102 protein-coding genes are annotated in these 115,343 nt (G+C 64.1%); 57 read left to right on the forward strand and 45 right to left on the reverse strand.

From position 1 onward, the window contains the following. Positions 1–12 precede the first annotated feature (12 nt). The 3 genes from CK227_RS08110 (at position 13) to CK227_RS08120 (ending at position 5,788) form a co-directional block, all read left to right on the forward strand. Positions 13–2,535 (forward strand): DUF5801 repeats-in-toxin domain-containing protein, encoded by a 2,523-nt coding sequence (locus CK227_RS08110; RefSeq protein ID WP_143750489.1) that lies wholly within the window; start codon positions 13–15, stop codon positions 2,533–2,535. 78 nt (positions 2,536–2,613) lie between these two features. Further along, positions 2,614–4,443 (forward strand): type I secretion system permease/ATPase, encoded by a 1,830-nt coding sequence (locus tag CK227_RS08115; protein ID WP_245318113.1) that lies wholly within the window; start codon positions 2,614–2,616, stop codon positions 4,441–4,443. Positions 4,444–4,456: 13 nt separating this feature from the next. Continuing rightward, positions 4,457–5,788 carry an HlyD family type I secretion periplasmic adaptor subunit gene (locus CK227_RS08120; protein WP_179296419.1) on the forward strand — a complete coding sequence of 444 codons (1,332 nt, stop codon included), beginning with the start codon at positions 4,457–4,459 and terminating at the stop codon, positions 5,786–5,788. 37 nt (positions 5,789–5,825) lie between these two features. Here the strand turns inward: CK227_RS08120 and CK227_RS08125 are convergent, their stop codons facing one another. From CK227_RS08125 to CK227_RS08160, 8 genes are all read right to left on the reverse strand, one after another. Then, complete coding sequence (locus CK227_RS08125) at positions 5,826–6,374, reverse strand: invasion associated locus B family protein (protein ID WP_095772710.1); 549 nt, start codon at positions 6,372–6,374, stop codon at positions 5,826–5,828. Beyond that, positions 6,359–6,820 carry a DUF4189 domain-containing protein gene (locus CK227_RS08130; RefSeq protein ID WP_044548288.1) on the reverse strand — a complete coding sequence of 154 codons (462 nt, stop codon included), beginning with the start codon at positions 6,818–6,820 and terminating at the stop codon, positions 6,359–6,361. Before CK227_RS08130 ends, CK227_RS08125 begins: the two co-directional genes overlap by 16 nt. Before the next feature lie 35 nt (positions 6,821–6,855). Further along, entirely contained in the window at positions 6,856–7,524 is a 669-nt protein-coding gene (locus CK227_RS08135; RefSeq protein ID WP_095772709.1) for a hypothetical protein, read from the reverse strand. 13 nt (positions 7,525–7,537) lie between these two features. After that, positions 7,538–8,098 (reverse strand): invasion associated locus B family protein, encoded by a 561-nt coding sequence (locus CK227_RS08140; protein WP_095772708.1) that lies wholly within the window; start codon positions 8,096–8,098, stop codon positions 7,538–7,540. Positions 8,099–8,105: 7 nt separating this feature from the next. Next, positions 8,106–12,635 carry a YadA-like family protein gene (locus CK227_RS08145; protein ID WP_095772707.1) on the reverse strand — a complete coding sequence of 1,510 codons (4,530 nt, stop codon included), beginning with the start codon at positions 12,633–12,635 and terminating at the stop codon, positions 8,106–8,108. A 199-nt stretch (positions 12,636–12,834) separates the two neighbouring features. Then, positions 12,835–13,254 carry an AraC family transcriptional regulator gene (locus CK227_RS08150; RefSeq protein WP_245318112.1) on the reverse strand — a complete coding sequence of 140 codons (420 nt, stop codon included), beginning with the start codon at positions 13,252–13,254 and terminating at the stop codon, positions 12,835–12,837. Between the two features lie 293 nt (positions 13,255–13,547). Continuing rightward, positions 13,548–14,465 carry an AraC family transcriptional regulator gene (locus CK227_RS08155; RefSeq protein WP_095772705.1) on the reverse strand — a complete coding sequence of 306 codons (918 nt, stop codon included), beginning with the start codon at positions 14,463–14,465 and terminating at the stop codon, positions 13,548–13,550. Between the two features lie 314 nt (positions 14,466–14,779). Continuing rightward, positions 14,780–14,974 carry a hypothetical protein gene (locus CK227_RS08160; protein ID WP_095772704.1) on the reverse strand — a complete coding sequence of 65 codons (195 nt, stop codon included), beginning with the start codon at positions 14,972–14,974 and terminating at the stop codon, positions 14,780–14,782. A 313-nt stretch (positions 14,975–15,287) separates the two neighbouring features. Here CK227_RS08160 and CK227_RS08165 point away from each other — a divergent pair, with 313 nt between their 5' ends. The 13 genes from CK227_RS08165 to CK227_RS08225 all read left to right on the forward strand — a co-directional run bounded on the left by CK227_RS08165 (position 15,288) and on the right by CK227_RS08225 (position 31,498). Continuing rightward, positions 15,288–16,751 (forward strand): phosphatidylserine/phosphatidylglycerophosphate/cardiolipin synthase family protein, encoded by a 1,464-nt coding sequence (locus tag CK227_RS08165; RefSeq protein ID WP_095772703.1) that lies wholly within the window; start codon positions 15,288–15,290, stop codon positions 16,749–16,751. 359 nt (positions 16,752–17,110) lie between these two features. Further along, entirely contained in the window at positions 17,111–17,905 is a 795-nt protein-coding gene (locus CK227_RS08170; RefSeq protein WP_140891360.1) for an endonuclease/exonuclease/phosphatase family protein, read from the forward strand. Between the two features lie 76 nt (positions 17,906–17,981). Continuing rightward, on the forward strand, positions 17,982–18,302 hold the full coding sequence (locus tag CK227_RS08175; RefSeq protein ID WP_095772750.1) for a hypothetical protein: 321 nt from the start codon (positions 17,982–17,984) through the stop codon (positions 18,300–18,302). A 118-nt stretch (positions 18,303–18,420) separates the two neighbouring features. Continuing rightward, positions 18,421–19,023, forward strand: a complete 603-nt coding sequence (locus CK227_RS08180) for an ANTAR domain-containing response regulator (protein WP_032931485.1) — start codon at positions 18,421–18,423, stop codon at positions 19,021–19,023. Beyond that, positions 19,020–20,258 (forward strand): CmpA/NrtA family ABC transporter substrate-binding protein, encoded by a 1,239-nt coding sequence (locus CK227_RS08185; RefSeq protein WP_095772702.1) that lies wholly within the window; start codon positions 19,020–19,022, stop codon positions 20,256–20,258. The genes CK227_RS08180 and CK227_RS08185 overlap by 4 nt, the downstream gene beginning before the upstream one ends. 357 nt (positions 20,259–20,615) lie before the next feature. Beyond that, entirely contained in the window at positions 20,616–21,932 is a 1,317-nt protein-coding gene (locus CK227_RS08190) for a CmpA/NrtA family ABC transporter substrate-binding protein (protein WP_095772749.1), read from the forward strand. A 53-nt stretch (positions 21,933–21,985) separates the two neighbouring features. Further along, positions 21,986–22,879 (forward strand): nitrate ABC transporter permease, encoded by an 894-nt coding sequence (ntrB, locus tag CK227_RS08195; protein ID WP_095772701.1) that lies wholly within the window; start codon positions 21,986–21,988, stop codon positions 22,877–22,879. Between the two features lie 10 nt (positions 22,880–22,889). After that, positions 22,890–23,687 carry an ABC transporter ATP-binding protein gene (locus tag CK227_RS08200; RefSeq protein ID WP_095772700.1) on the forward strand — a complete coding sequence of 266 codons (798 nt, stop codon included), beginning with the start codon at positions 22,890–22,892 and terminating at the stop codon, positions 23,685–23,687. 395 nt (positions 23,688–24,082) lie between these two features. Then, a complete protein-coding gene (locus tag CK227_RS08205) occupies positions 24,083–24,274 on the forward strand; it encodes a twin-arginine translocation signal domain-containing protein (protein ID WP_095772748.1) in 192 nt (63 codons plus the stop codon). A gap of 116 nt (positions 24,275–24,390) precedes the next feature. Beyond that, positions 24,391–25,632 carry a nitrate/nitrite transporter gene (locus CK227_RS08210; protein ID WP_179295813.1) on the forward strand — a complete coding sequence of 414 codons (1,242 nt, stop codon included), beginning with the start codon at positions 24,391–24,393 and terminating at the stop codon, positions 25,630–25,632. A 10-nt stretch (positions 25,633–25,642) separates the two neighbouring features. Continuing rightward, the gene (gene nirB / locus CK227_RS08215) at positions 25,643–28,093 is read left to right on the forward strand and encodes a nitrite reductase large subunit NirB (protein ID WP_095772698.1); all 2,451 of its coding nucleotides are present in this window, start codon (positions 25,643–25,645) and stop codon (positions 28,091–28,093) included. A 211-nt stretch (positions 28,094–28,304) separates the two neighbouring features. Next, positions 28,305–28,634, forward strand: coding sequence for a nitrite reductase small subunit NirD (gene nirD, locus CK227_RS08220; RefSeq protein WP_095772697.1), 330 nt, complete (start codon positions 28,305–28,307; stop codon positions 28,632–28,634). 2 nt (positions 28,635–28,636) lie between these two features. Continuing rightward, positions 28,637–31,498: a nitrate reductase gene (locus CK227_RS08225; protein WP_095772696.1), complete on the forward strand. Its 2,862-nt coding sequence runs from the start codon at positions 28,637–28,639 to the stop codon at positions 31,496–31,498. 68 nt (positions 31,499–31,566) lie between these two features. On the opposite strand, the gene CK227_RS37800 is transcribed toward CK227_RS08225, so the two are convergent. Further along, positions 31,567–31,689 carry a hypothetical protein gene (locus tag CK227_RS37800; RefSeq protein ID WP_280951230.1) on the reverse strand — a complete coding sequence of 41 codons (123 nt, stop codon included), beginning with the start codon at positions 31,687–31,689 and terminating at the stop codon, positions 31,567–31,569. A gap of 185 nt (positions 31,690–31,874) precedes the next feature. On the opposite strand from CK227_RS37800, the gene CK227_RS08230 reads away from it, so the two are divergent. Then, a complete protein-coding gene (locus CK227_RS08230) occupies positions 31,875–32,762 on the forward strand; it encodes a hypothetical protein (RefSeq protein ID WP_245318111.1) in 888 nt (295 codons plus the stop codon). Positions 32,763–32,874: 112 nt separating this feature from the next. Here CK227_RS08230 and CK227_RS08235 read toward each other — a convergent pair whose 3' ends face one another. The 9 genes from CK227_RS08235 to CK227_RS08275 form a co-directional block, all read right to left on the reverse strand. After that, on the reverse strand, positions 32,875–34,389 hold the full coding sequence (locus CK227_RS08235; RefSeq protein ID WP_095772694.1) for an aldehyde dehydrogenase family protein: 1,515 nt from the start codon (positions 34,387–34,389) through the stop codon (positions 32,875–32,877). Between the two features lie 187 nt (positions 34,390–34,576). Continuing rightward, a complete protein-coding gene (locus tag CK227_RS08240; protein WP_095772693.1) occupies positions 34,577–35,851 on the reverse strand; it encodes an RNA polymerase sigma factor in 1,275 nt (424 codons plus the stop codon). Further along, positions 35,848–36,222 carry a YciI family protein gene (locus CK227_RS08245; RefSeq protein ID WP_095772692.1) on the reverse strand — a complete coding sequence of 125 codons (375 nt, stop codon included), beginning with the start codon at positions 36,220–36,222 and terminating at the stop codon, positions 35,848–35,850. Before CK227_RS08245 ends, CK227_RS08240 begins: the two co-directional genes overlap by 4 nt. A 98-nt stretch (positions 36,223–36,320) precedes the next feature. Next, positions 36,321–37,412: a DNA topoisomerase IB gene (locus CK227_RS08250; protein WP_095772691.1), complete on the reverse strand. Its 1,092-nt coding sequence runs from the start codon at positions 37,410–37,412 to the stop codon at positions 36,321–36,323. A 100-nt stretch (positions 37,413–37,512) separates the two neighbouring features. After that, positions 37,513–38,451 carry a glycosyltransferase family A protein gene (locus CK227_RS08255; RefSeq protein ID WP_095772690.1) on the reverse strand — a complete coding sequence of 313 codons (939 nt, stop codon included), beginning with the start codon at positions 38,449–38,451 and terminating at the stop codon, positions 37,513–37,515. A gap of 149 nt (positions 38,452–38,600) precedes the next feature. Then, complete coding sequence (locus tag CK227_RS08260) at positions 38,601–39,485, reverse strand: transglutaminase family protein (protein WP_095772689.1); 885 nt, start codon at positions 39,483–39,485, stop codon at positions 38,601–38,603. Between the two features lie 3 nt (positions 39,486–39,488). After that, on the reverse strand, positions 39,489–41,900 hold the full coding sequence (locus tag CK227_RS08265; RefSeq protein WP_095772688.1) for a circularly permuted type 2 ATP-grasp protein: 2,412 nt from the start codon (positions 41,898–41,900) through the stop codon (positions 39,489–39,491). Positions 41,901–41,906: 6 nt separating this feature from the next. Continuing rightward, positions 41,907–45,266: a transglutaminase family protein gene (locus CK227_RS08270; protein WP_095772687.1), complete on the reverse strand. Its 3,360-nt coding sequence runs from the start codon at positions 45,264–45,266 to the stop codon at positions 41,907–41,909. 124 nt (positions 45,267–45,390) lie between these two features. Next, a complete protein-coding gene (locus CK227_RS08275; RefSeq protein WP_095772686.1) occupies positions 45,391–46,587 on the reverse strand; it encodes an acyl-CoA dehydrogenase in 1,197 nt (398 codons plus the stop codon). Positions 46,588–46,689: 102 nt separating this feature from the next. Here CK227_RS08275 and CK227_RS08280 point away from each other — a divergent pair, with 102 nt between their 5' ends. Further along, a complete protein-coding gene (locus CK227_RS08280; protein ID WP_095772685.1) occupies positions 46,690–47,601 on the forward strand; it encodes a LysR family transcriptional regulator in 912 nt (303 codons plus the stop codon). On the opposite strand, the gene CK227_RS08285 is transcribed toward CK227_RS08280, so the two are convergent. The 8 genes from CK227_RS08285 to CK227_RS08320 form a co-directional block, all read right to left on the reverse strand. Continuing rightward, complete coding sequence (locus CK227_RS08285) at positions 47,602–49,926, reverse strand: Tex family protein (RefSeq protein ID WP_095772747.1); 2,325 nt, start codon at positions 49,924–49,926, stop codon at positions 47,602–47,604. 128 nt (positions 49,927–50,054) lie between these two features. Further along, positions 50,055–51,236, reverse strand: a complete 1,182-nt coding sequence (locus tag CK227_RS08290; protein ID WP_095772684.1) for a serine hydrolase — start codon at positions 51,234–51,236, stop codon at positions 50,055–50,057. Between the two features lie 34 nt (positions 51,237–51,270). Then, the gene (locus CK227_RS08295) at positions 51,271–52,467 is read right to left on the reverse strand and encodes a serine hydrolase (RefSeq protein WP_095772746.1); all 1,197 of its coding nucleotides are present in this window, start codon (positions 52,465–52,467) and stop codon (positions 51,271–51,273) included. 63 nt (positions 52,468–52,530) lie between these two features. Beyond that, complete coding sequence (locus CK227_RS08300) at positions 52,531–53,565, reverse strand: extracellular solute-binding protein (RefSeq protein ID WP_095772683.1); 1,035 nt, start codon at positions 53,563–53,565, stop codon at positions 52,531–52,533. Positions 53,566–53,588: 23 nt separating this feature from the next. Beyond that, positions 53,589–54,389, reverse strand: coding sequence for an ABC transporter permease (locus tag CK227_RS08305; RefSeq protein WP_095772682.1), 801 nt, complete (start codon positions 54,387–54,389; stop codon positions 53,589–53,591). After that, positions 54,382–55,302, reverse strand: coding sequence for an ABC transporter permease (locus tag CK227_RS08310; protein ID WP_095772681.1), 921 nt, complete (start codon positions 55,300–55,302; stop codon positions 54,382–54,384). Before CK227_RS08310 ends, CK227_RS08305 begins: the two co-directional genes overlap by 8 nt. Next, complete coding sequence (locus CK227_RS08315; protein WP_095772680.1) at positions 55,302–56,396, reverse strand: ABC transporter ATP-binding protein; 1,095 nt, start codon at positions 56,394–56,396, stop codon at positions 55,302–55,304. The genes CK227_RS08310 and CK227_RS08315 overlap by 1 nt, the downstream gene beginning before the upstream one ends. A gap of 139 nt (positions 56,397–56,535) precedes the next feature. After that, a complete protein-coding gene (locus tag CK227_RS08320) occupies positions 56,536–58,215 on the reverse strand; it encodes an amidohydrolase (RefSeq protein WP_095772679.1) in 1,680 nt (559 codons plus the stop codon). Positions 58,216–58,475: 260 nt separating this feature from the next. Here CK227_RS08320 and CK227_RS08325 point away from each other — a divergent pair, with 260 nt between their 5' ends. Both CK227_RS08325 and CK227_RS08330 read left to right on the forward strand, forming a co-directional pair. Then, the gene (locus tag CK227_RS08325) at positions 58,476–59,129 is read left to right on the forward strand and encodes a TetR/AcrR family transcriptional regulator (RefSeq protein ID WP_095772678.1); all 654 of its coding nucleotides are present in this window, start codon (positions 58,476–58,478) and stop codon (positions 59,127–59,129) included. Between the two features lie 23 nt (positions 59,130–59,152). After that, on the forward strand, positions 59,153–60,184 hold the full coding sequence (locus tag CK227_RS08330) for a histone deacetylase family protein (protein WP_095772677.1): 1,032 nt from the start codon (positions 59,153–59,155) through the stop codon (positions 60,182–60,184). A 72-nt stretch (positions 60,185–60,256) separates the two neighbouring features. Here CK227_RS08330 and CK227_RS08335 read toward each other — a convergent pair whose 3' ends face one another. Next, positions 60,257–61,450 (reverse strand): TMEM43 family protein, encoded by a 1,194-nt coding sequence (locus tag CK227_RS08335; RefSeq protein WP_179296418.1) that lies wholly within the window; start codon positions 61,448–61,450, stop codon positions 60,257–60,259. 504 nt (positions 61,451–61,954) lie between these two features. Here CK227_RS08335 and CK227_RS08340 point away from each other — a divergent pair. Together CK227_RS08340 and CK227_RS08345 are read left to right on the forward strand one after the other, a co-directional pair. Next, positions 61,955–62,665 (forward strand): helix-turn-helix transcriptional regulator, encoded by a 711-nt coding sequence (locus CK227_RS08340; RefSeq protein WP_095772675.1) that lies wholly within the window; start codon positions 61,955–61,957, stop codon positions 62,663–62,665. After that, a complete protein-coding gene (locus CK227_RS08345; RefSeq protein ID WP_095772674.1) occupies positions 62,662–63,432 on the forward strand; it encodes a helix-turn-helix transcriptional regulator in 771 nt (256 codons plus the stop codon). Before CK227_RS08340 ends, CK227_RS08345 begins: the two co-directional genes overlap by 4 nt. A gap of 159 nt (positions 63,433–63,591) precedes the next feature. Here CK227_RS08345 and CK227_RS08350 read toward each other — a convergent pair whose 3' ends face one another. From CK227_RS08350 to motA, 6 genes are read right to left on the reverse strand one after another with little or no spacing between them, the layout of a single operon-like run. Next, on the reverse strand, positions 63,592–64,026 hold the full coding sequence (locus tag CK227_RS08350) for a hypothetical protein (RefSeq protein ID WP_095772673.1): 435 nt from the start codon (positions 64,024–64,026) through the stop codon (positions 63,592–63,594). Further along, positions 64,023–65,105, reverse strand: a complete 1,083-nt coding sequence (flhB, locus tag CK227_RS08355; protein ID WP_019860936.1) for a flagellar biosynthesis protein FlhB — start codon at positions 65,103–65,105, stop codon at positions 64,023–64,025. Before flhB ends, CK227_RS08350 begins: the two co-directional genes overlap by 4 nt. Positions 65,106–65,108: 3 nt before the next feature. Continuing rightward, positions 65,109–66,119, reverse strand: coding sequence for a flagellar motor switch protein FliG (locus tag CK227_RS08360; RefSeq protein ID WP_095772672.1), 1,011 nt, complete (start codon positions 66,117–66,119; stop codon positions 65,109–65,111). Between the two features lie 46 nt (positions 66,120–66,165). Next, positions 66,166–66,552 carry a flagellar motor switch protein FliN gene (gene fliN, locus CK227_RS08365; RefSeq protein ID WP_019860938.1) on the reverse strand — a complete coding sequence of 129 codons (387 nt, stop codon included), beginning with the start codon at positions 66,550–66,552 and terminating at the stop codon, positions 66,166–66,168. Positions 66,553–66,569: 17 nt separating this feature from the next. Next, positions 66,570–67,517, reverse strand: coding sequence for a FliM/FliN family flagellar motor switch protein (locus CK227_RS08370; RefSeq protein WP_095772745.1), 948 nt, complete (start codon positions 67,515–67,517; stop codon positions 66,570–66,572). Between the two features lie 32 nt (positions 67,518–67,549). Further along, positions 67,550–68,425, reverse strand: a complete 876-nt coding sequence (gene motA, locus CK227_RS08375; RefSeq protein ID WP_095772671.1) for a flagellar motor stator protein MotA — start codon at positions 68,423–68,425, stop codon at positions 67,550–67,552. Positions 68,426–68,587: 162 nt separating this feature from the next. Here motA and CK227_RS08380 point away from each other — a divergent pair, with 162 nt between their 5' ends. From CK227_RS08380 to CK227_RS08530, 31 genes are all read left to right on the forward strand, one after another. Continuing rightward, entirely contained in the window at positions 68,588–69,709 is a 1,122-nt protein-coding gene (locus tag CK227_RS08380) for a DUF1217 domain-containing protein (protein WP_095772744.1), read from the forward strand. A 2-nt stretch (positions 69,710–69,711) separates the two neighbouring features. Continuing rightward, the gene (gene flgF / locus CK227_RS08385; protein WP_019860945.1) at positions 69,712–70,437 is read left to right on the forward strand and encodes a flagellar basal-body rod protein FlgF; all 726 of its coding nucleotides are present in this window, start codon (positions 69,712–69,714) and stop codon (positions 70,435–70,437) included. Between the two features lies 1 nt (position 70,438). Next, entirely contained in the window at positions 70,439–71,839 is a 1,401-nt protein-coding gene (gene fliI / locus CK227_RS08390) for a flagellar protein export ATPase FliI (RefSeq protein WP_095772670.1), read from the forward strand. Continuing rightward, a complete protein-coding gene (locus tag CK227_RS08395) occupies positions 71,820–72,644 on the forward strand; it encodes a hypothetical protein (protein WP_095772669.1) in 825 nt (274 codons plus the stop codon). The genes fliI and CK227_RS08395 overlap by 20 nt, the downstream gene beginning before the upstream one ends. 65 nt (positions 72,645–72,709) lie before the next feature. After that, positions 72,710–73,090: a flagellar basal body rod protein FlgB gene (flgB, locus tag CK227_RS08400; protein WP_019860948.1), complete on the forward strand. Its 381-nt coding sequence runs from the start codon at positions 72,710–72,712 to the stop codon at positions 73,088–73,090. A gap of 1 nt (position 73,091) precedes the next feature. After that, on the forward strand, positions 73,092–73,508 hold the full coding sequence (gene flgC / locus CK227_RS08405) for a flagellar basal body rod protein FlgC (RefSeq protein ID WP_095772668.1): 417 nt from the start codon (positions 73,092–73,094) through the stop codon (positions 73,506–73,508). Beyond that, a complete protein-coding gene (locus tag CK227_RS08410) occupies positions 73,505–73,828 on the forward strand; it encodes a flagellar hook-basal body complex protein FliE (protein WP_179296417.1) in 324 nt (107 codons plus the stop codon). Before flgC ends, CK227_RS08410 begins: the two co-directional genes overlap by 4 nt. A gap of 10 nt (positions 73,829–73,838) precedes the next feature. After that, positions 73,839–74,627, forward strand: coding sequence for a flagellar basal-body rod protein FlgG (flgG, locus tag CK227_RS08415; RefSeq protein ID WP_019860950.1), 789 nt, complete (start codon positions 73,839–73,841; stop codon positions 74,625–74,627). 6 nt (positions 74,628–74,633) lie between these two features. After that, a complete protein-coding gene (gene flgA / locus CK227_RS08420; RefSeq protein ID WP_179296416.1) occupies positions 74,634–75,158 on the forward strand; it encodes a flagellar basal body P-ring formation chaperone FlgA in 525 nt (174 codons plus the stop codon). 149 nt (positions 75,159–75,307) lie between these two features. Beyond that, positions 75,308–76,396, forward strand: a complete 1,089-nt coding sequence (locus CK227_RS08425) for a flagellar basal body P-ring protein FlgI (RefSeq protein ID WP_245318115.1) — start codon at positions 75,308–75,310, stop codon at positions 76,394–76,396. A 3-nt stretch (positions 76,397–76,399) separates the two neighbouring features. Further along, positions 76,400–76,987, forward strand: coding sequence for a MotE family protein (locus CK227_RS08430; RefSeq protein ID WP_179296415.1), 588 nt, complete (start codon positions 76,400–76,402; stop codon positions 76,985–76,987). Continuing rightward, entirely contained in the window at positions 76,984–77,691 is a 708-nt protein-coding gene (gene flgH, locus CK227_RS08435) for a flagellar basal body L-ring protein FlgH (RefSeq protein ID WP_095772665.1), read from the forward strand. The genes CK227_RS08430 and flgH overlap by 4 nt, the downstream gene beginning before the upstream one ends. Positions 77,692–77,711: 20 nt before the next feature. Beyond that, entirely contained in the window at positions 77,712–78,206 is a 495-nt protein-coding gene (locus CK227_RS08440; protein WP_095772664.1) for a flagellar basal body-associated FliL family protein, read from the forward strand. Next, a complete protein-coding gene (fliP, locus tag CK227_RS08445; protein ID WP_019860957.1) occupies positions 78,203–78,934 on the forward strand; it encodes a flagellar type III secretion system pore protein FliP in 732 nt (243 codons plus the stop codon). The genes CK227_RS08440 and fliP overlap by 4 nt, the downstream gene beginning before the upstream one ends. A gap of 244 nt (positions 78,935–79,178) precedes the next feature. After that, a complete protein-coding gene (locus CK227_RS08450) occupies positions 79,179–80,165 on the forward strand; it encodes a flagellin (protein ID WP_032931520.1) in 987 nt (328 codons plus the stop codon). A 276-nt stretch (positions 80,166–80,441) separates the two neighbouring features. Further along, positions 80,442–81,512: a flagellin gene (locus tag CK227_RS08455; protein ID WP_095772663.1), complete on the forward strand. Its 1,071-nt coding sequence runs from the start codon at positions 80,442–80,444 to the stop codon at positions 81,510–81,512. A gap of 131 nt (positions 81,513–81,643) precedes the next feature. Then, positions 81,644–83,293: a flagellar basal-body MS-ring/collar protein FliF gene (gene fliF, locus CK227_RS08460; protein ID WP_095772662.1), complete on the forward strand. Its 1,650-nt coding sequence runs from the start codon at positions 81,644–81,646 to the stop codon at positions 83,291–83,293. 3 nt (positions 83,294–83,296) lie between these two features. After that, positions 83,297–83,917: a hypothetical protein gene (locus CK227_RS08465; protein WP_095772661.1), complete on the forward strand. Its 621-nt coding sequence runs from the start codon at positions 83,297–83,299 to the stop codon at positions 83,915–83,917. Continuing rightward, positions 83,914–85,308 (forward strand): MotB family protein, encoded by a 1,395-nt coding sequence (locus tag CK227_RS08470; protein WP_095772660.1) that lies wholly within the window; start codon positions 83,914–83,916, stop codon positions 85,306–85,308. Before CK227_RS08465 ends, CK227_RS08470 begins: the two co-directional genes overlap by 4 nt. Beyond that, positions 85,305–86,684, forward strand: coding sequence for a chemotaxis protein MotC (locus CK227_RS08475; protein ID WP_095772659.1), 1,380 nt, complete (start codon positions 85,305–85,307; stop codon positions 86,682–86,684). The genes CK227_RS08470 and CK227_RS08475 overlap by 4 nt, the downstream gene beginning before the upstream one ends. After that, entirely contained in the window at positions 86,681–88,060 is a 1,380-nt protein-coding gene (locus CK227_RS08480) for a flagellar hook-length control protein FliK (RefSeq protein WP_095772658.1), read from the forward strand. Before CK227_RS08475 ends, CK227_RS08480 begins: the two co-directional genes overlap by 4 nt. Next, entirely contained in the window at positions 87,990–88,577 is a 588-nt protein-coding gene (locus CK227_RS08485) for a transglycosylase SLT domain-containing protein (protein WP_179296414.1), read from the forward strand. Before CK227_RS08480 ends, CK227_RS08485 begins: the two co-directional genes overlap by 71 nt. Before the next feature lie 223 nt (positions 88,578–88,800). Further along, the gene (locus CK227_RS08490) at positions 88,801–89,469 is read left to right on the forward strand and encodes a response regulator transcription factor (protein ID WP_010911291.1); all 669 of its coding nucleotides are present in this window, start codon (positions 88,801–88,803) and stop codon (positions 89,467–89,469) included. 79 nt (positions 89,470–89,548) lie between these two features. Further along, positions 89,549–90,805, forward strand: a complete 1,257-nt coding sequence (locus CK227_RS08495; RefSeq protein WP_095772657.1) for a flagellar hook protein FlgE — start codon at positions 89,549–89,551, stop codon at positions 90,803–90,805. 27 nt (positions 90,806–90,832) lie between these two features. Next, positions 90,833–92,287, forward strand: a complete 1,455-nt coding sequence (flgK, locus tag CK227_RS08500; RefSeq protein ID WP_095772656.1) for a flagellar hook-associated protein FlgK — start codon at positions 90,833–90,835, stop codon at positions 92,285–92,287. 3 nt (positions 92,288–92,290) lie between these two features. After that, entirely contained in the window at positions 92,291–93,334 is a 1,044-nt protein-coding gene (locus CK227_RS08505; protein ID WP_095772655.1) for a flagellar hook-associated family protein, read from the forward strand. A 29-nt stretch (positions 93,335–93,363) separates the two neighbouring features. Continuing rightward, on the forward strand, positions 93,364–93,711 hold the full coding sequence (gene flaF / locus CK227_RS08510; protein ID WP_019860973.1) for a flagellar biosynthesis regulator FlaF: 348 nt from the start codon (positions 93,364–93,366) through the stop codon (positions 93,709–93,711). Next, a complete protein-coding gene (gene flbT / locus CK227_RS08515) occupies positions 93,708–94,151 on the forward strand; it encodes a flagellar biosynthesis repressor FlbT (RefSeq protein WP_095772654.1) in 444 nt (147 codons plus the stop codon). The genes flaF and flbT overlap by 4 nt, the downstream gene beginning before the upstream one ends. Next, on the forward strand, positions 94,151–94,558 hold the full coding sequence (gene flgD / locus CK227_RS08520; RefSeq protein WP_095772653.1) for a flagellar hook assembly protein FlgD: 408 nt from the start codon (positions 94,151–94,153) through the stop codon (positions 94,556–94,558). The genes flbT and flgD overlap by 1 nt, the downstream gene beginning before the upstream one ends. Before the next feature lie 13 nt (positions 94,559–94,571). Further along, positions 94,572–94,838: a flagellar biosynthesis protein FliQ gene (gene fliQ / locus CK227_RS08525; RefSeq protein WP_010911298.1), complete on the forward strand. Its 267-nt coding sequence runs from the start codon at positions 94,572–94,574 to the stop codon at positions 94,836–94,838. A 259-nt stretch (positions 94,839–95,097) separates the two neighbouring features. Then, positions 95,098–96,741 carry an MFS transporter gene (locus CK227_RS08530; protein WP_095772652.1) on the forward strand — a complete coding sequence of 548 codons (1,644 nt, stop codon included), beginning with the start codon at positions 95,098–95,100 and terminating at the stop codon, positions 96,739–96,741. A gap of 24 nt (positions 96,742–96,765) precedes the next feature. Here CK227_RS08530 and CK227_RS08535 read toward each other — a convergent pair whose 3' ends face one another. From CK227_RS08535 to CK227_RS08575, 9 genes are all read right to left on the reverse strand, one after another. Next, the gene (locus tag CK227_RS08535; protein WP_095772651.1) at positions 96,766–97,134 is read right to left on the reverse strand and encodes a cupin domain-containing protein; all 369 of its coding nucleotides are present in this window, start codon (positions 97,132–97,134) and stop codon (positions 96,766–96,768) included. 3 nt (positions 97,135–97,137) lie between these two features. Further along, complete coding sequence (locus CK227_RS08540; RefSeq protein WP_095772650.1) at positions 97,138–98,523, reverse strand: FAD-binding oxidoreductase; 1,386 nt, start codon at positions 98,521–98,523, stop codon at positions 97,138–97,140. Between the two features lie 24 nt (positions 98,524–98,547). Further along, a complete protein-coding gene (locus CK227_RS08545) occupies positions 98,548–99,663 on the reverse strand; it encodes an ABC transporter ATP-binding protein (protein WP_095772649.1) in 1,116 nt (371 codons plus the stop codon). After that, positions 99,660–100,457 (reverse strand): ABC transporter permease, encoded by a 798-nt coding sequence (locus CK227_RS08550; RefSeq protein WP_095772648.1) that lies wholly within the window; start codon positions 100,455–100,457, stop codon positions 99,660–99,662. The genes CK227_RS08545 and CK227_RS08550 overlap by 4 nt, the downstream gene beginning before the upstream one ends. Then, on the reverse strand, positions 100,457–101,323 hold the full coding sequence (locus CK227_RS08555) for an ABC transporter permease (protein ID WP_095772647.1): 867 nt from the start codon (positions 101,321–101,323) through the stop codon (positions 100,457–100,459). Before CK227_RS08555 ends, CK227_RS08550 begins: the two co-directional genes overlap by 1 nt. A 22-nt stretch (positions 101,324–101,345) precedes the next feature. Continuing rightward, a complete protein-coding gene (locus tag CK227_RS08560) occupies positions 101,346–102,422 on the reverse strand; it encodes a PotD/PotF family extracellular solute-binding protein (RefSeq protein ID WP_095772740.1) in 1,077 nt (358 codons plus the stop codon). Positions 102,423–102,461: 39 nt separating this feature from the next. Next, entirely contained in the window at positions 102,462–103,121 is a 660-nt protein-coding gene (locus tag CK227_RS08565; RefSeq protein WP_142875558.1) for an XRE family transcriptional regulator, read from the reverse strand. Between the two features lie 165 nt (positions 103,122–103,286). Then, entirely contained in the window at positions 103,287–105,068 is a 1,782-nt protein-coding gene (locus CK227_RS08570) for a chloride channel protein (RefSeq protein ID WP_095772646.1), read from the reverse strand. 655 nt (positions 105,069–105,723) lie between these two features. Continuing rightward, a complete protein-coding gene (locus CK227_RS08575) occupies positions 105,724–106,452 on the reverse strand; it encodes an NAD(P)-dependent oxidoreductase (protein ID WP_095772645.1) in 729 nt (242 codons plus the stop codon). A 62-nt stretch (positions 106,453–106,514) separates the two neighbouring features. Here CK227_RS08575 and CK227_RS08580 point away from each other — a divergent pair, with 62 nt between their 5' ends. Beyond that, a complete protein-coding gene (locus tag CK227_RS08580; protein ID WP_095772644.1) occupies positions 106,515–106,994 on the forward strand; it encodes a MarR family transcriptional regulator in 480 nt (159 codons plus the stop codon). Positions 106,995–107,030: 36 nt separating this feature from the next. Here the strand turns inward: CK227_RS08580 and CK227_RS08585 are convergent, their stop codons facing one another. Then, complete coding sequence (locus CK227_RS08585; protein ID WP_095772643.1) at positions 107,031–107,330, reverse strand: putative quinol monooxygenase; 300 nt, start codon at positions 107,328–107,330, stop codon at positions 107,031–107,033. 116 nt (positions 107,331–107,446) lie between these two features. Here CK227_RS08585 and flhA point away from each other — a divergent pair, with 116 nt between their 5' ends. Genes flhA through CK227_RS08600 form a run of 3 tightly spaced genes read left to right on the forward strand, consistent with a single transcriptional unit; the run spans position 107,447 to position 110,668 of the window. Then, a complete protein-coding gene (flhA, locus tag CK227_RS08590; protein ID WP_095772642.1) occupies positions 107,447–109,534 on the forward strand; it encodes a flagellar biosynthesis protein FlhA in 2,088 nt (695 codons plus the stop codon). Beyond that, positions 109,531–110,283 carry a flagellar biosynthetic protein FliR gene (fliR, locus tag CK227_RS08595; RefSeq protein WP_038649353.1) on the forward strand — a complete coding sequence of 251 codons (753 nt, stop codon included), beginning with the start codon at positions 109,531–109,533 and terminating at the stop codon, positions 110,281–110,283. Before flhA ends, fliR begins: the two co-directional genes overlap by 4 nt. A gap of 1 nt (position 110,284) precedes the next feature. Next, positions 110,285–110,668, forward strand: a complete 384-nt coding sequence (locus CK227_RS08600) for a hypothetical protein (RefSeq protein WP_095772641.1) — start codon at positions 110,285–110,287, stop codon at positions 110,666–110,668. Between the two features lie 81 nt (positions 110,669–110,749). On the opposite strand, the gene CK227_RS08605 is transcribed toward CK227_RS08600, so the two are convergent. Together CK227_RS08605 and CK227_RS08610 are read right to left on the reverse strand one after the other, a co-directional pair. After that, a complete protein-coding gene (locus tag CK227_RS08605; RefSeq protein ID WP_095772739.1) occupies positions 110,750–113,665 on the reverse strand; it encodes a patatin-like phospholipase family protein in 2,916 nt (971 codons plus the stop codon). 181 nt (positions 113,666–113,846) lie between these two features. Continuing rightward, positions 113,847–115,241 (reverse strand): peptidoglycan-binding protein, encoded by a 1,395-nt coding sequence (locus CK227_RS08610; protein ID WP_095772640.1) that lies wholly within the window; start codon positions 115,239–115,241, stop codon positions 113,847–113,849. Positions 115,242–115,343 lie beyond the last annotated feature (102 nt).

A 115,343-nucleotide genomic window follows, 5' to 3' on the forward strand; every position in this document is an offset into this window, starting at 1 on the left:
CCGACGGCGGGCTTGACCGAGAACGCGGCCAAGGTACTGCATGACGAGACGGCCGGCGTCGATGCCAGTTCCAATGACCAGGCCGGCGCCTTGCCCGCCGCCTTCGCGGCGCTCGGCACAGCGCTCGGCTGGGCGGCCAGCGCCTCGGCGGTGGTCACACCCAATTCGAGCTTCGGCACCGACGGCGGCACCCAGACGCTTTCGCTGGGCGTCAGCGGCGCGAATGTCGATTCCGGCTTCGATTCCCTCGCCGGGCACAATATCCTGCTCAATGTCGAGGGCGGCCTCGTCGTCGGCCGGGTTGACGTCGGCAACGACGGCAGCACGACTGGCGATCCCGTCGCCATCGCCATCTCCATCAGCCAGGCCGGCATTCTCAGCATCGCGCAATATGTCGCGATCGCCCATCCGGATACGACCAACCCCAACGATGTGAAGACGATGCTCGACGGCGCCTTGCTGGCGATCGTCACTGCCACGGACGGCGACGGCGATACCAGCAGCACCAACATCGCCATCGGCGACAAGGTGCAGATCAGGGACGATGGACCGACGGCGGGCTTGACCGAGAACGCGGCCAAGGTACTGCATGACGAGACGGCCGGCGTCGATGCCAGTTCCAATGACCAGGCCGGCGCCTTGCCCGCCGCCTTCGCGGCGCTCGGCACAGCGCTCGGCTGGGCGGCCAGCGCCTCGGCGGTGGTCACACCCAATTCGAGCTTCGGCACCGACGGCGGCACCCAGACGCTTTCGCTGGGCGTCAGCGGCGCGAATGTCGATTCCGGCTTCGATTCCCTCGCCGGGCACAATATCCTGCTCAATGTCGAGGGCGGCCTTGTGGTCGGCCGGGTTGACGTCGGCAACGACGGCAGCACGACTGGCGATCCCGTCGCCATCGCCATCTCCATCAGCCAGGCCGGCATCCTCAGCATCGCGCAATATGTCGCGATCGCCCATCCGGATACGACCAACCCCGACGATGTGAAGACGATGCTCGACGGCGCCTTGCTGGCGATCATCACTGCCACGGACGGCGACGGCGATACCAGCAGCACCAATATCGCCATCGGCGACAAGGTGCAGATCAGGGACGATGGCCCGACGATCACGGTGCCGTTTGACGGCGACCAGAACACCGGCAACGGCACCGGGACCCACGAGGCTCTGGCCAACACGCTCAACGCGTCGGCTACCGGAGCCTTCGGGTACGACATCGGCACGGACAGCCACCCGGCCTCGTTCTACGACGCCACGCACTCTGACTTCGTCGATGCCAACGGAGCCCTTGATGGTATCCAGATCGGGCTTACAGGTAACCTCACCGGCCTTGTGCCGACGCCAGGGACGACCCCGTTCCTTAGCTCGTTCGCGACGCTTCAGTCGGAAAGCGACACCTCGGCGTCGTTCAACTGGCAAATCTCGTACGATAGTGACCCGAACACGGCCGGCAACCAGACTGCCACAGCGGGTGGCACCCTTGTCTTCAACAAGGTTGCCGACACCTACACCATCACATTGAACGACACGGTCGAGGGCTTCACCAAGGACATCCTGCACACCTCTGAGCTCTTGTCCAAGGAGCCGGTGAGCAACGTCGGTCACCCAAACATCGTGGTGGAGAAGCTTTTCGACGCTAGCACCACGAGCGATCAGACCGACCGGGACTTCTTCGTGCAGTTCACCGGTAACTCGAACCCCAACGGGAACCCCTTCGGGTTCAACGCGACGGGTGACGGCAATCCGGTTGTCGGCGGTGTTAACGACACCATCTTCAATGCCGGCCAACAGATCAGCAGCAACTTCGAGGATTGGGTTTCTGCAACCCAAGCCACGAACGGGGTTGCCGGTGACACGATCCAGAAGGGTGAGTTGCTGACGTTGCGGTTCTTCGACCACAGCCCCGGCATCATCACCGACGACGGCGCCAATAGCGTCCCGAACCAGACGGCCAACGATATGGCAATCAAGTTCGACGGTATCGGCAACAGCGAGGACTTGATGCTGATCCTCAACCTCGTCAATTTCGGTACCGACGGGGTCGCGGGTGGCACAGGCACCGCCGCCGACACGTTTACCACGAAGGCGATGTACGTCTCAAACGCCGACATCTTCAAGACAGGGCAGGTGCCTACCGCCTACGCTGCCGACTTCCCGCTCGACAACAACGACGGTCTCGTTATCGTCGAGAGGAATGACTACAACGGTGCAGGCGAGAACTGGGTACTTCAGGGTGTCCAGATCATGCAGTCTGGTAACGGTCTCACCGGCCCCGATAGCAACCCGAACTTAGCCGGCCTTCAGGAGACACCGACGGCGATCGACCTGCAGCGGGCGACTGGCTCCGGTGGTGGTAGCACAACCTTCGCCCTACAGAACTGGGACCCCACCGACAACGATGTGCTGAAGATCACGGACATCGGCTTCACCTCGACGCAGACCACGACGCCGGATGCCCATCTCGACTTCGCCTTCCAGGTGGCGGACGCGGACTTGGACCAGACGACGCCGCAGCACATCCTTGTTGATGTCGCCTGACGCGTAACCAACGGGGGCAGCCATGGCTGCCCCCGTTGCGCCTCCCGCAATCCGTTGCACGGAGATGTCATCCCGATGATGAAAAACAGACAACAGCCCCCTGCCTTGCAGGTGGTGATGAAAGAGGCCAGACGCGCCATCCGGCCGCTTATCTGGTTCAGCGGGGGCATCAACGTACTGATGCTGACCGGGGCGCTTTATATGCTCCAGGTCTACCATCGCGTGTTGTCCAGCCACAGCTTGGAGACGCTGGTGATGCTGTCGCTGATGGCGGCAGGCGCACTCGCGACAATGGCGGGGCTGGAGGTGGTGCGCGGGCGTCTGCTGGCCACCGTCGGATCGTGGATGAACGCGCGATTGGCACCGGTTCTCCTGACCGCATCGGTGGAATATGCCGCCTCGGCGCCCGGTCATGCCAACGCACGTCCCCTGCGCGACCTGGATCAAGTGCGGAATTTCTTCACCAGCCCAAGCATCTTCCCGATCCTTGACGCGCCCTGGGCGCCGCTATTCTTCGCCGCCATATTCGTCATGCACCCTTGGCTGGGCTGGTTGGCGCTGTGTGGCGGGATCGTCCTGTTTGCCCTGGCGGTGCTCAACGAATACCTCACACGCAAGCCCTTGACCGAGGCTGCGAACGCACAGTCGCGGGCCTATGTGCAGGCCGAGGCGGCGATCCGCAACGCCGAGGTCGTGCAGGCGATGGGCATGCTGAAGCCACTGCTGGAGGGCTGGAAGGCGCAGCAGGACGAGGCAAACAAGGGACAGGTTCTAGCCGCCAACCGTGGCGGCGTCATCGCGGCCATCGCGCGTTGCCACCGGCTGGCCCTGCAAATGGCCATACTGGGCCTTGGCGCCTATCTGGTGCTTCGCAACGAGGCTTCGCCCGGCATCATGATCTCAGCCTCGATCCTGATGGGGCGCGCGCTCTCCCCGGTCGAGCAAGCGATTGGCACATGGAAGGCGACGGTCGGAGCGCGTGCTGCTTACCGGCGTCTCACCGCGGTTGCCGGAGAGCACCGGGAAGCAACACCGGTTCTGCCGCTGCCACGTCCGAAAGGCAGGTTCGAGGCCGAGAACCTCGTGCTGGCCCGGCCGGGTGGCGAGCACATACTAAAAGGGATCAGCTTCCGGCTCAATCCGGGCGAAGCCATGGCGTTGATCGGCCCGAGCGGGGCCGGCAAAACAAGCTTGGCGCGGATACTGGCCGGCGCCTGGCGCCCATCAGGCGGTCGCGCATTGCTGGACGGCATGAGCGTCGCCGAATGGGCATCGGAGGACCGTGGTCATTATGTCGGTTACTTGCCACAGGACATCGAACTCTTCGCCGGCACTATCTCCGAAAACATCTGCCGCTTCGCGACTACCACCCCAGCGGTCTTCAACAACGTGGTCAAGGCCGCGCAGCTGGCGGGTGTCCACGAACTGATCAAAGGACTGCCGAAGGGTTACGCCACCGAGATCGGCGAAGCCGGAGCGGTGCTGTCGGGTGGCCAGCGCCAACGCATCGGGCTTGCGCGGGCGCTCTATGGCGACCCGGCACTCATCATCCTGGACGAGCCCAATTCCAACCTCGACCGCGAGGGTGAGGACGCCTTGATCGCCGCCCTCGGCGCGGTCAAGGCGGCGGGCACGACCATTATCCTGATCGCGCACCGGGCGAACATGATGGACAAGGTCGACAAGATATTGGTTCTCAACCGGGGCCAACAAGACCTCTTCGGTTCACGCGACCATGTCTTCAACGAACTCGCCGCGCGCGTCCGCCAGGTAACTCAGATACCCTCAAATCCGGCGCCGGAAATCTCCACCGCCGTAGTCGGCGTCGACAACGGGCCACGGCCCTCTTCCAAGCGTACGTCGCGTCAGAACGCAATGAGCACGGCTGTCGTGGCGAACCAGGCATGAAATGAGAACAGCTATGAACGTCGTGCCGTTACCCGTTCCGCCTCCCTCCCTGCTGGAACCGGTCCCCCTGCGTCTTACGGGCGTGACGTACACCGGCTTCGCCATCCTGTTCCTGTTCTTCGGCGTGGCCGGGGGCTGGGCGGCCCTGGCGCCGTTGGACAGCGCCGCGGTGGCCCCGGGCGTTGTCAAGGTCGCCGGCGACCGCAAGCTCATCCAGCACCTCGAGGGCGGCATCATCGCGGAGTTGAACGCCGCCAACGGTGATATCGTCAAGGCGGGCAAGGTTCTCGTCCGGCTCGACGACACCCAGGCAAAGGCGCAGCTCGACCTGATCCAGAACCGGATAGCCACGCGCGAGGCGCTGGCCGCGCGCCTCAGGGCCGAGCGCGACGGCAAGGACGAGATCGCGTTTGACCCGGCGTTGCTCGCAAATCCCGCCACCGCCGCGAAGGACGCGGTTGCCGCGCAGCGTGACGTGTTCGCGGCCAAGCATCACAACTTGACGGACGAGCAGGAAATTCTCAATCAGCGCCGTCGCCAGACCGCGGAAGAGATAACAGGACTGGAGCAGCTTATCGTCACCAAGGACAGGCAGATCGACGCGATCGAGGGTGAAACCAAAGATCTCGAGACCCTGCTCGCGAAGGGGCTGACCACGCGCGAACGGAACCTTTTGCTCAGGCGCCAACAACAGGAGATCGAGGGGGATCGCGCCACCAACATCGCCGCGATCGCCCGCGCCAGAAGTGCCATGGCCGAGATCGACATGCAAATCTTGAACCTCGGCACAGTGCGGCTGAACGAGGCCGTCGACGAGTTGAGCAAGGTCGAAGCGGAATTGTTCGATCTTAGACAGGAGGAACGTTCCGCCAGGGACGTGCTTGCCCGTACCGATGTCGTCGCCCCGGTCGACGGCATCGTCATGGACCTGAAGGTCCACACGGCTGGTGGCGTCGTGAAACCCGGTGAGACGTTGATGACGATCGTACCGCTCGGACAACAACTCGTGGTCGAGGCCATGGCCAAACCGGAGGATGTCGAGACGATCGCTCCCGGACAGCCCGCGCACGTCAGCTTCCCGGCCTTCGCCCGCTACAATCTGCCGCCGCTCGACGGCGTCGTGGAGATCGTGTCGGCCGACCGCATGGTGGAGGAGCGCAGCGGCGCACCCTATTTCGCCGCGACCGTGTTGATCGACAGAAACGAACTCGCCAAGCTGGAGGGTCGCAAGCTGCTGCCCGGCATGTCGAGTGAGGCGATGATCCGGACGGGCGCCCGCACAGTGCTTTCCTACCTTGCCGAGCCGATCACGCAGAACTTCCGCCGGGCGATGCGGGAAAAATAGTCAGAGGCGGCCCAAGCTGCATCGCAGGTCCTTGTCCCTACCGTGCGCTCAACGCGACCATGCGGTCGAGCGCAGCGGTCAGGCCGTGCAGCGACACCGGGAATGTCAGTGGCGTGTCCGCATCTGTCGTGACATTGAGCTTCAGCACCTCGCCTACCCTCAGCTTTCCGAGCACGGATCGGTCAATGGAAAACACCGCGATGCAGCCTGTCGGCAGGCAGGTCCTGAAGCGTTGCGGGGACAATGGCGGCTGATCGTCGATCTGGGGCGTCACGCCCGGATCGAGCAGGATGCCGAAGGGCAGAAGCAGGGTGGCCGTCGTCGACCCGTCCGCGCGCCTCTGTATCTCCATGGCAAGCAGCCTTTGGCCATTCTTCTGGACCTGGTCCTGCGAAAGCGAGCAGACCCTCGCATTCTCCTGGACAGAGCAAGCCACGCTCCAATCCTCATAGACTTCGCGCAACGATGACGGTCCATCTTGAGCAGCCGCGGCCTGTTGTTGAGCCGACGCTGGCGACATCAATGAGAATGCGATTGCCCCGTATGCGCAGGCGGCCTTGAGGCCACGCTTCATGTGCAGACCCATTCGCGAATCTTGCATTTGGCCCCTGACGCCTCGCAGGCCTGCAAGGCAAGGTCTTCGGCCTCCCGGCGGGTCTCGGCCGAGTTCACGCCCCAGGGCGTGAAACGGTTCTCGACCTTGTCGGCCATGGCGAGCGCGCCGCAGTGCTTGTAGGGAAAGCCGGTCTCGTCGTCATCGGTCCAATGGCGATGGTTGCGGAAGACGGAGACGACGTTGCAGGCCTTGCCGCCGGCGTTCTCGCAATATTTCTGCGCGATGTCCTTCGCCTCCTGCCGCTTGTCGGCGCCCCAGAAGAAGCCGTATTTGCTGTCGGACTGCGAATAGGCGATGGCCGCCCAGATGCCTTTTTCCTCCTGCTGCGGTTCCGAAGGTGCCACCAGGTCGGCCGAGACGACGTGTCCGCTCCACAACAAGGTCAAGCCCAAAACTGCCAAAGCCCGTAATCTCATGGTCGGCACCCCTTTCCTTGATCCGGTCGCATTGCCTACTTCGCCGCCGAGGCGACGGAGATCACCACGCAGCTTTTGCCTGTCGGCAAGAGAAGGGCCTCACCCGCATTGCCGCCGAGCTCGTACACCTCGACCTGCCCGAGATGGTCGGTGATCTTGCTGCCTTGCGGAAGAATGGACGGGAGATCGGCGCACGGGCTGGCGAACGGCGCCACCCGCACCATCGTCCCTTCGCAACCCGAAGCGGTGGGCGATGCGAAAACGACGCCCGCGGCAGGTCCGCTATAGCGTTCCGTCGCATAGTCCATGCCGACGAAGGCCTGGACCGCATGCTTGTCGGCGGCCTGGTCGTTCCACAAGGATTTGACGCTGTATTTGGTGCCTGTCGTCAAGATCTGCCCGAGCACCGGATAGATAGTCGAACAGGCCTGCACCCCGGCCTGCTTGACATGCTCGAGGAAAGGCGTGTCCGGAAGCGCCGGGTTGGCTGTCTCAGCCTGTGCGGCCGTCGCGCTGCCGACCAGATTGGCGATCGCGGCATAGTTCCCGGCGGCGAAGCCAAGGCCGGCCACGGCGAGCCCCAACAGTGAAAATCCGACGACGCGCGGCCATCGCCGCCGCCTCGGTTCGACGGGCCGCTGCCGATCCGCCTCGACGGCCGCGCTGCTGCGTTTTGCGGACATGAACTGGTCCTGCTGGCTCATTGTGCTGCCCCGGTCATTTGAGTGGCGAAAGGGCTGCCGTCAGCCCCTTGAGAGTTGCTGCGGTGACGGTGATCGTCTTGCCGTCGACGGTCGGATAGGAAATCGCCGGCGTCGCATTCTGCGAGATCTGCTGGCGCATGACGGGGCCGACCGGCAACATGCCGACGCAGACCACTTCGTTGCAGCCGTTCAGGTGGACGTCGACGGCCTGGTCCCGCCCGTCGAACTTCAGCGAGACCAGGCCGTCGCTCCTGGCGTTCGGCGCGGTGCGAACGATCATGTAGGGCTTGCCGTCCTGCGTGGCGGCAAGCGACCAGCTGAAGGCCATCTTGCCCGAGGAATCCTCGATCACCTGCGAGACATTGCAGACCTTCTTGCGGGCCTTGAGGTTCTCGTCGCAGATCAGCGTCCAGTTTTCGAAGGGACGGATCGTGCGCTGATAGGTTCCCAGCTTCACGTCGGGCGGCAGCACCACATCCGAAGGCTTGATCCTGTAGGGCGACGCCACCTGCCCCGCGGCCGGCGCGAGGCCGCCGCAGAGCACCAGGCAAGTCAGTACGGCAAGTCCTTTCATTCCTGCCTCAGTTCAAGGTGAAGCTGATGCCGGCGCCTACGCCGACATGACCGCCGGCGGCCGTGCCCGACACGTTGCCGCGGATGCGGCCGTCCTCGCTGGTGTAGCCCGCACCGAAGGCCAGGGCGCTCGAATCCCGCCAGAAGCCGCCGCCCGCCGCGACGCTCAGCTTGCCGGGCCGGTCATCGTAGCGCAGCGAGGCCGCGGCAAGGCCGATCGCCGCCGCCTGGCGGGCTTCGTCGCGTATGCCGTCGATGTCGGTATTGAGCTGGCTGAGCTTTTGGTCGGTATAGTTGTTGGCCTGCTGCAAGGTCGTGGCGGCCACCTTGTCGGTGTAGCTGTTGGACGTGTTGATGGCGTAATCGACGCGGTTGTTCATCTGGGTGACGTTGACCGCATCGGTGCCGGCAACACCGGGGCCGACATTGGAGATGACCACGGGCGCGTTGACGTCGCCGCCCTGCAGCGTGATGCTGTTCTTCTTGCTGCCGTCCGGATTGGTGTCATAGGTGACGGCATTCTGGGTGAGCGATCCAAGGCCCGATTTCAAGTCCTCGACCGCCGTGTTGGTGGCGTAGAGCTGCGAGCCGTTTATCGCGTCGGTGCTGCCGGCGTTGACCCGTCCGGCGGCGACATTGGTGATCGTGCGCTCGGCGCCGGCGTCGCCGACGCTGACGGTCCCGGTCGGGGTGGTGCCGGCGAAGGCATAGGTCTTGCCGTTGATGACGGTGCTGGAGGTGCCGACCGCGGCCTGCGTCACCGAGCCCGAACCCAGCGCCACGTCATTGGCATTGTTGGCCTTGGCGCCCTGACCAAGCGCCACCGCGCCTTGTCCGGTGGCTGTCGAGCCATTGCCGGCGGCAAGGCTGTTGGTGCCGCTGGCCACGCTGGCCGGCCCGATCGCCACGCTGTCGGTGCCGCTGGCGGTGGAGTCGGCCAGCGTCGAATTGGCGTGGAAATACTTGATGCCGCCGCCATTGCTGATGTTGGTCAGCGCATTGTTGACGGCCGTGAACCCGTCATAGACGGTCGAATAATTGTTGCCCTGGATGGTATAGGTCGGGCCGGTGATCGAACCGTCGGGATTGACCGTGGTGCCGCCGCCGAACAGGTTGCTGATGTTTTGCGACACGCCCTTAAGCTGCGAGACGTTGACGGCATCGGTGTTGGCCGAGCCCGCCGCGACATTGGTGAGCTTGCGTTCGGCTCCGGCGCCGCCGATCGACACTTCGCCGGCCGAGGCCTGTGAGCCCGACAGCGCATAGGCCGTGTAGTTCGCCTGCGCGCCGACCGTGGTGACGGATTGCGCTCCAAGCGCCACGCTGTTGGCGAAGGTGCTGTTGGCGCCCGCGCCGAGCGCCACCGACTGGACGCCGGCCGCGGTCGAATTGGTACCGAGCGCCAGCCCGTCGGCCAACATCACATGGGCATTCTGGCCGATGGCCGTTCCGCCGGGCGCGGTCTGGTCGACGATGGCGCCGTTGCCGATGCCGATGCCGTTATCGCCGTTGACGACCGTCGTCGGGCCGACCGCGACCGACTCGGCGCCGACCGCGAGCGAGTCGCCCGCCGCCGAATTGGCGTGGAAGTACTTGGTCGAGGTGACCGATACGGAAGCGATTGCGCCCTGAAGCTGGCGCACGGTGACGGCATCCTGCGCCTGCGTGCCGTCGGCGACATTGGTGATCTGGCGGTAGGACGAGGCGGTGCCGACCGACACGGCGCCGAGCAGCGTCTTGTCGGTGGTGTTGTACTGGATGAAGTTGGATGGACCGGCCGCGATCTGGCCGGTGGCGGGCGCCACGGCCCGGTCGGACACGGAACCCGAACCAAGCGCCACGCTGCCGTCGATGCTGGCCAGTGAGTCGCGGCCGAGCGCCAGCCCGCTGACGCCGGTCGCGGTCGCCTGGTAGCCGACGGCGGTGGAGCCGACCCCTTGCGCGAAGGAATCGGTTTGCGCCAGTCCGGCCTCGTTGGTGCGGGCATAGCGAATGCCTATGCCATTGGCGTCGGTATAGGCGGTCGAAGTGTCGCCGGCGATGTTGCTGATCGTGTTGCCGAGATTGGTGACGCCACTGCCGATATTGGCGATGGCCGTGGTGTTGGCCGTCACCTGCTGGTTGGTGGCGAAGAGCTGCGAGCCGTTGACCGCATCGGTCGAGCCGCCGTTCAACTGTCCGGCCGCGACGTTCTGGATCTGGCGCTCGGCGCCAGCCGACCCGACCGAGAAGGCGCCCGCCGGCGTGCCACCGGCGAAGGTGTAGTTCACGCCGCCGATCGTCGCTCCGCCGACATTGGTCGTTGCTCCTGACGTGGAATTCAGGCCGATCGCCACATCGCCGGCATTGTTGGCCACGGCGTTGGGTCCGACAGCGACGGAATTGGTTCCAAGGGCCTGGGAATCCGGCAGGGCCGAATTGGCATGGAAATACTTGATGCCGCCGCCGACATTGATGTTGTTCAGCGTCGTGCCGATGGCGTCGACCGCCTGGTTGGTGGCGAAGAGCTGGGAGCCGTTCACCGCATCGGTCGAGGAGCCGCTGATCCGCCCCGCCGCCAGATTGGTGAGCGTGCGTTCCGCACCGACCGCGCCGATGCTGACCGTCGAGGTCGGATTCGTGCCCTGGAAGGCATAGGTCGTGCCGTTGATCACTGCATTGGGCGTGCCGACCGCCGCCGTGGTCACCGAACCGGAGCCGAGCGCCACGTCGCCGGAGCTTGCCGCCGCGGTGGCACCGTCGCCCAGCGCGACATTGCCGGCGAGGCCGGCGGCACCCGCCGTCGAGCCGTTGCCCAGCGCCACGGAGCCTTGCCCGATCGCCTTGTTGTTGTTGCCGATGGCGACGGCGCCCGCCGCCATATTGGCCGCGGAGGCACTCGCCGTGCCGTCGCTGTTGGCGATGTTGTTGGCGCCGCCGGTGAAGGCGCCAGTGCCGCTGGCGTAGCTCGGATCGCCGATGGCGACCGCGCCATCACCAAAGGCTTCGTTGCCGTAACCGATGGCGACCGCCTTGCCGCCGTCAGCCACCGCGCCCGTGCCGATGGCGACGGAGTCGGCGGAGAGCGCGCTGGCGGCGGTGCCCATGGCGACCGCGTTTACGTCCTGTGCCACCGCGCCCGCTCCAACTGCTGTCGAGCCTGCCCCTGTCGAGACGGCCGACGTGCCGATGGCGATGGAATCGTCACCGCCGGCAGTGGACGAACGGCCGCCTGCGAACGCACGGGCGCCGGTGGCTTTGGAGGTGGAACCAAGCGAAGTGGAGTACGTTCCACTAGCCTGAGCGCCCAGTCCGAGCGCACTGGCGTTCGCGGCGGTCGCCGCGGCGTTGTTGCCGATCGCCGTGGTCGAGACGTCCGTGGCCTGGGCTCCAGAACCAGCCGCGACGGAGCCGACCCCGCTCGAGACAGCCGAATTGCCCAAGGCCAGCGCGAAATTGCCCGAAGCCGTGGCGACGTTGCCGAAGGCTGCCGAGTTTGATGCCGATGCATTTGCCTGGGGACCGATGGCGGCGGCATTGGTGCCGGCGGCCTGGGCCTGGAAGCCGACGGCCGCCGAACTGGCGCCGCCGGCAGAGGTGCCGATACCAAGTGCGGTACTGCCAACTCCGCTGGCGTTGGCGCTGACGCCGGCAGCAAGAGAATTGTCGCCTATCGCATTCGATCCGGTTCCGAAGGAGGAGGCGTTTATGCCGCTGGCAGCGGCCTGGCGTCCTACGGCAGTGGAATTGGCGCCGCTGGCGACGGATCCCCAGCCTGCGGCTGTCGCATAATTGTTGCTGGCCGTGGAACTGGTGCCGAGGGCAGTGGAGTTCCCACCCGAAGCAACGGAGAAGGTGCCCAAGGCGTTGGCGCCAGCCCCGAGGGCTTGGGCCTGAACACCGAGCGCGACCGAGTTGACGCCGCTTGAGATCGTGCCCTGGCCCAGCGCCATCGCGCCGCCGGTGCCCGTGGCTTTCGCGTTTAGGCCGAGAGCCACCGAATATTGTGCCGACGCAAGGGATGACCGTCCGACCGCGATGGCATCGGCCTGCGAAGCGGTGACATCCGTACCGATGCCGATAGCGCTCTGGGCGGTGACACCTGTCCCGGGGGCGGTGCGCGAGCCAAGATAAATGGAATTTATCGCGGAGGCGATCGTTCCGAAGCCAATCGCCACGGCATTCTGGCTGCCGGCGCTGGCATTGGTGCCCTCGGCTATCGAGTCGGCTCCGTTTTGCACGGCTCCGGATCCAAACGCGATACCGCGTACCCCGTTCGCCGTGCCGCCGCCGCCGAAAACCTGTGCTGATGCCGGCGTGGCGATGCTGCCCAATGCGATGGCACCCAGCGCCGCCGCCAACATCTTGCCGATGCCGAGCATGCCGAGTCCAGATCCGTTGCGCCGCATGCCGAGCACGCGGTGCGCCATGCGCAGCACCGCCATCAGGCGGCGGCGAACCGAGCGGGAGCCGTGCTCGGCCCCCGCAATCCAATGCCTGGCGAAATGCGTCGTGCGACGCTGAACAAACGAGCCACTCGAAATGTGATTGTCGGTCATGGTCCCTCTCCGTTCGCCAGCCGTCATCAAATGTCTGACAAATTCCAGCACTCGCAGAAAGCCATGATTCTGGTTTGCCGTATTTCACGAAATTGCTGTTTTGTCAGAAAAAATCGCGGCAACTTCACGGGAGTTAACGGATAGTTACTTTAGTTAGAGCTTTAATAAGGCAAAGTAAAACAATTAAGTGGTCAATATATCATCTAAGCTTCGAATTAAGCTTGCCGAAGCGAGCCTGCAAAGGCGTCAATCGCCGGTATTTCTTCATCACGGTAGTAAAATGACTCTGACTCGAAAAGCCGCTCAAATGGGCGATATCGGTGATCGTCATGCGGCTTTCGGCAAGCAGCCTCTCAGCGAAGTCCAACCGCAGATCAAGCACATATTGATGCGGCGGCACCCCGAACGTCCGCGAGAAAGCCCGCACGAAATGATAGGATGACAGCCCGCAAACCGCTGCCATTTCGGCAAGCGCTATCTTGCGTGTAAAGTTCTGATCCAGGAAATCCTGCACCTTGCGCGCGCTGTGGGCGGAAAGGCCGCCTTTCACGTTCAGCGCCGGCTGTCGCGCGGGACCGGGTCCGGATGCCGATCCCGGAGGGCCATCATCAGACCGCATCTTTCGGTCCCTTGATATTTGGCAGATGGAATTCAACCCGAGACCGCCCTCCCCGTTCCCCCCAAAAACAATTCGTGATTGATCGAGCTGTGGCCGCATTGTCGCTCCGGTTCATTCGATCAGTCCGGCCAGATGGCGAATAATGCACAGGCTGCATGCTATTTCGAATGACTCCCGTAATGCCTGCGGCATTGTGGCGACGGACGTATTTTGGAAAACTCCGGAAGCTTAGTAGAAAATTCCGGTCTTGGATTATCGGACGGCAGGTGTTGCCACTTTGCCATCCCGGGCTTTCAGTTTCTGCCCGGCGCATATCCGGTCATGGTCGGTGTTCTGCCCCTGTACTTCTTCATGGTCGCGGCCAGATGACTCTGATCCGAAAACCCTGCGAGGTAGGCGACTTCGGCGATTGCGAGCTCGCCGTCAACGAGTAACTTTTCCGCGAAGTCCAGGCGCAGGTTGATCAGGTATCGGTGCGGCGGCATGCCGAACGTGCTGGCGAACCTTGCTATGAAATGATTGGGCGAAACCCCCGCGACCGAAGCCAGCTCGGCGACCATGACCTTTCGCGCGAAATTCTCGTCGAGATATTCGCGCACGCGTCGGGCGCCGGCGGCGGAGAGCCCGCCCTTGGGCGACGCGGTCTGCCGGCTGCGGCCGGTGTAGGTGCGCAGCAGATGCACGCCGAACACTGTGAGCAGCGAGTCCAGGTAGAGCTCGTTCGGCGGCAGCGTGCCGGTCAGCTCCGCGGTGATCATCTGGGCGATGTTGAGCGCCCTCAGGTCGACCTTGCCGAACGCAGGCGGCTCGAGCTCCAAGTCGGAGCGATCGAATTCGTGCGCGGCCAGCTCCGACAGCGCTTCGGGAGAGATGGAAACGACAGCGTTTTCCCTGGTCTGCGTCCAGGCGAAGGTGCTGTCGACTCCAGCGGGATTGATGATGAGGCATCCGACCGGCGCATCGTATTCTGTAACTCTGTCGCTGCCGAGCGAGGCTCTGAATTTGCGCCCGGGCCTCAGCACGATGCCCGCGGAATGTTCCCTGGCCAGGAACGTCTGCGAGCCTGGGCCGCGGACGGAATGGATGACGCTGCCACGTGCGGTGGCTCTTCTGGGACCGGCACTTTCTGGAATGATGTCCAGGACATATCGGGCCACCCGATCGACGCCTCGGGAAACGCCGCTTTCCCGAGCTTCGTCCGCATTTTTCATTTGCGTTGCCTCAGCCGCCTGCCGCCGCCTGAAATCCCCTTGCCCCACCCCGTAACCAACGTAACGCAGGCGTCTCGGCTAGGGAAGAACTCTCATGCGCAAAGAAAAATTCTTATTCGCGAAAAGAGAGAAAAAATGACCGATCGACGAAGTTGGCGAGCATTCTATTTCAGGGCGATGGCCGATCTTCGCCATCCCTGAGATCCGTTTATCACCCGTGGGCGCGGCTTCGGCGAATCCATCTTCATTTTTTTGGCGCCGAGATCGGCGGCCAGGCACGACGGGGCGCCGAGCCGACCGGCTACGGCCGCCTGCTACAGATCACCGCGACGTTTCTCGTACAGATCCCAGGTGAGTTCGACAAAGGCCAGAAGGACATCGTCGCGGTTCCAGCCTGCCGCGACCGCCGCCTGGACGATCTCACGGAGGGGAGGCAGCAACTGGCGCTGGCATTCGGCAGACAGGTCGCCATCCCCCACGGGAGGCCCCTCGAAGTTGAATTTCGTCATTCGGCGCTCCCCCCGCCTCGGATCAAGTTTTATACCGCTAATTTCGTTCCCGCTGATATACAACAGATGTGATACCAAAGTACAGGAAGCCTTGGGCCACAAGGGCAGCACAGGACGATGCAGGACCACGCCGTCTCTTTGCTTTCCCTCGTGTCAAGTTGGTTTTCGAAGGCGGGCGTTCAGGGGGAATTAATTGGTGCAAACCCTGACTGGGACTAGATATCCTCGGCCAGGCGGCAACCGCCATCCGCCGAATGCGAGGCATGAACCGGCCGCATTGCCTTCTGCAACCGCTCGCTGGATAGTCCCGGCAATGTTCGAGACCATTGCGACTCACTGGACCCAAATCCTGGCGATCATCTCGGTGGTGATGGCGACCGTCGGCATCGCCCACGCCGTCATGACCAAGGAGGACGTGCGCGCCGCCACCGGCTGGGTCGGCGTGATGGTGCTGTCACCGATTCTTGGCGTGCTGATCTATGCCGTGGCCGGCATCAACCGCATCCGCCGCGCCACGATCACGGCGCAGCGTCCGCTCACCGGCGACGCGGTATCCGCCAAGGACGAGCGCGACATCGCCGCCGAGGAGGCCCTGATCGTCGAGCGCTACGGTCAGCGCTTCACCGGCCTGCGGACGCTGGGCGACAGGGTGGCGCGGCGCGCCCTCAACCCGGGCAATGCCATCGACGTGCTGGAGACTGGCGACGAGGCCTATGCCGCCATGTGCGCGGCGATCGACGGCGCCGAGCGCAGCGTCCTGCTCGAGACCTATATTTTCGACAATGACGCCGTCGGCCTGCTTTTCGTGGAATCGCTGGCCGGTGCCGTCCAGCGCGGCGTCACCGTTCGCGTGCTGATCGACGCCGTCGGTGCCCGTTACTCCGTTCCCAGCATCCTCGGCCATCTGCGCCGCGCCAACATCCCCGCCGATGTCTTCAACGGCAACATCGTCATAGGCCTGCGCCTGCCGTACGCCAATCTCCGGACCCACCGGAAGATCCTTGTGGTCGACGGCATCGTTGCCTTCACCGGCGGCATGAACATCCGCAAGGGCTTTTCGGCCGAGTTCGCAGGCTCCAACAGCGCCAGGGACACGCATTTCAAGGTCACCGGACCTGTCGTCGCCGACCTGTTCTCGGTCGCTGCCGAAGACTGGCGCTTCGCCACCAACGAAGCGCTGAAGGGCGATGCCTGGCGAATTGCCCCGCTGTCGCCGGCACCCGGCCAGCCGATGCTGGTGCGGGCGGTCGCATCCGGGCCGGATGCCAGCAATGAGACCAACCACAAGCTGCTGATCGGCGCCTTCTCGGTGGCGCGCAAGTCGATCCGCCTGATGTCGCCCTATTTCCTGCCCGACCGCGAACTGATCAGCGCCTTGATCACCGCCGCCCGGCGCGGCGTCGAGATCGATGTCGTGGTGCCGGCGGTCAACAATCTCTTCCTCGTCGACCGCGCCATGACCGCGCAATTCGACCAGATCCTGAAGAATTATTGCCGCATATGGCGCACGGAGGGCCCATTCGACCATTCCAAGCTGCTGTCGATCGACGGCGTGTGGGCCTATGTCGGCTCGTCCAACCTCGACGCCCGGTCGCTGCGGTTGAACTTCGAGATCGATCTGGAGGTCCTCGATGCAGGCTTTGCCCGCGAGATCGAAGCCCGGATCGGATCGGCAATCGAAACGGCCAGTCCCGTCACGCTGGACTCCTTGCGGGCCCGCCCCTTCATCATCCGGCTGTTCGACCGCATCCTGTGGCTGGGATCGCCCTATCTCTAGATGGGTTCTCACCCTATCTCTAGATGGGTGCTCACCCTATCTCTGGATGGGTTCTCACCCTATCTCTAGATGGGTGCTCACCCTATCTCTGGATGGGTGCTCACCCTATCTCTAGATGGGTGCTCACCCTATCTCTGGATGGGTGCTCACCCTATCTCTGGATGGGTGCTCACCCTATCTCTGGATAGGCTTTAACAAAACGACGTGTTTGACGGATAGTTTGGTGTCGGCCGTGGAACATAAGCGCAAAGACTCTATTTGAGGTGCATGGTGAGACCAGCAGGCATGGCAGGCACACGGTGCGGATGAACGGACGCAGCCTCCCGGCAACCATGCTTTTGTCCATTCGCGACAGGCGGATGCGCAAGGCAAACGCGGCTGCGCACAAGGCAACCGCCACCACAGGCACCTTGGTTGCCTCCTACAACGTCCACAAATGCATCGGCGTCGACCGCAAATTCGATCCCGAGCGCACCAGCCGCGTCATCCGCGAAATCGACCCCGACGTCATCGCGCTGCAGGAAGCGGACAACCGTTTCGGCGACCGTGACGGGCTTCTCGACCTGCCCCGCCTCGAGCGGGAAACCGGCCTGGTGCCGGTGCCGATTTCAGCGACCGGCAAGGGCCATGGCTGGCACGGCAATGTCCTCCTGTTCAAGAAGGGCGTCGTCCGTGACGTGCATCAGATCAGGCTTCCGGGCCTGGAACCGCGCGGCGCGGTGGTGGCGGAGATCGACCTCGACGGAAACCGCACCTTGCGCATCATCGCCGCCCATCTCGGCCTGCTGCGCCACTCGCGCTCGCAACAGGCCCGTGTCGTGCTGGACATCATGAGCAGCGCCGATGAAAAGCCGACCTTGCTGCTCGGCGACCTCAACGAATGGCGGCTCGGCAACCGCTCGGCGCTCAACACGCTGCACGCGACGTTCGGGCCTCAGCCACCGGCGGTGCCCACCTTCCCCTCGAACCTGCCGCTTTTGGCGCTCGACCGGATCATGACCAATCGGCACGGAATGATCGCGGCGGTCGAAGCCCATGACACGCCGCTTTCGCGCGTCGCCTCCGACCATCTGCCGCTCACGGCCTTCGTTCGCCTGGATCACATGGTTTCCGCCGATAACGCCATGATGTCCCCGGCGTCGCAAAGCGTGTAGATCTACAGTGGAACGCTCCGGGTCACCCGCGAGTTTATGGTCAAGTTTATATGTGTTGAACGCGCAGGAGGACAAAATGAAAAAGTTGATTTTAGCGTCCCTTTTGGCATTGGCCGCAACTGCATCGGTCATTGCGCCGACGCAAGCTGCAAGTGTGATTATCCAGTCCGACGACGGCAACCAATATTCACCAGACGATTCCGACAATGGCGGGATTGTTATTCGCCGGCACCATGACCGGCGCTATGACAACCAATATGAGGACGACCAGAGCGTTCAGTACGATAATTATGGCCAATATCGGCGTTACCACCGGCACCATCGCTGCCATTTGGAAACAGTCGTGCATTGGCGCCACCACCATAGGGTGGTCGAAGACGTTCGCGTTTGCGGCTAACCCACGCCTTACCCCGTTCTGACAGGACGTAGTCCTCGGCGGCGGCATGGCCACATTCCTTTCAAGGACGTGGCTATGCCGCATTGCACAATTTCGCGGCCTTCCCCACAATGCAGGCATGGTCCGATCCTCCCTAGCCGTCCTGGTGATCGATGAAAATCGCATCCGTGCCTCGATCATCGAGGCCGGCCTGCGCGAGGCCGGCCATCAGCTTGTCACAGTCATCCATGACGTGACCGGCATTGCGCGGCGGATCGCCGAGATCGAACCCGACGTCATCGTCATCGACCTCGAAAACCCTAACCGCGACATGCTCGAAAACATGTTCCAGCTGTCGCGCGCCGTGAAGCGCCCGATCGCCATGTTCGTCGACCGGTCCGACCAGGCCTCGATCGAGGCCGCGGTCGATGCCGGCGTGTCGGCCTATGTCGTCGATGGCCTGCGGCAAGAGCGTGTCAAGCCGATCCTCGACATGGCGGTGAGCCGCTTCAATGCCTTCTCGCGCATGGCGCGCGAATTGGAAGAGGCGCGCAGCGAACTCGAGAGCCGCAAGGTCATCGATCGCGCCAAGGGCATACTGATGAAGTCGCGCGGCCTCTCCGAAGAGGCCGCCTACACGCTGCTGCGCAAGACGGCGATGAACCAGAACCGCAAGATCAGCGACATCGCCCAGAGCCTGGTGACCGCTGCCGGGCTGCTGGGGCCGGCGGAGGACGAATGAGCATGAGCCATCAGATCACCGCCGGCTTCATGCCGCTTTTCGACAGCGCCGTGCTGGTGGCCGCGAGCGAGCTTGGCTTCGCCGCCCGCGAAGACATTGAGCTGACGCTGCACCGCGAGACGTCCTGGGCCAACATTCGCGACCGCATCGCCATCGGCCATTTCGATCTCGCGCATATGCTGGGGCCCATGCCGCTCGCCTGCAATCTCGGGCTGACGCCGCTCGCTTCCGAGACCATCGTGCCGTTCTCGCTCGGGCTCGGCGGCAATTGCGTCACCATCTCCAACGCTGTCTGGGCCGGCATGGCGGCGCATGGCGCCCAACCCGATCTCGATCCCGCGCGCGCCGGCGCGGCCCTGCGCGCATTCATTCGCGATCGGGCGGCCGCGCGCCGCGAACCGCTGCGCTTTGCCGTGGTGCACCCGCATTCCGGGCACAATTACGAACTGCGCTACTGGCTCGCCGCTTGCGGCATCGATCCCGACCGCGAAATCGAGATCGTCATCGTGCCGCCGCCCTTCATGGCCGACGCGCTCGCCACTGGACGCATCGACGGCTACTGCGTCGGCGAACCCTGGAACAGCGCTGCGGTCGCCGCCGGCACCGGCCATATCGTCACCGTCAAGGCGCAGATATGGCGCAACAGCCCGGAGAAGGTGATCGGGGTGCGCAAGGCCTGGGCCGACGAGAAACCGGAGGCTCTGGCGGCGCTGCTGCGCGCGCTGCATCATTCGGCGCGCTGGTGCCAGGACCCGGCCAACCACGCCGAATTGGCCGCGGTGATGGCGCAGGCCCGCTTCCTCGGCTTGCCGCCGGCCGTGCAGATGCCGATCCTGACCGGCCATCTGCGATTGGGCGGCGGAGCGGAGCTGGATGTCGACGACTTCTTCCTGCCCTTCGATAAGGCCGCGAACTTTCCGTGGAAGAGCCATGCGCTGTGGTTCTACACGCAGATGGTGCGCTGGGGGCATGTCGCGCACACGCCTGACAATCTCGCCATCGCCCGGGATTGCTACCGGCCCGACCTCTACCGCTCGGCGCTGAAGCCGCTCGGTGTCGCGCTTCCCGGGGCCAATGCGAAGGTCGAGGGCGCGCTCAAGGTCGCCACCGCGGTCGGCGCGACCGGCGCCGGCCTGGTGCTCGGCCCGGACGGTTTCTTCGACGGCCAGATCTTCGATCCCGATGAGATCGACACCTACATAGCGCGCCAGAAATCGGCCCGCACGGAAGCCTGATCATTTCCGCGCCACTATTGTGCATTGCACAAAAATTGTGCGTGCATTTGCACCCATGAACAATCTTTGGCTTGTCCACCCTGCGGGTTCTTGCGCCGATAGCTGTACTATATAGTTGATTTTATTTGTGTTTGTCATCTGCTCCGAAACTGGCACGGTTCCTGCATTGCAATAGGCAGACCCTTCTCGGGTCACGTAACAGGCGTCCAATGGCGGGCGCTACAGGCAAAGCTGCCGCTCAGGTCAACACGCGATCCCGGATGGACGGACGCGCGCGGCCTGGCCGGTGGCTTTTTTGTTTTGACCGAACACGCAATCGACGGCGCTGATCCGAGCAGTGCCCAACGGGAGATGACGATGACGAAACGCATCAAGACTGAAACCTCTCTTGAGGGCATGACCCGTCGCGGTTTTCTGATGGCAGGTGCTGCCACCGCGGCAACCCTGGCGGCCGCGCGTGCGCTGCTCCCCTCGGGCGCCTATGCCGCGACCGCCGCGCCGGAAGTCACCGGCGCCAAGCTCGGCTTCATCGCGCTGACCGATGCCGCGCCCCTGATGGTCGCCAAGGAGAAAGGTCTGTTCGCCAAATTCGGCATGCCCGATGTCGAGGTGCTGAAGCAGGCCTCCTGGGGTGCGACGCGCGACAATTTGATGCTTGGCGGTGCCGCCAACGGCATCGACGGCGCCCACATACTGACGCCGCTGCCTTACCTCATGCACACCGGCAAGGTGACGCAGAACAACCAGCCCATGCCGATGGCGATCGTGGCGCGGCTCAACTACGACTGCCAGGGCATCTCGGTCGCGCAGGAATATGCCGGCACCGGTGTCGGCCTCGACGCCTCAAAGTTGAAGGAGACCTTCGCCGCCAAGAAGGCCGCCGGCAAGGAAGTGAAGGCCGCCATGACCTTCCCGGGCGGCACGCATGACCTCTGGCTGCGCTACTGGCTGGCCGCCGGCGGCATCGATCCCGACAAGGACGTCTCGACCATCGTCGTGCCGCCGCCGCAAATGGTGGCCAACATGAAGGTCGGCAACATGGACGTCTTCTGCGTCGGCGAGCCGTGGAACGAGCAGCTCGTCCACCAGGGCGTCGGCTTCACCGCCGCCACCACGGGCGAATTGTGGAAAGGCCATCCGGAAAAGGCGCTCGGCCTGCGCGCCGAATTCATCGAGAAGAACCCGAACGCCACCAAGGCGATCCTGATGGCCGTCATGGAAGCCCAGCAATGGTGCGAGGCCAAGGAGAACAAGGACGAGATGGCCGCCATCATCGGCAAGCGGCAATGGATGAACGTGCCGGTCGCCGACATCATCGGCCGCCTCAAGGGCGACATCAACTATGGCAATGGCCGCGTCGCCAACGGTACCGATCTCTACATGAAGTTCTGGAAGGGCGGCGTTTCCTACCCCTTCAAGAGCCATGATTCGTGGTTCCTCGCCGAGAACATCCGCTGGGGCAAATTCGCACCGACCACCGATGTCAAGGCGTTGGTCGATCAGGTCAACCGCGAGGATCTCTGGCGCGAGGCAGCCAAGGACCTCGGCGTGGCGGCGGCCGACATTCCGGCCTCCTCGTCGCGTGGCGTCGAGACGTTCTTCGACGGCAAGGTCTTCGATCCGGCCAACCCGTCCGCCTATCTCGACAGCCTGAAGATCAAGGCATCGGCTTAGGCCCAACGGCACTCGCGCCGTTGTCGCCCAGCGCCCAGGAGTGTTTCCAAGACATGTCCATCCAAACCATCGAGGACACCAAGGTGAAGGCGTTTCCGGCAAAGCCCGCCGCCGAACTGGTTGCGTTCACAGCCAAGAGCCGACGCCGCATCGACCCGCTCGCCATTGCCGGCAAGGTCGCGACGGCGCTGGTGCCGCCTGCCGTCGTCATCGCCCTCCTGCTCGTCGTCTGGCAGGTCGCCTGCTCGTCACCGACCGCCAGCCTGCCGCCGCCGAGCCAGGTGTGGAACGAGGCCTATGACCTGATCGCGCATCCGTTCTTCGACAATGGCCCGCAGGATATCGGACTGGCCTGGCGGGTGCTGATCTCGCTGCAGCGCGTCGCCATCGGCTTCGGCCTGGCGGCGGTGGTCGGGGTGGCGCTCGGCGCGCTGGTCGGCCAGTCGATCTGGGCGATGCGCGGCCTCGATCCGGTGTTCCAGATCCTGCGCACCGTGCCGCCGCTGGCCTGGCTGCCGCTGTCGCTGGCGGCGTTCCGCGATTCCAGCCCGTCGGCGCTGTTCGTCATCTTCATCACGTCGATCTGGCCGATCATCATCAACACCGCCGTCGGCGTGCGCAACATCCCGCAGGACTACCGCAACGTCGCCCTCATACTGCGGCTCAACCCGTTCGAGTTCTTCGTCAAGATCATGGTGCCGGCCGCAGCACCCTATATCTTCACCGGCTTGAGGATCGGCATCGGCCTGTCCTGGCTCGCCATCGTCGCCGCCGAAATGCTGACCGGCGGCGTGGGCATCGGCTTCTTCATCTGGGACGCATGGAATTCGTCGCGGCTGCCCGACATCATCGTCGCGCTCGCCTATATCGGCGTCACCGGCTTCTGCCTCGACCGCCTGGTCGCTGGCGTCGGTGCCTTCGTCACCCGCGGCACTACGGCAAAGTGAGGACAGCGCGATGACCGCCTATCTGAAACTCGACCATATCGACAAAACCTTCGCCCGCGGCGGCCAGGTCACCGAGGTGCTGAAAGACATCCGGCTGACCATCGACAAGGGCGAATTCGTCTCCATCATCGGCCATTCCGGCTGCGGCAAGTCGACCTTGCTCAACCTGATCGCCGGCCTGACCAAGGTGTCCGCCGGTGCCGTGCTGCTCGAGAACAAGGAAGTCGACAGCCCCGGCCCCGAGCGTGCCGTGGTATTCCAGAACCACTCGCTGCTGCCCTGGCTGACCGTCTACGAGAACATCAACCTGGCGGTGTCGAAAGTCTTTGGCCGCAGCAAAAGCAAGGCCGAGCGGCATGACTGGATCATGCGCAATCTCGACCTCGTGCAGATGGCGCACGCCAGGGACAAGCGCCCGGCGGAAATCTCGGGCGGCATGAAGCAGCGCGTCGGCATCGCCCGGGCGCTCGCCATGGAGCCGAAGATCCTGCTGCTCGACGAGCCGTTCGGCGCGCTCGATGCGCTGACGCGCGCCCATCTGCAGGATGCCGTGATGGACATTCATTCCAGGCTGGGCTCGACGACGATCATGATCACCCACGATGTCGACGAGGCGGTGCTGCTCTCCGACCGCATCGTCATGATGACCAATGGTCCGGCAGCGACCATCGGCGAGGTGCTTGCGGTGCCGCTGGCGCGCCCACGCCGGCGCGTCGAACTTTCTTCAGACCGGACCTTCCTGCGCTGCCGTGAGGCGGTGCTGAAATTCCTCTACGAACGCCACCGCTTCGTCGCAGCCGCCGAATAAGGCCATGACCGAAAAGCGCAATCATCGGCAATTGGCAATGTGCATCGGCAATAGGCAGCCTATCGCACTGCACAAATATTACGCTGCTGCGCAAGGCATTCTGACTAATCTTTGATCCGCTGCCGCGCTTGGTCAAAAGTCGTTCGGCTGCGGTTCACATTGATTTCATTCGATAATCCAGGGCGCTCTCGAATTGGCACGCTTCCTGCATTTCGGAATGTAGGTCCGCAAGGGCCAAGTGATACGGCGTCCAATGGCGGGCGCCACAGGCAAAGCTGCCGCTCAGGTCAATGCGCGATCCCGGATGGACGGACGCGCGAAGACCTGGCCGGCGGCTTTTTTGTTTTTGCGAGATCGACGGCGCCGGTCCAAGCGGCGCCCAAACGGAGACGACGATGACGAAACGGATCGGAACTGGCGCGTCCCTCGCGGACTTCACGCGGCGCGATTTTCTGGCCAGCAGCGCGCTGACGGCGGCACTGTTCACCGCCGCGCTCCTGCTGTTTCCGACAGGCGCCAAGATTCAAGGCAAGGACCTGACCGTCGCGAACTCGGTGTCGTTGCATCCATCGATGCCGCGCCGCTGATCATTCACCCACAAAATATCCGCGGTGCCTCCCACGCCGCAGACCGGAGCCAGACATTGACCGCAAATCTCCCAGCCCCGCCCAGCCAGGACAATGCCCCCCGGCAGGCGCTTGTGATGTCCACCATCGCCTTCACCGTATGCTTCGCGGTGTGGACGATCTTTTCAATCATCGGCGTGCGCATAAAGCAGGATCTCGGGCTGAACGAGACGCAGTTCGGCCTGCTCGTCGGCACGCCGATCCTCACCGGTTCGCTCGTGCGCATGGTGCTCGGCGTCTGGACCGACCGCTTTGGCGGACGGCTGGTCTACACTGCGACCATGCTTGCGGCGGCGGCGGCGACCTTCCTGCTGGCTTTCGCGCACACCTACGGGCAGATGCTGGTCGCTGCGCTTGGCGTCGGGCTCGCCGGCGGCTCCTTCGCCGTCGGCGTGTCCTATGTCTCGCGCTTCTTCCCCGCAGACAGGCAGGGCACGGCCCTCGGCATCTTCGGTGCCGGCAATGTCGGGGCCGCGGTCACCAAGTTCCTGGCGCCCTTCGTGCTTCTCTCCTGGGGCTGGCAGTCGGTGGCGCTGATCTGGGCCGCAGCGCTCGTCGTCATGGCCGCCATCTTCTGGTTTACCACCGGCGATGATCCCGTCATCCGCGAGCGCCGCGCCGGCAAGGCAACACCCACGAGAAGCTTCTGGCAGGAATTCGCGCCGCTCAAGAATGTGCAGGTCTGGCGCTTCGCCTTCTACTATTTCTTCGCCTTTGGCGCGTTCGTGGCGCTGTCGCTCTGGCTGCCGCGCTACCTGATCGGCGTCTACGGTTTCGGGCTTGCGACCGCCGGCATGATCGGTGCGGCCTATTCAATTCCCGCAAGCGTCTTCCGCGCCTATGGCGGCGTGCTTTCCGACCGGATCGGTGCCCGCACCGTGCTCTATTCGACGTTCGCCGTCAGTGCCGTCGCGACTCTCGTTCTGTCTCTCCCCTCGGCAGACTACGTCGTGCGCGGCATTAGCGGGCCGATCGCCTTCCATTTCGAGATCGGCCCGCTCGCCTTCATCGCCGTCGCCTGCGTGCTCGGCTTCTTCATGAGCCTCGGCAAGGCCGCGGTGTACAAGCACATCCCGGCCTACTATCCGCAGAATGTCGGCGCGGTCGGTGGTGTGGTGGGCATGATCGGCGGGCTCGGCGGCTTCATCCTGCCAATCGCCTTCGGCGCGCTCAACGACCTCACAGGCGTGTGGTCGAGCTGCTTCATGCTGCTGTTCGTCATCGTCGCCACCTGCCTTGCCTGGATGCATGTCTCCATCCGGCGCATGGAGCGCGCGGCATCCGCCGAAGTTTCACCCCTTTCCTACGCGGCTGAGTGAGAGAGCGGACATGACAGAAAAACTCGTCATCATCGGCAACGGCATGGCCCCCGGGCGCATGCTGGAGCACCTCCTCGAGCAGGCGCCGGGCCGCTACGCCGTCACCATCTTCAACGCCGAGCCCCGCGTCAATTATGACCGCATCATGCTGTCGCCGGTGCTGTCGGGCGAAAAGGATTATGAGGAGATCATCATCCATGGTGACGGCTGGTACATCAAGCATGGCATCACCCTCTACAAGGGTCACAAGATCGTTGCCATCGACCGGCAGGCGAAAACCGTCACCTCCGACCATGGCGTAACCGAGCCCTACGACAAGCTCGTCATCGCCACCGGCTCGGTGCCGTTCATCATTCCGGTGCCGGGCCACAACCTGCCCGGCGTGCTGACCTACCGCGATCTCGACGACGTGCGAGCCATGATGCTGGCCGCCCAGTCGCGGGCCAAGGCGGTCGTCATAGGCGGCGGGCTGCTCGGCTTGGAGGCGGCGGCGGGCCTCAACGCGCAAGGCATGGACGTCACCGTGCTGCATGTCATGCCGACGCTGATGGAGCGCCAGCTCGATCCGGCCGCCGGCTACCTGCTGCAGCGCGCGGTGGAACAACGCGGCATCAAGGTCATCACCAAGGCCAACACCCAGGCGATCACCGGCAACGGCAAGGTCGAGCGGGTCGAGCTCGCCGACGGCACCGTCATTCCGGCGACGCTGGTGGTGATGGCCGTCGGCATCAGGCCGAACGCGACGCTGGCCAAGGAGGCTGGCATCGCCGTCAACAGAGGCATCGTCGTCGATGCCGGCATGCGCAGCAACGACCCCGACATCTACGCGCTCGGCGAATGCGCCGAGGTCAACGGCATGGTCTATGGGCTGGTCGCGCCGCTCTACGAGATGGCGCGCGTCGCGGCCCACCAGCTTGCCGGCGACGAGGCGGCCGCCTTCGTCCATTCGGACACGCCGACCAAGCTCAAGGTCACCGGCATCGAGCTGTTCTCGCTCGGCGACTTTGCCGAGGGCGAGGACCGCCAGGAGATCGTGCTGCGCGACGCCGCCGCCGGCGTCTACAAGCGGCTCGTTCTGAAGGACGACCGCATCATCGGCACCGTGCTCTATGGCGAGACGGCGGACGGTGCCTGGTTCAACGATCTCAAGAAGAAGCAAACCGACATATCGGAGATGCGCGAAACGTTGATCTTCGGCCAGTCCTATCAGGGGGGTGCCCCGCTGGACCCTATGGCGGCCGTTGCAGCCTTGCCGGATGATGCGGAAATCTGCGGCTGCAACGGCGTCTGCAAGGGCAAGATCACAGGCGCTATCACGGCCAAGGGCCTGACCTCGCTCGACGATGTCAGGGCGCATACCAAGGCGTCCGCCTCCTGCGGTTCCTGCACCGGGCTGGTCGAGAAACTGATGGTGCTGACGCTCGGCGACACATACAACCCTGCGGCCGTGCAGCCCATGTGCTCCTGCACCACGCTCGGCCACGACGAGGTGCGCCGGCTGATCAAGGCAAAGCACCTCAAGACCATTCCCGCCGTCATGCAGGAACTGGAGTGGAAGACCTCCTGCGGCTGCGCCAAATGCCGGCCGGCGCTCAACTACTACCTCGTCTGCGACTGGCCGGACGACTACGCCGACGACTACCAGTCGCGCTTCATCAACGAGCGGGTGCATGCCAACATCCAGAAGGACGGCACCTATTCGGTGGTGCCGCGCATGTGGGGCGGCGTCACCAACGCCGCAGAATTGCGTGCTATCGCCGACGTCGTAGACAAGTTCGAGATCCCGATGGTCAAGGTCACCGGCGGCCAGCGCATCGACATGCTCGGCATTCGCAAGGAGGACCTGCCGGCGGTGTGGGCCGATCTCGGCCAGGCCGGCTTCGTCTCCGGCCACGCCTACGCCAAGGGCCTGCGCACGGTGAAGACCTGCGTCGGCTCCGACTGGTGCCGCTTCGGCACGCAGGATTCGACGGGGCTTGGCATCCGTATCGAGAAATTCATGTGGGGCTCGTGGACCCCGGCCAAGGTCAAGATGGCGGTGTCGGGCTGCCCGCGCAACTGCGCCGAGGCGACCTGCAAGGATGTCGGCGTCATCTGCGTCGATTCTGGCTACGAGATCCATTTCGCCGGAGCGGCAGGGCTCGACATCAAGGGCACCGAAGTGCTCGGCCTTGTGAAGACCGAGGACGAGGCGCTGGAGCATATCGTGGCGCTGACGCAGATGTATCGCGAGCAGGGCCGCTATCTCGAACGCATCTACAAATGGGCCAAGCGTATCGGCATCCCCGAGATCAAGCGCCAGATCATGGACGACGATGCCAAGCGCAAGGCCTATTACGACCGCTTCGTCTTCTCCCAGAAATTCGCCCAGGTCGACCCGTGGTCGGAACGCGTCTCCGGCAAGGACAAGCACGAGTTTCGGCCGATGGCTTCGGTCGGGTTTGCGCAGGCGGCGGAGTGATGGAGATGTTTGCGCGAAGCACACCCCTCTGGCCTGCCCGCCATCTCCCCCTCAAGGGGGGAGATCGAATATCGTTTCGGCTTTCGCCAATCTCCAACGTCGCAGGACGGTCGCCGTCATCGAGGCAGCCAATCCCCCCCCTTGAAGGGGAGATGTCCGGCAGGACAGAGGGGGGTGCCTTGGCGCAATCCTATCAAGCAAAGGCAGCCCAATGAACTGGATCGCCATCGGCACCATCTCCGACATCCCCCGCCGTGGTGCGCGCTGTGTCGCCACCCCGCAAGGCAAGGTCGCCGTCTTCCGCACCCAGGACGATCAGGTCTATGCCATCGACGACCATTGCCCGCACAAGGGCGGGCCGCTGAGCCAAGGCATCGTCCATGGCGCGGCGGTGACCTGCCCCCTGCACAATTGGGTGATCTCGCTGGAGACAGGCAAGGCGCTCGGCGCCGACGAAGGCGCAGTACGCACCATCCCGGTCAAGGTCGAGGGCGAGCGCCTGTTCCTGGCGCTGGAAGCGCTGGCCAGCCGCGCCGCCTGACCATGGAGATCGACGCAGCACGCGAGGTGAGGACCACTTGCCCCTATTGCGGGGTGGGCTGCGGCGTGCTGGCGAAAGTCGCCGCGGACGGGCAGGTGTCTGTCCGCGGCGACCCCGATCATCCCGCGAATTTCGGCCGGCTCTGCTCCAAGGGTTCCGCCCTGGCCGAGACTATCGGTCTCGACGGCAGGCTGCTTCATCCCGAAATCCACGGCCGCCGGACAGGCTGGAACGAGGCGCTCGACATCGTCGCTTCGACTTTCTCGCGGACCATTGCCGAGCACGGACCGGATGCGGTCGCCTTCTATGTCTCGGGGCAACTGCTGACCGAGGATTACTACCTCGCCAACAAGCTGATGAAGGGCTTCATCGGCTCGGCCAACATCGACACCAATTCGCGCCTGTGCATGGCCTCGTCCGTCGCCGGCCACCGCCGCGCCTTCGGCTCCGACACGGTGCCGGGAACCTATGAGGATCTGGAACGCGCCGACCTGATCGTGCTGGTCGGCTCCAACCTCGCCTGGTGTCATCCCGTGCTCTACCAGCGCATCGCGGCGGCCCGGGAAAAGCGGCCGGAGATGAAGATCGTGCTGGTCGATCCGCGCCGCACCATGACATCTGATATCGCCGACATGCATCTGGCGATCGCGCCCGATGGCGACGTCGCCCTGTTCACCGGCCTGCTCGCCTGGCTCGGCCAGCACGATGCGCTCGACCGCGCCTATATCACGGAGCATACGACCGGCTTCGGACAAGCTCTTTTTGCAGCATCGGCGCTCGATCTCACCAGTGTTGCCACCGCAACAGGCCTGAGCGAAGACGAGCTTGCCCGCTTCTACAGCCTGTTCGCAGCGACCGCGAAGACGGTGACCGTTTACAGCCAGGGTGTGAACCAGTCGTCGTCCGGCACCGACAAGGTCAACGCCATCATCAACTGCCATCTCGCCACCGGCCGCATTGGCAAACCGGGAACCGGGCCGTTCTCGGTGACCGGCCAACCCAACGCCATGGGCGGTCGCGAGGTCGGCGGCATGGCCAACATGCTCGCCGCCCATATGGAGATCGAAAATCTCGAACACCGCGATCGCGTCCAGCGCTTCTGGAACGCGCCCGATATCGCGCAAAAGCCCGGGCTGAAGGCCGTCGAGATGTTTCAAGCCGTGGCCGACGGCCGCATCAAGGCGTTGTGGATCATGGCCACCAACCCGGTCGATTCGATGCCGGACGCAGACGCCGTCGAAGCGGCAATCAAGGCTTGCCCGTTCGTTGTGGTTTCGGACGTGCTGGCCAGCACGGACACGGTGCATCATGCCCATGTCAGGCTGCCCGCCACCGCCTGGGGCGAAAAGGACGGCACCGTCACCAATTCGGAGCGCCGCATCTCGCGCCAGCGGTCGTTTCTGGCGGCGCCCGGCGAGGCGAGGCCCGACTGGTGGATCATCGCGGAGGTGGCGCGGCGGATGGGTCTTGCCGAGGCGTTCGGGCATGAGACGCCGGCGGAAATTTTTGGCGAGCATGCCGCCCTCTCTGGATTCGAGAATGACGGTGCGCGGGATTTCGATATTGGCGCTTATGCAAGTGTCGATGATGAGACCTATGCAGCGCTTGAGCCTTTCCAATGGCCAGCGCCGAGCCAAGACACCCCCCTCTGGCCGGCCGGCCATCTCCCCCTCAAGAGGGGAAATCAGCTGTTTTATCGGCTTTCGCCAATCTCCAGCGTTGCAACCGGAGACCCGGCGTCGGAGCTGCCGATCTCCCCCCTTGAGGGGGAGATGTCCGGCAGGACAGAGGGGGGCGATCAAGCTCGACATTCGCAACAAGCGAACAGCACGACGGAGCAGCAACCCGCGCGTTTCTTCGCCAACGGCCACTTCTACACACCCGACCGCAAAGCCCGCTTCATCGCCATCCGCGCCACCACGGAAACCCGCACCGCCGCCGACTTCCCGCTCATCCTCAACACCGGCCGCATCCGCGACCACTGGCACACCATGACGCGCACCGGCAAAAGCCCGCGTCTGTCCCAGCACATCGCCGAGCCCTTTGTCGAAATCCATCCCGTGGACGCGCAGCACCACGGCATCGGCGACGCCGACATCGTGCGGATCTCCAGCCCGCGTGGCGACGTACTGGTCCGCGCCTTGATCACGTCACGCCAGCGCCAAGGCAGCGTCTTCGCGCCGATGCACTGGACCGATCAGTTCGCGGCAAAAGGCCGGCTCGACGCATTGACCGCACCGCTCATCGATCCGGTTTCAGGTCAGCCGGCGTTGAAACATGTCGCGGCCCGTATCGAGAAATTTGCCGCAAAGGCCTTTGGTTTCGCCGTGATGCGCCGCCGTCCCGAGGCGATTGCTGCTGACTATTGGGCGGTCGCTCGTTGCAGGGGCGGATGGCGGGTCGAGCTTGCCTTTGCCGACGACGACGCGGACTGGACAGCCTTCGCCGGCTCGCTTTTCGAGGCTCCTTCGGCCGAAATGCTTGCCTATCACGACCGCGACGCCGGCCAGCACCGCATCGCTGCCTTCGACGGTGAGCACCTCACGGGTGCTTTGTTCGTCGCCCGGGGCCCGGTCGCGGTGTCGCGCGGCTGGGCGGCCGAACAGCTCGAAGAGGTCCACGCCAGCCAGCGCGAGCGCTTCAGGATCGTCGCCGGCCGCGCCGGTGCCGAACGGCCGGATGCCGGCGCCACCGTCTGTTCCTGCTTCAACGTCGGGGCCAACCAGATCGTGGCCGCGGTGATGGCCGGCTGCACCACTGTCGAAGCCATCGGCGGCGCGCTGAAGGCCGGCACCAATTGCGGCTCCTGCCGGTCCGAGATCCGCGCCCTCATCCAGGCTGGCCGCGTTCAAGCGGCCGAGTGAGCCGCAATCCTGTATGATTTGAGCTGTCCGCGAGGCCACGCCAAACCTGACCAACTGTTAATTCGACTTCAGGCTTCGACCATATTGGTGGATGGGGTGATGCCGCCGTGGACCAGCAATTGGAAATGGTCACCTGCCCGCTCATCCAGGTGAATTTCAAGGAGGGCCAGGACGCACAGGTCGCCCTTCAAGGGGCAGCCGTTCGGCTGGCTATCGTTGCGAGAGGTTTTCCAAGCCATAGCAATCAGTTAGCGGACTGAACCACGAACCCGCCACTCTCGATCCATGCCTCGGCTGGCCCTGTTGTCCGCAAATGGTACGTCTGGACACAAGTGTTGAAGGCTGAAAAATAGGGAACGCAACTTCGCTATCCGAGTTGATTCAAGAGATCGGGAGATCCGCGCTGAATCTGGAAGACATAGCCGCCCATCCGGCCTTGCACCGCTACGTACAGGAACAGTCGCAGTCCCTGATCCGAATCTATGAGGAAACCCCGCGACTGGCTTCCATCTTTGCCACGCAGCAACGTTGGCTGATGGCTCATGTCGGCCTTTCCATGCATTTCCGGCGGGACCCGAACGACCGCCGCAAGGAGTTGACCGTCTCGCGTTTCACCGAGGTCGTGCACAAGAACGCCGTGGCCAGCCGCAATACGGCGGATGCTTTCATCAAGGAGATGCTGCACTACAACATCGCCGAGTATGTGGCGGGTGGGGACGGCCGCACGCATCCCCTGCAACCGACGGCCGCCACCATCGAGAGGTTCACCGGCTGGGTAACCGCCCATCTGCGCACGCTTGACCATATCGATGGCGGCGACCGGCTGGGCAGATATCTGGAACGGCCCGACATGCTTGCCACGCTGCAGCCACTGATCGCTGACGGCCTGCTGGCCTCAAAGCCGGTGCGCGAACCCAACCAGACCTTTTCCCTTTTCATCTGGCTCAACAATGGCGGTATCGTCATGGACTGGCTGATGTCCGGCATCGATCCGGATCATGCCGGCCTGGAGCGGATTCCGACCAGCGTCGTTTCGATCGGCGATTTCGCCAAATGGCTCAAGCTGTCGCGGACCCATCTCGGCCGCAAACTGCGCACTGCCGAGGAACTCGGCAGCATTGGCTGGCTTGGCCAACGCGGCCATTCGGTGATGTGGGTGTCGCACGGGTTCTACGAGGAATACATGACCGTGCAGGCCGCCAAGCTGGCTGTCGTCGACAACGCCTTCAAGGCTTGTTTCCCGCCACCGCAAGGCGGTGACTGAGCAGCGCCCTGCACAGGGGCCGATTTTGGGGAACGCGTGAGGCGGATTGCCCTGTGTCGATTGACGCTCGCCGAGCATCACCGACACTGATCTTGGGCAGACCTCGGCGTTCTCAGTCGATGTCGAACGAAACACCCTGGGCAAGCGGCAGCGCCTTGGAATAGTTCACCGTGTTGGTGGCGCGCCGCATGTAGGCCTTCCACGCATCCGAGCCGCTCTCGCGGCCGCCGCCGGTCTCCTTTTCGCCGCCGAAGGCACCGCCGATCTCGGCGCCCGACGTGCCGATATTGACATTGGCGATGCCGCAGTCCGAACCGTCGACACCGAGGAAACGCTCCGATTCCTGCAGATCACGGGTGAAGATCGACGACGACAGGCCCGCACCCACCGCATTGTGTTCGTCGAGCACGGCGTCGAAATCCGAATATTTCATCACATAGAGGATCGGCGCGAAGGTCTCTTCTGTCACCGGCGACACCTGCTTCGGCATTTCGACCAGCGCCGGGTGCACGTAGTAGGCGTCCGGGTGGCCGTTCTCGACGCGCGCGCCGCCGGTCACCTTGCCGCCATGGGCGGTGGCTTCCTTCAGCGCCTTCTGCATGGCATCGAAAGCCGCCTTGTCGATCAGCGGCCCGACCAGCGAAGAGGTCTCTAGCGGATTGCCGACCGAGACGCTCTGATAGGCCTTCTTCAGGCGCGGCACCAAGGCATCGTAGACGCTCTCATGCACGAACAGGCGCCGCAGCGTCGTGCAGCGCTGGCCGGCCGTGCCCATGGCACCGAACGCGATGGCACGCAGTGCCATGTCGAGATCGGCGGTGGGCGCCACGATGCCGGCATTGTTGCCGCCGAGTTCCAGCACGGCACGCGCAAAGCGCTTGGCCAGGCGCGGACCGACGTCGCGGCCCATGCGGGTCGAGCCGGTCGCCGAAACCAGCGGCACCTTGGGATGGTCGACCAGGATTTCGCCGACGGCGCGGTCGCCGATCAGCACCGGCGCCAGCCCCTGCGGCGCGTCGGCGCCGAAACGCTTGACCGCGCGCTTGAAGATCGCTTCGCAGGCAAGTGCGGTCAGCGGCGTCTTCTCTGATGGCTTCCACACCACCGCGTCACCGCAGACCAGTGCCAGTGCCGCATTCCACGACCACACCGCGACCGGGAAGTTGAAGGCGGAAATGACGCCGACGACGCCGAGCGGATGCCAGGTTTCCATCATGCGATGGCCCGGACGCTCGGTAGCGATGGTCAGACCGTACAATTGCCGGGACAGACCGACGGCGAAATCGCAGATGTCGATCATCTCCTGCACTTCGCCGAGCCCCTCGGATGGGATCTTGCCGACCTCGATCGACACCAGCCGGCCAAGTTCGGCCTTGTGCGCACGCAATTCCTCGCCGAGCAGCCTTACCAGTTCGCCGCGCTTCGGACCGGGCACCAGCCGCCAGGACTGGAACGCCTTGTGCGCGGCATCGATGGTCTTTGCCGCGTCGGCCGGCGAGATGGTCTTCAGCGCCGCGATCTGTTCGCCCGTCACCGGGCTGCGCACGATGAGGTCGCCGCCGGCAAGCGCGTCCTTGGCTACACCCAGTTTCGCCAGAAGCTCGGCCGTTTCCTTCGCAATGGTCATTTTTGTCCCTTTCAGATCCCGTCGTCATCATCTGGCGTCGGATCAAAGCCTCGCGCCATTCGCCCGCGTGCCGAAAAGGCACTTCGGGCACAGTCATGGCGTGGCCTTACTCGTTTCAAGGGAAAATCGCCACCCCGGCATGGTCTAAGCCCGGGCGACACGATTGAGCCAGATGGGCAAACGCGGCTCAGTTGGCCTTTTTCGCCGGCACGCGCACGGCGCCGTCTTTCATCAAACGGTCGATATGCATGCGGATATGGGCCGCTTCCGCCGCCGTGTTGGCCAGCGCGATGGCGCGATCGAAGGCAACCCGCGCCTCCTCACCCCGGTCGAGTTGCATCAGCAGTCCGCCCTTGAGGCCGAAGAAGTGGAAATAGCCGGAAAGCCTTTCTTCCAGCGGCTCGATCATCGCGAGGGCGGCTTCCGGGCCGCGTATTTTCGAGACCGCCACCGCGCGGTTGAGCGTGATGACGGGCGACGGCTGCATTTGTTCGAGCAGGCCGTAGAGCAGGTCGATCTCCACCCAGTCGGTGTCCTCGGCCTTTTCTGCCCGGGCATGCAAAGCGGCGATTGCCGCCTGCACCTGATAGGGACCGGGCTTGCGATGGCGCAACGCCTTGTCGACCAGCGCCAGCCCCTCGTCGATCATCTTGCGGCTCCACAGGCCGCGATCCTGGTCCTCCAGCAGCACGATCTCGCCGTCTTCGTCGAAGCGGGCCGGCGCGCGCGCATGCTGCAGCAAAAGCAGCGCCGTCAGCCCCATGATCTCCGGCTCGGTCTGGAACAGCCGCAGCAACAGCCGGGCAAGCCGGATCGCCTCCTCGCACAGCGGCGCGCGGGCCGGCGCCTCGCCGCTGTTGGTCGAATAGCCTTCGTTGAAGATCAGGTAGACCATCGCCGCCACCGCGGCGAGCCGCTCGGAGCGCTCGACCGCGCCCGGCGTCTCGAACGGCACGCCGGCGTCGGCGATGCGCGCCTTGGCGCGGGTGATGCGCTGCTCCATGGCGCTCTCGCCGACCAGGAAGGCGCGAGCGATCTGCTTGACGGTGAGACCGGAGACGATGCGCAGCGCGACTGCGATCTGCTGCGTTGCGGGAAGGTCCGGATGGCAGCAGATGAAGAGCAGCCGCAAGATGTCGTCGCGATAGTGCGCGCCGTCCAGCCGCTCGGCGATGTCGCTCTCGGCATCCTCCAGATCGGAGATCTGGTCCTCTTCCGGCATCGGCGCCTGCTTGGCGCGCTTGCGCACCGCGTCGATGCCGCTGTTGCGGCCGACGAAGATCAGCCACGCCGCCGGGTCGCGCGGCGGCCCGTTCTGCGGCCAGTTCTTCAACGCCCTGAGACAGGCATCCTGGAAAGCTTCCTCCGCCGTATCGAGATCGCGGAAATAGCGCAGCAGCGCGCCCATTGCCTGCGGGCGGGCGGCGCTGATCGCGGAGCTGATCCAGGCAAGTTCGGTCATACGGCAACCCCGGTGGGATTGAACACCGAGACCGGCCGGATCTCATAGGAGCCGCCGCTCGGGTTGACCTCGGAGAGCTCACGGGCGAATTCGACGGCCTCGTCGAGATCGGCGCAGTCGAGGGTGTAGAAACCTAGGAACTGCTCCTTGGTCTCGGCGAAGGGCCCGTCGATGACGACCGATTCGCCTTTCACTTTCCGCAGCGTCGTCGCCGCCGTCGTCGGCAAAAGCCGCGCCACCGGGCCAAGTCGGCCAGCCTTGGCGTACTTGTCCTGAACGTTGAGGAGATTGGCCATGACTTCGTCGTCCTGCGCCTTGCTCCAGGAGCTGACGACGTCTTCGGAGGCATAGCAGAGTATGGCGTAGAGCATGGCTGGTCCTTTTCTGTATCAAAGGACGAAACAGTATGACCGATCCCGACACGACGTCGACAAAAAAGACGGATTGAGCGACCGTCAATCGCCGCCAGTCAGCGTTGATGCGACTTCAACCATCTCAGCACGATCGCTTCCTCGTCATCGAGACCCTCGATCGGCCGCTTGCGCTTGTTGGCTTCCGCCATTTCTGCCAGCAGCCGTCCCTGCGACCAGGCCTCGAAAACCAGCGGATGAATATAGCATTTGCGGCAGACGGCGCGCGTGTTCCCCAGCCGCTCGGCCACCTTGTCGATGACGCTGTTCATCACCCGCTTTTGCTGGGCCTGGGTTTCGGGCAGCTCCGTCTGCGCAAACAGCGACGCGGCATGGATGGTGCCGCCCCAGGTGCGAAAATGCTTGGAGCTGAACGCATCGCCGGCGGCATCCCTGATGTAGCGGTTGACGTCGTCGGAGTGGATCGGGCGTCTGTTGCCTTCCTCGTCGAGATACTGGAACAGTTTCTGGCCCGGCAGGTCCTGCGCACCCCGCACGATGCCGGCGATACGGCGATCGACCAGCTTCAGTTTCCATTCCTTGCCGGACTTGCCCTCGAAGGCGAAGCGCAGCCTCGATCCCTTGATATCGACATGGCGGTCGCGCAACGTCGTCAGGCCGAAGCTCTTGTTGTCTCGCGCATAGGCGGCATTGCCGACGCGGATCATCGTGTTGTCGAGCAGCCAGACGACCGCGGCGACGACGCGCTCGAACGGCAGGCCGTGGCGGCGCAAATCGCTGTCTATCGTGCGCCTCAGGCTGGCCAAGCTTTCGGCGAAGGCAACGAGGCTCGAATATTTGGCACCGTCGCGTTCTTCGGCCCATTGCGGATGATAACGATACTGCTTGCGCCCCCGCTGGTCCCTGCCAGTCGCCTGGATGTGCCCGTCGGCATCAGGCGAGATCCAGACATCCGTCCAGGCCGGCGGGATGACGATCGCCTCGATACGCGCCCTGGCGGCATCGGAGACCGCTTTCCCGTCCGGCCCCTTGTAGGAAAATCCCTTGCCTGTCTTTAGCCGGCGTATACCGGGCTCGGCATCGCTGACATAGGTCAGTGCGGCGTGCCCGGCCGCGCTTTGCGCCCCGTTCTTCGGCGCGGCGTCGTCGTCGGTTGACCGGCAGGGCGGCAATCCGGATCTCTGCAGCATGCAAGCTCCACGCAAATATGAGTAGATAAGCTGCTGGCCGACAGCTGGTTCCACGCCCTGCCGCGAAAGTCGGCTGGCGCGGCAAGCGAATGACGGAACCTTACGAGGCGCCCTGCAGTTCCACCCGCGGCGCCGACAGCCGCCGTCGCACCGCGAGCTTGAGCCTGTAGCGCAGGCAGCGCCAGGCTTCCGACCGCCGCTTTGGCGCGGCAGCGGCCACTGCCAGGAAGCGCGCGGCAATGTCCAGGTCGCCGCGCGCATAGTGGACGCGGGCGATCTTGAGGGCGACAAGCCCCTCCCTGGTCTTGAGCGCCGAGACCGGGATGCCGCAATCGGTGAGCGTGCGCAATTCCCGGCGCCACTCCAGGAAGCGCCGCACCGGGTTGATTGCAAAGCGGTCGTCGGAACGGGCCGGCGAAACCTCATAGACCATGACGGGTTGCGGCGTCATGGCCAGCGAAACCTTGCTCATCAGCCGCGCCCAGAACAGCGTGTCCTCGTCATAGGCAAGGCCCACCGGAAACCGTGTATCGCCGATCAGTTGCCGGGACGCCAGAACGCTGCCCACGGCGACGGAGCGTATGTCGCCTTTTACGTAGGCCGAAGCATTTGCCAGGCACGCAGCCTGATAGCCGTTCGGAATCTTGATCTGCCGATCCTGGCCGTTCACCCGCCGCCGGTAGGCGCCGACGATCATGCCGGCCTTCGGCTGGTTCTCCGCCTGCCGCAGCAGCGCGCGCAATCCGCCCTGAAGATGCAAATCGTCGGCGTCGATCAGATACACCCAGGGATGGAGCGCCTGGGCCAGCGCCACGTTGCGGGCGCCGCCGGCGTCGCGGCATTCGGCAGGCAGCACGCGCAGCGGCAAGGCCAATTGCGCCGCTGCCTGCCTTGCGACATCAGCCGTGTTGTCGGTCGATGCATCGTCGACCAGCAGGACCTCGCCGATGACGTCGGCCTCACTGCTAAGCGACGCCAGCGTTGTCGCGATCGTGGCCGCCGCATTGTAGGCCGGGATGACGACGCTGACCGCTTTCAATTAAAAGACCCCGCGCCCGCGCCCATTGGCAGCAAAAAATGGCTGTCCCTCGAAACAAATAGAGATTAGCGACCCCTTCGATGTTTGAGAAGTCGCTTCCTCCACCCACAATTGCAGTGGCGGAACGCTTCGCGCTTTTCAGCTCGCTTTCATACCTTCTCGAGCGCAGCCGGAATGACGTCGACGGCCTGCTCGCCGACCTGCCCGCCAGTGGTCTTCAGCACGCCGACGATCGGCGCGACGTCGGAATAGTCGCGGCCGTAGCCGACGGTGATATGATCGTTGCTGGCTCGCATGCCGTTGGTCGGGTCGAACTCCTGCCAGCCGGCGTCACGTCCGCACCAGACCTTGACCCAGGCATGCATGGCGTCGGCGCCTTCCAGCCGCGGCTTGCCCTTGGGCGGGATGGTGCGCAGGAAGCCGCTGACATAACCGGCCGGAATGCCGAGCCCGCGCAAGCCCGCGATCATGATGTGCGAAAAATCCTGGCAGACGCCGCGCTTCAGCCTGAAGGCATCGCTGGCCCGGGTCCGCACCGTGGTCGCCTCGCCGTCATAAGTGAAATCCCGATGGATGCGGTTGCACAGATCCATTGCCGTGCCGGCGGCCGAGGTGCCGATGCTGTCCTGCGCATAAGAGGTGATCGCCGCGTCGATACCGGAGTGAGCGCTTCCCGCCAGAAAATGGTGCGGCGAGTCAGACGCCAACGACCGCACCGCGGCCAGTTCCTGCCGCAGCCGCCCTATATCGGGCGACACGTCGAGCCCGGGCTCGGGCCGCGACACCGAAACGCGGGCGCTCATCCTGATGTCGAGCGCGTCATGGGCATCGCGAAAAGCAATCGAAGTGACGTTGTTGCCGAAGAAATCCGAGAAATCCGATCGTTCATTGGGCGCCGGGGCAAAGGACAGCGATGCGGCAATGACGCGCTGCACGCCCGATATCGTCGATGGCAGCACGCGGATCTGATGGCGACCGCCGCCTGCCGCGGCTGCATAGTCGTAATGGAGATGAAGCCTGATGTCGTAGAGCATGAACTAGCCGAAATAGGCTTTGGCGAGGCTGTTGTAGAGACCGCCGATTTCATAGGCGAGTTCGTCCAGCGCCTTTGCCGTCATATCCGAAGGCTCCTTGATGGCTATGGCCGTGTTGAGCTGCAGGATCTCCTTCGCCGCCGTCGACATGTGCCCCTCGCCGCCGACCGACGGCAACAGGCCGATCTCGGCCTTCAGCCTTTCCAACTGGAACAGGATCGAGCGAGGATTGAGCGGGTCGAGCGCCAGAAGATCGATCACCGTGCGCCGGCCGGCCTGCACCGGATATTGCCGGCGATGGGTCATGACGCTGTCGCCGATCTCCAGCATCATGTCGAGCGCGCCGTCCGGCGCCTTGGGGTCGGTCAGCCGGGACAGCGTCCGGGCAATCTGGATGCCGCGTTCCAGCCGCCGGCCGATCTCAAGGAACCGCCAGCCGGCGAAACGGTACATGTTCTCATGCAGCAGGCCGGAAAAACCGGCGAGCTTGCGCAGGATCACGGTCATGGCCCGCGTCGCGTCATCGCCCGGCGCCACCGTCGTCGCGAACTGGTGGATGGTCTTCGACAGGTCCTTGAGCGCCAGCCAGCCGTCGGGCGAGAAGCGGTCGCGGATCTGGCCCGCGCTGTAGACCGCGCTGTCGAGCGTGCCGATCAGCCCCGACGGGATCGCCGTCTCGACGTCGATGCCGAACGGTTCGAGATAGTCCCTGATGTCGGCCAGCAGCGGCATGTCCGGATCGGATGTCTCGGCCAGCCGCACATGGTAGGCGCGCAGGATGCGCACCGTGTCTTCCGAGCGCTCGATATAACGGCCGAGCCAGGTCAGGTTTTCCGCAGCGCGGCTCGGCAGGCTGCCCGGCCTGGTGCGCGTGAAGCTGTCACCCTCCTGCGGCAGCAGCGTCTCGCGCTCGACGGGCCTGTCGCTGACCACCCAGACGTCGGCCGCCTGGCCGCCGCGTTGCATGGCGATCGCCGTCGGGTCGAGCGATAAGCCGACGCGGGCAAACCCGCCCGGCATCACCGTCCAGCCATCGGGTGTGCGCGCCAGGTAGACGCGCAGGCTCGCCGGCCGCGGCTCCAGCCAGCCGCCGACAAAGACCGGTGTCGTCGACAGCGTCACGGCTTCCTGGCCGACGAAGGCGCCGCCATCGCGTTCGATGCGCGCCACCAGCTCGGCCCGTTCGCCTGCCGACAGCGCCGAACCGAGCGTGGTCTGGCCATCATCCTCGAAGGCAAGTCTCGTCGACAGCGCCGGGCCGACCACCATGCGGTCGATATTTGCAAGCACATGGGCGCGTTCGGTCGCCTGCCCGCACCACCATGTCGCGACGCTCGGCAAGAGCAGCTCCTCGCCACGCAATTCGCGCGCGATCTTGGGCAGGAAGGCGAGCAGCGCCCGCGTTTCCATCAGGCCTGAACCCAGCGCATTGACTGTGGCTACCGCCCCCTGGCGGATCGCCTCGACCAGCCCCGGCGTGCCGATCTGCGAATCCGACCGCAATTCGAGCGGATCGGCAAAAGCCGCGTCGAGACGCCGCCACAACACGCTGATCGGCATCAAGCCGGAAACGGTGCGCACCATCAGCCTGCCGCCGGAAACGGTCAGGTCCTCGCCTTCGAGCAGCATGATGCCGAGATAGCGGGCGATATAGGCGTGTTCATAGTAGGTTTCGTTGAGTGGTCCCGGCGTCAAAATGGCGACGCGGCCATCGCTTTCCCTGGCCATGCCGATCAGCGCATCGCGGAAACGTCGAAAGAAGCCGGCGAGCCGATGCACATGCATCTCGCCATAGATGTCGGACAGCGCGCGCGTCGTGGCGACGCGGTTCTCCAGGGCGAAGCCTGCGCCCGACGGCGCCTGCGTACGGTCGCCCAGCACCCACCACTGGCCGTCAGGCCCACGGCCAAGCTCGAAGGCACAGATATGCAGGTAATGGCCGCCGGCCGGCGTGGTACCCACGACAGGCCGCAAATATTCGGGGCTGGCCGCGATCAATCCCGCTGGCAGGATGCCTTTTTCGATCAGCCGGTTGCGCCCATAGATGTCGGCGATGGTTTCCTCGAACAGTTCGGCCCGCTGCACGAGACCGGCGCTGATCGCGGCCCATTCGCTGTCTTCGATGAGCAGCGGTACATGCGCCAGCGGCCATTCGCGCTCATTGGCGCCGGCCTTGTCATACACGCGGTAGTAGACGCCGGCATCGCGCAGATACTGGTCGGCGCGGGCAAAACGCTGGCCGAGCTTCTCGGCGCCGAGATCGTCGAGCGCCTCGATGAAATGCTTCCAGACCGGACGGGGATTGCCTGCGGCGTCGACCATCTCGTCGACGACGCCGTCGATGGGCTGGTAGTGCTCCAGTAGGCTATGGATCTGCGGCTTGCCGCGTATCCTTTTGTGATTCCCCTTTGCCATCGCTGATCAGAGTCTTGCCGGTCGCCTGAGGTCAAGGGTCATCGGGAAATCTTCCGCCGGTTGTTCCTCGCGCAGCACATAGGCCGATGGTGTATGGCCGCGCGGCTCGAAGCGGGCGAGCCGCCGCGCCTCCGCCTCGTTGCCGTTGACCGGGAAGGTGTCGTAATTGCGGCCGCCGGGATGCGCGACATGGTAGACGCAGCCGCCGACCGCCCTTCCTGACCAGCGGTCATAGATGTCGAACACCAGCGGCGTATTGACCGGCAGCGCCGGATGCAGGCCCGAAGCCGGCTGCCAGGCCTTGAAGCGCACGCCGGCCACCGCGCCCTCGCGGTTATCGGTCACCTTCATCGGCACGATGCGGCCGTTGCAGACGATGGCATGGCGTTCCGGATTGAGGCCTTCGGTCTTGACCTGCAACCGCTCGACCGAGGAATCGACGAAGCGCACGGTGCCTCCGATCGCGCCCTGTTCGCCCATGACATGCCATGGCTCCAGCGCCTGCCGCAGCTCCAGCTTGATGCCGGCATGCTGAACCTCGCCGCAGAACGGGAAGCGGAATTCGAGCTGCGCATCGAACCATTCGGGACGGAACTCGAAGCCATTGAGCTTGAGGTCGTCCAGCACGTCGAGGAAATCCGCCCAGACATGATGCGGCAGCATGAAACGGTCGTGCAGGGAAGTGCCCCAGCGTACGAAGCGGCCGTCGAGTGGGTTCTTCCACGCACGGGCAATGATCGCCCTGACAAGCAGTTGCTGCGCCAGGCTCATGCGCGCATTGGGCGGCATCTCGAAGCCGCGAAATTCGACCAGTCCCAGCCGTCCTGTCGGGCCATCCGGCGAGAACAGCTTGTCGATGCAGATTTCAGAGCGGTGCGTGTTGCCGGTGACGTCGGTCAACAAATTGCGGAACAGCCGGTCGACCAGCCACGGCAAGGGTGCCGCGCCCTGGTCCGGATGCGGTACCTGCGCCATGGCGATTTCGAGTTCGTAAAGCGAATCGTGACGCGCCTCGTCGAAGCGCGGCGCCTGGCTGGTCGGGCCGATGAACAGGCCGGAGAACAGATAGGACAGCGACGGATGCCGCTGCCATTGCAGCACCAGGCTCTTCAACAGATCGGGCCGGCGCAGGAACGGGCTGTCATTGGGCGTCGCACCGCCGACCACGACATGGTTGCCGCCGCCTGTGCCGGTGTGGCGGCCGTCAATCATGAACTTGTCGGCGCCAAGCCGCGTCAGCCGCGCTTCCTCATAGATCGCCGTGGTCGTCGCCACGCAGTCCTGCCAGTTGGAAGCCGGATGGATGTTGACCTCGATGACGCCGGGGTCCGGCGCCACACGGATGACGTTGAGACGCGGGTCATGCGGCGGCCCGTAACCCTCGATATGCACGGGAAGATCGATGGCACGCGCCGCATTCTCGGCGGCGGCGACCAGTTCGAGATAGTCTTCCAGCGCCTCGACCGGCGGCATGAATACGCACAGCCTTCCGTCGCGGGGCTCGACGGAGAGCGCGGTGCGCACCGCGCCGCCGATCTCGGTGATCTCCTGTTCGACCCGGTCCTGCTGACCGGTCGCTGCGGTGAACGACGCCGCCTGCTGGCGGCGCGCCATCTCGTCGGCGCCTTCAAGCTCGGCCGGCGCCGCGGTGGGCAGGATCGCTTCGCGGGCCGGCAGCGGGCCGCGCGGCAGCGACGGATCGACCGGCACGATGTAGGGGAATTGTGCCGGCGGCACGTAGGGCAGCGTTCCCAAGGGCAAGCGGTAGCCGACCGGCGAGTCGCCCGGCACCAGGAACAGCCGGCCGCGCCGTGTCTTCCATTTTTCCGAACGCCAGCGCGGTCCCGAAGCCTGGCTGTTCCAGCGCTGCACGGGCAACACATAGCCCGACGGTTTGGTCAGCCCGCGCTCGAACACTCTTGCCATGCGGCTGCGCTCTTCCGGATCCTCGAGCTTCGAATTGGACGGATCGACATTTTCCGGCAGCTTGCCTTCCTTGAGCAGCCATTCGGCCGGATCCTCATAGGCTTCGCTGACCATGGCCTTGTCGATGCCGAGCTCGCCGGCGATCGCCGTCAGCAGGCTTTCGGCCTGCTGCGGGCCAACCTTGGCTTCGCTTTTCTCCCGCGCGATCAGCGACGGATCGCTCCACACCGGCTGGCCGTCGGCACGCCAGTAGAGCGAGAAGGTCCAGCGCGGCAGGCTCTCGCCCGGATACCATTTGCCCTGGCCGTAGTGGAGGAAGCCGCCCGGTGCGAAGCGCTCGCGCAGCCTGCGGATCAGCGCATCGGCCTTCTCGCGCTTGGTCGGACCGACGGCGGCGGTGTTCCATTCGGCGGACTCGAAATCGTCGATCGACACGAAGGTCGGCTCGCCGCCCATCGTCAGCCGCACGTCGCCGGCCGCAAGTGTCGCATCGACCTTGTTGCCGAGCGCATCGAGCGCCTGCCAGCTTTCGTCGGAGAACGGCTTTGTGATGCGCGGATGCTCGGCGATGCGGTCGACCCGCATGTCGAAGCCGAACTCGACATTGGCAAAGCTCGCCATGCCGGAAATCGGCGCGGCATTGCGGAAATGCGGCGTTGCGGCAAGCGGCACATGGCTCTCGCCTGTGAGGAGACCCGAGGTCGGGTCGAAGCCGATCCAGCCGGCACCGGGAAGATACACCTCGCACCAGGCATGCAGGTCGGTGAAATCGACCGATGTGCCGGCCGGCCCGTCCAGCGCGACGAGATCAGGCTTCAGCTGGATCAGATAGCCCGAGACGAAACGCGCGGCGATGCCGAGATTGCGCAGGATCTGCACCAAGAGCCAGCTCGAATCCCGGCACGAGCCCTTGCCGGCGGCCAGCGTCTCCTCCGGCGAGAACACGCCGGTCTCCATGCGCACGATATAGGCGATCTCGCGCTGCAGCCGCGCATTCAGGTCGACGAGGAAATTGACGGTGTTTTTCGCGCTGGTGTCGATGGTTCTCAGGAAGGCCGACAGCAGCGGCCCGGCCGGCTCAGGTGTCCGGTAGATGGCGAGATCGTCCCTGATCTCTTCTGGATATTCGAACGGGAATGTCTCGGCCGACGGCTCGACGAAGAAATCGAATGGATTGTAGACCGTCATGTCGGCGACGAGGTCGACCTCGATCTTCAATTCCGTCACCGGCTCGGGAAAAACGAAACGGGCGAGGAAGTTGCCGTAGGGATCCTGCTGCAGATTGACGAAATGGTTCGCCGGCTCGACCTTGAGCGAATGGCTCAACACCTTTGTCCGGGAATGCGGCGCCGGCTGCAGCCTGACGATCTGAGGCCCGAGAACCACCGGCCGGTCGTATTTGTAATGGGTCAGATGGTAGACGGCTGCCAGAATTGCCATGGGGCCCCGGAGATCGGCGTTTCAAACGAATTCGCCGAACCCTGACACATCTGCTGGCCATTCTCCAAGCACAGATGTTGCGGTGCACCTAATTTAAGCAGCCGAAGTCGGCTTAAGGCACGGCTTAGAAGAAAGCCTGGATCCCGGTCTGCGCCCGTCCCAGGATCAGCGCGTGCACGTCATGCGTGCCCTCATAGGTGTTGACCGTCTCCAAATTCTGCGCGTGGCGCATGACGTGGTAGCCGATCTGGATGCCGTTGCCGCCATGCATGTCGCGGGCCTGGCGGGCGATGTCGAGCGCCTTGCCGCAGTTGTTGCGCTTGACGATCGAGATCATCTCCGGCGCCATCTTGCCTGCATCGAGCAGCCGCCCGACGCGCAAGGATGCCTGCAGCCCAAGCGCGATCTCGGTCTGCATGTCGGCGAGCTTCTTCTGGTAAAGCTGCGTGCCGGCCAGCGGCTTGCCGAACTGCTTGCGGTCGAGACCATACTGGCGTGCGCGGTGCCAGCAATCTTCCGCCGCACCCATCGAGCCCCAGGAGATGCCGTAGCGAGCCCGGTTGAGACAGCCGAACGGGCCGCCAAGGCCCTTGGCGTTGGGCAGCAGCGCGTCCTCGCCGACCTCGACGCCTTCCATCACCACTTCACCGGTGATCGACGCGCGCAGCGACAGCTTGCCGCCGATCTTCGGCGCCGACAGCCCCTTCATGCCCTTTTCCAGCACGAAGCCGCGAATCTCGTCCTTGCCGGTCTCGCCCTTCAGCTTGGCCCAGACGACGAAGACGTCTGCGATCGGTGCGTTGGAGATCCACATCTTCGAGCCGCTGAGCTTGTAGCCGTTCGCGGTCTTCTCGGCGCGCGTCTTCATGCCGCCCGGGTCCGAGCCGGCATCCGGCTCGGTCAGGCCGAAGCAGCCGATCCACTCACCGCTGGCAAGCTTGGGCAAGTACTTCTTGCGCTGCCCTTCCGAGCCATAGGCGTGGATCGGATACATCACCAGCGACGACTGCACCGACATCATCGAGCGGTAGCCGGAATCGACGCGTTCGACTTCCCGCGCGACCAGCCCGTAGGTCACATAATTGGCGCCGAGGCCGCCATACTCTTCCGGGATGGTAATGCCGAGCAGCCCGGCCTCACCCATTTCGCGAAAGATGCCGGCATCCGTCTTTTCATCGAGATAGGCATCCTCGATACGCGGCGCGAGCTTGTCGGCGGCGAAGGCCGCCGCGCCGTCGCGCACCATGCGCTCTTCTTCCGAAAGCTGGTCCTCGATCAGGAACGGGTCTTCCCAGACGAATGCATTCTTGTCGGCGGCCATGGCTTGTCGATCCTCAAACGGGTGAAGCCCGGCTTATCGGCCCGTGGTCTTAAAAAATCAAACGAAATTGCTTCACGGATCAATGAGCGTTAGGAATGGATCATGAGTGTCCAGCGCCGCCTTCTGCCCAACATCAGCGCCCTCGCCGCCTTCGAGGCAGTGGCCCGGCTTGGGTCTTTTACCGCCGCTGCCCAGGAGCTGGACCTGACCCAGGGCGCGGTCAGCCGGCAGATCAGGCTGCTCGAAGACCAGTTCGGGCGCCGCCTGTTCGAGCGCGACAGCCGCAATGTCCGGCTGTCGACGGCAGGGGAAATCTACGCTGAAGCGGTGCGTTCAGCACTCGGCCAGTTGCGCGACGCGGCCCTTGGACTGATGAGCAATCGGCATAGCGGCATCCTGAACCTCGCCATTTTGCCGACCTTCGGCACGCGTTGGCTGATGCCGATGATCCCCGATTTCGTCGCGAACAATCCCGACATCACCATCAACTTCGTCACCCGCGTCGGCCGCTTCGACTTCGCCAGGGAGAGGCTGGACGCCGCCATCCATTACGGCCTGCCGGATTGGCCGGAGGCCGATTCGACGCTGCTGGTGCGCGAAACCGTGGCGCCGGTGGCGTCGCCGGAATTCCTCGCCGGCCGCGCCATCGCCACGCCGGCCGATATCGGCCGCCTGCCGCTGCTGCACATGGCGACGCGCCCCGACGCCTGGACCGAATGGTTCGAGCATCAGGGCCTGAGCGCGCCGGCCGGACCCGGCATGCAGTTCGAGCAGTTCGGCACGGCCGCCCAGGCGTGCATGGCGGGACTTGGCGTCGCGCTGTTGCCGCTGCTCCTCATCGCGGGCGAATTGCAGCGCGGCCAGTTGGTGCCGGCGCCCGGCCAGCCCATGCAAAGCCGCAGCGCCTATTACCTCGTCGTCCCGCACGACAAGCGCGACCATCCCCCCGTCGCCAGCTTTCGCGACTGGCTGCTCGGCCAACTCGAAAAGGAGCCGGCTGTTCTGGCCTGGTAGCTACTTCCGCTTCAGCGCATCCGCCAGTGCCGCACCGAAGGCCCCTTGCTGGGCCGGCCGTTCCGGCTGGCGTTGCGGCGCCGGCGAGCGCGGCGCCGGCCTGCCGCCGCCATTGTCGCGCGGCCCACCACGCGGCGCACCACCCTCGCCGCCATCCTTGCGCATGGAGAGCGCAATGCGCTTGCGCTTGATGTCGACGTCGACGACGCGCACCTTCACCACATCGCCGGCCTTGACCACTTCATGCGCGTCCTTGATGAAGCGGTCGGCCAGTTGCGAGACGTGTACCAGCCCGTCCTGATGGACGCCGATATCGACGAAGGCGCCGAAGGCCGCGACATTGGTCACGGTGCCTTCCAGCAGCATGCCGGGTTTGAGGTCCTTGATGTCGTCGACGCCGTCGGCGAAGGTCGCCGTCTTGAAGCCGGGGCGTGGGTCGCGGCCGGGCTTTTCCAGCTCCGCCAGAATGTCGCGCACCGTCGGCAGGCCGAAACGCTCGTCGACGAAGACGCGTGGATCGAGCGCCTTGAGCGCGGCACTGTCGCCCATCAGCGAGCGCACGTCGCGGCCGCAGGCGGCGACGATCTTCTTGGCCACGCCATAGGCTTCCGGATGCACCGACGAGGCGTCGAGCGGCTCGCTGCCATTGGCGATGCGCAGGAAGCCCGCGGATTGTTCGAACGCGCGAGGTCCAAGCCGTGGCACCTTGAGGAGATCTTTCCGGCTGGCGAAGGGGCCGGTCGCATCGCGATGCGCGACGATGGCGTCGGCGAGCGATGCGCCGAGGCCCGAAACCCGCGCCAGCAATGGCGCCGAGGCGGTGTTGAGATCGACGCCGACGGCGTTGACCGCGTCCTCGACCACCGCCTCCAGCGAGCGGCCGAGCCGGTACTGGTCGACATCGTGCTGGTATTGGCCGACGCCGATCGACTTGGGTTCGATCTTGACCAGTTCGGCCAGCGGATCCTGCAGGCGCCGCGCGATCGACACCGCACCGCGCAACGACACGTCGAGGCCGGGAAATTCGGCCGCAGCCGCCGCCGACGCCGAATAGACCGAAGCGCCCGCTTCGCTGACGATCACCTTGAGCGGCTTCGGCCCGCCGTCGGAAGGCATGTCGGACAGCATGTCCGCCACCAGCTTTTCCGTCTCGCGGCTGCCGGTGCCGTTGCCGATCGAAATCAGCTCGACCTTGTGCAAGCGGATGAGTTTGGCGAGTTCGGCCTGCGTGCCGCGCACATCGTTCTTCGGCGGGAACGGATAGACCGTCGTCGTCGCCACCAGCTTGCCGGTGCCGTCGACCACGGCCACCTTGACGCCGGTGCGGATGCCGGGGTCGAGGCCTATCGTCGGCCGCGAACCGGCGGGTGCGGCCAGAAGCAGATCCTTCAGGTTGCGGGCGAAGACATGGATCGCCTCTTCCTCGGCCCGCTCGCGCAGGTCGCGCATCAGATCAAGCGTCAGGTGCAGCGAAAGCTTGATGCGCCAGGTCCAGCCGGCGACCTCCATCAGCCAGCGGTCGCCGGGCAGGCTGGCGCCGATCGCATAGGCGTTGGCAATCATCCGTTCGACCGGTTTCACCGGAGACGCGTCGTCGGCATCGACCTCGATGTCGAGCGACAGCACCTCTTCGTTGCGGCCGCGCAGCATGGCCAGCGCGCGATGGCTCGGCACGTTTGCCCAGCGCTCGACATGGTCGAAATAGTCGGAGAACTTGGCGCCGGCCTCCTGTTTGCCGTCGACCACCCGGGCGCGCATGAAGGCGCGGTCCTGCATGTAGGTGCGCAGTTTGCCGACCAGGTCGGCATTCTCGGCGAACTGTTCCGACAGGATGTCGCGCGCGCCTTCAAGGGCTGCCTTGGCGTCGGCCACTTCCTCGGTGACATAGGCGAGCGCCAGTTCGGCGGGCACGAGCGAACGGTTGGCAAGGATGGCCTCGGCCAGCGGTCCCAGCCCACGCTCGCGGGCGATCTCGGCCTTGGTGCGGCGCTTCGGCTTGTAGGGCAGATAGATGTCTTCGAGTTCCGCCTTAGTGGCCGCCGCCGCGATCTTGGTTTCCAGTTCCTCGGTCAGCTTGCCCTGCTCGCGGATCGAACCGAGGATGGTGTCGCGACGGGCGTCGAGCTCGCGCAGATAGGCGAGCCGCTCGGCAAGGTCGCGCAGCTGCGTGTCGTCCAGCCCGCCGGTCACCTCCTTGCGATACCGTGCCACGAACGGCACGGTCGCACCCTCGTCGAGCAATTCGATGGCCGCCGCCGCCTGTTCGGGCCGCGCCTTGATCTCGGCCGCGATGATGGCTGCGATGCGCTTGATGTCGGATGCCATGTCGTTCCTGCTCTCATCGAAAAGAGCGGCGACCATAGGCGCAGACACCTGCCTCGCCAACCGCGACGTTTTCAACGGTCGCGGGCGGTCCACAGGAAAGCACGCGGCAACGAGGCCGCGACGGACGGTCAGACCAGTTGGGTCAGCGCCTCGAAGAAGGCGACGATTTCGAGGTCAAGCGGATCGTCGACCGGCTCCGGCTGCGACGACATCTTGGCGATGACCACTTCCGCCTTCGGGTCGATATAGAGCCATTGGCCATGAATGCCGATGCCGCAATAGGCGCCGTTTGGCTTGCCTGACTGGTACCATTTGTTGCGGTAGCGGCCTTGCGGGAACAGCGGCAGCATGGTGCCACGCTGCCAGGCTTGCGCACTGCCGCCGGTGCAGACCGTGTCACGCACCCAGGCCTCAGGCACGATGCGGCGGCCATTGGCGGTGCCGCCTTGCCGCATCATCTCGCCAATGCGTGCCAGGTCGCGCGGCGTCACCGAAATGCCGCCGGCGGTGCGGGCCGTGCCTTCCATGTCGACGCCGATCGAGGCTTCGCTGACGGCGCCAAGCGGGAGCCACAATTTTTCGCGCATCAGGTCGCTGAAGCGCTGGCCGGACGCGCGCTCCAGCAGCAGGCCGAGCAGGTCGGAATTGGGTGAACGGTAGCGAAAAACCTGGCCATGCGGCTCGGCAAGCCGCTGCAGGGTCAGGATGAATTCGCGCAGGCTTTCCGTGCCGCCACCCGGATTCCACAGCGTGGCGCGGCGATAGCGGGCAAAGGCGCTTTCCGGATCGAGATAGGCCTCTTCGAAATCGAGGCTGACGCTCATGTCGAGCACATGCCGCGTGCTCGCATCGCCATAGGCCGAGCCGGCGGCTTCCGGAATGTAGGTCGTCACCGGCGCTTCCGGATCGAACACCCCCTCGCCTTCCAATATGCCGGCTATGATCGCGGTCACCGACTTGCTGATCGAGAAGACGATGTGGCGGGCGCCGAATTCCATGTGCGGCGCGAACCAGTCGCCGATCACCTTGCCCCCTTTCATCACCGTCAGCGCGTCGGTGCTGGAGCGTATGAGGAATTCGGCGACCGTCTCCGGCGCGCTGGCCACCGAAACCTTTTCGCCGAGCAAACCACCGAAATCCTTCGCGGGTGCCTCGGCACCGGCCCATGCGGCAGCCACGCGCGCCGTGGGCACCAGTTCGCCAAGGTTCTGGAACGACCATCGGTTGAACGGGCTTTCGCGCCAGTTGGAAAGCAGCACCTCGTCGCGGCGGAAGCCGTGGCGAATCTCGAACGCGGTCTTGCCGGTCATGGCGTTTCCTTCCAGGTCGTTTCTTGTGGGGGGCCTAGAGCAGTGCGGCGGCGATGGCGTGCACGGCCTTCAGCGTCGCTGTGGAGTAGGCGAGATTGCTGAAATCCGGCCAGGTCGAAAGCTTCACCACGACCGTTCCTGTGTTCCAGTCGATATGGATCATCTGCCCGAACACGCCCCGGCACATCAGCGCGCGCGAACTGGGGTTCTCGATCCAGAACTGGTTGCGGTAGCTGCCCTGCGGCAGACTGGGGGAGAAATCAGGGCCATGCCTGCCATTGCGTGTCGCCTCGATCCAGGCGGCCGGCACGATGCCGCCGCCATTGTTGAGGATCATCTGGCCGAAGCGGCCATAGTCGCGCAGTGTCGCGTTGAAGCCGCCGTCGGCCAGCGCATAGCCGGCGCCGTCGACGGTGAAGCAGGCGCTTTCGTCGGCGCCGAGCTTTTGCCAGAGTTCCTCCGACACCAGCTGCGCCAGCCGCTTGCCCGTCACCCGCTCCATGATGAAGGCAAGCACGTCGGTCTCGATCGAGCGGTATTCGAACGCCGCGCCGTGCGGCCGGACCGTGTCCTTCAAGCCCAGGATCAGCTCGAACATATGCGAGGGCCAGCGGAAGTCCGGATCGCTGCCCGGCGGCGCCGGCTTCCAGCCGGTGGCGACATCGACCTGGCCGATATCGGAATAGCGGTCGGTATACTCTTCGGAAAAACGCACGCCCGTCGTCATGTCGAGCACATGCTGAACGCTGGCGCCGGCCCAGCCGGTCGCGCTGAGTTCAGGCAGGTAATCCGTGACCGGCCTGGCCGGATCGATCAGGCCGCGCCCGGCCAATATGCCGAACACCGAGCCGGTGATGGACTTGGCCATCGACTGCGACAGATGCAGCGTGCGCACGTCCATGCCGTTGAAATAACGCTCATAGGCGAGCCTGCCGTGCTTGAGCACCAGGAAGCCGTCCGTATAGGTCTCGTCGAGCAACCCGGCGAGCGTCGAGGGCCTGCCCTGGCTGTCCTCGACCGCCAGTCCGTCGAGATCGACCTCGGCGCGTTCGAGACGATGGCGGTGGCCGTTGCCGCGCCAGACTTCGGCGGTCGGCAGGATTTCCCGGATGTGCTGGAACGCCCAGCGGTTCCATGGCGGCCGGTCCCAGTCGAGCTTCGGCGGCACCATGGCGGGCGGCGAGCCCCGCATGATCGGCGGCCGCGGATCGCTGTTGCGATAGGAGTCCATGAAAGGCATTCCCGGAAAAGAAAAGACCCGGCGGTGTGTGCCGCCGGGTCTGGCATGCAGCGATTACTTCTGCAGTTCGGTCCAGATCTTGGTGTAGAGTTCCTGCGTTTCCGGCGCGCACATCTTCTGGAATTCGCCTTTCGGCTTGGCGTCGGCCGGAATGACGACTTCCGGCGCGTCCTTCATGTCGGCCGGCATGTATTTGTCCGAGCCGGTGATGGCGTTGGCGTAACGGTGGAAGGCCGAGAGGCCGGCCGCGTTTTCCGGATCCATGATGAAGTTCTGGAACAGCTTGGCGTTCTCGACGTTCTTGGCTTCCTTCAGGACGACGACATTGTCGCTCCACAGGCCAAAGCCTTCCTTCGGATAGTTGTAATGGATGGCCGCATTGGCCAGACGCTGGCGCAGCGCCGAGCCGTTCCAGTCGCTGGTTGCCTTGAAGTCGCCGGCACCCATCTTCTCGATGGTGTTGTACTCCATCGCGATCCAGTTCGGCTTGGCCGCTACCAGCAGGTCGCGCACCTTCTTCAGCACCGCCTTGTCGTCGGTGCATTGCTGGCCGCCGACATATTTGATCGCCGCGAAGATGACGTCGCCCATCTCGGGAACGACGTTGACCTTACCCTTCAGCTCGTCGGGCGTGTTGAAGACGATGCCCCACGTATCGGCCGGACCCTTGTAGGCATCGGTGTTGACGACGACCCCAATCGTGCCCCAGGCCCACGGCACGGAATATTTGCGGCCCGGATCGAATTCAGGATTGGCCCATTCCGGGGCGACGTTCTTGAAATTCTCCATCTTGCCCGGATCGGTCTCGAGCAGGAGCCCTTCCTTGATCCAGATCGGCACGTAGGTCTGCGACGGCACGGCGATGTCGAACCCGGTGCCGCCCTGCCGGACCTTGGCGAGCGCAGTGTCGTTGGAATCGTAGTCGGTGATGGTCACCTTGATCTTGTATTTGTCTTCGAATTTCTTGATCACGTCGGGGCTGGTGTAGTTGCCCCAATTGTAGATGTTGAGCACGCCCTCGGCGCGGGCCAGGCCCGTCGAAGCGAGCAGCGCCAACCCCATGGCGGTCGCCGTTGTCTTCCAGTTCATCGTTCTAACTCCCATTTTCAGGTTCAGTCTCGTTTCCTGCTGACGAAGAAAAACAACGTGACGATCGCGACCGAAAGCAGCAGGAAAGCGGTCGATATCGCGTTGATCTCGGGTGTGACGCCACGGCGGATCTGGCCGAGCATGTAAGTGGGCAGCGTGTCCTGGCCTCCCGATTTGACAAACTCGGTAATGACGACGTCATCGAGTGAGATGACGAAGGCCAGCATCAGGCCGGCCAGGATACCGGGCCACAAAAGCGGCAGCGTGATGCGGCGGAAGGTCTTCCACGGGGTCGCGTAGAGATCGGCCGCGGCGCGCTCGAGGGTCAGATCCATATTCTCCAGCCGCGCCCGGATCGGCAGATAGGCGAACGGGATGCAGAATGCCGTATGCGCGGCGATCAGGTAGCCGAGGCCGGAATAGCCGGTGAAGATCTTGATGCGCGAGAAGAAGATCAGCAGCGCCACGCCGGTGACGATCTCGGGCACCATCAGCGGCTGGTTGATTGCAGCATATTTGAAGGTGAGTCCGGGATAGGGGGCGGTGCGCGTGGTGGCGAGTGCCGCCATCGTGGCGAAGATGGTCGACAGCACCGCCGCGATGGCACCGATCTGGAACGAGCGCAGCGTTGCGTCGATGACCTGCGTGTTCTGGTACGCCGACTGGAACCATCGCAGCGAAAAGCCACCCCATTCGGATGTCGAGCTCGCCGCGTTGAAGGCGTAGAGGACCAGCACGATGATCGGCAAATAGAGCACGACGAAACAGGTCGCCGCGATCGTCGTGAAGCCCGGCTGGTGCTTGATGGAGAAGTTGCTAGCCATGACGCACCCCTGACTTGCCGGCGTTGCGCACATAGGCAAGCAACGCCAGCATGACGATGACCATCACCGTGATCGACAGCGCCGAGCCAAGCGGCCAGTTGCGGCCTTGTCCGAACTGCAATTCGATCAGGTTGGACAGCATCATGTTCTTGCCGCCGCCCAGCACGACCGGCGTCACATAGGCGCCGAGTGCCGGAATGAAGACCAGGATCGAGCCGGCAATGACGCCGGGTTTGACGAGCGGGAAAATGATCTTCCGCAGCACCTTGAAGCGCGTCGCGTAGAGATCATAGCCGGCCTCGACCAGGCGGAAATCGAGCTTCTCCATGCTGGCGTAGATCGGCAGCACCATCAGCGGCAGGTAGACATAGGCCATGCCGATCAGGATCGCGGTGTCGGTATAGAGGATCTGGATCGGCGCCGAGATGATGCCGAGCTTGAGCAGGATCGTGTTGATGATGCCTTCGTTGCGGATGATCTGCAGCACCGCGAAGGTGCGGATCAGGAGGTTGGTCCAGAACGGGATGGTGATCAGGAACAGCCAGAGGTCCCTGGTCTTCTCGCTGCGCGTCGCCATGAAATAGGCGGTCGGGAAACCGAGCGCCAAAGTGGCCAGCGTCGTCACAACCGCAAGCTTGATCGAGCGCCAGAAGATGGTGACATGCGCCGCCGCGAGCGAAAGCGTGTCGTCGAAAATGTCACGTTCCATGAACACCGATATCCAGGCGTCGGGCGAAAACTGCCATTTCACGTCGCCATAGGCGCCGGGCGTCAGGAACGAGTAGACGAGCACGATCAGCAGCGGGCCGGTCGCGGCCAGCAGGATGACCAGCAGCGCCGGCGCTGACAAAAGCCAGCGGTCACGGACATCACGCCGTTCCGCTGCCTTGGCGACTTCTTCCGCGGCGGCCATCAGTCCCTCAGCACTTGCGCGGCCTCGTTGCCGATCAGGATGCCGACCTTGTCGCCGCGCTCGAAACCGCAGCCTGCGCTGCGCGTGTTCTGCTGGCGCACGGTGAAGGCCTCGCCGCCGTCGAGCTGGACGTGGATATGCGTGTCGGTGCCGAAATAGACGATGTTTTCGACCGTGCCCGACAGGTCTCCCTTGTCCTTGGTCAGCTTGGCATGCTCGGGCCGCACCACCACGGTGGCGTTGTCCTTCGGCTGGAACCCTTCGGCGACGGTCGCCTCGATGGTCGTGCCGGATTTGAGCGTCGCGCGGGCCTTGCCGTTGCCGGTGCCCGATATGGCGGCGGTGAGGAAGTTGGTCTCGCCGATGAAGTCGGCGACGAAGCGTTCCGCCGGCTTGTCGTAGATATCCCAGGGCGAGCCGACCTGGAGGATCTTGCCCGACGACATCACCGCGATGCGGTCCGACATGGTCAACGCTTCTTCCTGGTCGTGGGTGACGAAGATGAAGGTGATGCCGGTCTCGTGCTGCAGCCGCTTCAACTCGATCTGCATCTCCTTGCGCAGCTTGTAGTCGAGTGCCGAGAGCGGTTCGTCGAGCAACAGCACTTTCGGCTGTGGCGCCAGCGCCCTGGCCAGCGCCACGCGCTGCTGCTGGCCACCGGAAATCTGGGCCGTGCGGCGACCGGCAAGCGTCTCCATCTTGACCAGTTTGAGCATTTCGGCGACGCGCGCCTTGATCTCGCCCTTGGGCTTGCCGAGCATCTCCAGGCCGAAGCCGATATTGTCGGCAACCGTCATGTGCGGGAACAGCGCGTAGGACTGGAAGACGGTGTTGACCGGCCGCTTGAAGGGCGGCAGCGGCGCGATGTCCTGGCCGTAGAGCAGGATTTCTCCGGCGGTTGGAAAGTCGAAGCCGGCGATCAGCCGCAAAAGGGTGGTCTTGCCGCAGCCGGACGGTCCCAGCAGCGTGAAGAACTCGTTCTCGCGAATGGATACCGACACCTTGTCGAGGGCAGCGACCTGCCCCTCACCCGATCCGAAAATTTTACTGACGTTTACTACTTCAATCGCATTTCGATCCGGTTTGTCCGGCACGATTACGCCTCACTGTTGACCCCGCTCTTGCTGGCGGAGCTGTTCCCCTGTTCGATGTGACCACACGCCCGGTAGGTTGGCAAGCCCGGCATTGAATCACAGTTCAGTCCGTCTTTAGCCAGCAAGCCTCATGCCATTGTCAGGCCTGATAGGTGATCTTGCCGCCGCAAATCGTCGTCACCGGGCGCAGCTTGTGCAGATCGGCCGGCGCCGTCTTCTCGATATCCGCCGACAGAACCACCAGGTCGGCCATATAGCCTGATTTCAGCGTGCCTTTGCGGTGTTCGGCGAATTCGGCATAGGCGCCCTCGACCGTGTAGGCGGCGATCGATTCCTGCAGCGAGAAACTCTGGTCCGGGTCGCTGTCTGCCCATGGTTTGCGCATCACTGCCGCCTGAATGCCCAGGATCGGGTCGATCGGCGACACCGGCCAATCCGAGGCGAAGACGACGTGCGCGCCGGCATTCTTCAGGGTCCGCCAGGCATAGCTCAGCGGCCAGCGGGCCGGGCCGATGCGCGACACGGTCGGTTCGAGCGGGAAATCCATGGCGCCGGGCGGATGCGGCGGCTGCATCGAGGCGATGGCGCCGAGTTCGGCGAAGCGCAGCACGTCCGATGCGGTGGTGACCTCGATGTGCTCGACGCGGTGACGGCTGTCGCGCTTGCCATTGGCCTTTTGCGCCGCCTCGTAGCCGTCGAGCACCGCACGCACCGCGCCATCACCGATCGAGTGCACCGCGATCTGCAGTCCACGCTTGTCGGCGGCGACGGCGAGATCGATGAACTGCTGCGGTGTGAACAGCGGCTCGCCCACCCAGTCCGGACGGTCGGCATAGGGCTCGATCATCACAGCCGTCCAGGAATCGAGCACGCCGTCATAGAACACCTTGACCATGCCCGATGACAGCCACTCGCTGTTGTAGCGCTCGGCCATGACGGATGCCTTGTCGAGCATGTCGAGCGTCATGAAATTCTTGTAGTGGAAGGGTATCTGCACACGGCAGGGCAAGCCTTCCTCGGCGTCGATCTCGGCCAGCAGTTCGAGCTGGTAGAGATTGCCATCCATGTTCTGGATGGAGGTGATACCGTGACGCGCGCACCAGGCGAGGCCGCGCCGCATGATGTCGCGGTCGGCGGCGCGTTCGGCGGCGGACGGCATCGGATCCGGCTCGCCGCCGGTCGCCAGCCCCAGCCGCACCCGGCCCTCGCCGGCAAGATCGAGCACCGGGCCGAAGGCCTCGCCCTCGCGCAATTCGCCGGCTGCCAGGCCATCCTCGCCCATGACGATTTCATTGCCTGGACCAAGCGCGCGGCCATGCAGGATGCCGGCCATCTCCAGCGCCTTGGTGTTGGCCCACATCGTGTGGTGATCGGGCGCGGCCATGCAGAACGGGCGATCGGGCAGGATCTGATCGAGATGGTGGCGCGTCACCCGCTCGTCGCCGAGCACGGTGTAGTCGACGCCCTGCCCGACCAGCATTTTCGCGTCGGGCTTGGTCGACGCATAGTCGCCGATCGCCTTTTTCAGCGCCTCGAAGCCATGGACCCCGCCAAGCTGAAGATGCGTGAGCTCGGCCCCTCCCGAGAACAGATGCATATGGGCTTCGATGAAACCGGGCAGGACCGAACCGCCCTTGGCGTCGATCACCTGTGTGCCTGTTCCCTTGAGTTCTTCGATGGCGGCGCGGCTGCCAACGGCGATGATGGCGCCGTCCTTGACGGCTACGGCCTCGGCTGCGGGATTGCCACCGTCCATGGTCAGCACACGACCATTGATGACGACCAGATCCGCATTGTGACCCGCACCCGTAACAGACATCGCGACTCCGCGCTTTTGATGACCGACTGAGACCGACAGCCCTGCGCTCAACGACCTGCCAACTCCACCGGAGCGGCGCCACGGAACAAAAAACGATGCCAGTCCGCTGCCTTCGAAATTCCCCTTGTTATCCCTAGGGACAGCGTGGATAAAGAATGCGACTGATTATTCGCGTTTGTCAACATGCGGAATTTAGAATGTATTGTGGACAGCACCCTGCGCCTGGCTTCAGACCAAGCGGGGAACGAGGGCATAGAGCAGTGAAGCGTAGTCTCGACCGCAAAATCAGGATAGCGCTCGAGCCGCGCAAGCAGCCTCGGCAGCAACGATCGAGCAAGGTGGTCGACCGCATTCTCGACGCGGCGCTGATCCTGACGCGGGAGCAAGGAACCAGGACGCCGACGACGCTCGCCATCGCGCAGCGCGCGGGCCTGTCGGTCGGTTCGGTCTATCAATACTTTCCCAACAAGGAAGCCATTCTTCTCGACCTCGCTCGGCGCTGGCTGTCCTCCTTTCCCGACGTGATCGAGAAGCGCATCAAGGCACCCCGGCCCGCCAACCGCGACGAATTCCGGCGCGAAGTGCGCAAGCTCTTCATCGACACGTCCAGTATCTATCTCGAAAACGCCACTCTGATGCCGGTGATCGAGGCCATTTCAGGCAACGCCGATCTCAGGCCCATCCAGGACGAATATGACGAGCAGATCATCGCGCTTTACGCCGCCTGGCTGCGGCATGTGAATCCTGCTCTCGAAGACAAGATCGCCAAACGGCTCGGGCTTGTGATGATGGAGGTCGGGCACGCCTGCCGGCTGGTCGGACTGAAGAGAGATCGCAGGACATACAACCTCATCGAGGACGATGTCGAAGCCATGTGGCTGGCTCTGGTGAGCCCCTATCTCAACCTTGACTGATTGCGCATTTCGAGAGGAATTTCATGAAGACTGTCTATTCGCCGCTTCATGCTGGCCATGCCGGCCAGATGGAACTGGTCACCTCGGCCATCGTGCCGGGTTTTGAAAAACCCTCGCGGGCCGAATTCATCAAGGCGAGGGTCGAAAGCGAGAAGCTCGGTCCGATCGTCCTGCCGCTCGAGCACGATCTTGCCGCCGCCAAGCGCATCCACAAATCGGACTATATCGACTTCCTGCCGACGGTCTGGCCGCAATGGGTGGCTTCCGGTCATGAGGGCACGGCCATGCCCTTCACCTGGCCGACACGCGGCCTGCGCGGCGACGTGCCGCCAAAGCGTGTCGATGCGCTGCTCGGCTACTATTCCTTCGATGCCGGCGCCACCTTCGTCGAAGGCACCTGGGCCGCGATCAAATCGTCCTATGACGTGGCGCTGACCGCGGCCGGCCTGGTCAAGGGCGGCGAGAGGTCGGCCTTCGCGCTCTGCCGTCCGCCAGGCCACCATGCCGGCGCCGGCTTCATGGGCGGCTATTGCTACATCAACAACGCCGCCGTCGCCGCGCAGTGGTTCCTCGACCAGGGCGCCAAACGCATCTCCATCCTCGATGTCGACTACCACCATGGCAACGGCACGCAGGAAATCTTCTATGACCGCGCCGACGTGCAGGTCCTCAACCTGCATGGCGATCCGATGGTCGAGTATCCCTTCTTCCTCGGCCATGCCGATGAACGCGGCGCCGGCGCCGGCGAAGGCTTCAACGTCAACTACCCCATGCCGTTCGGCACCGGCTGGGACGCCTGGAACGCCTCGCTTGAGGATGCCTGCGCCAGGCTCACCGCCTACGCGCCCGACATCGTCATCGTCTCGCTCGGCGTCGACACTTTCGAGAAGGATCCGATCAGCCAGTTCAAGCTGACAAGCCCCGACTATCCCAAGATCGGTCGCCGCATCGCCAGGCTCGGCCTGCCGACCCTGTTCGTCATGGAAGGCGGCTATGCCGTCGAGGAGATCGGCATCAACGCCGTCGGCGTGCTGACCGGTTTCGAGGACCGCTAAGCCCGCCCACAAACCCGGAGCGGACAACGCAGGTAGGAAGAAAAAGGGCGGCATATCAGCCTTTTTTGCAAGCTACGTTGCGGCGCCGGCGCTCGGCGCGGCCATCGGTGCGGCTGCCTTGCGTGAGCGGCCCAGATAATAGACGGCCGCCGCCGCGATGGCGCCGGCTGCCAGTATGCCTGCCGCCAGAACCGGCCGATACCAGAACCACGCAATCGCGATCGTCGTCGTGCCGGCCAGGATCGCCAGGAAGAAGGCGATGATGCCGGTTCCCATCCGCGCCATGCTGCCGAGGAACGGGATGACGTCGAGGATCACGCCGATCGGGCCGAGGAACAGGGCAAAGCCGATGGTCAGCAGCAGAAGGCCGGCGGCGCGCAGCAGCCAGGTGATCAGCGTGTTGGCGCTCACCGCCTCGGCGAACATCTTGTCGGCCGGCACATTGCCGGTATCGACCATCAGCAGCGTGTCGCCCGCTTGCGTCTGGTACGGTTCCAAGCGGCTGCCGGCCTGCCGCGCCACAATGCTGACCACGCCGAGCGGCGCAAGTTCGTAGCCGATGCGGTAATCGCCCAATGCGGGCGTCGTGTTGTCGCTGCCGAGATAGATCTTGCCATCGACGATGCTGAGCGGCTTCGTGCCGGTATAGGCGGCCTTTATCGCGCCCGACTGATTGGCCGACAGTGAATACGCCTTGTCGCCGTCGATGCGATCCAGCACCGGCGTGTCAAGATCGAAGGCGACGAGCTTGCCTTCAGGGATCTGGAAGGCGCGGCTGTGGATCGCCATCGGTGGATTCTGATGGCCGTCCGGCTTCCTGAAGTCCGACGAATCGATCTGGCCGTCGTCCCACACTTTCGAATAGCTGTAGGTGGTCTCTGTCTCCTCGCCGCCGCCAAGCTTCTTGGTGGTTTCGGATCTGGACTCTTCCTTCCACTGGTACATCTCGACGCTGCGCGACAGCCGCAGTCCTTGCGCGGCGATGCCGAAATCCGGATCCGACAGGCCGCTATCGGCCGTCACCGGCCCGCTGACATGCACCAGCCTGCCGTCATTGCCGGCGTCGACGCTGTCGGCGTTGATCGACGCCACGGCGCCGGCGCCTTCGGCCAGTGAGCGCGCCGTCTGCACCGCGCGGCCCTCGTTCCAGAACAGCCCGATCACCATCAGCACGATCAAGAGCAGGCCGAAGATGACCCCGCCGACCGCGCGCTTGATCCGCCCGAACCACGAGACGGAAGTAACTTCCCGAAATGAATCGCTCATCGTTTCCCCCGAAACAAAAAATGCCAGGAGCCCGCATGGCACTGCCGCGAACGACCGCGGCCGTAATGCAGCTACGAACTCCCTTGCCGAAGGTGCCCACCCCTTCGACACTTGCGAATCTATCGCATCGGGCCGAGCGCGGATATGGCCCGCTTGCGCAGTCCCGGCATTTTCGCACGCTCGAAGGCGGCGAAAATCGACCTCTGAGTCGCACGCGAGTCCGTCGGATTCGATTTTGTCAAATCGCGTTTGATGTCGGATTCATCTGCGGGTAGATTAGACCCGAATCAGCCGGTCCTCGGGGGGCGCGGCGACCACCCAAAGTCTCACGTTCCGGAATTTTCCGGCGCCAGACGCGGATGTTTTCGCGTTCCCTGATGGATTCCGTCTGGTTGGGCGCGACCCCGCGCCTCGTGTGTGTCTCGTAAAAGTAACGCGTTTTCGGGTTCGGCGGCTGGCCTCCAGCATCCGGACGGCAGAAACGATTCCGGCCAAAAGCAGCAAATGAGCAGTTCCGCCGCGCTTCTTCAATCCGACACATTGGGCTCGCGCCTGACGTCGCGCGGCGATCTGACCAGCTTCTTCATGGAGCTGACCGCCGAGATCGGCGCCGACAGCTACATGCTGGTCGCCATCGTCCACGACCAGGACCGCAATGACGCGCGCATTGTCTCCTCGAACTGGATCTTCGACGCCATCGAGCTGATCGGCAAGCGGCTGATCGCCAGCCTTGCCCAAGGGGCCCTCACGGTCGCGCCCGGCATCCGGCCTAGACCACTGGTGGCCGCGCAGGCGCCCGATGCCGACGGGCTGGTCTCCGGCGAAGAGGCCCGCCTGCTCGACGTGCTCGGCCATGCCGAGATCTATTCGCTGCGGCTGAATGTCGGCCGCCAGCGTCTGTTCGCCCTGTTCTCGGCGGCGACAGCAGGCCATATCGACCAGCCGGCGCTGATGAAGGCGCAGTTGAAATGCTGCTACGCTCTCTCGCATATCCCGCAGCTGATCGCCGCCGCCGCCATGCAGGATCCGCTGTCCGATCGCGAGCGCGAATGCCTGTTCTGGGTCTCGGAAGGCAAGACCACCGATGAGGTGGCGGTCATCCTTGGCGTCTCCTCCAACACCGTCAACAGCTACATCACCCACGCCATCCAGAAATTCGCGGCCAGCAACCGCGCGATGGCCATCGCCACGGCGATCAGGAGTGGCATCATTTGAAACACGCCGACATCAAGGACGCCGCGGAGGCCCTTTTCAACGAGCAGCGCAGCCCCTTCGGTGCCTTCTCGCTCAGCTCCGAGACACATCACGCCGTCACCATTCCCGATGCTGTGCGCCGCTGTCGCTGGGTATCGGTCGACATCAACGCCTCGGCCTTCGGCCTGTACTTCGTCAGCCCGTCGCCGGAACGGGCGCGGCTGGTGCCGTGCTTCGATTCCGACTATCCCGGCCTGGCCGTGGCGACGAAGTTCATCTCGGGCGCCAATGGCGAGGAGATCGTGCGCCACACCCACAACTCGACGGAGCCACGCTGGTGGACGGATGACGGCGTCGCGGCCATGGCCGAAATGTTCGGCAACCTTGCCTGGACCGCGCAGATATCCCCCCTGGCGCCCGGCACCAGCGGCATTGCCTTTCCCGTCCACGCCGATCGCGGTCAGTGCGGCCTTGTCGTCTTCCTGGGATCGGAGATCGCGCTGCCGCAGGATATGCTCTACGAAATCCACGCCCGCTGCTTTTCCCTGTTCGCCGCTGTCGCGCGCATCCGTCCGAGCGATGCCGGCAGGATGCGAGCCATCTCCAAGCGCGAACTCGAATGCCTGAAGCTGACCGCCAACGGCAACACCAGCGAGGAGATCGCGCGGCTCCTGAAGCTGTCGGTGCATACCGCCAACCAGTACCTGACCCAGTCGACGCAGAAGCTCAACGCCGTCAACCGCAACCAGGCGGTCGCCAAGGCGCTGCGGTTGGGCCTGATCGAGTAACCAAACGATGAGCCGCTTAGGTTTGTTGAGATTCAGGTCAGGCCGAGTCGAAAATGGTTGATACCGAGAACCGGAGCGGAGCGTACTTTTCGTACGTGAGCACCGGAAGCGCAGGTGTCAGCCATTTGCAGGCCGGCCTCACCTGAATATCAACGGACCTCAGAACGCCATAGGCTCGACCTTGCGGATCCGGGCCTGTTCGATCACCGCCTCCAGCAGCGCCGTATTGTGCTCGGGGTCCTCGCCGGGCTTTTCGAACGACACATAATTGACCACGACCGAATTGCCGGCCTCGCTCAGCGTCAGCTGGAAATAGACGGTCACACCGGGTGGCCTGAGCTCCAGGTCGAGCACGATGCGCGGACTGCCGCTCCAGTCGACATGCGCCTCGCCGCCATGACCGAGTTTGAGCGTGCCCGGCATGAAGAACAGCTCCACCGCTGAATCGACCAGATCCGAAAGGCAGGCGAAATGCTCCAGCCGGATGAAGGCGATGTAGTCGGCGACATCGATCAATCTCAGTTCGCCGACCACCTGCTCGATGGCGCTGGCGACGATGATCTCGCGGGATTTTGCGTGTGGTTGGCGGTTCATGAAATCTGTCTGCGCTCAGCCTTTTTCGAGTACACGATCCGCACCAGTTCGGCGACGGCCTGGTAGAATTGCGACGGGATCACATTATCGACCGAAACTTGCTTGTACATGGAGCGGGCGAGCGTCACGTCCTCGAAGATCGGAATGTTGTGCTCCTTCGCGATCTCGCGGATTTTCAACGCCACCAGATCCTGCCCCTTGGCCACCACGAGCGGCGCCGAATCCTCGTCGCGCACATATTTCAACGCGATCGAGAAGTGGGTCGGGTTGGCGATGATCAGCGTCGCGCGCGGCACCGCCGTCATCATCCGCTTGCGCGCGCGGTCGCGTGCCAGCGAGCGCAGCCGCGACTTGACGATCGGGTCGCCTTCGGACTGCTTGAACTCGTCCTTCACCTCCTGCTTGGTCATGCGCAGGTCCTGCTTCCAATGGAAGCGAGACCAGACGATGTCGATCGCCGCGATCAGCCCCATGACGAAGACGATCGCCACCAATATGTCGACCGCGATGCCGCGGATGACGAGGCCGAAAGCAACCGGATTGGTGATCATGCCGGCAAGCAGCTTGCGATGATCCTCCGACAGCGTGAAGGTGAGCACGGCAATGGCGAAGCCGACCTTTGCCAGGGATTTCAGGAACTCGACCCAGCCCTGGGCACCGAACATCCGGTTCCAGCCCTTGGTGATCGAAATGCGCGACAGCTGCGGCCTGATCCGCTCGCCGACGAATTGCGGCATGTTCTGGAGCACCGAGGCGCCGATGCCGGCGACGGTTAAAAGCACCAGCAGGCTGACGACCGCGCGGCCAACTTCCAGCATGACGATCTTGTAGAGATCGATGACATCGGTCTCGGTGTTCATCGGCCAGGCCTCGGGCTTCTCGAGGAACATCGACAGGAACATGCCGAGGTTGATGACGGCGTCCTTGGCATAGAAGACGGTGAACACCAGTATGGCGACGAAGGAGGCGAGGATCGCGGTTTCCCTGGAATGGGGCAGCTTGCCCTGTTCGATGGTGTCGCGGACTTTCTTTTCCGTCGCCTCTTCGGTTTTTGAGTCCTTGTCGGCAGCGTCGGACATGCCTTAGGCGGCGTTCTGCGTCGCGGGAAGTTCGAATGCGCCCTCGCGCGACAGCCGGATCGTCGTCGTCACGATGGTCTTGCGCGCCGCCAGTATGTCGGCGGCCGGAACCCCCTCCGACCCCTGTCCAAGTTCGGCTTCGATCATGCGCCGCGACCGCGCGCCGATTGCCGAGAGCACCGCTTCGGCGAGTGCCGCCGATGTGCCGCGCAGCGCCAGCGTGACAAGCTCGGTCGACAGTCCGTCGAACAGAAGGACGCGCGCCTTCTGGGTGAGCAGCGGCAGGTCGTCGAAGGCAAAAAGCCTAGCCCGCACACCGTCGAGGTCGGGCGTGCCGGCGGCTTCCAGGTCCTGCATGACCTCCTCGAGCAGCGGCTTGTCCAGCTCGTTGAGCACGCTGGCGACGCGCGCCTGCCCGGCCGAAGTGTCCTTGGTCGAGGTTTCCGAAAGCACGCTGGTGCGCAACCGGTTCTCGACGATCCTGGTGGCCGCGGCCGGAACATTGGCCATCGTCACCATGCGCTTGATGATTTCGCCACGCATCTCCTTCGTCAGCGTCAAAAGCACGCTCGCCGCCGCCTGCGGCGCAAGCTTCGACAGCACCATGGCCGCCGTCTGCGGATGTTCGCCGGCCAGGAAGGTGCCCAGACGCGAAGGTTCGAGTTTTTCGAGGTCGGGCCAGATCGGTGGCGGCCCTTCCGGCGCCGCCTCCGGCTTCTTGTTGCCCATGATGGCGTTCATTTCTTCAGGCGACAGCGATTCGTTGAGGATGGTATCCATCCTGTCGGCGGAATCGAGCAGGCCGGCACCCTCGGTGAACTCGGCCTCGAACTCGGCGACGATGCGCTCGAGATCGCTCTGCGGAATGGTCCTGAGCAGCCGGGCGCCGTCGATCAGCGCCTTCAGCTCTTCCTGCTTGAAGAATTTCAACAGGCGGCTGGCGGACGGCTTGCCCATCGCCACCAATATGGCGGCCGCCTTCTGCGCGCGCGTCAGGGTCGTCAGCGGCGTCATGCTGCCTCTCGCCTCCGCTGCAACCGGCAAGCCCCACCAGCCATGTCTAGGCGCCCTTCGTGCCGGCGATGATTTCGGTCAGCCTGATGCCGAAGCGCGAGGGATCGCTTTCGAGCACCGTGATCTCGCCGCGGGCGATCTTGCGGCCATTGACCACGACGTCGACCGGCTCGCCAATGCGGCGGTTGAGTGCAACCGTGGAGCCCTTCTGCAGCGCCATCAGGTCGGCCACCGCCATCTCGGTGCTTCCCAGGATGATCTGGACATCGACGGGGATGTTCATGATGACGTTCGAATTGGCGCCCGCGGCGGCCCTGAAAGCCGCATCTGGGCGTTGCTCCTCTTCATGCAGGACCCCACGCAATTCTTCGATGGCGCGGTCGAGCTGCTCGTCCGGCTGGTCGAGTTCTGCTTCCACTTTGGTCTTGGCCATGAATCGTCTCCAAAAGCTCAGGCGCGCCCGGCACCAGCCGGCATGAGCCCATCGATGAAATCCTGCCCGGCATCGAAGGGATGCTTGATTCGGACGGTGTAATTCTGCCCCAGTTTGCCGAACTCGCATACGAACAGCGTCTGGCCGCGCGCGCTGAGGCGAGCCCGTGACTGCGCCGTTTCGTCGAAGTCGATGACCTGGCCCACTTGGAGATTGGCAAGGTCGCCAAGCGTCAGCCGCGTCAGCGGCATGGTGGCTTCGAGCGCCACCGTCGAGCGCATCACCTCTTCCGAAAAGCGTGCGCGCCAACTGGTGCCATGATCGTCCTCGCCGATGCCGGTGGTGCCGTCGCGGCCGGCAAGGACGACACGCTGCGGCATCGTCACCGTGATGGAGCCGCTGTCGACCGGCGTCGAGATGCCAAGGACGATGCGGATGGCGGCACCGTCGCGCAGCACATGCCGTTTCGCCTCGGTACCCGACATCGCCCGCGGCACGGGCAGCCGTAGGTCGAGCGAGCGCCGCCCGGATCCGTTCAGCGCCTGCGCCACCTCCTGGAACACCATGGTCGAGACATCGGCCTCGATCGGCGACAGGTCGCGCTCGATCGGCGACGCCGGCATATCCGGATCGCCGCCAAACAGCGTCGAGACCATGATCGCGATCGCAGCAGTGTCGATGACGAGCGTCATCGCATCCGAGGATGCAGGCGAACCAACAACTGTCATGGCGAAATTGTCGCCGGCGCGCGAACGCGCCTCGGGGACGCGGCTGACCTCGACGGACTTGAGGTCGACGATGACGGGAACGCCGAGTTCGCCCGAAAGGCCCTTCTGCAGCAGCGGCACGGCGCGTTCGGCCATGGCGCGGCCGGCATCGATGACCTGATCGGCCTCGCCGCTGTCGCCGACCAGGCGCTCGATGATCAGCGAGCGCGCTTGCGCGGGGCTGCCTGGGCTGGTCATGACCGTGTCGGCACCGATCTGTCGTGCATCGCTCAAGCGGCCTTCTTCTCGGCGCTGCCGGTGTTCATCGTGCTCTGCTCGACGGCGTCGATGGTCGGCCGCTCATAGGACGAGATGGTCTTGCGGCCGAATTCGATCGCCACCTGCGGCAGCGCGCCGTTCATGTAGGCGAGCAGCGTCTGCTTGACGATGATGTAGAGGCGGTTCTTCTTCTCGCGCACCGTCTTGATCTTGGTGGCGACAGGCCCGACCACGGCGTAGGACAGGAAGATGCCGAGGAAGGTGCCGACAAGCGCCGCGCCGATCAGGCCGCCGAGGATTTCCGGCGACTGGTCGAGTGCGCCCATCGCCTTGACCACGCCAAGCACGGCGGCGACGATGCCCAGCGCCGGCAGGCCGTCGCCGACCGCGACCATCGCGTGATAGGCCTTCATCTTGTCGGACTTGATGGTCTGGATCTCCTCGTCCATCAGCGCCTCGATCTCGTGCGAGCGGGCATTGCCGATGATGATGATGCGGCAGTAGTCGCAGATGAAATTCATCAGATCGTGATTCTTGAGCACCGTCGGAAAGGCCTGGAAGATGGCTGATTCTTCCGGATTGTCGATATGCGCCTCGACCTCGCTGCGCGACTTCGAGCGCAATTCGCGCATCAGGCTGTGCAGCACGCCGAGCGTTTCCAGGTAATCCTGTTCCTTCGGCACCGCCTGCTTGAAGGCCTCGATAATGCCCCTGCCGGTATCCTTGACCGTCTTCATCGGGTTGGCGACCAGGAAAGTGCCCAGTGCTGCGCCACAGATGACCACGGCTTCCCATGGCTGGACCAGCACGTGCAGATGCCCGCCCATGGCCATGAAGCCGCCAAGGACGCAGCCGAGCGTCACCACAAGTCCAATCAGAATGCCCACGACAGGTCCTTCCGCATTTCACGACAGATCCAAGGGATAGTCCCCGTGCCTTGTGTGAGGCTTGAATCCGGGCCGCCACGGAACCGAATGTTGGGCGATTCAGTTTCGCGCAAGGAAGTGAGGTTACTGTCGCGACACTAAGCTTCGGCCGGAGGCATGACGTTGCTCAATACCTTTACCAGCTACCAGTTGATCACCAGGGACATCAACAAGTCGATCGACCGCATCGAGCAGCAGCCGACTGTCGATCGCGATACCAAATATTACCTGGCCAACATAACCAAGGTGAAATCGATCGACGATTTCGTCAAAAATGACCGGCTGTTCAAATATGCCATGAAGGCCTACGGGCTGGAGGACATGGACTACGCCAAGGCCTTCATGGTCAAGGCGCTCAAGGAAGGCGTCACCGACCCTAACAGTTTCGCCAACAAGTTGACCGACAAGCGCTACGCCCAGTTCGTCAGCGCCTTCAACTTCGCCGCCAATGGCGCCAACGCCACCATCTACAACAAGGCGCAGCAGCTGGTGACGAAGAATTACGCCACGCAGGCGACGATCGCCGGCCTTGATCCGAATTCGGACTATGTGAAGGGCGAGACGACCTACTACCTCGCCAACATCACCAAGGTGAAATCGGTCGACGACCTGATGTCGAACAGCCGGCTCTACACCTACGCGCTGGCCGCGTTCGGTCTCGATTCGGCGACGGAGAATAAGGACCTCATCAAACAGGTTCTGCAGGGTGGCGTGCGCGACCCCAACAGCGTCGCCAACAAGCAGACGAACCCGGCCTACGCGGCATTGGCCTCGGCCTTCAACTTCGAGCAGTACGGCGAAGCCGCAACCACCATCAATCCGGCGCAGCAGCCGACTGTCGACAAGTATATGCGCCAGACGCTGGAGGAGGATGCCGGCAAGACCAATGAGGGCGTGCGGCTGGCGCTTTACTTCCAGCGCAAGGCGCCCGACATCACCAGCTGGTACGACGTGCTGGCCGATACGGCCCTTGCCAGTGTCGTGCGCACCGCGCTCGGGCTCCCCGATTCCTTCGCCACCGCCGACATCGACAAGCAGGCGCAGCTCTTCGAACAGAAGCTCGACATCTCGGATTTCACCGACCCCGTGAAACTCGGCAAGTTCCTGACCCGCTTCACCAGCATGTACGAGATCAACAATCCGACCTCGACGGCCGTGACGTCAGTCAGCGTGCTCTTTGCCCAGCCGGTCACGGCGGGCATCTCCACCGACCTGATGATGGCCATGCAGAAGTTGAAGTTCTGATCATGCAGGACAGTCTCTACGTCGCCCTATCCGCGCAGATGGCGCTCGAACGCCGGCTCGACACCATCGCCGACAATGTCGCCAACGCCAACACCGTCGGCTTTCGCGCCACCGGCGTGAAATTCGAGGACATGGTGTCGGGCACCGGGCAGAAATCGGTGTCCTTCGCCTCGTCGGGCAAGACCTATCTTTCGGGCGCCCACGGTTCCCTGACCGAGACCGGCAATCCGTTCGATTTCGCCATCCAGGGTGACGCCTGGTTCGCCATCGACACACCGGCCGGCACCGTCATGACGCGCGACGGCCGCTTCTCGATGAACGAGAATGGCGAACTCATGTCGATCGAAGGCCATCCGGTGCTCGACGCCGGCGGCGCGCCGATCCAGCTCGACCCCCGCAACGGTCCGCCCAAGGCCGGCGCCGACGGCTCGCTGCGCCAGAACGACCAGCTTGTCGGCTCGATCGGCCTTTACAATTTCGACCCGGGCGAGAATTTCGTGCGCTACGGCAATTCCGGCATCGTGCCGGCGCGCACCCCCGAGCCGGTCACCGACCGCTCCGATGTCGGTATCGCGCAGGGTTTCGTCGAAGAATCCAACGTCAATCCGGTGCTGGAGATGACCCGCCTGATCATGGTCCAGCGCGCCTTCGAGAACACCGCCGCGCTGATGCGTCAAACGGATTCTTCCACCGACGAGGCGATCAAGACGCTCGGCTCGAAGTCGTAGCATGTCGCTCGACCGGTCCTCCATCCGTGCACCCGAAAGGCAGCTCCCACCGGCGCCCGAAGATCGGCTCGCCGCACTGGAACGGGTAATTCGGCGTTTCAGCAACACCGACGGGCTGGTCAAGCGTGGCGGTCTCGTCACCGAAGTCACGTCCACGCACTACAAGGTGCGCGGCCTTTCCGATTTCGCCAGGCTGGGCGACATCGTCGAGCAGCGCGGCCAGTCCGGCGCGCGCCGCGGCGAGATCGTCAAGATCAGCCGCGACGAAGTCGTCGTCGCCCCCTTCGAACGCAGCGCCGATGCCGGTATCGGCGATGCGGTGTTCCGCAGGGGTCCACTCGCGGTGGCGCCGCATGATTCATGGCGCGGCCGCACCATCGACGCGCTCACCCGGGCGATCGATGGCGGTGCGCCGCTGATCAGGGGCGAAGACCTGTCGGGCGGCGCCACGACGCCAGGCGCCATGGCGCGGCAGCGCGTCGGTACCGCCTTCATGACCGGCGTCAAGGTCATCGACATCTTCACGCCGCTGTGCTTCGGTCAGCGCATGGGCGTCTTTGCGGGTTCGGGCGTCGGCAAGTCGACGCTGCTCGCCATGCTCGCCGGCGCCGACGCGTTCGACACCGTCGTCGTTGCGCTGATCGGCGAACGCGGCCGCGAGGTCCGCGAATTCCTCGAGGACACAATCGGCGACAGCATGGCCAAGACCGTGGCCGTCGTCGCCACCAGCGACGAGAGCGCCATGATGCGCCGGCGCGCGCCCGACACCGCCATGCGGGTCGCCGAGCACTTTCGCGACCAGGGCCACCGCGTGCTGTTGGTGCTGGATTCGATCACCCGCTTCGCCCATGCCTTGCGTGAGGTGGCGACGGGAACCGGCGAGCCGCCGGTCGCCCGCGGTTATCCCGCCTCGGTATTCACCGAACTTCCCAAATTGCTCGAGCGCGCCGGACCGGGGGCCGAAGGCAAGGGGTCGATTACCGCCATCATTTCCGTGCTGGTCGACGGCGACGACCACAATGATCCGGTCGCCGATTCCGTGCGCGGCATCCTCGACGGCCATGTCGTGCTCGACCGCGCGATCGCCGAACAGGGTCGCTATCCGCCGGTCAATCCCCTGTCATCCATATCGCGCCTGGCCGGCAAGGCCTGGAGCGTCGAACAGCGCGCTTTGGTGACGCGGCTGAAGTCGATGATCGCCCGCTTCGAGGACACGCGCGACATCCGCCTGCTCGGCGCCTATCAGGGTGGCGCCGACGCCGAGCTCGACATCGCCGTGCGCCAGGTGCCGCTAATCTACGAGGCGCTGACGCAATCGCCCAGGGACCGCCCGTCAGCCGATCCGTTCTCCGATCTCGCCCGCCATCTCAAGGGAAAGCTGAATGCCGAATCAGGAGACTGAACGCCAATACACCGAGCGCATCCTGAATGAGATGATCGCCGCGGCGAACGCCGCCGAGGAGGCTCGAGCCGAGGAGGAGAGGAGGGCCAAGGCAAAGGCCGCCAGCGCCATCGCAGCCAAGACCGCGGCTGTTCTGGCCAGAGCCGTCAAGCCGGTCCTGCCCCGATCCGAACCTGTCGCTCGGGCTGCCGCGCCCGTGGTTCCCCGCGTCGAGGCCGCCGAGATCACGCAGGCAAGCCGCGAATCGCTGATCGATGGCCTGTTTCCCGTCACCGAATGGCCGCAACCGCCAAAGGCGCAATTTCCAAAATTGAGCAAGAAGGCGGACCGGCGCAGCGACTTCGTCATCGCCGCGCTCGGCGTCACGCTCGGCCTGATCTGCGCCCTGTTTCCCTGGTATATCTTCTTCAACCAGGAGCAGTTCGGCGTTCAGGCGATCAAGTTTGGCGGCACCGGCACCAATTCGGGACGCGAGGGTGGCGGCGTGGTGACCTCGCGCAGCGCGCCGCTGACGGCCAAGGACCTTCCCAACACCAGCATCGACCTGCTCGCCACCGGGACGGTGCAGGATGACGCCACCCCGGCGCAGCCGCCCGGCGACCAGCCCTTCCCGGCCGATGTCGCGAAATTCCGCATGGTCCATGTCGCCAACGGCCGTGCCATGATCGAGGACGACACCGGCCTGTGGATCGTCCAGCGCGGCTCGATACTGCCGGACTCGAGCACCGTGTCGTCGATCGAGCAGCGCAACGGCAAATGGGTCATGCTGACCAGCACCAACCAGCTGATCCAGCTTTCCAGGTAGCGGCTGCCCGCAAGGTCCGCGCAAGACTGGCGGCCTAGTCTTTGGGCACATGCCCGGAGATTCCCATGGAGCCCGTTTCCCTTTTCGATCTCGCCGCCAAGCAAGCGCAGTGGCTTTCCGTGCGCCAGTCGGCGATCGCCGGCAACATCGCCAACGCCAATACGCCGGGCTACACGGCAAACGATGTCGAGCCCTTCGAGAAGGTGCTCGACCGCACGGCTGTGTCGTTGCAGACCACCGAGGCCGGCCATCTCGGCAGCGCGGCGACCAATGCCGGCTTCACCATCAAGCCGCAGGAAGATGACGGCGTGGTCATGCCGTCCAAGAACACCGTCGTGCTTGAGGACCAGCTTCTCAAGGCCGGCGAGGTGCGCCGTTCCTTCGAGCTCAACACGGCGATCGTCAAGGCTTTCCACTCGATGATGATGATGGCGGTGAAGAGCTGACATGGACGCACTGACCGCAGCCCTGAAAGTCGCAGCATCCGGCCTCGGCGCCCAGTCCGAGCGCCTGCGCGTGGTCTCTGAAAACCTCGCCAATGCCCAGTCGACCGGCACGACGCCCGGCGCTGACCCCTATCGCCGCAAGACCATCAGCTTCGTCTCCGAGCTTGACCGGGCGTCCGGCGCCTCAACGGTTGAAGTGAACTCGATCGACCGCGATCCAAGTGTCTTCCCCGTCGAATTCCAGCCTGGCAACGAGGCCGCCGACGAGAAGGGCTACGTCAAGATGCCCAATGTCAACGCGCTGATCGAAATGGCCGACATGACCGAGGCCAACCGCTCCTACGAGGCCAACCTGCAAGTCGTGAAGCAGGCGCGCGACCTCATTTCAATGACCATCGACCTGATGAGGAACCAATGATCGTGAACGGCATCGGCGCGCTCAACCTGAAGCCCGGGCTGGGCGATACGGCGACCAACCTGCTTCAGGGCGGTGTCGCGCCGGCGACATCAGGCAACCTTGGCACCTCCTTTGCCGAAGCGGTGAGCCAGGCAGCCTCCAAGACCGTCAACACGCTGCAGAATGCCGAACAGGTGTCGCTCCAGGCGCTCAAGGGCGATGCCGACACACGCCAGGTCGTCGATGCCGTGATGAGCGCGCAGCAGGCGCTTCAGACCGCCGTCGCCATCCGCGACAAGGTCGTTTCGGCCTACCTCGAAGTCAGTCGCATGGGTATCTGAGGAATAGGTCATGAAAGCACTTTCCATCGCCGCCACCGGCATGAATGCCCAGCAGACAAATCTGGAAGTCATCGCCAACAACATCGCCAACATCAACACCACCGGCTACAAGCGGGCGCGCGCCGAATTCTCCGACCTGCTCTACCAGGTCGACCGCACGCAAGGCGTACCCAACCGATCCAACGCCTCGCTGGTGCCGGAAGGCGTTTCGATCGGTCTCGGCGTCAAGACGACGGCCGTGCGCAACGTGCACACCCAGGGCGAACTGACCAGCACCGGCAACAGTTTCGACATGGCGCTGACCGGCAGGGGCTGGTTCCAGATCGAGGGCGCCGATGGCGGCACGCTCTACACCCGCGCCGGCGCCTTCAACACCAACGCCACCGGCCAGCTGGTGACGGTGGATGGCGCCAATGTCATTCCGGCGATCACCGTGCCGACCGACGCGGTCGAGGTGATCGTCAACAAGACCGGTCAGGTGTTTGCCCGCATCGACGGCCAGACCGACCTGCAGAATCTCGGCCAGCTCCAGATCGTCAACTTCGCCAACGAGGCGGGCCTCGCGCCGCTCGGCGACAATCTGTTCCAGGAAACGACCGCCTCCGGCCCGGCCAATGCCGGCGTGCCCGGCGATCCCGGCTTCGCCACCATCCAGCAGGGTTATCTCGAAGCCTCCAACGTCGACCCGGTCAAGGAAATCACCGAGCTGATCTCGGCGCAGCGCGCCTATGAGATGAATTCCAAGGTGATCCAGGCCGCCGACGACATGGCCTCGGTCGTCTCCAAGAACATCAGGTAAGGGATGATGGCCATGCCGATCTCCTGCTCCGCATTCCGCCGCACCGCGCTGATCCTTGCGCTGGTGGCCGGCAGCGTGCCGGCTTTCGCACAGGAATCGGCAAATCAGTCGGCAACGCAGATCGCCGGCAATCAGCCTGCCGGCGAGGTCGTGCTGATCCCCAGTCGCGTCATCTACCCCGGCGAGACCATCGAACTCGCCGCCCTGAAACAGGTGACCCTCATCGCGGGCAAACACAAGCCCGATGCGATGGCGACCCGCGCCGAAGAGCTTCAGGGCAAGATCGCCAAGCGCACGCTGCTGCCCGGTCGCTACATCCCGGCCGCCGCCATCCGCGAGGCTTGGCTGGTCGAACAGGGTGCAGCCGTGCAGGTCTTCTTCATCGCCGGCGGACTGACGATATCGGCCACCGCGGTAACCTTGCAGCCAGGTTCAGCCGGCGACCTCATCAAGGTTCGCAACAGCGATAGCGGCAAGATCCTCTCCGGCACGGTGATGGCCGACGGAACCATCCAGGTCAGCGCTTCATGATGCGCCCGCTTGCCCTTCTGCTTGCGGCCGTACTCGGCCTGCAGCCGGCGCTGGCCGACGGCCTGACACCCAAGGCCAAGCGCGAACTCGCCGCCAAGAACGGCGGCGTCTACGACGATCCGGAATATGATCCGGCGACCACCACCCGCATGTTCCGCGTTTCGCCCGGACCGAGCTCGCTGCCGCCTGGCCAGGTCGCCTCGCGCATCAAGGACATCGCCCAGCTGCAGAGTTCGCGCGACAACCAACTGGTCGGCTACGGCCTGGTCATCGGCCTCGCCGGCTCGGGTGACAGTCTGCGCAATTCGCCGTTCACCGAGCAGTCGATCCGCGCCATGCTGGAAAATCTCGGCATCGCCACCGAAGGCGGCCGCGCGCGCGCCAAGAACGTCGCCGCCGTCATCGTCACCGCCAACATGCCCCCCTATGTGCAATCGGGCGCCCGCATCGACATCGACGTCTCCTCTATGGGCGACGCCACCTCGCTTGCCGGCGGCACGCTGATCATGACGCCGCTGAAGGCGGCGGACGGCGAGATCTATGCCGTCGGTCAGGGCGCGGTCATCGTTTCCGGCTTCACCGCCAAGGGCCAGGCCGAACAATTGACGCAGGGCGTGCCGACCGCCGGCCGGGTGCCGAACGGCGCCATCGTCGAGCGTTCGGTGAAGGCCGAATTCGACGACCAGTCGACGCTGACGCTGCAATTGCGCAATCCCGATTTCTCGACCGCCATCCGCATCGCCGACGCGATCAACGACTATACCAGCCAGCGCTTCGGCATGCGCGTCGCGGGTGAGCGCGATTCTCGCACCGTGCAGATCAGAAGGCCAAAGGGCGTTTCGGCCGCGCGCTTCTATGCCGAGATCGAAAACCTGGTGGTCGAATCCGATACGCCGGCCCGCGTCGTCATCGACGAGCGCACCGGCACCATCGTCATCGGCAACGACGTCAAGATCTCGCGCGTTGCCATCAGCCACGGCACGCTCACGGTGCGCATCACCGAAGCGCCGCGCATCGTGCAGCCCGAACCTTTCTCCAAGGGCGAAACCGCTGTCGAGCCGTTCACCGCCATCGACGCCAGCCGGCCCGATGCCCGCGTCGCGGTGCTCGACGGACCCGACCTGCAAACCCTCGTTTCCGGCCTCAACCGCCTCGGCGTCAAGCCGGACGGTATCATTGCCATCCTGCAAGGCATCAAGTCGGCCGGCGCCCTGCAAGCCGATCTGGTCCTCCAATAGGCGATGCCGATGATCCCCTCCCTTCTATCCCACGAAAGACGCTCCTGCCGCGCAATCCTGTTCGCGGCCGCGGCTCTCGCGGCCATGGCCGTTGCCAGTGGCGGCGCACATGGCGAGGATGTCGTTCGCCAGGTTCTGCCCGGAGCGCAGCCCGCGGTGGCGCCGCAGCAGCTGGCGCGGGAGAAGGCGCCCGACCAGAGCGAGATCGAGCGCTTCTGCTCCAACATCGCCGACGCCGCCCGCGACCGCCGCTACGCCTTGCAGGCCGAGGAACTGAAGCAGCTGCAGGCCGGCATCGACGAGCGCATGAAAGCGCTGGACGCGAAGAAGGCCGAATACGAGACCTGGCTGAAGCGGCGTGAAGTGTTCCTGGCCCGGGCCGAGGACGGCGTCGTCAAGATCTATGCCGGCATGAAGCCCGATGCGGCGGCCGAACGCCTGGCGATCGTCAACGCCGACCTGGCCGCGGCCATCCTGATGAAGCTCGATTCACGCAAGGCCGGCGTCATTCTCAACGAAATGGACCAGAAGGCGGCGGCGACTCTCACCGGCATCATGGCCAGCGCAGCCCGAAGGGTAGATCCGTCATGATCCGCAGAACGCTCATCCTGTGCGCGGTGGCAGCCCTGTCCGGCTGCGGCACCAACCTCAGGGAAGTCGGCAAGGAACCGTCACTGTCGCCGGTCGGCTCGGGCATTGACGGCGGCAACACGTCTTCCCTGTACAGATACCCCGAGCCGCCTCGGGCACCGGTGAAAAAGTTCTCGCTGTGGGACGATCGCCAGAGCCGCCTCTTCACCGATCCCCGGGCGCTCTCGCAGGGCGACATCCTGACCGTCACGATCAAGGTCAACGACCGCGCCAATTTCAAGAACCAGAACGACAGGAGCCGCACCGCCAACCGCAAGCTCGGCTTCGACCTCAGCGCGCAATGGGACAAATGGAGCACCGCCGGCAAGGGCGCCGGCACGCTCAACTCCGCAACGGACACGACGGCCGATGGCGAGATCAAACGATCGGAAACTCTTGAACTCAATGTCGCGGCGATCGTCACCGATGTCTTGCCGAACGGCAATCTGATGATCACGGGGGCGCAGGAAGTGCGCGTCAACGCCGAACTGAGGGTGCTGACCATCGCCGGCATCGTGCGGCCGGCCGATATCGGCGCCGAGAACACGATCCCCTACGAACGGATCGCCGAGGCGCGCATTTCCTATGGCGGGCGCGGCCGCATCACCGAGATCCAGCAGCCGGCCTACGGCCAGCAGATCCTCGACCAGGTTCTTCCGTTCTAGGGATTGGAGAACAGAGCGCCGTGGCCAATGTCGAACAACTCCAGCCTCGCAAGGGTCCATCCCTTGTGGTTCAGGGCGCCATGCTGCTCGTGGTGACGGTCGCCGCCATCGGCATGGGCTGGATGTCCGGAGGTTATCTCAAGGGCGCCGGCGCACCGCCATCGGTGCCGGCTGCTCCTGAAAATGCGGGCAAGGTTGCCGAACCCTCTGCTGCGCAACAGCCTGGCACGGGGCCGACGCTTGTCGCGCTGGCGCCGATCACCACGAATATCGCCTCACCCGCCGACACCTGGATCCGGATGGAAGCATCCGTGGTCTACGACGCGCCGCAGCCGCCGGCGATGACGGAGGACATCCATCAGGACCTTCTGGCCTTCGTGCGTACGCTGAAGATGCATCAGGTCGAGGGCGCCAGCGGTTACCAGCACCTGAAAGCCGATATCGAGGAACGCGCCTCGATCCGCAGCCAGGGGCACGCCAAACAGGTTCTCATCAGGACATTGCTGCTCGAATGAAGAAGTTCCTTCTCGCCGCGGCGCTGATCGGCGCCGCCACCTCCGTCGCGGCGGCGCAGCAGCTGGACCTGGGCGGCATCGGAAAGGCCGACGGTACCACCGTCGGCTACATCATCCAGATGTTCGGCCTGCTGACCGTGCTGTCGGTGGCGCCCGGGCTGCTGATCATGGTGACGAGCTTCACCCGTTTCGTCATCGCCTTCTCGATCCTGCGCGCCGGCATCGGCCTGCAGTCGACGCCGGCGAACCTCATCCTCATTTCGCTGTCGCTGTTCATGACCTTCTACGTCATGGCGCCGACGTTCGATCAGGCCTGGAACACCGGCGTCAAGCCGCTGATGGACAACCAGATCAGCCAGACCGAGGCCTTCGAGAAGATCTCGGATCCGTTCCGCACCTTCATGCTGCACAATGTGCGCGACAAGGATTTCGACCTTTTCGCCGACCTCGCGCGCGAGCGCGGCCAGGTCGTCGCCAAGGAGACGGTCGACCTGCGCATCCTGGTGCCCGCCTTCATGATCTCCGAGATCCGCCGCGGCTTCGAGATCGGCTTCCTGATCGTGCTGCCCTTCCTGGTCATCGACCTGATCGTCGCCACCATCACCATGGCGATGGGCATGATGATGCTGCCGCCCACCGTTGTCTCGCTACCGTTCAAGATCCTGTTTTTCGTCCTGATCGACGGCTGGAACCTGCTCGTCGGCAGCCTGGTGCGCTCCTTCACCTGACCCTGCTCTCCGGCCCGAGGCCGCGTCTGCCCGACAGGACCGGGCAGTGCGCCGGACATCGTCGATTTTTTCTCGAATTATTTTCGATTAACCGTCCGATTTAGCCCTTTGGTAGGAACTCGCCGCCATAGTCGCTCGCAGATGGCGGGTGATCTCTCGACGATCATTGGCATGATGCCGCTCCGTCATACCGGAAAAGCCGGTATGTCAAAAAAACACCTGTAAAAACAAGGTACGAGTAGCCATGGCCAGTATCATGACCAACAGCGCCGCATTGACGGCCCTGCAGAGCCTTAACGCCACCCAGAACAACCTCTCCACCACCCAGGCCCGCATCTCGACGGGCTACCGCGTCTCCCAGGCTTCGGACAACGCCGCCTATTGGTCGATCGCCACCACGATGCGTTCCGACAACCAGGCCATGTCCACCGTTTCGGACTCGCTCGGCCTCGGCGCCTCGAAGGTCGACACCGCCTACACCGGCATGAACAGCGCGATCACCACCATCAATGCGATCCAGCAGAAGCTGACCGCGTCCTACGGTCAGACCGATGCCGCGAAGGAAAAGACCCAGGTCGAAATCGCCGCTCTGCAGCAGCAGCTGAAGGGTTACGCCGACTCCGCCACCTTCTCCGGCACCAACATGCTGTCGGTGTCCACCGCCACGGGCACGGCCGCCGACGTCAAGATCGTCTCGGCCTTCAACCGCAGCTCGACCGGCGCGGTTTCGCTCTCGACGATCGATGTCAACGTGGAAAGCATCAAGCTCTATGACTCCGGCGCCGCGCCGACCGCCAAGGGCCTTCTGGATACGGCCCGCCTCGGCACCACTGGTGCTGCAACCACCACGGCACAGAACCCGACCCTTGGTGCCGCTCCCGCTGCCGGCGATACCTATTCGGTCGCCTCGCTGAAAATCTTCTCGGGCACCACGGCCGCCAGCGACGCTCAGATCTCGCAGATGATGACCGTCGTCGACGCCGCGCTCAAGGACATGACGACCGCCGCCACCAAGCTCGGCGCCGCTAAGAGCTCCATCGACCTGCAGAAGACCTTCACGCAGAGCCTGATGGACTCCATCGACCGCGGCGTTGGCCAGCTGGTCGATGCCGACATGAACAAGGAATCGACCCGCCTCCAGGCGCTGCAGGTCCAGCAGCAGCTCGGCGTCCAGGCGCTGTCGATCGCCAACGGCTCGTCGCAGTCGATCCTGTCGCTCTTCCGCGGCTGATCGCTCTACACCGACCAACCAAGAAAACGGGCCGCGCCAAAAGCGCGGCCCGTTTTGCGTTTGCTCCAGCCCCGCGCAACCCTCGTTTCTTAACCCTCGAAAGCGAGCCTTTAACAGGCCGTTAACCATAACGCGCTAGTCATGGTTAACCAAAGCTTACAACGGATTGGCGAATCGGCCCGGTCGGGGCGACGGCAATCGACGGGCGGGCCAGCGGCTCGCGAGGGCAATGCCGGTTTTTGAGAAAGACCGGCCTGGGAAAAAGGAGCGAGTTTCTTGGCGAGCATCATGACAAACGCCGCGGCGTTGACCGCACTTCAAAGCCTCAACGCCACCAACAAATCGCTTGAGCAGACACAGTCGCGAATCTCGACGGGCTACAGGGTCTCCGAGGCCTCCGACAACGCCGCCTACTGGTCGATCGCCACGACGATGCGCTCCGACAACGCAGCCTTGTCGACGGTGCAGGACGCGCTCGGCCTCGGCGCCTCGAAAGTCGACACCGCCTATACCGGCATGAACAATGTTCTGACGTCGATCGGCCAGCTCAAGACCAAGCTGCTCTCCACCATTGGCCAGACAGCTGCCGCAAAGGCAAAGACGCAGACGGAAATCACCACGCTTCAGGCGCAGATGAAGTCCTTTGCCGATGCCGCCACCTTCTCGGGCTCGAACTACCTTTCGGTGACGTCAACGCAGGTCGCTGCCCCCAATGACGGCGTTCAGGCCGACGCCAAGATCGTCGCGTCCTTCAACCGCTCCTCCTCCGGCGCCATCTCGCTCGGAACGATCGACATCGATGTCGAGAGCACGAAACTGTTCGACAACGGTCTTGCCACCGCCGTCAAGAACCAGGGCACGCTCGACCGCCAGACGTCCGTATACGCGACAGCGGCCGCCCAGAACCTGTACGACACAGCCTATGCGGCTACGATCGCTGGCGGTGGCACGGACATCGCCGCCAACACCGCTGGCCAGACGGCCGCGGGCGCGGTGGTCCCCAGGATTGACAATGTTTCCGCCTTCAATCTCGACATCACGGCGGCGGGAGTGACCGACGACATCATCACCCAGATGATCGGCAAGATCGACAAGGTCATGAGCCAGCTGACCGACCAGGCCACCATCCTCGGCGCCGCCAAGAGCTCCATCGACCTGCAGAAGACCTTCACGCAGAGCCTGATGGACTCCATCGACCGCGGCGTCGGTCAGCTCGTCGATGCCGACATGAACAAGGAATCGACCCGCCTGCAGGCATTGCAGGTCCAGCAGCAGCTCGGCATCCAGTCGCTGTCGATCGCCAACAGCTCCTCGCAGTCGATCCTGTCGCTGTTCAAGAACGGCTAATCCGGCTGTAGCCGACAGATACCCCTCCCTCCAATTCACGGGCCGCGCCGCAAGCGCGGCCCGATTTCATTTTCGCACAAGCTTCGAGGGCTAGTGTTCCGGCGGACAATCATGCTGGGAGTCGCTCTATCGTGCCGGAACAGATCCAGAGCATCATCTCGAATCTCCGCGGTTTTGGTGTGAAGCGCCTCGCCATGCTGGCGGGCATCGCCGTTCTGGTGATGGGCGTCATCGGCATCGCCTCGGTCTACCTCAACCGCCCGGCCTACGACACGCTCTATGTCGGGCTCGACCGCTCCGACGTGAACCAGATCGGCCTGGTGCTGGGCGAGGCGGGCATCGGCTTCGATGTCGGCGCCGACGGAACCTCGGTTCTGGTGCCGGCCGGCACCACGGCACAGGCGCGCATGCTGCTTGCCGAAAAGGGTCTGCCGACCAGCGCCAATGCCGGCTACGAGCTGTTCGACAATGTCGGGGCGATGGGCCTGACCTCGTTCATGCAGCAGATCACCCGTGTGCGGGCGCTGGAAGGCGAGATTGCCCGCACCATCCAGTCCATATCAGGCATCAAGGCGGCTCGCGTCCACATCGTCATGTCCGAGCGCGCCAATTTCCGCCGCGACGAACAGCAGCCCTCGGCATCGGTGGTCATCCGCTATGCCGGCATCGACGCAGAGAAGAGCGCCCAGTCGATCCGCCACCTGGTCGCCGCCGCCGTGCCTGGCCTGTCGGCCGACAAGGTGACGGTGCTCGATTCCAACGGCAACCTGCTGGCCGCCGGCGACGATCCCTCCAACACCAGTGCGGCCCGCACGCTCGGCGTCGAGCAGACGGTCGAGGCGCAGATCGGCGACAACATCCGCCGCGCGCTGGCGCCATACCTCGGCCCTGACAATTTCCGCGCCAGCGTCAAGGCCGAGGTCAACACCGACACCCGCCAGACGGAAGAAACCATTTTCGATCCGAACTCGCGCGTCGAGCGCTCGGTGCAGTCGGTGCGCGCCAATGAGAACAGCAACCAGAAGCAGGCCTCGACCCCGGCCAGCGTCGAGCAGAACCTGCCGGAGACCCAGGCGACCAGCACCGAGGGTCCGCAAACGACCTCGGCGAACGACCGCAAGGAAGAGATCACCAATTACGAGATCAACTCCAAGAAGATCGCCACCGTCTCCAACGGCTACACCGTCACCAAGATGTCGATCGCCGTCGTCGTCAACCAGGATCGGCTGAAGGCGATCCTGGGCAAGGACGCGACCCCGGAGCAGATCGCCAAGCGCGTCGCCGAGATCCAGAAGATGGTGACGTCGGCCACCGGCCTCGACGACAAGCGTGGCGACGTCATCGACGTCTCGGCGGTCGAATTCATCGACGGGCTCGACGGCGAAGCGATCCCGCAGGCTGGAATGCTGGATTCCATCGGCCAGCACGCCGGCACGCTGATCAACGCCGGCGCTTTCATCGTCGTGGTGTTCCTGGTGGCCTTCTTCGGCTTGCGGCCGATGGCGGCCGCACTGACGGCAAAAGCGATGCCCGCTTTGCCAGGCCCGAATTTCGATGAAGTCCAGCGGTCGCTGCCGACACCCGAGGCGGCTGCTTCCGTCGATGCGGGTGCCGCCATCGGCGCCTTGCCCGGCTCGCGGCCGGGCACCAATCCGCTCGATGATCTTCGCCAGAAGATCAGGCCGGCGCCACAGGAGCGGCTTGCCCGCATGGTCGACCTCAACGAGGAGCGCACAGCGCAGATCCTGCGCAAATGGGCGGCCCAGGAAGTCGCGGCGTAAACCATGGCCTCCGCAGCCCTTTTCGATCTTCTCCCTGATTTCGGTACGCGCGCGCCGCGTGTCAGTCAGCCCCAGGCCGCATCCGAGCACAGGCCGGAAGCATCCGCACCGCAGGCCGATATCGGCACGCTGATCGCCGAGGCGGTTGCCCAGGCAGAAGCAGCGCTGACGGAACGGCTTGTCGCCGCCCACGACGCTGCGCTGGAAGCGGAGCGCCAGGCGCATGTTGAGGAAGCGAGGGTTTTCCTCGAAAGCTTCGGCGGCAACATCGGCAAGGCGGTCTCGCTGCGCATCGACGCCATGGAGGCGCGCGTAACGGACCTTGTCACCGCCACGGTCGCACGCATCATCGGCGGCATTGTCAGCGACGATCTGCAGAAGCGCTCGCTCGAAGCGCTCGCCGGCGCGGTTCGCGAAGCCGTCGGCGATGGCGAAGCGGTGCGCATCGCCGTCCGTGGGCCACTGTCGCTGTTCGAAACGCTGAAGGCATCGCTTGGACCAAGCATTGCAAATCTCGACTTCATCGAGGCGCCAGGTTTCGACCTGACCGTGACCATTGACGAGGCCGTGTTCGAGACACGCATCGCCGAATGGTCGGCCACCCTTTCCGAGGTCTTGTCATGAGTGTCGCCGAGGCCGATCACGGCAGGCACGAGATCATCATCGTGCGGCGGGGTCATGACGACCACGACGAGGGCCATCACGGTGGCGTCTGGAAGATCGCCTTTGCCGATTTCATGACCGCCATGATGTGCTTCTTCCTGGTGATGTGGCTAATCAACGCCGCCAACGAACAGACCAAGGCGGCCGTCGCCAGCTACTTCAACCCGGTCAAGCTCGTCGACCGTGAGTCGAGCCGCAAGGGCCTTGAGGACCTCGGCAATGGGCCGCGCGCGGTCGGGATGACGACCGACGACCCGCAGGAGGCGACAAAAAAGTCTGGACAGGACGGCATCGGTGCGGCGGGCTCATCCAACCGCAAGCAGGACAAGCAGGAGCCGAACAAGGCTGAACAGTCGGATGAGCATCTGTTCGCCGACCCCTACGCCGTGCTCTCCGAAATCGCCACCGACACCGGCGTCATGCAGAATGTCAGCCAGAAGGGCGACGGCGGCGCGCAAAGCGCCGGGCCGGCGACGGGCGCCTCGGGCGGCGCGTCCTACAGGGATCCCTTCGAGCCGGACTTCTGGTCGCAGCAGGTGGCCACACCCGCCGCCGAGGCGAGTGCCCAGCGCCCCAAGATCGAGGGCGATCCGCTCAAACCAGGTGACAAGGCCGCCGAAACGCAGGTCGCCAAGGTCAAGGCCGTGCCGCCGGCGTCGCCCGTCAAGGAAGCCCCACTCGAGCCCCTGGCCGAGGATGGCAAGGACGCCGCCGCGACGATGGCCAAGGCCGGCGAAATCAAGGCCGGCGAAACCAAGGCCAGCGGCGCCAAGGCCGGTGACGCCAAGACGGGCGAGAGCAAGGCCGTGGCTGCCGCCAAGGCGGATACCGCGGCCGCCGTGCAAGAGACGACCGCGCCTGAAGCCGGGGAAAAGCAGCCGACCGCCGCTGCCGTGAAGGCCGCGGCCGACGTCAAGCGGCAGCTGGCTGAAGCGTTCAAGCCTGGCGACAAGCTGCATGACGGCGTCTCGGTCGAAGCCACCGACAAGGGTGTCGTCATCTCGATCACCGACCAGCTCGACTTCGGCATGTTCGAAGTTGGATCGGCGGTGCCGAGCCGCGAACTGGTGCTGGCGATGGAAAAGATCGGCCGCATCGTCAACAGCCAGAAGGGCACGATCAGCATCAACGGCCACACTGATGCGCGCCCCTTCCGCAGCGCCAGCTACGACAATTGGCGGCTGTCGACGGCGCGCGCGCATTCCGCCTACTACATGCTCGTGCGCGGCGGCGTCGACGAGCGCCGCATCACCGAGGTCGCCGGCTTCGCCGACCGGCAGCCGAAGGATCCGGCCGATCCGCTGTCGGCGGCCAACCGCCGCATTGAGATCCTGATGGCGACCGGCGGATGAAGCGGGCGGCCGTCACCAGCCGGCTGATGGGCCTGTTGCTGCTGGCAGCCGGATATCCGTCGGCCGGCTTCGCCCAGGACACGCTGCAGCCCTACCAGCTGGTGCGCTCGCTGCAGCTGGTCCAGGACCGCATCGCCGCCGGCGATCACGCCGCGATGCCGATGCAGGCCAAGCTGCTCGAGATGATCGATACCCGCTTGCGCGAAGCGGATGCGGAGGACTTCAAGGACCCCAAGAATTTTCGCGCACTCCTGGTCTACGGCATGAGCGGCGGCAATCCGGTGACCGTCGAGGCGGCGGTTTCCCGTGCCAAGTCCGTGGATGCCGAAGACCTCTCAATCGCCAAGGGCGTCATAAACTATCTGGTTGGCCGGCCCGCCAGTGCGATCGAAGTCCTGAGGCCAATCGATCCTATGACGCTGCCCAGCGACCTCGGCGCCTTTCTTGCCTTGGTCAAAGGATCGCTGATGGCGACGGACGACCCGGTGATGGCGCTCACGCTGCTCGACGAGGCCAAGCTGCTCAGCCCCGGCACACTGGTCGAGGAAGCGGCCCTGCGGCGTTCGGTCGGCATCGCCGTGAGCCGAGGCGATGCGGCACGGTTCGCGCGTGCCTCCACCCAATATGTCGAGCGTTACCTCTATTCGCCCTATGCCAGTCAGTTCGCCGATTCCTTCGTCTCCGGCGTCATCACCCTGCATATGTCGATCAGCCAGGACAAGCTCGCCGACATCACCTCGATGATGGATCCCGAGCGCGAGAAGGTGATCTATCTGCGCATCGCCCGCCGCGCCGCGATCGACGGCCTCAGCGAATTGTCGGCCTTTGCCTCCGCGCGGGCCGAGCAGGGCCGCGACGGCAACACCAACCAAGGCGATCCGCGCGCAGAGCTTTACTCGAGCCTGTCCACGGTGACCTCCGGTACGATCGAGGATGTGCGCACCAAGCTCGGCAAGATCGACCGCAGCAAACTGTCGGACGGTGACCGTGCCCTGCTCGACGCCGCTCAGGCGATCGCCGGTGAGGTGGTGGCGCCGCCTGCTTCCCTTCCGGCCACAACTCCGGCGTCTGCACCCCTAGCGCCGCAGCCCAAATCCGAGGTCGCCGCCACGCAGGCCGCCGACGCGGCCGGATTGCCGCCCGTCGAGGGTGCAGTCTCCGAACAGCCCGCCGCCTCGCCATCCCAGCCATCCGACAGGACGGCGGCCGCGACGAGCGCGCCGCCGCCTTCAGCCGATTCGGCGACGGTCCTGCCGGCATCGGCGCCGGCAACTTCTGCCGGTCCCGACACGACCGATCCGACCGACGCCGCCATGATGAAAACCCGTCGACAGCTCGACCTGATCGACCAGATGCTTGGAGCCGCCCCGAAATGACCCCCAGCCTCGGCCCGGCCTTGCCAGGATTTACCGCCGCGCGCACGGCGGAGCAGCCGACCGCCCCCGGCAAGAAGGATGATGCTGGTTTCGGCAAGATGGTGCATGGCCGCGCAGGCCAGGCGGAAAAGCAGCCAACCACCGAGGCAGGCGGGCGCGATCCGCGCTGGAGCAAGCTCGCCGCCGGCCTGGCGGCACAGGCAGGCGAGGACGAGCCGATGCCGACCGGCAAGGCGAGGACCACGCCCACCGGATCGACGGCAGCGAAATCCACGAAGGACGACAAGGGCGTTGAGGCGGACAAGGACGTCGATACCGAAAAGCCGGCGACCGACGCCGGTGCAACGCCGCTCGACGATCATCTGCCTTTGCTGATGGCGTTTCATGACCTGCGCCATTTCTCGACATCGGCCAAGTCAGCCGATGCAAGCGAGGCCGGACAGGAACCGGCGCTCGACGGGCAGCTCCTGTCGAAAGCCTATCGCGCGGCGTCCGTCGCTGGGCAAGACGACCTCGAACCTATGCCGAAGCCCGAGCGGGTCGCACTCGTCGACGGGCCGTTGAAGAAGCTCGACGGCCAATCCGGCCGCGACGCGAGCGCCGGCACTGGCGCGCCACGGCGTGACAATGCAACCGCCGCCGGCCCGCTGCCCGAGACGACAACCGCCGATGTGCCGGGCGTCGAACAGAAGCAGACAGCGCCACAGCTGAAGTCGATCGCCGACGTCCAGTCCTCGTTGCGGTCGGAGCCAGGAAAACAGCCCTCGGCCCAGGCGCGCGTCGACGTGGTTTCCGAGCGCAGCTTCCCCGCCCCGCCGCAGGCGCCGATGAGCCAGGCAGCACTCAACGTAATCAACGCCGTAGCGGCCGATGTTGGCCCGCAGCAGGCGTTTTCGACAGCCGCCGCGACCACCCACATGGCCGGCTCTGTTGCCGTTCCGACACATGTGTTGAAGATCGAACTTCACCCGGCCGAGCTGGGCATGGTCACCGCCCATCTTCGCCTCTCGGGAGAACAACTCTCGATTGAATTGAAGCCCGAAACACACGACGCCTACCGCCGGCTTTCCAGCGACAGCGAGGCAATCGTCAAGTCGCTGCGCGGGCTGGGTTTCGAGGTTGATAAGGTCACCATCATGCAACCTTCGGTAGCAGTTCCAGTCGCAACCCGGACGGATGCGACCGCCTCGCTTGCCGCCGCGCCTGGCCGCGACCAATCCGCCTTTCAGCCCGGAAACTCCAGTGGCGGCAACGGTGGAACCGGCGGCCAGCAACCGGGCCAGCAGTCCGCAAGGGGTAATCATGATGACGCGCAAGCCCGCGGCCGCGCCGCTTCGCCATCTCGCGAGCACGCTGGCGGCGATATGTTTATCTAGCCTCGCAACCAGCGCCCTCGCCGCCACCAATCCCTGCGAGCCCGAGATCCTGCGCGCCGCCGATCGCTATGGCGTGCCCGCCGGCATCCTCTATGCCGTCGGCCTGACCGAGACGGGCAAGAAGGGCAGCCTTCAGCCTAACGCCTTGAATATAGAAGGAAAAGCGATCTTTCCAAAGAGCCGGGCCGAAGCGCTTGCCACCTTCGCCAATGCCCGGCGCGAAGGCAAGACGCTGATCGATCTCGGCTGCATGCAGATCAACCACCACTATCATTCCTCGCACTTCCGCAGCGTCGAGGACATGCTCGACCCGCGCCAGAACGTCGATTATGCGGCGCGTTTCCTGGCCAGTCTCCACGCCCGCCACGAGACCTGGTCGATGGCCGTTGCCCGCTACCATGCCGGCCCCGACAACGACCCGGCGCAGAAGGTCTATGTCTGCAGGGTGATCGCCAATATGGTTGCCGCCGGTTTTGGCAAATGGACAACCAACGCCCGCGCCTTCTGCAACCCGTAAGCGTATCTTCTGCTCCTAATACGCCCGTGGCACTGCTCAGGGCTTGCCGTTTTGACTTACCCAGAACTTCCCCCCGTAAGCATATCTGGCTGCACGCTAATGCAACCGGCACGATTCCAGACTCCCAAGAAACTAGTTACAAGAAATGACGGTTGTTCAGGATTCCCGCCAACGGTTAGGCCTTTCCCCACGGGGCAAATGTGTTGATTCGGAGGCGGGGCCGATGATCGTTATCGTTGACGAGCGAGAGCTCGTAACTGAGGGATACAATTCACTTTTTGATCGCGAGGGCGTCGCCTGCGCGGGCTTCGCGCCCGGCGAATTCGGCGAGTGGGTCAACTCGGCCGCCGACACCGACCTGCGATCGGTGCGGGCCTTCCTGATCGGCGACTGCCGCGACGGCGCCATCTCTCCGCGCCAGATCCGCGACCGCACCGGCGCTCCTGTCATTGCGCTGAGCGAGCAGCATTCCCTGGAAAACACGCTGCGGTTGTTCGAGAGCGGCGTCGACGACGTCATCCGCAAGCCCGTCCACATCAGAGAGATCCTGGCCCGCATCACCGCCATCCGCCGGCGCGCCCATGAGGATGTCGCCTACACCGAGATCGGCGCCATGCGCATCTTCATGGACGGCCGCGACCCCGAGATTGACGGCCAGCCGCTGCCCCTGCCGCGCCGCGAACGCCGCATCCTCGAATATCTGGCGAGCAACCGCGGCCGGCGCGTAACCAAGACCCAGGTCTTCAACGCCATCTATGGCATCTTCGACGAAGAGGTCGAGGAGAACGTGGTGGAGAGCCACATCAGCAAACTGCGCAAGAAACTGCGCGAGAAGCTGGGCACCGACCCGATCGATTCCAAACGCTTCCTCGGCTACCGGCTCGTCTTCTGATGCCGCGCCGCGCCAGCCTCGCGCAAGACAGGACGCGTAGCCTCGCCGCCAGTGGCATGGATATTGCGGAGACATCTCGATGAGCCTCTACGGAATGATGCGGACCGGCGTTTCCGGCATGAACGCCCAGGCCAACCGCCTGTCGACAACCGCCGACAACATCGCGAATTCCGATACCACCGGCTACAAGCGGTCCTCGGCCGAATTCTCGACCCTGATCATGCCGTCGACGGGCGGCGCCTATAATTCCGGCGGCGTCACCACGACGATCCGGCAGGCAGTGAGCGATCCGGGCGTGCTGCAGTACACGACCTCTGTCTCCGACCTTGCCGTCAGCGGCGATGGTTTCTTCGTCGTCCAGGATCCGAGCGGCACGCCTTTCCTGACCCGCGCCGGCGCCTTCGTTCCCGACGCACAGGGCAGGCTGGTCAACGCGGCCGGTTTCCAGCTGATGGCCTACAGCTACGCCAATGGCACGCCGGCGGCGACGGTGAACGGCTTCGAGGGTCTGCAGCCGGTCGTCATCTCCGACCAGGGCCTAACCGCGACGCCGAGCACCCTGGGTACTTACAGCGGCAATCTGCCGGCAGGTGCCACGCCGGTCGTCGCCGCCAACCTGCCAGGTGCCAACGCCGCCACCGCGCAGTACACCTCGAAATCGTCGATGGTCGCCTATGACAACCTCGGCAACAAGAAGCTGCTCGACGTCTATTTCACCAACACCGGTACCGGCACCTGGCAGGTCGCGGTTTTCGATCAGTCGAAGGCGACGCCGGGAACATCATTCCCCTACACCGGCGGCGCGCTCGGCACGGCCAACCTGACCTTCGACACCACGACCGGCAAGCTCACTGGCGCGACCACCAGCGTTTCATTCACCGTGCCGGGCGGCGCGAGCCTCAATCTCGATCTGTCGAAGCTGACGCAGCTCGGCACCGGCTTCACGGTTTCCGACGCCCAGGTCAACGGCAACGCGCCCAGCACCATCGACAAGGTCCAGATCAGCAAGGACGGCACCATCTACGCCCAGTACAAGGATGGTTCCACCAAGCCGCTCTATAAAATTCCACTGGCCGACGTGCAAAGCCCGGACCAACTCAAGGCCCTGCCCGGCAACGTCTATGCGCAAGGCACCGACTCCGGCGCGATCCGTGTCGGCTTTGCCAATGAGGGCAAGGCCGGTTCGATCATCTCCGGCGCGCTCGAGAATTCCAACGTCGATATCGCCGAGGAATTGACCGACATGATCGCGGCGCAGCGCAGCTACACCGCCAATTCGAAAGTCTTCCAGACCGGTTCCGACCTGATGGACGTCCTTGTCAACCTGAAGAGATAAACCGGGCGCGGCCCGTGAAAGACCAGCATGTCGTTATCTTCCGCATTGAGCATCGCCCAATCTGCGCTTATGAGTACTGCGCGTCAGACCAGCGTTGTCACGCGCAACGTCTCGGACGCCTCCAATCCGGACTATGCGCGCCGCATCGCCGTCGTCACCAGCACGGCGCCCGGCGCGCGTTCGGTTGATATCCAGCGCGTCGCCAACGACCTGCTCTTCCGGCAGAATCTCGGTGCCTTGTCGGCCTATAGCGGCCAGAACGCGCTCTACAGCGGCATGGATCAGCTGGACGTTTCGGTCAATGGCGTCGACAATGCCTCCTCGCCCTCGACGGCAATCGCCAATCTGCAGCAGGCGCTGCAGCTCTACGCCACCTCGCCGTCCAACCAGAATCTCGGCTCGAGCGTCATCGACGCGGCCAAGCAGGTCGTGCGCTCCCTGAATGAAGGCTCCAAGGCCATTCAGGATTTCCGCACCCAGACCGACGGCCAGATCGACACGGCGGTCAAGGACCTCAACGCGCTGCTCGGCCAGTTCCAGGACGCCAACCAGGCGGTCATATCCGGAACCCGTTCCGGCACCGATGTTTCCGATGCGCTCGACCAGCGCGACGCGCTGCTGAAGAAGATCGCGGACTATGTTCCGATATCGACCTTCACGCGCGGCGACAACGACATGGTCATCACCACGGGTGACGGCACCACGCTGTTCGAGACGATACCGCGCACGGTAAGCTTCACGCCGGCGGCCGGCTATGCCGCCGGCGTCCCCGGCAACACCATCTATATCGACAATGTGCCGGTCTCGGCGGGAAGCGGCGGCAACACCACCGCCAGCGGCAAGCTCGCCGGCCTGCTGCAGTTGCGCGACGGCGTCGCCTCGACCATGCAGAGCCAGCTCGACGAGACCGCGCGCGGCCTGATCACGGCCTTTGCCGAAACCGCGCCCTCGATGCCCAACGCCGCCGGCCTGTTCACCTGGTCCGGCGCGCCGGCGGTGCCGGCCGCGGGCACGCTGGTCAACGGACTGGCCGGCACGATCAGCATCAATGCGGCGATGGATCCGAGCGCCGGCGGCAATCCGACATTGCTGCGCGACGGCGGCGCCAACGGCGCGGCCTACGTCGCCAACACCACCGGCGGCCCTTCCTATTCCAGTCTCCTGATTGCCTATGGCGACCGGCTCGACAAGCCGATGACGTTCGACCCCGCCGCTGGCATTTCGGCAACATCAAGCGTTTCCGACTACGCTGCCAATTCGATCGGCTGGCTGCAGGGCATGCGCCAGCAGGCTTCGACCGCAGCCGATGCGAAGGAAGCGCTGGCACAGCGCAGCTCCGAGGCGCTATCCAATGCGACCGGCGTCAATGTCGACCAGGAAATGTCGCTGATGCTCGACCTCGAACATACCTATCAGGCATCGGCGCGGATGATGAAGACCGTCGACGACATGATGACGGCCCTGTTGAACGCGGTGGGATAATCCATGACCTCAGTCTCTTCGGCCGCCCTCACCAACGCCATGCGCTATCAACAGATGCGCATGCAGGCCGACCTCGTCAAAGCCACGAAAGAATCGTCGACCGGCAGGGTCGCCGATGTCGGCCTGGCACTGGGCGGACGCACCGCCCAGTCCGTCACTTTCTCGCGCGACCTCGACCGGCTGAACGTGATCGTCGATTCCAACGGGCTGGTCACCGCAAGGCTTGCGTCGACGCAGACGTCCCTCGCCCAGCTCTCCGGCGTGGCGCAGACCTTCCTGTCCGCCCTGACCACCGCGTCGTCCGGCGACAACTCCAACAGCCTGACCCAGTCGACCGGCCAGACGACCCTCCAGCAGCTGACCTCGATCCTCAACACCAGCGTCAACGGCGAATATTTGTTTGCCGGCACAAACACCGACGTCAAGCCGATCAACGATTTCACGGCCGCCGGCTCACCGGCCAAGGCCGCCTTCGACGCCTCCTTCGTCGCCAAATTCGGCTTCACGCCCAACGATCCGGCCGCGGCCAACATCACCGCCGCCCAGATGGACGATTTCATCACCAACGACGTTGCGCCGCAGTTCCTCGGCGCCGGCTGGCAGACCAACATGTCTAACGCCACCGACCAGCAGATCGTCAGCCGCATCGCGCTCAACGAAACCACCGAGACCTCGACCAGCGCCAACAGCGACGGCATCAGGAAGCTCGCCATGGCCGCGGCAATGGTCTCCAGCCTGATGTCCACCAACATCAGCCGGGCGGCGAAGGACAGCATCGTCACCCACTCGCAGACACTGGTCGGCGAGGCGCTGAGCGGCATCGCCCAGGTCCAGTCGGAGACCGGCATCGTGCAGAAACGCGTCTCCGATGCCAGCGACCGCATGAAGACACAGATCGATCTGTTCGAGCGCCATATCCTCGATCTCGAAGCCGTCGACCCGGCCACGGCCGCCACCAGAGTCGCGGATCTGACACAGCATATCGAGACGTCCTTCGCCCTGACAGCGCGCCTGCAGCAGCTCAGCCTGTTGAATTACCTGACCTGACAACTTCCAGCGGAACGGTAGAGCCGACGATGTACCAATTCTCCTACGCCGACGTCCAAAGCACCTCCGTTTCGGACGCAAAGGACCGTGAGCGCGAACTCCTGACCCGCTCGATCGACATGCTGTCGGCGGCCGCCACGGCCGGCCAGGATTCGATGGAGGCGATCGAGGCGCTGAATTTCACCAACCGCGTGTGGACAATCTTCGTCGAGGATCTTGGCTCCAGCGACAATGCGCTTCCCAAGGAATTGCGTGCCAACCTGATTTCCATCGGCCTTTGGTTGCTGCGCGAGGCGGAGGACATCCGCCAGGGCCGCACCAACAATTTCGAAGGGCTGATCGAAGTGTCCCAGATCATCCGCGACGGCATTCAATGACCAACACACTGAAGATATCGCTGAAGCCCAACGAGAAGATCTACATCAACGGGGCGGTCATCCGCGTCGACCGCAAGGTCACCATCGAACTGATGAACGACGTGCAGTTCCTGCTCGAAGGTCATGTGATCCAGGCCGACCAGGCATCGACGCCGCTCAGGCAGCTTTATTTCATCGTGCAGGTCATGCTGATCAACCCGGCCGGCGCCGATGACGCCCGCGAGATGTTCCGCCGCTCGCTGCCGTTGCTCATCGCAAGTTTCGAGGATGCCGAGATCTGCGGCGCACTGAAGCAGATCGACCGTATGGTCGGCGAGGATCATATTTACGAGGCATTGAAGGCGATCCGTTCGCTCTATCCTCTCGAACGCCGCGCGCTTGGCGGCAATGACGATGTTCCGGGCACACCGCGCCCGCTGGCCGTGGGAGCAAGCTACTGATGACCGTGGACATGACGACGACGATACCGGTTGGCGCCAATTCGACCACCAAGTCGACTTCCAAGACGGCGGTCGACTACCAGTCCTTCCTGAAGCTTCTGATCGCCGAGATGAAGAACCAGGATCCGACCAAGCCGATGGATTCGACGCAGTACGTCGCCCAGCTCGCCACCTTCTCGCAGGTCGAGCAATCCGTGCAGTCCAACACCAAGCTCGACCAGATCATGCAGTCCTCCGCACTGTCGCAGGCCGATGCGATCATCGGCCGCTCGATCACCTCGGCCGACGGCAAGACCACCGGAATAGTGGCTTCGGTGACGCTCGCCAGCAGCGGACTGATCGCGGTGCTGCAAGATGGCACCAAGGTCCCCGTCGGCCCAGGCGTGTCGGTCAAGCCGGCAAGCTAGGCCAGCCGCCCGCATGAACGAAGCCGACGCCCTCGACATCGTCCAGTACGCGGTGTGGACGGTGCTGACCGCGTCCGCTCCGGTGGTGCTGGTCGCCATGGCGGTCGGCATCGGCATCGCCCTCATCCAGGCGCTGACGCAGATCCAGGAAATCACCCTGACCTTCGTGCCGAAGATCGTCGCCATCATGCTGGTGGTGGCGCTCACCGGCCCGTTCATTGGCGGCCAGATATCGGCCTTCACCAACGTCATCTTCCAGCGCATCCAGAACGGGTTCTGAAGAAAGTCGCGGAAAACCGCTTCAGAACGTGATGGCTCGAAAAGCCGGCGCCGGCTATCGGCCGATTTCACCGCGGGCATGCAAGGCGTGTTGCGCGAAGGCGAGCCCGGCCCTCGCAGCAAAGCTGGCCTTCCTCTATCCTCTTGTTGGACCATGATCTTGCGCGCATGACGTTCGCCCTTTGCGGCGCGATGCCATAGTTTCGGCAAACGATGCGGAGAAACCGCAAGGATCAGCACGTTCTGGCAGGAACCCATCCATGATTGACGAGAAACCGGATAGCGAAGGCGTTTCGGCGCTGGCGCCGTTCCGGCATGGCATTTTCCGCGCCGTCTGGTCGGCAAGTCTCGTTTCAAATTTCGGTGGCCTGATCCAGGGCGTCGGCGCCGCCTGGATGATGACCACGATCGCCACCTCGCCCTATCAGGTCGCTCTGGTCCAGGCCTCGACGACCTTGCCGATCATGCTGTTCGCGCTTGTCGCCGGCGCCATCGCCGACAGCTTCGACCGGCGCAAGGTGATGCTGGTGGCGCAGACCTTCATGCTGGTCGTTTCGGTGCTTCTGACCGTGTTCACCTGGTATGGCCTGATCGCGCCCTGGACGCTGCTTGCCTTCACCTTCCTGATCGACAGCGGCACGGCGCTCAACAGCCCGTCCTGGCAGGCGTCCGTCGGCGACATGGTCCCCCGCAACAAGGTGCCCGCGGCCGTCGCGCTGAACTCCATGGGCTTCAACCTGACACGCAGCGTCGGTCCGGCAATCGGCGGCATCATCGTCGCGGCCGCCGGCGCCGCGGCCGCCTTCGCGGCGAACGCGGTGAGCTATATCGGCCTCATCATCGTGATGGCCCGCTGGAAGCCGGATGTGCCGGTGTCGACCTTGCCGCGCGAGTCGCTGGGTGCGGCCATGGGGGCCGGCCTGCGCTATGTCGCCATGTCCCCCAATATCGGCAAGGTGCTGGTCAGGGGCGCGGCCTTCGGCTTCTCAGCCGGCGCCGTCCTGGCGCTCTTGCCGCTGGTGGCACGCGACGTCGTCAAGGGCGATGCCTTGACCTACGGCATCATGCTGGGCTCCTTCGGCATCGGCGCCGTCGGCGGCGCGCTGATCAGCGTGCGGCTGCGGCAGTTGCTTTCCAGCGAGACGATGGTGCGCTGTGCCTTTGCCGGCTTCGCCGTCTGCGCCTTCAATGCCGCGCTCAGCCATCATGCCTGGCAGACCTCGCTCGGCCTGCTGGTTGGCGGCGCCTGCTGGGTGATCGCGCTCTCGCACTTCAACGTCACCGTGCAGATGGCGACGCCGCGCTGGGTGGTTGGCCGGGTGCTGTCGGTCTACCAGACCGCGACCTTCGGCGGCATCGCGCTGGGCAGCTGGATCTGGGGCGTCGTCGCCGATGCGCATGGCGCCGAGACGGCGCTGATCGCCGCCGCCATCGCCATGCTGGCCGGCGGCGCCATCGGCCTCGTGCTGCCGCTGCCGCAGCAGCAGGTGCTGAACCTCGACCCGCTCAACCGCTTCAAGGAGCCGCATCTGGCGCTCGACCTGAAGCCGCGCAGCGGTCCCATCGCCATCATGATCGAATACATCATCCGGCAGGAGGACGAGGCGGAGTTCGTTGCCACCATGGCCGAACGCGGCCGCATCCGCCGCCGGGACGGCGCCCGCAACTGGACACTGGCGCGCGATCTCGAAAACCCCTCGATATGGATCGAGCACTACCACACGCCGACCTGGCTCGAATATGTGCGCCACAACGGCCGCATCACGCATGCCGACGCCATGGTCGGCGAGCGCTTGCGGGCGCTGCACAGCGGCGACGAGCCGCCGCGCGTGCGTCGCGTCATCGAGCGTCCGACCACCGCCGGCACAGCATTGGTGATGGCCAGGGGGCCGATCGAGCACTGATCCCGGGTAGCTGGTATCAGTCGATCAGCCGGCCGACTGGATCATGTAGAGCTTGCGCGTGGTCTCGCGGATGCGCCATTCGCCCTTCCATCCCTGCGGCAGCACGAGCAGGTCGCCTGGTCCCAGTTCGCGCGCCTCGCCGTCGGCGCGGCTCACCTCGACCCGCCCCGAAATGATATGGCATATCTCCGACGAAGCCGAGCGGTCGGCAGTGAAGCGGCCGGGCGTGCATTCCCAGATGCCGATGTTGACGCTCCCGTCCGGCGATTGGAAAAGCGAGCGCACGGCCTCGACCTGGTCCCCCTCGATGGAGGTGGGCTTGGGTGAGAACGCGCCGATGTCGGCCTTGGCGAGATCGTGGAAGGTCGAAAGGTCGATCAAACTGGTCTCCATCAGTCAGTGGCCGGTAATGCCGTCGGCGAGCGCGGCCAGTTTCGACGTATGCGCAAGCCCAGCGGCCTCGCGCCCATCGGCGATGCGATAAAGCTGGTACATCGAATGCACGCCAAGCCAGCGGAACGGCTCCGGCTCCCATGGCCTGACCTTGCGGTTGACCCAGGGCAGCTTCGTAAGCTCGGTATCCTGGCCGAGGATCAGGTCGGCCAGCGTACGCCCCGAAAGATTGGAGCTCGACACGCCAAGCCCGACATAGCCGCCGGCCCAGCCGATGCGGGTCGCGGGATCGAGCCCGACGGTCGTGCACCAGTCGCGCGGCACGCCGAGCACGCCGCACCAGGCGTGCTCGATGCGGCAGTTCGCCGTCTGCGGCAGCAGCGTCGTCAGGATCTGATGCAACTGGTCGATCGTGGCCTGCTGCGTCTGCCCATTGACGTCGGTCCGCGAGCCGTAGCGATAGGGCACGCCGCGCCCGCCCATGGTGATGCGCCCCTCGCGCGTGCGCTGGGCATAGCAATAGGCGTGGGCGGCGTTGCCGAGAAGCTCGTGACCCTCCCAGCCGATCTGGCGCCAAAGCTCCTCGGACAGCGGCTCGGTGACGATCTGCGCGCTGTTGAGCGCCAGCCAGGTCCGTTCCTCGCCGGGAATGCCTGATGTAAACCCCTCCGTCGCGCGGATGATGGTTTCCGCCCGCACCGTGCCGCGGTTCGTCGTCACGCGGCCCTCGGCGATGGCCGTCACCGTCGTCTGTTCGTAGATCGGCACGCCCAGGCGCTCGACGGCGGCGGCAAGCCCGCGCACCAGCTTGGCCGGCTGCACCCGCGCCTGGCCGTGGACGACGAAGCCGCCCATGACATTGCGGATGTTGATGCGCGCCCGCGTCGCCGCTTGATCCAGCATTTCGACGCGGGTCGGATCGACATCCCAGGCGCGGATCGTTTCGCACTCCTCGCGCGCGCGTTCGAGCTGCGCCAGGTTGGTGGCCACCGTCAGATTATCGACCCGGCGGATATCGGCATCGATGCCTTCCGCGCTCGCCACCCGGATCACCTCGTCGACGCAGCCAGCCATGGCCGCCTGCATGGCGCTGACACCTTGCCGGGTCGAGGTCTTGAGATATTTTTCGCGCGACCAGGAGAAGCCGCCCGACAGCCAGCCGCCATTGCGGCCCGAAGCGCCGAAACCGGCAAATTCGCGCTCGATCAGCGCGATGCGCAGCGAGGGCCTCGCCTTCTTCAGATAATAGGCGGTCCACAGGCCGGTATAGCCGGCGCCGACGATCGCGATATCGGCCTCGATATCGCCAGGCAAGGGCGGCCGGGGCGCGGGAACCCCTCCCAGATCCGCATACCAGAACGATATGTCGCCGTTGCGCTTGGCTTGCATGGGATGACTTTCGAATTGATTGGATCAGGTCAGCGTCGCATCGGCCGAGCTGTCATCGGCCAGAAGCTTGGCGTCGGCACCGTCGAAGCAGAGCTCCACCTTGTCGCCAAGGCCGAAACTGTCGCCGGTCAGCGGTGTGCGCACGATCGCCATGGAGCCGTCGGCGAGCCTGACTTCGTATTTCGATCCCGAGCCGAGATAGATGGCTTCCGCGATCGTCCCCGGCAGCCGGTTGGAGGTGCCCGCCGCGTCCTGACCGGGCCGGCGGATGGCGAGCTTTTCGGGGCGCAGCAGCATGACCGGGCTGGCTTCGCCCGCGATCCGGCGCGGCGCAGTCACCGTCTCGCCGGCAATACGCAGCGCCGTGCTCACGCCGTCGCTGCGCGCCTCTCCGCGCAGCACCGTGGAGTCGCCGATGAAGCGGCCGACGAACAGCGTCGTCGGCTCATCGTAGAGCTCGCGGCCGGTGCCGACCTGCTCGATGCGCCCGCGATTGAACACGGCGATGCGGTCCGACAGGACCAGCGCCTCTTCCTGGTCGTGCGTCACATAGACGAAGGTCGTGCCGAGCTCGCGATGGATGCGCTTGATCTCGAGCTGAAGCCATTCGCGCAGCTTCTTGTCGAGCGCGCCGAGCGGCTCGTCCATCAGCAACAGTGGCGGATCGAAGACGATGGCGCGGGCCAGCGCCACGCGCTGCTGCTGACCGCCTGACAGCTCACTGGGATAGCGATGCGCGAAGTCGCCCATCTTGACCATATCGAGCGCCCTGGCCACGCGCGCCTTTCGCTCTGCCTGATCGACGCCACGCAGCGTCAGCGGATAGGCGACGTTGCGGCCGACGCTCAGATGCGGGAACAGCGCGTAGTGCTGGAAGACGACGCCGATATTGCGCTTGTGCGCCGGCACGCCGACGACGTTCCTGCCGCCGACCAGCAGCTTGCCGCTCGTCAGGTCGGTGAAGCCGGCCACGACATTCAGCGTCGTGGTCTTGCCGGAACCGCTCGGGCCGAGCAGCGTCATGAACTCGCCGGGCTCGATGCGTAGCGACACGCCGTCCAGCGCCTTGAAGCCGCCATAGGCCTTGCTGATCGATTCGAGATCGATCGCCGCGCCCTTGCTCTCCTGTCCCGGCTTCATTGGGATCCTTTCCGCTCGCGGCCAAGAAGAAGCATGCCGCCGCCGATCAGGATCGTGGTGGCGAAAAGCAAGATGGTGCCGACGGCGGCAACGGTCGGGTCGGCGTCGCGGGTGATGGAAGAGAATATCTGCACGGGCAAGGTCTTGAGATAGGGGTTGGTGATGAACAGCGACACGACGATCTCGTCGAAGGAGGTGGCGAAGGCGAAGAGCAGGCCGGACAGGATGCCGGGCAGGATCAGCGGCAAGGTCACCGTGCGGAACGCGGTCAGCGCTCCCGCGCCGAGACTAGCCGCCGCCGTCTCGAGGCGCCTGTCGAACACTTCGAGGCTGGCCGAGACCGCGATCAGCACGAAGGGAAGCGCAAGGATGGTGTGGGCCAGCACAAAGCCGGTCAGCGTGCCGACGAGATGGGCGTCGAGATAGACCGCGTAGATTCCGATGGCCAGCACAACGCCGGGGACCACCATGGGCGTCAGCATGAGCATGCGCAGGAGGTTGGCCGGCCGCGCTTTCATGCGGTCGAGGCCGAAGGCGGCAAGCGTGCCGAGCACTGTCGCCAGCACCGCCACGATCGAGGCGACCTTCACCGAGTTCAGGAAGCTCGACATCCAGTCCGGATTGGTGACGAAGTTCTGGTACCATTGCCAGGAGAAGCCCTGCGGCGGGAAGGCGAGCGACTTGTTCTCGTTGAACGACATCGGCACCACGACCAGCGTCGGCGCGACAAGCCATATCGCCACCAGCAGGCAGACGAGGCCGAGGATGACGCGTGTGAGCGGCTTCATTTCCATCAGCGCCGCCCCGCTTCCCGATAGCGAGAGCGCATCACCGGGGCCGCCAGCGCCAGGAGCACGAAGGTGGTGACCAAAAGCACCACGCCCATGGCACCGCCGCGGCCCCATTGCAAAAGGCTCAGCACCTGGGTCTGCACCAGGGTCGACAGCATGGTCGAGCGCGGGCCGCCGAGCAGTGCCGGCGTGATGTAGAAGCCCAGCGCCAGGATGAAGACGATGATCGCGCCGGCATAGACGCCCGGCAGCGACAGCGGCAGGTACACCGTGAAGAACGCGCGCGAAGGCCGGGCGCCCAGGCTTTGCGCCGCCCGCATCAGCCTGAGGTCGATACCTTTCATCACCGAGTAGAGCGGCAGGATCATGAAGGGCAACAGCACCTGCGCCATGCCGATGACCACGCCGGTCTGGGTGCGGATCAGACGGATGCCATCGAACCCGGCCGCGTGCAGCAGCGAATTGATGACACCCGAATCCTGCAGCAGAATCACCCATGAGAGCGTGCGCACGACCCCGCTCACCCAAAACGGGATCAGTACGCAAAGCACCAGGACAAGCCGCACGCGCGGCCCGACGGCGGTCATCAGATAGGCATAGGGATATGCGCAGACCACACAGACGACCGTAACCCACGCCGAGATGACAAAGGTGCGCTGGAGCACCGTGAGATTGACGGGCGCGCCGAAGAACCAGAGGTAATTCTGCACGCCCCATTGCGGTTCCGAGAGGCTGCGCACCATGATGGTGAGCAGCGGATAGCCGATGACGGCTGCCAGCAGGATCAGCGCCGGCAGCGTGAGCGCGAACGGCCGCGATACCCAACCCCGTTTCGCGACGGAAGGCGTTGTCGGTTCGAGCGCGCTCACGGGCTTTGCCTCCGTCAGCCGGTCAGTTGCCGGCCATCAGCGCCGACCACTTTTCCTGCGCCACCGCGAAGTTCGGAACCCAGAACTTGAAGTTCTGCTTGTAGCCCTGCTTCTGGCGTTCCGGCGTGTTGGTCAGGAAGGCGGAGACGGAAGCGTCGACCTTGGGCTGGGCATCGCTGTTGATCGGCGTGTAGGAGGTCTGCTCCGCCAGGACCTCCTGTGCGTGCTTGCCGAGATAGGCATTGAGCAGCGCGTAGGATGCATCCGTATCCTTGACGCCGACCGGGATCGTCATCTGGTCCATCACCACCAGCCAATCCTGCCAGGCCGGCGCGTATTTGGCGCCGTTCTTGACCGCGGTCATGGCGCGGCCCGTCCACATCATCAGCATGTCGGCCTCGCCGGATTCGGCGAGTTGCTGCGATTCAGCGCCCGTTTTCCAGAAGATGGTATCGGGGCCGAGCTTGCGGACCACATCGATGGCCTTGTCGATATCGGCCACCGTCATCGCCTTCGGATCGCCGCCGGCAACCTTGAACGCCTGTTCCAGCAAGCCGCCCGTCGGGCTGCCGGAGCCGTCGATTCCGCGCACGCCCGGGAACTTTGCCGTATCGAAGAAATCGGCCCAGCTCTTGGGCGGATTATCCTTGTACTTCTCCTTGTTGTACATCAGCACGACGCCGTAATTCATCGCCGGCACCGAACATTCGCCAACCTGGCCTTCCGGGATTTTCGAGACGTCGAGCTTCGTCAGATCCAGCTTCTGGAACAGCTTGCCGCAATAGACATAAGGCGGCAGGTCGTCGGTATCGACAACGTCCCAGGTGACATTGCCGGACTCGACCTGCGCCTGCACCTTGGCGATCTCGGTCGGACCGTCATTGAGCAACTTGACGCCGGACTTGTCGACGAACTCCTTCAGCGCCGCGGCCTGGCCATCCTGGTAGATGCCGCCATAGGAGACGAACGTCAGGGTCTTGCCCTTCAGCGACCCCTCCTTGACTTCGCCCGCCACCGGCTTCTCCTGCGCGAACGCTGCGGTTGCCAGCACGCCAAGCGCCATCACGGCGCTGAGATACAAAGCTTTCGTTTTCTGCATGATTGTCATTCTCCCATTGATGCCCGCATTGGATTGGAGCTACCTGGCCGCGAGCGGTTTCCAGGCCGTGTATTGATCGAGCTCGGCGCGCACCGAGGTCGGCGGCGCGATGATCCACATCACTTCGGCTCGGCCGCTGCCGATGTTCTCCGAGCGATGCGGTGTCGAAGTCGTGTATTCGATGCTGTCGCCCTCCTCGAGCACGTGACGGGCGTCGCCGAGCGAGACCTCGACGACCCCGCGCAGCACGACGAGCATCTCGTGCGCGTCGCCATGGGTGTAGCGATCGGGCCCGGTCGAGCCACCAATGTCGAATTCCCCGACATAGACCTCCATGTCGCTCAGCGGCGGGCGCGACAGCAGCATCTTGCGGCAGCCGTCGCTGGGCGGCAGGCTCGGCCGCTCGCTTCGCCTCAGAACGCCATGGTTTTGCGCCGTGCTTTCCTCGAACAGCATGGCGACGCTGACGCCGAGCGCCGAAGCCATCTGGTTGAGCGAGGCGGTGCTGGCCCCTGTCAGGCCGCGTTCGAGCTGGCTGATGAAACTTGCGCTCGTCCCGGTTGCTTCCGCAAGCTCGCGCAGGGACAGCCTGCGGGCGAGGCGAAGGCTTTTGAGGCGCATGCCCAGCACTTGGTGGGCGTGCGTCGCGACCGGTGTCTCGCCCGTTTTCGACGAAGCCTTGTCCGACCCCTTGCTCATGCCGTCTCCTCACCGCACTTAACAACATGTACAGTACCACTGTACAACTGACAAGCCATGTATGGGCGCCAGAACAGGGCCAGTCGCTGGGCCAGGCTGCAAGTCGGAAGGGTCACGTGAGCAAGCCGCGCCGCCGATTGACAAGGGGGCGCGTAGGGAGAAGCCTTATCCTTCGCCCGACAGGTCCCGGCGCGCCTTTTCGAGTTCCTCGGCATAGCGCCGCATCAGATGGCCCTCGGTCAGCAGACCGAGCACGATGTGGTCGGTGAAATCCTCGACGACGGCCAGTTCCTCGGCGCCGGCGCGCTGAAACGTCTCGGCGGCGGCCTGCACGTTCATGCTGGGCACCAGGACGGCATCCTTGTACTGCGCGAGATCGCGCACCGGCGCCTCGCCGCCGGCGGGATCGCTGTGCAGTTCGGCCACGATCAGCACGCCGACATACTGGTCGCCCGGGTCGACGGCGATGACGCGCTGCGCCGAACCCAGCGGGATCTGCTTGCGGAAGTCGGCCAGCGTCGTCGCGGCATCGATGGTCTTGATGTCCTTGCGCATCATCGAGCCGACGGTCAGGCTGCGCATCCAGCCGACATCGTGGGCGCTGCGGATCGTCTCGCCGCGCAGATGGAAGCGCCATGTCGAGAACGAATAGCCGAAGGTTTCGCGCACCAGGATCGCCGCCATGATCGAGGCGGCCAGCACGACGCCGGTGAGCGTCAGGTCGCGGGTCGATTCCAGCGCCAGGAAGGTCATCGTCAGCGGACCGCCGACGACACCGACGGCAAGCGAGGTCATGCCGACGACGGCGGCAACCGAAGGGTCGATGCCGGTCGCCGGCGAGACCAGCGCCATCACACCGGCGAATGCCTTGCCAAGCAGCGCACCGAGGAACAGCGAGGCGAAGAACAGGCCGCCGCGAAAGCCCGAGCCCAGCGAGATGGCTGACGCCGCCAATTTCAGCACGAAGACGCTGGCCACCACGGTCAGCCCATAGTTCATCGCGAATTCGCGGTGCAGCGCGCCATGGCCGCTGGACAGGACCTGCGGCGTGATCAGCCCCAGCAGGCCGACGATGACACCGCCGACGACGGGACGCAGCGAGGCATCGACCGACAGCCTGTTGAAACCGCGCTCGATCAGCGTCACCAGCTGCATGATGGCGATCGAGGCCGCGCCGCCCAGCAGCCCGAGCAGCAGGAACGGCACATACTGGCTGGGGGTCAGTTGCGGCAGCCCAGAAAGCTCCAGCGGAAACGGCACGCCGCCGAACATTTCCGCGGTCAGCGAGGCCGAGATCGCGGCCGTCATGACAGGCGCGACATTGGCGACCGAGTAGATGCCGATGACCAGTTCGAAGCCATAGAAGGCCCCGGTCAGCGGCGCGTCGAAGGCGGCGGCGATGGCCCCGGCCGCACCGCAGCCGACGAGGATGCGGACATCATTGCGGCGCAGCCTGAAGATGCGCGCCAGCCGCGACGCCAGACCGGAGCCGACCTGCGTGTAGCCGGCTTCCAGGCCGACCGAAGCGCCGAAGCCGCTGGAGATCATCGTCTGGCCGGCGATGATGAAGGTGTCGGTCAGCGACATGCGACCGCCATAGAGCGCGTTGGCCTCGATCGGATCGACGGGTGTGCGGAATTTCCGCAGCCGCAGCCATATCACCGTCAGGCCGAGCAGGGCGCCGCCGACCGGCGGGATCAGCGCCTGCATGGGATTGGCGAGCGAGAACATGCCCGAAAGCCGGCCACCGGGCTGAACGCCGAACAACAACCCGTGCAGATCCTGCACGATCTGGCTCATCGCGGTGACCAGTATACCCGCCATGACGCCGACGGCGCCCGCCAGCATGACCACTGCGATGCCGCGCGCCTCGAGCAGCGGAATTGACCTCAGAAGCACCGCACGCAGCCGGCGGGCGTAGACTTGTGGCTGGTTTCTGGAAAGCACCGGGCGGCTCGCCGATATCAAAAGGGACGTGGAAGGCTGATACGCCTAGGGATACCGCATGGCAACCGCGATGCCGGCTCCCCGAATGCCAGGATCGCTTTCGAACAGTCTGGAGGCTTCCTTTGATCAACCCGGAGCCAAAAAGGCATAAGTGAATTGGGCATCTGAAATCGGACACCGGATTCGCGGCAAAGGCCCTCCTCCCCCTCGCCTGCGAAATCGACGCAAGGCCTGAAAAGTGGTATTTTGGCCCGTCTCTATTTCCCTCCAGGAGGAGAACATGATTGCGCGGGGATTGTTTTCATTGGCTGCTTGCACGATTTTCTTGAGCTCGTCTGCAATGAGCCATTCAGACATAGACATGCCAGTTAAGTTGAGTATTTCATACCCCATGTCTCCTTTTGCGGGAGGCAATACGGAAAAACGGAGCCGGCCCGCAGAAGAATTTCTTCGGACCACACAGCAGGATGTCTGCTGTCCTGGCGGTTATCCTTGGTACCGTAATTCAACGAACACGTGTTACGGCAGCTATGAAGATTGCCACGATACCGATGGCGGAGGTTGGTCCTGCAGGCAGGTCAACGCCTGCTAGGCGATAAGAGATTGGCCGGTGCGCAAGCGAGCTTGATTGCCGATCATATCGACGTCTCCGAATTCAGGCAGGCAAACGGAAGTCCGCTCGCCAACCCAGCTCCTCGACCGCCTTTTGCGTCGAGACCGCCGGGTTGGGTTCCGCCACGTTGAAGACGCCGGGCGCCCCCTTGTCGAGCGCGAGCAGCGCGGCATAGGCGGCGGCATCGACATGCACCGGCGATGCGCCGGCGGCCGTATCGGTTCCCGTTCCCGGCCCATAGAGCTGGCCATATCGCAGCACGACGCCGGCGAATGGCGCGCTGAGAACGGCCTTTTCCAAGGCGATGACGCCACCGACGCTGATGCCGCGATTGCCACTCGCGCCGCCAGCCAGAGGGTCGGCTTCGCCATGCGGCTCCGAGCCCGGCGCATAGGCCCAGGCGATGCTTTGCGCCACCATGCGCCGGACACCAGACGCGACGGCGGCCGCGACCAGATTGCGCGTGCCTTCGTCGCGGATGCGGGCATTGCGCACGACCGCCTCGCCCATCCGGCTCGGATCCAGCCCTGGCGGCAGGTCGGTCAGCTGATGGACGACGATGTCCGGCTGGGCGGCGAGCATCGCGCGCGACAGCGCCTCGGCGTCGAAGACGTCCACGACCGCCGGCCCGACTCCGAGGGCGCGCAATGTCGCGGCCTTGTCCGCATTGCGCGTGGTGCCCGTTACCTGATGACCGGCGGCCAGAAGTTGCGGGATCAGTCGCTGGCCGATGGCGCCGGAGGCGCCGGCAAGAAAGATTCGATGACCCATCGTCAGGGACTCCGCATTGTCTTAATATCAGTGCACGAACAACATATAAGAGCTCTTACATTATGCACAAGCCGAATCCGCACGCATCGATACCCGCCCCCGGCGAAGGCAAACGCGGCGAGGAAGGCTATCTCGGCTACCTGCTTCGGCAAGCCGCCGGCGCGCATCGGCTCAGAATGGACCGGGCGCTGGGAGATCTCGGCGTGACGCAGCCGCAATTTGCCACGCTGACCATGCTTGCGGCCTATCCCGGCCTCTCCAATGCCGATCTGGCCCGGCTGGCGCTGCTCACCCCGCAAACGCTCAGCGTCATCGTCGCCAATCTCGAACGGGCCGGCGCGCTGGTGCGCAAGCCACATGCCGTTCACGGCCGCATCCAGCACATCGATCTCAGCGACAGCGGTCGCGCACTGCTGCGCGCCTGCCGCCGGCGCGTGCGGGCGATCGAGAGCGAGCTGACGCAGGGGTTGTCGGAAGCGGAAGAACGCGCCGTCAGGCGCTGGCTGGTCGGCGTCGCCATGGCCGCAACAGCCGAGTCCTGATTATTGGCGGTTGCTGACCAGCCGGGCAGCGGTCGATCAGGTGGGCATGGGCTCACCGGCCTCGTAGAGCACAAGGTTGCGCTCGCCGATGCCAAGCGCCGGCCAGCTCGCGCGCCATTCGGCGATGTGCGGCGAGCGGAAATGCGCATCGAGCGCCGCCCTGTCGCGCCACACCTCGGTAACCCGGATCAGCCCCGCATCGAGCACATCCCGCGCGTAAGAATATTCGAGGCAGCCATCCTCGGCGCGGCTGCCCGAGATCATGCGCTCCATCGCCGGCCTTGCCTCCTCCAGCTTTCCTGCAGGCAAGCGGATCGTGCCGATGATGAGAAGCATGGGTCTTCCTCCTTGCGGGATCGTCGAGCTGGCCACTCTCCCACCCTCGCGCAAGCTTGGCCAGCTACCCTCGCCGGGCTGTCCCATGCGCGGCAGTCTATGGTTCGAGGACTTATATGGCGATCAGCGAAAGCATCCAGCCCGGCGCGGTGGCCAAGAACGGCCGCGACATCTTCTTCGCGCTCGGCATCGTCATCATCCTGGCCGTACTGTTCCTGCCGATCCCGGCCTTTCTCATCGATATCGGCCTGGCCTTCTCGATCGCGCTTTCGGTGCTGATCCTGATGGTGGCGCTGTGGATCCAGCGGCCGCTCGACTTCTCCTCGTTCCCGACCGTGCTGCTCATCGCCACGATGCTGCGGCTATCCCTCAACATCGCCACCACGCGCATGATCCTGTCGCATGGCAATGAGGGCACGCACGCCGCAGGCTATGTCATTGCCGGCTTCTCCAAGCTGGTGATGGCCAGCGACTTCGTCATCGGCCTCATCGTCTTCATGATCCTGATTGTGGTGAACTTCATCGTCATCACCAAGGGCGCCACGCGTATCGCCGAAGTCGGCGCCCGCTTCACCCTCGACGCCATCCCCGGCAAGCAGATGTCGATCGACGCCGACCTTTCCGCCGGCATGATCGACGACAAGACCGCGCAGTTGCGCCGCCGCGAACTGGAAGAAGAAAGCTCTTTCTTCGGCTCGATGGACGGCGCCTCGAAATTCGTACGGGGCGACGCCATCGCCGGCCTCATCATCACCGCCATCAACATCGTCGGCGGTATCGCCATCGGCTACATCAGGCACGGCATGGGCATGGGCGAGGCCGCCGACGTGTTCATCAAGCTGTCGGTCGGCGATGGTCTCGTCACCCAGATCCCGGCGCTGATCGTTTCGCTCGCCGCCGGCCTGCTGGTTTCCAAGGGCGGCACCCGCGGCTCGACCAACCAGGCCGTGTTCGGCCAGCTCGGCGCCCATCCGCGCGCGCTTTACGTGGCGGCAGCGCTGCTTGTGCTGCTCGGCCTGATGCCCGGCCTGCCGCTGTTCCCCTTCTTCGCACTGGCCGGCGGCATGGCTGGCCTCGGCTACATCATCCCGATGCGCGCCAACCGCGTCCTCGCCGAGGCCGAGGCGCTGAAGACCCAGGAAAAGGCGACCAAGGCCGAGGAAGAGAAGAACTCGGTCAAGGCCTCGCTCGCCACCGCCGAGATAGAACTGCTGATCGGCAAGCAGCTGTCGACCCGGCTGCTCGTGTCACATCAGGAGCTGGTCTTCCGCATGGCCAAGATGCGCAAGAAGTTCGCCCAGCAATACGGCTTCGTCGTGCCGGAAGTGCGCGTTGCCGACGATTTCGCCATCCCGCCGAAGAGCTATCAGATCAAGGTGCATGGCACGGTGGTCGCCGAATATTCGATGCGCGTCGGTGAGATCATGGTTCTGCTCGGCAGCCGCGAAGTTCCCGAAATCCCCGGTGAAGAGATCCGCGAGCCGGCCTTCGGAATGCGTGCCTATTCCGTCATGGAAACCTTCGCCGAGGATTTGAAACGCGAGAACTACACCTTCGCCGACAACATGTCGGTGCTGCTCACCCATCTCTCGGAAGTCATCCGCAACAACCTTCCGCAGCTCCTGTCCTACAAGGACATGAAGGCGCTGCTCGAGCGCCAGGACCAGGAATACCGCAAGCTGGCCGACGAGATCTGCACCACGCACATCTCCTATCCCGGCCTGCAGGCGGTGCTGAAGCTGCTGCTCGCCGAGCGCGTCTCGATCCGCAATCTGCATCTGATCATCGAGGCCATCGCCGAGATCGCGCCGCATGTGCGCCGCACCGAGCAGATCGTCGAGCATGTCCGCATCCGCATGGCCCAGCAGATCTGCGGCGACCTCTCGGAAGGCGGCGTGCTCAAGGTGCTGCGGCTCGGCAACCGCTGGGATCTCGCCTTCCACCAGAGCCTCAAGCGCGACGCCAAGGGCGAGGTGCGCGAGTTCGACATCGATCCGCGTCAGCTCGAGGAATTCGGCCAGGACGCCACCAAGGCGATCAAGAAATTCCTCGAGGCCGGCGAGCGCTTCGTTCTCGTCACCGCGCCGGACGCCCGCCCCTATGTGCGCATGATCATCGAGCGGCTTTTCACCACGCTGCCGGTGCTCTCCCATGTCGAAATCGCCAAGGGCGTCGAGATCAGGGTGCTCGGGACCATATCGTGAGCGTTCTCTCGCAGAGCGTCGTCATCGCGGCGTTCCTCGCCTTCTGCCGCATCGGCGCCTGCTTCATGCTGATGCCGGGCCTGTCCAGCGCCCGCGTGCCGGTGCAGGTCAGGCTGTTCGTGGCGGTCGCCGCCACCGGTGGCCTGCTTGCCTTCCTGTGGGACCGCATCATTCCTTTCGTCGATCCGCGCCCGCAGATCCTGGTGCCGATGATCATCTCGGAACTCCTGGTCGGCGGGCTTATCGGCGCCATGACCAGGCTCTACATGGAAGCGCTGCGCTTCATGGGCTCGGCCATCGCCATGCTGATCGGCTATGGCGGCTCGGGCGGGCCGGCGATCGAGGAACCGGAACCGCAGGCAGCCCTTGCCGCCATCATCTCGTTCTCGGCGCTGTTGATGCTGTTCGTCTTCGACTTCGACCACGAAATCGTCCGCGCTTTGGTGGCCTCCTACACGGTCGCGCCGGTCAACGTCTTCTTCAACCCGCAGGCGGCGCTGGTCGACATCACCGACACCGTGTCGGACACCTTCTTCCTGGTCATCCGCCTCGGCAGCCCGTTCGTCGCCTATGCCATTCTGGTCAATCTGACGATCGGCTTCGTCAACAAGCTGACCCCGCAGATCCCGATCTATTTCATTTCCCAGCCCTTCGTCATCGCCGGCGGCATGATCATCTTCTATTTCGCCATCGGCACCATGCTGTCGCTTTTCGTCGACGGCTTCGTCGACCTGACTTTGGCGAGGTGAGATGAGCACGCGCAAGGACCGTCTGCGGAAACTGGTCAAGGTGCAGGAGCAACTGAGGGCGCTGCACGAGACCCGCCACGCCACCTTTCTCGCCGCGGCAAACGCGGCGGAGACCGAGGCCAGGGAATTGATCGGCCATTTCGACCAGGACAATTCACTCTCCGGCCTGTTCCCCGATCTCTATCACCGCCGCATCGCCCAGGCGGTGGTGCGCCAGGAGAAGAGCCTGGAAAGCGCCAGGCAGGAGGCCGGCCTCATCGCCACGGCAAATGCCCGCACCAACATGGTCAAGCGCGCCTACAAGGACGTGCGCAACCGCGACGAGCGCGAACGCTCCGACCGCGAACGGCTGGATCTGATCGCGCAGAAGCGGAACGAGGAATAGCTGCGGGAATCGCTTCCCTCGCTACGATTCGTTCAACGACAAAGGTGCGCGTTCGTGCCTCCAACGGCACCCCAGCTGACATCACTGGACGAAGGCGGCACCGCCTTTGCTCCGATCGACACAGTCATTGGAAGTCGCCTTGGTGTTCGAGATCACGGCAAGAAGCTCGTTCCATCTCGACTCCAAAGTAGGGTGCTCTAACGCGGGATCTTTCGCCCAGTCAAAAACCCTACTCGCGTCCTTCTGGTCATCGAACTTTGGAATGTCCCTGCTGAACAAAGCAACGACAAGCTTTTTGAGGTCAGCCGAATATAGCGTCACCGATCCCTGCGTCGGCTCCGTGAAGGTGAGTGATCCCGGCAGCAGCCAGTGCGTGCCGATGCCGTCGCGCAACACCCGAGGCATATCGAGCTCGTGCCGGGTAGCGATCGATCGGTGCTCGCAATAGATGTCGTGTATGTCGGAGAACACTTCACCTTCCATTCCCAAGCCGAGTTGCCCACCCGCTTGCAGCACCGAATTGAAGCCAAAGCTCTCAGTATAGCCTCCAGCCGACGCAGATACGTCGGCAATGACGATGTGAAGCGGTGCCAGAGGCACGGACTTGTCCAACGATTTCAGGGCGTCTCGAACAAAAAGGTAAAGCGTCATTGTACCGCGGTTTTCAACCGCGCCGCCGTCCGTCACCCAATAGCGCTGTCGGACAGAGTCTGTTCCATCCGGCAATACATCGATGGCTGCGTCGGAGAAAACGGGCGGAAAATTCGAACTGAGGGCGGCGGCGCGGGCGATTGAAAGGTTTACGTCATCGATAGGGACGACTTTCATCACGGCCGGTTCATTCGCCGCCGCCCCCTGGTTGGGCGCCTTGAGGTTCGTCAGCACCAGCCGCCCGCCCGCAACGCTGCCGTCAAGCAGTTTTGGACATTTCGCGGCGAGTTCTGGAAATGAAAGATTGTCATCAGTACAGGTTGTTGGCTTGGCTTCAAACGAACCCAGCAACGACGTGTTGAACATCAAGCCGAAAGGCGGCGATCCCATCACTCCCGCACCCATGTTGCAGACGAACGACTCTGCAAGGATATTGCCCAAACGGGTTCGCGCCGGGATCCATCCGTCCACGTGCTCATCTTTCAGGGGATTTTCACCGCACACAGCCGGCTGCCAGCTTCGCCTTCCAAAGGTTGTCCGCAGATCACCGGCTCTTTCGAGAACGTCCTCGATGAAGGGATCCGCCATGACCTTCGAAAAATTCCCCCAAGCGTCATTGTCTGGATCACCGGGTCGCCGCAGTTCGCGCTCATGCAAGGCAAAGTAGGCTAGAGCGGCACTGCCACCGGATACACCACTGACGAGGACGACGTTACAGATCTTGCCTTGTTGTGCGAGCCCGTGAAGGACTGATGCCGTGTAGATGGCGGCGCGAGTGCCACCGCCAGAAGCGGCAATGGCAATTCTGGCATCGCTCGGGCCTAAGGGCGGGCAAGCGCCTGTTTGCCCGGTCTCAGACCGCAAAAAGCTGGCGGGGTCGAGGTTCTTGGGCGCCATCGAATGGATTTCCAGTTCGGCAGGCTGAGCCGCGTGGAAGAACGAGACCCAAGACGGCCCGGCTATCAAAATGAAGGCCAAGGTGCTTGTGATTACCGGAAAGACCAGTGCGGAACGTTGAAAGTCGCGCAAGCTCGGCAGTGGGTCGGGGAATACGCTCTTTGATGCCGGCATCTGTTCGATCTGCCGGCGAAAAGTGGACAGCAGTTCCGATGGAGTCTGGAACTGTAAGGCTGCCCCCTGGGCTTCGTATCCCTTCTTATACTCGCCCTGAATTTTCAATCGTCCCGCCCCATGCAGCGCTACCAGGCGACCGTTCGGCTTGATGGGGCTGGTAGGCTGGTTACCGATGTAGTCGTATCGCAGCTCAAAGGGAGGCCCAGCGGCAACACTGCCACCAAGTAGATGGAGAATTCTCCGCGCCGCGAATTGATCGCACCAGAACGCGTAGTACCACGCCGCCAAATAGAAAAAAGCGAGGTAGCCCATGATCTTGGTATTGCCGTATCCGGTGCTGCCTGCGTTGAACAGATAAGTGATGTAGTGCACGTCACCCAAGCGCGCCAGGGCAACGACAATCACCAGCAAGCTTATGGCAAGTTGCGGGCCTATGAAGAAGAGACGACCGATAGTTTTAAGAACTTCCATCAATCTTTCGAAAAGCACGCCGAGGAAGAGCACTGCCCAGCAGAGAACGCCGACAATTGCAAACACCCACCAAAGAAATCGATCCGGTACAAAGAGCACCAATAGCGATCCAGGCAAAAGCAGCTCGACCGGGTAGCGGACGGGCACAATGAGCAAGGCGGAAACCAGCGCTGCGAAAGGGCTGGTACCCATGAAGTCGTAGCGATTCGTCGGTGGAAACAGGTCGACTGCGGGAAGCGCCTGCGCAAGTTCACTTCGTCCTTGGGGATTGAACAATCGCACGGCTACACACCAGGCCATGCCGAGTGCGATCGCCAAGATGATGACAATCGCGACACCAATGTGCAGGCGTAGTGATCCTGAATGATCGTCGTAGGTCTCAGGTTGGGTGAAGAGAAGCATTGGGGCGATCAAGACACCCAGGATCGCAAGCTGCCCAGCGAGAAGGTATCGCTGGACCCATGGTTGCAACCACGCTCCGATATGTAGCGCCAGCAACAGTGAAAGCCCGAATATCAACAGTCCGATCGTGGCCAACGTAAAGTGGAATGTCGGGCAGCCCAGCGCGATAACGACGATTAACATGAGAGACAGGACCGGGACGAACCAGGCGTAGCCATCGGGCGCAATCCAGCTCCAATACCACGCTCTGCCCGTTGGCAACGGCTGGTTCACAAAACCATCAAACCTTCGCCACCAACGAACGAAACTCCTCGTCTTGGCACCCAACCAATTGTAAAGGCCTGGTTGGTCATTCGCGGTAGCAGCTTGATCCACAGCAAACCTCTTGGCTTTCGTCATGTCTGGATTGCCCATTGCTGTGCCATCCACCGTGAGGACGCGAGTACGAAAGCTGGGTGTTCTTGGAAGCCCCATGGCTCAATGCGGCTTCTGGCCCTAGCGCGGCCGGGCCAGCCGACACGCAACCGCCATGGGGAACACTCAGCCGGGCCACTTGAGTAGGGCGACCCGTTCATGCAGGTCAATCTAGTGGGATTGCAGGCGTTCCCTGGTTCCACTTTTCAAGCTTTCCCAAGAAGCCCCACGCCGCAAGGCCAAGAAATAACGGCATTGCGAAAGGGCTTAACCCCATGGCTGGCGTGATATTGGACAGTGCAGTGCCTACCGCGGTCAGATCACCCGACACGCCAGGCGAAGTCGCCAATTTGGAAAGCAGCTGCGTAATGATCGCCCCGCCAATACCAATCGCCGATTTCTTTCCGTCGAGCAGATTCCCGATCGTCTGACCGAGCGCACCATTCACTGGGCCTAGCGGCGCATCCTTGGCTTGGCCAGGGAGCAAGATGGCCGAGACCAGGTCGATCGCCCTTCGCAAGCGATCTTGCTGACTACCGCCCTGATTGACTGGCGGGACGGTGTTCGCCACGCGCTGAACTGCACCTCCCAACGCACTGACAATGCCCGCGAGGTCGCTGTTCACGCCAACCGTATTTACATGGACAGGTGAAGGCACCTTGTCCGATCTATCGGTCAAGGCGCGAATAGCGGCCTGCAAAGATTCGAGCTTCTCGCGAATATCACTTGCGGCGCCATCCGAGCTGGGCTGCAGCTGCCGGTCGATCGCCGCAATCGTAAGAGGATCTGCTAACCCCGTATCGTCCAGTCCGTTTTGTTGTTGAAAGCGCGACAGAGCTGTCCTGGTCAAAGGTCCGCTCCGCCCATCTTCGACCAATTGCGGGTCTGCTCCCAGAGCGTTCAATGAATGCTGAAGCCAGACAACATCCTTTGCCATCTCATCGTCTGGTTCCAAGCCCGGCGAACCGCCGTTTGAACCGATGCTGATCGTTGGGTCAAGGCTGAGGAGAGCCTTCAAGATCACTGCCGTCCCGAGCTGCGTATCCGCAAAATTGGGGTCGAAAACATGGTCTTTGACATACTTGCCGGCTCGCGCCTCGGGCGGCCCGTACAAGGTGGAACCACCGTAAAGGTACGGAGAATTCACACCTTTTCCGTGGTAGCCAAAACCATTGAACCCCTCGAGCCTGAACAGAGTTCGCGCAATCCCCCAATCGCTGGCGCCTACAAAGCCCTCCAGCCGCAAAGCGTCCAACGCTCCGTCGACAAAAGCGTTCGGCCCGGTGAATGGCCCACGGCCCTTCGGAACAATGGTGGTACGTTGGCCAAGAGGCTGGCCATTGCCGAGATAAGTGCCGAAATTCAGCGAAGACTCACGGTAGTGACAGAGGCCGACAAACCACCATGGAACACCCGTCCGGCTTTCGATCTGAGCATAAATCGTCTTGCCATCCAGAATGCGCTTGGCTTCCTTTTTGACGACGCTGGCTCGGTTGGATCGGATTTCCAGCCTCTCCCAGTTGCGCTCATATCCCTCTTTATATTCATCAAAGAGTCCCATTGCCCATATCCCCTTCGAGTAGTGATTGACCAAATTCGACTAACGCTAAACCTCCGCCAAACTGGAAAGCCGGGCACACCTTTGTCAGGCGCCGGCAGGGGC

The sequence above is a fragment of the Mesorhizobium sp. WSM4308 genome (genome assembly GCF_002294905.1).
Taxonomy (GTDB): Bacteria; Pseudomonadota; Alphaproteobacteria; order Rhizobiales; family Rhizobiaceae; genus Mesorhizobium.

Bases quoted from the DNA above. Each gene is read 5' to 3' on its own strand.
- CK227_RS08320 (WP_095772679.1), bottom strand. From the start codon at position 58,215: ATGTCTGTTACGGGTGCGGGTCACAATGCGGATCTGGTCGTCATCAAT.
- CK227_RS08235 (WP_095772694.1), bottom strand. From the start codon at position 34,389: ATGACCATTGCGAAGGAAACGGCCGAGCTTCTGGCGAAACTGGGTGTA.
- CK227_RS08205 (WP_095772748.1), top strand. From the start codon at position 24,083: ATGACGAAACGGATCGGAACTGGCGCGTCCCTCGCGGACTTCACGCGG.
- CK227_RS08210 (WP_179295813.1), top strand. From the start codon at position 24,391: ATGTCCACCATCGCCTTCACCGTATGCTTCGCGGTGTGGACGATCTTT.
- CK227_RS08575 (WP_095772645.1), bottom strand. From the start codon at position 106,452: ATGGGTCATCGAATCTTTCTTGCCGGCGCCTCCGGCGCCATCGGCCAG.
- CK227_RS08475 (WP_095772659.1), top strand. From the start codon at position 85,305: ATGAAGCGGGCGGCCGTCACCAGCCGGCTGATGGGCCTGTTGCTGCTG.
- CK227_RS08340 (WP_095772675.1), top strand. From the start codon at position 61,955: ATGAGCAGTTCCGCCGCGCTTCTTCAATCCGACACATTGGGCTCGCGC.
- CK227_RS08190 (WP_095772749.1), top strand. From the start codon at position 20,616: ATGACGAAACGCATCAAGACTGAAACCTCTCTTGAGGGCATGACCCGT.
- flaF (WP_019860973.1), top strand. From the start codon at position 93,364: ATGTACCAATTCTCCTACGCCGACGTCCAAAGCACCTCCGTTTCGGAC.
- CK227_RS08285 (WP_095772747.1), bottom strand. From the start codon at position 49,926: ATGGCATCCGACATCAAGCGCATCGCAGCCATCATCGCGGCCGAGATC.
- CK227_RS08585 (WP_095772643.1), bottom strand. From the start codon at position 107,330: ATGCTTCTCATCATCGGCACGATCCGCTTGCCTGCAGGAAAGCTGGAG.
- CK227_RS08140 (WP_095772708.1), bottom strand. From the start codon at position 8,098: ATGAAAGGACTTGCCGTACTGACTTGCCTGGTGCTCTGCGGCGGCCTC.
- CK227_RS08115 (WP_245318113.1), top strand. From the start codon at position 2,614: ATGAAAAACAGACAACAGCCCCCTGCCTTGCAGGTGGTGATGAAAGAG.
- nirD (WP_095772697.1), top strand. From the start codon at position 28,305: ATGAACTGGATCGCCATCGGCACCATCTCCGACATCCCCCGCCGTGGT.
- flgB (WP_019860948.1), top strand. From the start codon at position 72,710: ATGGAGCCCGTTTCCCTTTTCGATCTCGCCGCCAAGCAAGCGCAGTGG.
- ntrB (WP_095772701.1), top strand. From the start codon at position 21,986: ATGTCCATCCAAACCATCGAGGACACCAAGGTGAAGGCGTTTCCGGCA.
- flhA (WP_095772642.1), top strand. From the start codon at position 107,447: ATGGCGATCAGCGAAAGCATCCAGCCCGGCGCGGTGGCCAAGAACGGC.
- CK227_RS08260 (WP_095772689.1), bottom strand. From the start codon at position 39,485: ATGCTCTACGACATCAGGCTTCATCTCCATTACGACTATGCAGCCGCG.
- CK227_RS08425 (WP_245318115.1), top strand. From the start codon at position 75,308: ATGTTCCGCGTTTCGCCCGGACCGAGCTCGCTGCCGCCTGGCCAGGTC.
- flgH (WP_095772665.1), top strand. From the start codon at position 76,984: ATGATCCGCAGAACGCTCATCCTGTGCGCGGTGGCAGCCCTGTCCGGC.
- CK227_RS08360 (WP_095772672.1), bottom strand. From the start codon at position 66,119: ATGACGCCGCTGACGACCCTGACGCGCGCGCAGAAGGCGGCCGCCATA.
- CK227_RS08370 (WP_095772745.1), bottom strand. From the start codon at position 67,517: ATGACCAGCCCAGGCAGCCCCGCGCAAGCGCGCTCGCTGATCATCGAG.
- CK227_RS08125 (WP_095772710.1), bottom strand. From the start codon at position 6,374: ATGGGTCTGCACATGAAGCGTGGCCTCAAGGCCGCCTGCGCATACGGG.
- CK227_RS08450 (WP_032931520.1), top strand. From the start codon at position 79,179: ATGGCCAGTATCATGACCAACAGCGCCGCATTGACGGCCCTGCAGAGC.
- CK227_RS08280 (WP_095772685.1), top strand. From the start codon at position 46,690: ATGAGTGTCCAGCGCCGCCTTCTGCCCAACATCAGCGCCCTCGCCGCC.
- CK227_RS08245 (WP_095772692.1), bottom strand. From the start codon at position 36,222: ATGCTCTACGCCATACTCTGCTATGCCTCCGAAGACGTCGTCAGCTCC.
- CK227_RS08185 (WP_095772702.1), top strand. From the start codon at position 19,020: ATGAGCATGAGCCATCAGATCACCGCCGGCTTCATGCCGCTTTTCGAC.
- CK227_RS08275 (WP_095772686.1), bottom strand. From the start codon at position 46,587: ATGGCCGCCGACAAGAATGCATTCGTCTGGGAAGACCCGTTCCTGATC.
- CK227_RS08200 (WP_095772700.1), top strand. From the start codon at position 22,890: ATGACCGCCTATCTGAAACTCGACCATATCGACAAAACCTTCGCCCGC.
- CK227_RS08150 (WP_245318112.1), bottom strand. From the start codon at position 13,254: ATGCGGTCTGATGATGGCCCTCCGGGATCGGCATCCGGACCCGGTCCC.
- flgG (WP_019860950.1), top strand. From the start codon at position 73,839: ATGAAAGCACTTTCCATCGCCGCCACCGGCATGAATGCCCAGCAGACA.
- flhB (WP_019860936.1), bottom strand. From the start codon at position 65,105: ATGTCCGACGCTGCCGACAAGGACTCAAAAACCGAAGAGGCGACGGAA.
- flgF (WP_019860945.1), top strand. From the start codon at position 69,712: ATGCAGGACAGTCTCTACGTCGCCCTATCCGCGCAGATGGCGCTCGAA.
- CK227_RS08395 (WP_095772669.1), top strand. From the start codon at position 71,820: ATGCCGAATCAGGAGACTGAACGCCAATACACCGAGCGCATCCTGAAT.
- fliP (WP_019860957.1), top strand. From the start codon at position 78,203: ATGAAGAAGTTCCTTCTCGCCGCGGCGCTGATCGGCGCCGCCACCTCC.
- CK227_RS08270 (WP_095772687.1), bottom strand. From the start codon at position 45,266: ATGGCAATTCTGGCAGCCGTCTACCATCTGACCCATTACAAATACGAC.
- CK227_RS08430 (WP_179296415.1), top strand. From the start codon at position 76,400: ATGCCGATGATCCCCTCCCTTCTATCCCACGAAAGACGCTCCTGCCGC.
- CK227_RS08130 (WP_044548288.1), bottom strand. From the start codon at position 6,820: ATGAGATTACGGGCTTTGGCAGTTTTGGGCTTGACCTTGTTGTGGAGC.
- CK227_RS08530 (WP_095772652.1), top strand. From the start codon at position 95,098: ATGATTGACGAGAAACCGGATAGCGAAGGCGTTTCGGCGCTGGCGCCG.
- CK227_RS08180 (WP_032931485.1), top strand. From the start codon at position 18,421: ATGGTCCGATCCTCCCTAGCCGTCCTGGTGATCGATGAAAATCGCATC.
- CK227_RS08265 (WP_095772688.1), bottom strand. From the start codon at position 41,900: ATGGCAAAGGGGAATCACAAAAGGATACGCGGCAAGCCGCAGATCCAT.
- CK227_RS08470 (WP_095772660.1), top strand. From the start codon at position 83,914: ATGAGTGTCGCCGAGGCCGATCACGGCAGGCACGAGATCATCATCGTG.
- CK227_RS08145 (WP_095772707.1), bottom strand. From the start codon at position 12,635: ATGACCGACAATCACATTTCGAGTGGCTCGTTTGTTCAGCGTCGCACG.
- flbT (WP_095772654.1), top strand. From the start codon at position 93,708: ATGACCAACACACTGAAGATATCGCTGAAGCCCAACGAGAAGATCTAC.
- CK227_RS08350 (WP_095772673.1), bottom strand. From the start codon at position 64,026: ATGAACCGCCAACCACACGCAAAATCCCGCGAGATCATCGTCGCCAGC.
- CK227_RS08545 (WP_095772649.1), bottom strand. From the start codon at position 99,663: ATGAAGCCGGGACAGGAGAGCAAGGGCGCGGCGATCGATCTCGAATCG.
- CK227_RS08485 (WP_179296414.1), top strand. From the start codon at position 87,990: ATGACGCGCAAGCCCGCGGCCGCGCCGCTTCGCCATCTCGCGAGCACG.
- CK227_RS08170 (WP_140891360.1), top strand. From the start codon at position 17,111: ATGCGCAAGGCAAACGCGGCTGCGCACAAGGCAACCGCCACCACAGGC.
- CK227_RS08165 (WP_095772703.1), top strand. From the start codon at position 15,288: ATGTTCGAGACCATTGCGACTCACTGGACCCAAATCCTGGCGATCATC.
- nirB (WP_095772698.1), top strand. From the start codon at position 25,643: ATGACAGAAAAACTCGTCATCATCGGCAACGGCATGGCCCCCGGGCGC.
- CK227_RS08610 (WP_095772640.1), bottom strand. From the start codon at position 115,241: ATGGGACTCTTTGATGAATATAAAGAGGGATATGAGCGCAACTGGGAG.
- fliI (WP_095772670.1), top strand. From the start codon at position 70,439: ATGTCGCTCGACCGGTCCTCCATCCGTGCACCCGAAAGGCAGCTCCCA.
- CK227_RS08505 (WP_095772655.1), top strand. From the start codon at position 92,291: ATGACCTCAGTCTCTTCGGCCGCCCTCACCAACGCCATGCGCTATCAA.
- fliN (WP_019860938.1), bottom strand. From the start codon at position 66,552: ATGGCCAAGACCAAAGTGGAAGCAGAACTCGACCAGCCGGACGAGCAG.
- CK227_RS08120 (WP_179296419.1), top strand. From the start codon at position 4,457: ATGAACGTCGTGCCGTTACCCGTTCCGCCTCCCTCCCTGCTGGAACCG.
- CK227_RS08535 (WP_095772651.1), bottom strand. From the start codon at position 97,134: ATGGAGACCAGTTTGATCGACCTTTCGACCTTCCACGATCTCGCCAAG.
- CK227_RS08225 (WP_095772696.1), top strand. From the start codon at position 28,637: ATGGAGATCGACGCAGCACGCGAGGTGAGGACCACTTGCCCCTATTGC.
- CK227_RS08600 (WP_095772641.1), top strand. From the start codon at position 110,285: ATGAGCACGCGCAAGGACCGTCTGCGGAAACTGGTCAAGGTGCAGGAG.
- CK227_RS08495 (WP_095772657.1), top strand. From the start codon at position 89,549: ATGAGCCTCTACGGAATGATGCGGACCGGCGTTTCCGGCATGAACGCC.
- CK227_RS08295 (WP_095772746.1), bottom strand. From the start codon at position 52,467: ATGGACTCCTATCGCAACAGCGATCCGCGGCCGCCGATCATGCGGGGC.
- CK227_RS08490 (WP_010911291.1), top strand. From the start codon at position 88,801: ATGATCGTTATCGTTGACGAGCGAGAGCTCGTAACTGAGGGATACAAT.
- CK227_RS08305 (WP_095772682.1), bottom strand. From the start codon at position 54,389: ATGGCTAGCAACTTCTCCATCAAGCACCAGCCGGGCTTCACGACGATC.
- CK227_RS08335 (WP_179296418.1), bottom strand. From the start codon at position 61,450: ATGAGCGATTCATTTCGGGAAGTTACTTCCGTCTCGTGGTTCGGGCGG.
- CK227_RS08580 (WP_095772644.1), top strand. From the start codon at position 106,515: ATGCACAAGCCGAATCCGCACGCATCGATACCCGCCCCCGGCGAAGGC.
- CK227_RS08135 (WP_095772709.1), bottom strand. From the start codon at position 7,524: ATGAGCCAGCAGGACCAGTTCATGTCCGCAAAACGCAGCAGCGCGGCC.
- CK227_RS08330 (WP_095772677.1), top strand. From the start codon at position 59,153: ATGAAGACTGTCTATTCGCCGCTTCATGCTGGCCATGCCGGCCAGATG.
- CK227_RS08560 (WP_095772740.1), bottom strand. From the start codon at position 102,422: ATGCAGAAAACGAAAGCTTTGTATCTCAGCGCCGTGATGGCGCTTGGC.
- flgC (WP_095772668.1), top strand. From the start codon at position 73,092: ATGGACGCACTGACCGCAGCCCTGAAAGTCGCAGCATCCGGCCTCGGC.
- CK227_RS08155 (WP_095772705.1), bottom strand. From the start codon at position 14,465: ATGAAAAATGCGGACGAAGCTCGGGAAAGCGGCGTTTCCCGAGGCGTC.
- CK227_RS08310 (WP_095772681.1), bottom strand. From the start codon at position 55,302: ATGGCCGCCGCGGAAGAAGTCGCCAAGGCAGCGGAACGGCGTGATGTC.
- CK227_RS08240 (WP_095772693.1), bottom strand. From the start codon at position 35,851: ATGACCGAACTTGCCTGGATCAGCTCCGCGATCAGCGCCGCCCGCCCG.
- CK227_RS08410 (WP_179296417.1), top strand. From the start codon at position 73,505: ATGATCGTGAACGGCATCGGCGCGCTCAACCTGAAGCCCGGGCTGGGC.
- fliQ (WP_010911298.1), top strand. From the start codon at position 94,572: ATGAACGAAGCCGACGCCCTCGACATCGTCCAGTACGCGGTGTGGACG.
- CK227_RS08565 (WP_142875558.1), bottom strand. From the start codon at position 103,121: ATGAGCAAGGGGTCGGACAAGGCTTCGTCGAAAACGGGCGAGACACCG.
- CK227_RS08605 (WP_095772739.1), bottom strand. From the start codon at position 113,665: ATGACGAAAGCCAAGAGGTTTGCTGTGGATCAAGCTGCTACCGCGAAT.
- flgA (WP_179296416.1), top strand. From the start codon at position 74,634: ATGGCCATGCCGATCTCCTGCTCCGCATTCCGCCGCACCGCGCTGATC.
- CK227_RS08540 (WP_095772650.1), bottom strand. From the start codon at position 98,523: ATGCAAGCCAAGCGCAACGGCGACATATCGTTCTGGTATGCGGATCTG.
- flgK (WP_095772656.1), top strand. From the start codon at position 90,833: ATGTCGTTATCTTCCGCATTGAGCATCGCCCAATCTGCGCTTATGAGT.
- CK227_RS08300 (WP_095772683.1), bottom strand. From the start codon at position 53,565: ATGAACTGGAAGACAACGGCGACCGCCATGGGGTTGGCGCTGCTCGCT.
- CK227_RS08250 (WP_095772691.1), bottom strand. From the start codon at position 37,412: ATGCTGCAGAGATCCGGATTGCCGCCCTGCCGGTCAACCGACGACGAC.
- CK227_RS08465 (WP_095772661.1), top strand. From the start codon at position 83,297: ATGGCCTCCGCAGCCCTTTTCGATCTTCTCCCTGATTTCGGTACGCGC.
- flgD (WP_095772653.1), top strand. From the start codon at position 94,151: ATGACCGTGGACATGACGACGACGATACCGGTTGGCGCCAATTCGACC.
- CK227_RS08290 (WP_095772684.1), bottom strand. From the start codon at position 51,236: ATGACCGGCAAGACCGCGTTCGAGATTCGCCACGGCTTCCGCCGCGAC.
- CK227_RS08160 (WP_095772704.1), bottom strand. From the start codon at position 14,974: ATGACGAAATTCAACTTCGAGGGGCCTCCCGTGGGGGATGGCGACCTG.
- CK227_RS08175 (WP_095772750.1), top strand. From the start codon at position 17,982: ATGAAAAAGTTGATTTTAGCGTCCCTTTTGGCATTGGCCGCAACTGCA.
- CK227_RS08480 (WP_095772658.1), top strand. From the start codon at position 86,681: ATGACCCCCAGCCTCGGCCCGGCCTTGCCAGGATTTACCGCCGCGCGC.
- CK227_RS08550 (WP_095772648.1), bottom strand. From the start codon at position 100,457: ATGGAAATGAAGCCGCTCACACGCGTCATCCTCGGCCTCGTCTGCCTG.